This is a genomic window from Alistipes intestinihominis, from assembly GCF_040095975.1.
GTDB classification, from domain to species: Bacteria; Bacteroidota; Bacteroidia; order Bacteroidales; family Rikenellaceae; genus Alistipes; species Alistipes senegalensis.
On sequence record NZ_JBBMFL010000008.1, the window covers coordinates 57,672 to 153,659 of the forward strand.

At 59.2% G+C, this 95,988-nt stretch carries 84 protein-coding genes, 2 tRNA genes and 2 pseudogenes (1 of these 88 cut by a window edge); 43 read left to right on the forward strand and 45 right to left on the reverse strand.

Annotated elements, in window-relative coordinates:
• The 7 genes from WMO46_RS08240 to WMO46_RS08270 form a co-directional block, all read left to right on the forward strand.
• Positions 1 to 542, forward strand: the final stretch of a protein-coding gene (locus tag WMO46_RS08240) for a family 65 glycosyl hydrolase domain-containing protein (RefSeq protein WP_349094175.1). The gene continues 1,747 nt to the left of window position 1, outside the view; the window shows 542 of its 2,289 coding nt (coding positions 1,748-2,289); its start codon lies off the left edge, out of view; it ends in the stop codon at positions 540 to 542.
• A gap of 3 nt (positions 543 to 545) precedes the next feature.
• Positions 546 to 1,817, forward strand: a complete 1,272-nt coding sequence (locus tag WMO46_RS08245) for an alpha-amylase family glycosyl hydrolase (RefSeq protein WP_129651951.1) — start codon at positions 546 to 548, stop codon at positions 1,815 to 1,817.
• Positions 1,818 to 1,841: 24 nt separating this feature from the next.
• Positions 1,842 to 2,687, forward strand: coding sequence for an SGNH/GDSL hydrolase family protein (locus tag WMO46_RS08250; RefSeq protein WP_019150658.1), 846 nt, complete (start codon positions 1,842 to 1,844; stop codon positions 2,685 to 2,687).
• A 518-nt stretch (positions 2,688 to 3,205) separates the two neighbouring features.
• Positions 3,206 to 4,009: a hypothetical protein gene (locus tag WMO46_RS08255; RefSeq protein ID WP_129651952.1), complete on the forward strand. Its 804-nt coding sequence runs from the start codon at positions 3,206 to 3,208 to the stop codon at positions 4,007 to 4,009.
• A 133-nt stretch (positions 4,010 to 4,142) separates the two neighbouring features.
• Positions 4,143 to 5,039 carry a TPM domain-containing protein gene (locus tag WMO46_RS08260; RefSeq protein WP_349094176.1) on the forward strand — a complete coding sequence of 299 codons (897 nt, stop codon included), beginning with the start codon at positions 4,143 to 4,145 and terminating at the stop codon, positions 5,037 to 5,039.
• A 20-nt stretch (positions 5,040 to 5,059) separates the two neighbouring features.
• Entirely contained in the window at positions 5,060 to 5,635 is a 576-nt protein-coding gene (locus tag WMO46_RS08265; protein ID WP_019150655.1) for a LemA family protein, read from the forward strand.
• Positions 5,636 to 6,625, forward strand: a complete 990-nt coding sequence (locus WMO46_RS08270) for an EamA family transporter (protein WP_129651955.1) — start codon at positions 5,636 to 5,638, stop codon at positions 6,623 to 6,625.
• A gap of 66 nt (positions 6,626 to 6,691) precedes the next feature.
• Here the strand turns inward: WMO46_RS08270 and WMO46_RS08275 are convergent, their stop codons facing one another.
• Entirely contained in the window at positions 6,692 to 9,052 is a 2,361-nt protein-coding gene (locus WMO46_RS08275; RefSeq protein ID WP_349094177.1) for an outer membrane beta-barrel family protein, read from the reverse strand.
• Between the two features lie 280 nt (positions 9,053 to 9,332).
• On the opposite strand from WMO46_RS08275, the gene WMO46_RS08280 reads away from it, so the two are divergent.
• From WMO46_RS08280 to WMO46_RS08310, 7 genes are all read left to right on the forward strand, one after another.
• Entirely contained in the window at positions 9,333 to 10,055 is a 723-nt protein-coding gene (locus WMO46_RS08280; protein ID WP_349094178.1) for a lysophospholipid acyltransferase family protein, read from the forward strand.
• A 6-nt stretch (positions 10,056 to 10,061) separates the two neighbouring features.
• Positions 10,062 to 11,933 carry a DNA topoisomerase IV subunit B gene (locus tag WMO46_RS08285; RefSeq protein ID WP_019150651.1) on the forward strand — a complete coding sequence of 624 codons (1,872 nt, stop codon included), beginning with the start codon at positions 10,062 to 10,064 and terminating at the stop codon, positions 11,931 to 11,933.
• 27 nt (positions 11,934 to 11,960) lie between these two features.
• Positions 11,961 to 14,825, forward strand: a complete 2,865-nt coding sequence (locus WMO46_RS08290; protein WP_349094179.1) for a DNA gyrase/topoisomerase IV subunit A — start codon at positions 11,961 to 11,963, stop codon at positions 14,823 to 14,825.
• 13 nt (positions 14,826 to 14,838) lie between these two features.
• Entirely contained in the window at positions 14,839 to 15,366 is a 528-nt protein-coding gene (locus tag WMO46_RS08295) for a shikimate kinase (RefSeq protein ID WP_026076500.1), read from the forward strand.
• A 13-nt stretch (positions 15,367 to 15,379) separates the two neighbouring features.
• Positions 15,380 to 16,177: a glutamate racemase gene (gene murI, locus WMO46_RS08300; RefSeq protein WP_349094180.1), complete on the forward strand. Its 798-nt coding sequence runs from the start codon at positions 15,380 to 15,382 to the stop codon at positions 16,175 to 16,177.
• Positions 16,178 to 16,378: 201 nt separating this feature from the next.
• Positions 16,379 to 19,183, forward strand: a complete 2,805-nt coding sequence (locus WMO46_RS08305; protein ID WP_349094181.1) for an FtsK/SpoIIIE family DNA translocase — start codon at positions 16,379 to 16,381, stop codon at positions 19,181 to 19,183.
• Between the two features lie 121 nt (positions 19,184 to 19,304).
• Positions 19,305 to 19,889: a LolA family protein gene (locus tag WMO46_RS08310; RefSeq protein WP_278964254.1), complete on the forward strand. Its 585-nt coding sequence runs from the start codon at positions 19,305 to 19,307 to the stop codon at positions 19,887 to 19,889.
• Positions 19,890 to 19,969: 80 nt separating this feature from the next.
• Here the strand turns inward: WMO46_RS08310 and WMO46_RS08315 are convergent, their stop codons facing one another.
• Positions 19,970 to 20,683, reverse strand: a complete 714-nt coding sequence (locus WMO46_RS08315) for a hypothetical protein (protein ID WP_302584106.1) — start codon at positions 20,681 to 20,683, stop codon at positions 19,970 to 19,972.
• Positions 20,684 to 21,074: 391 nt separating this feature from the next.
• On the opposite strand from WMO46_RS08315, the gene gyrA reads away from it, so the two are divergent.
• Complete coding sequence (gyrA, locus tag WMO46_RS08320) at positions 21,075 to 23,627, forward strand: DNA gyrase subunit A (RefSeq protein ID WP_349094182.1); 2,553 nt, start codon at positions 21,075 to 21,077, stop codon at positions 23,625 to 23,627.
• A 37-nt stretch (positions 23,628 to 23,664) separates the two neighbouring features.
• On the forward strand, positions 23,665 to 25,026 hold the full coding sequence (locus tag WMO46_RS08325; protein WP_019150643.1) for a tetratricopeptide repeat protein: 1,362 nt from the start codon (positions 23,665 to 23,667) through the stop codon (positions 25,024 to 25,026).
• Positions 25,027 to 25,232: 206 nt separating this feature from the next.
• Here WMO46_RS08325 and WMO46_RS08330 read toward each other — a convergent pair whose 3' ends face one another.
• The gene (locus tag WMO46_RS08330) at positions 25,233 to 26,279 is read right to left on the reverse strand and encodes a sugar kinase (RefSeq protein ID WP_349094183.1); all 1,047 of its coding nucleotides are present in this window, start codon (positions 26,277 to 26,279) and stop codon (positions 25,233 to 25,235) included.
• A gap of 168 nt (positions 26,280 to 26,447) precedes the next feature.
• Positions 26,448 to 27,569: a DUF4861 family protein gene (locus tag WMO46_RS08335; protein ID WP_196017333.1), complete on the reverse strand. Its 1,122-nt coding sequence runs from the start codon at positions 27,567 to 27,569 to the stop codon at positions 26,448 to 26,450.
• 207 nt (positions 27,570 to 27,776) lie between these two features.
• Here WMO46_RS08335 and uxaC point away from each other — a divergent pair, with 207 nt between their 5' ends.
• The 7 genes from uxaC to WMO46_RS08370 all read left to right on the forward strand — a co-directional run bounded on the left by uxaC (position 27,777) and on the right by WMO46_RS08370 (position 36,788).
• Positions 27,777 to 29,189, forward strand: a complete 1,413-nt coding sequence (gene uxaC / locus WMO46_RS08340; RefSeq protein ID WP_129651963.1) for a glucuronate isomerase — start codon at positions 27,777 to 27,779, stop codon at positions 29,187 to 29,189.
• A 14-nt stretch (positions 29,190 to 29,203) separates the two neighbouring features.
• Positions 29,204 to 30,223, forward strand: coding sequence for a sugar kinase (locus tag WMO46_RS08345; protein WP_019150639.1), 1,020 nt, complete (start codon positions 29,204 to 29,206; stop codon positions 30,221 to 30,223).
• An 89-nt stretch (positions 30,224 to 30,312) separates the two neighbouring features.
• On the forward strand, positions 30,313 to 30,981 hold the full coding sequence (locus WMO46_RS08350) for a bifunctional 4-hydroxy-2-oxoglutarate aldolase/2-dehydro-3-deoxy-phosphogluconate aldolase (RefSeq protein ID WP_129651964.1): 669 nt from the start codon (positions 30,313 to 30,315) through the stop codon (positions 30,979 to 30,981).
• A gap of 107 nt (positions 30,982 to 31,088) precedes the next feature.
• A complete protein-coding gene (locus WMO46_RS08355) occupies positions 31,089 to 32,552 on the forward strand; it encodes an MFS transporter (protein ID WP_129651965.1) in 1,464 nt (487 codons plus the stop codon).
• Positions 32,553 to 32,571: 19 nt separating this feature from the next.
• Positions 32,572 to 34,029 (forward strand): tagaturonate reductase, encoded by a 1,458-nt coding sequence (locus WMO46_RS08360; protein ID WP_349094184.1) that lies wholly within the window; start codon positions 32,572 to 32,574, stop codon positions 34,027 to 34,029.
• A gap of 139 nt (positions 34,030 to 34,168) precedes the next feature.
• Complete coding sequence (locus tag WMO46_RS08365) at positions 34,169 to 35,659, forward strand: UxaA family hydrolase (RefSeq protein ID WP_019150635.1); 1,491 nt, start codon at positions 34,169 to 34,171, stop codon at positions 35,657 to 35,659.
• A 7-nt stretch (positions 35,660 to 35,666) separates the two neighbouring features.
• The gene (locus WMO46_RS08370) at positions 35,667 to 36,788 is read left to right on the forward strand and encodes a pectinesterase family protein (RefSeq protein WP_349094185.1); all 1,122 of its coding nucleotides are present in this window, start codon (positions 35,667 to 35,669) and stop codon (positions 36,786 to 36,788) included.
• A gap of 14 nt (positions 36,789 to 36,802) precedes the next feature.
• Here the strand turns inward: WMO46_RS08370 and WMO46_RS08375 are convergent, their stop codons facing one another.
• The 5 genes from WMO46_RS08375 to WMO46_RS08395 form a co-directional block, all read right to left on the reverse strand.
• Positions 36,803 to 39,508, reverse strand: coding sequence for a fimbrillin family protein (locus WMO46_RS08375; protein ID WP_349094186.1), 2,706 nt, complete (start codon positions 39,506 to 39,508; stop codon positions 36,803 to 36,805).
• A 171-nt stretch (positions 39,509 to 39,679) separates the two neighbouring features.
• Positions 39,680 to 41,038 (reverse strand): fimbrillin family protein, encoded by a 1,359-nt coding sequence (locus tag WMO46_RS08380; RefSeq protein WP_349094187.1) that lies wholly within the window; start codon positions 41,036 to 41,038, stop codon positions 39,680 to 39,682.
• A gap of 45 nt (positions 41,039 to 41,083) precedes the next feature.
• Positions 41,084 to 42,019, reverse strand: a complete 936-nt coding sequence (locus WMO46_RS08385) for a DUF5119 domain-containing protein (protein ID WP_165357782.1) — start codon at positions 42,017 to 42,019, stop codon at positions 41,084 to 41,086.
• 23 nt (positions 42,020 to 42,042) lie between these two features.
• Positions 42,043 to 43,305, reverse strand: a complete 1,263-nt coding sequence (locus tag WMO46_RS08390) for a DUF3575 domain-containing protein (protein ID WP_410520087.1) — start codon at positions 43,303 to 43,305, stop codon at positions 42,043 to 42,045.
• A 734-nt stretch (positions 43,306 to 44,039) separates the two neighbouring features.
• Positions 44,040 to 45,365 (reverse strand): MATE family efflux transporter, encoded by a 1,326-nt coding sequence (locus WMO46_RS08395; RefSeq protein WP_195496479.1) that lies wholly within the window; start codon positions 45,363 to 45,365, stop codon positions 44,040 to 44,042.
• Positions 45,366 to 45,507: 142 nt separating this feature from the next.
• Between WMO46_RS08395 and WMO46_RS08400 the strand changes: the two genes are divergently transcribed.
• Positions 45,508 to 46,806, forward strand: coding sequence for a pseudouridine synthase (locus WMO46_RS08400; RefSeq protein ID WP_129651974.1), 1,299 nt, complete (start codon positions 45,508 to 45,510; stop codon positions 46,804 to 46,806).
• A gap of 147 nt (positions 46,807 to 46,953) precedes the next feature.
• On the opposite strand, the gene WMO46_RS08405 is transcribed toward WMO46_RS08400, so the two are convergent.
• Complete coding sequence (locus WMO46_RS08405) at positions 46,954 to 47,580, reverse strand: nitroreductase family protein (RefSeq protein WP_195497962.1); 627 nt, start codon at positions 47,578 to 47,580, stop codon at positions 46,954 to 46,956.
• Between the two features lie 118 nt (positions 47,581 to 47,698).
• On the opposite strand from WMO46_RS08405, the gene WMO46_RS08410 reads away from it, so the two are divergent.
• A complete protein-coding gene (locus WMO46_RS08410; protein WP_349094189.1) occupies positions 47,699 to 48,574 on the forward strand; it encodes an AraC family transcriptional regulator in 876 nt (291 codons plus the stop codon).
• On the opposite strand, the gene WMO46_RS08415 is transcribed toward WMO46_RS08410, so the two are convergent.
• The 4 genes from WMO46_RS08415 to WMO46_RS08430 form a co-directional block, all read right to left on the reverse strand.
• Entirely contained in the window at positions 48,565 to 48,903 is a 339-nt protein-coding gene (locus WMO46_RS08415; protein ID WP_019150628.1) for a cupin domain-containing protein, read from the reverse strand. The two genes, WMO46_RS08410 and WMO46_RS08415, sit on opposite strands and share 10 nt — an antisense overlap.
• A gap of 39 nt (positions 48,904 to 48,942) precedes the next feature.
• Entirely contained in the window at positions 48,943 to 49,869 is a 927-nt protein-coding gene (locus tag WMO46_RS08420) for a bifunctional helix-turn-helix transcriptional regulator/GNAT family N-acetyltransferase (RefSeq protein WP_349094190.1), read from the reverse strand.
• Positions 49,870 to 50,156: 287 nt separating this feature from the next.
• Complete coding sequence (locus WMO46_RS08425; RefSeq protein WP_019150625.1) at positions 50,157 to 50,507, reverse strand: nuclear transport factor 2 family protein; 351 nt, start codon at positions 50,505 to 50,507, stop codon at positions 50,157 to 50,159.
• Between the two features lie 30 nt (positions 50,508 to 50,537).
• The gene (locus tag WMO46_RS08430; protein ID WP_278817296.1) at positions 50,538 to 50,921 is read right to left on the reverse strand and encodes a nuclear transport factor 2 family protein; all 384 of its coding nucleotides are present in this window, start codon (positions 50,919 to 50,921) and stop codon (positions 50,538 to 50,540) included.
• Positions 50,922 to 51,071: 150 nt separating this feature from the next.
• On the opposite strand from WMO46_RS08430, the gene WMO46_RS08435 reads away from it, so the two are divergent.
• On the forward strand, positions 51,072 to 51,419 hold the full coding sequence (locus tag WMO46_RS08435) for a winged helix-turn-helix transcriptional regulator (RefSeq protein WP_165357783.1): 348 nt from the start codon (positions 51,072 to 51,074) through the stop codon (positions 51,417 to 51,419).
• Positions 51,420 to 51,521: 102 nt separating this feature from the next.
• On the opposite strand, the gene WMO46_RS08440 is transcribed toward WMO46_RS08435, so the two are convergent.
• The 7 genes from WMO46_RS08440 to WMO46_RS08470 all read right to left on the reverse strand — a co-directional run bounded on the left by WMO46_RS08440 (position 51,522) and on the right by WMO46_RS08470 (position 59,589).
• Entirely contained in the window at positions 51,522 to 52,328 is an 807-nt protein-coding gene (locus WMO46_RS08440) for a helix-turn-helix domain-containing protein (protein ID WP_349094191.1), read from the reverse strand.
• Positions 52,329 to 52,493: 165 nt separating this feature from the next.
• Positions 52,494 to 53,495: an aldo/keto reductase gene (locus WMO46_RS08445; protein WP_302588777.1), complete on the reverse strand. Its 1,002-nt coding sequence runs from the start codon at positions 53,493 to 53,495 to the stop codon at positions 52,494 to 52,496.
• Positions 53,496 to 53,520: 25 nt separating this feature from the next.
• Positions 53,521 to 54,618 (reverse strand): iron-containing alcohol dehydrogenase, encoded by a 1,098-nt coding sequence (locus WMO46_RS08450; protein WP_129651981.1) that lies wholly within the window; start codon positions 54,616 to 54,618, stop codon positions 53,521 to 53,523.
• A gap of 21 nt (positions 54,619 to 54,639) precedes the next feature.
• Positions 54,640 to 56,049, reverse strand: coding sequence for an aldo/keto reductase (locus tag WMO46_RS08455; protein WP_129651982.1), 1,410 nt, complete (start codon positions 56,047 to 56,049; stop codon positions 54,640 to 54,642).
• Between the two features lie 21 nt (positions 56,050 to 56,070).
• The gene (locus tag WMO46_RS08460; RefSeq protein WP_129651983.1) at positions 56,071 to 57,573 is read right to left on the reverse strand and encodes a 4Fe-4S binding protein; all 1,503 of its coding nucleotides are present in this window, start codon (positions 57,571 to 57,573) and stop codon (positions 56,071 to 56,073) included.
• A 15-nt stretch (positions 57,574 to 57,588) separates the two neighbouring features.
• Positions 57,589 to 58,530, reverse strand: a complete 942-nt coding sequence (locus tag WMO46_RS08465) for an EFR1 family ferrodoxin (protein ID WP_349094192.1) — start codon at positions 58,528 to 58,530, stop codon at positions 57,589 to 57,591.
• 111 nt (positions 58,531 to 58,641) lie between these two features.
• Positions 58,642 to 59,589 carry an aldo/keto reductase gene (locus WMO46_RS08470; protein WP_129651985.1) on the reverse strand — a complete coding sequence of 316 codons (948 nt, stop codon included), beginning with the start codon at positions 59,587 to 59,589 and terminating at the stop codon, positions 58,642 to 58,644.
• Positions 59,590 to 59,812: 223 nt separating this feature from the next.
• Here WMO46_RS08470 and WMO46_RS08475 point away from each other — a divergent pair, with 223 nt between their 5' ends.
• Positions 59,813 to 60,652 (forward strand): aldo/keto reductase, encoded by an 840-nt coding sequence (locus WMO46_RS08475; RefSeq protein ID WP_349094193.1) that lies wholly within the window; start codon positions 59,813 to 59,815, stop codon positions 60,650 to 60,652.
• 142 nt (positions 60,653 to 60,794) lie between these two features.
• Here the strand turns inward: WMO46_RS08475 and WMO46_RS08480 are convergent, their stop codons facing one another.
• The 4 genes from WMO46_RS08480 to ligA form a co-directional block, all read right to left on the reverse strand.
• Positions 60,795 to 62,000, reverse strand: coding sequence for a clostripain-related cysteine peptidase (locus tag WMO46_RS08480; protein WP_129651987.1), 1,206 nt, complete (start codon positions 61,998 to 62,000; stop codon positions 60,795 to 60,797).
• The gene (locus tag WMO46_RS08485; RefSeq protein WP_129651988.1) at positions 61,997 to 62,734 is read right to left on the reverse strand and encodes a DUF4919 domain-containing protein; all 738 of its coding nucleotides are present in this window, start codon (positions 62,732 to 62,734) and stop codon (positions 61,997 to 61,999) included. Before WMO46_RS08485 ends, WMO46_RS08480 begins: the two co-directional genes overlap by 4 nt.
• Positions 62,735 to 62,762: 28 nt before the next feature.
• The gene (gene dapA / locus WMO46_RS08490) at positions 62,763 to 63,653 is read right to left on the reverse strand and encodes a 4-hydroxy-tetrahydrodipicolinate synthase (RefSeq protein ID WP_129651989.1); all 891 of its coding nucleotides are present in this window, start codon (positions 63,651 to 63,653) and stop codon (positions 62,763 to 62,765) included.
• A 64-nt stretch (positions 63,654 to 63,717) separates the two neighbouring features.
• Positions 63,718 to 65,742 (reverse strand): NAD-dependent DNA ligase LigA, encoded by a 2,025-nt coding sequence (gene ligA / locus WMO46_RS08495; RefSeq protein ID WP_349094194.1) that lies wholly within the window; start codon positions 65,740 to 65,742, stop codon positions 63,718 to 63,720.
• A gap of 150 nt (positions 65,743 to 65,892) precedes the next feature.
• Here ligA and WMO46_RS08500 point away from each other — a divergent pair, with 150 nt between their 5' ends.
• From WMO46_RS08500 to WMO46_RS08530, 7 genes are all read left to right on the forward strand, one after another.
• Positions 65,893 to 66,228, forward strand: coding sequence for a hypothetical protein (locus WMO46_RS08500; RefSeq protein ID WP_019150610.1), 336 nt, complete (start codon positions 65,893 to 65,895; stop codon positions 66,226 to 66,228).
• An 8-nt stretch (positions 66,229 to 66,236) separates the two neighbouring features.
• Complete coding sequence (locus tag WMO46_RS08505; RefSeq protein ID WP_129651990.1) at positions 66,237 to 66,845, forward strand: leucine-rich repeat domain-containing protein; 609 nt, start codon at positions 66,237 to 66,239, stop codon at positions 66,843 to 66,845.
• 275 nt (positions 66,846 to 67,120) lie between these two features.
• Positions 67,121 to 68,392, forward strand: a complete 1,272-nt coding sequence (locus tag WMO46_RS08510) for an adenylosuccinate synthase (RefSeq protein ID WP_349094195.1) — start codon at positions 67,121 to 67,123, stop codon at positions 68,390 to 68,392.
• Between the two features lie 139 nt (positions 68,393 to 68,531).
• Positions 68,532 to 69,413, forward strand: a complete 882-nt coding sequence (locus tag WMO46_RS08515; RefSeq protein ID WP_349094196.1) for an electron transfer flavoprotein subunit beta/FixA family protein — start codon at positions 68,532 to 68,534, stop codon at positions 69,411 to 69,413.
• Positions 69,414 to 69,425: 12 nt separating this feature from the next.
• Entirely contained in the window at positions 69,426 to 70,445 is a 1,020-nt protein-coding gene (locus WMO46_RS08520; RefSeq protein WP_349094197.1) for an electron transfer flavoprotein subunit alpha/FixB family protein, read from the forward strand.
• Positions 70,445 to 72,169 (forward strand): acyl-CoA dehydrogenase family protein, encoded by a 1,725-nt coding sequence (locus WMO46_RS08525; protein ID WP_026076486.1) that lies wholly within the window; start codon positions 70,445 to 70,447, stop codon positions 72,167 to 72,169. The genes WMO46_RS08520 and WMO46_RS08525 overlap by 1 nt, the downstream gene beginning before the upstream one ends.
• Before the next feature lie 113 nt (positions 72,170 to 72,282).
• Positions 72,283 to 72,825 (forward strand): outer membrane beta-barrel protein, encoded by a 543-nt coding sequence (locus tag WMO46_RS08530; protein WP_349094198.1) that lies wholly within the window; start codon positions 72,283 to 72,285, stop codon positions 72,823 to 72,825.
• Positions 72,826 to 72,893: 68 nt separating this feature from the next.
• On the opposite strand, the gene glsA is transcribed toward WMO46_RS08530, so the two are convergent.
• Positions 72,894 to 73,877: a glutaminase A gene (gene glsA / locus WMO46_RS08535; protein ID WP_349094199.1), complete on the reverse strand. Its 984-nt coding sequence runs from the start codon at positions 73,875 to 73,877 to the stop codon at positions 72,894 to 72,896.
• Between the two features lie 8 nt (positions 73,878 to 73,885).
• Positions 73,886 to 75,415 (reverse strand): putative glutamine/gamma-aminobutyrate antiporter GadC, encoded by a 1,530-nt coding sequence (gene gadC / locus WMO46_RS08540; RefSeq protein ID WP_341463178.1) that lies wholly within the window; start codon positions 75,413 to 75,415, stop codon positions 73,886 to 73,888.
• Between the two features lie 141 nt (positions 75,416 to 75,556).
• On the opposite strand from gadC, the gene WMO46_RS08545 reads away from it, so the two are divergent.
• The 3 genes from WMO46_RS08545 to WMO46_RS08555 all read left to right on the forward strand — a co-directional run bounded on the left by WMO46_RS08545 (position 75,557) and on the right by WMO46_RS08555 (position 78,088).
• Complete coding sequence (locus WMO46_RS08545) at positions 75,557 to 76,486, forward strand: DUF5106 domain-containing protein (RefSeq protein WP_129651993.1); 930 nt, start codon at positions 75,557 to 75,559, stop codon at positions 76,484 to 76,486.
• A 184-nt stretch (positions 76,487 to 76,670) separates the two neighbouring features.
• Positions 76,671 to 77,225 carry an NADH peroxidase gene (locus WMO46_RS08550; protein WP_129651994.1) on the forward strand — a complete coding sequence of 185 codons (555 nt, stop codon included), beginning with the start codon at positions 76,671 to 76,673 and terminating at the stop codon, positions 77,223 to 77,225.
• Between the two features lie 128 nt (positions 77,226 to 77,353).
• Positions 77,354 to 78,088, forward strand: coding sequence for a DUF5036 family protein (locus WMO46_RS08555; protein WP_349094200.1), 735 nt, complete (start codon positions 77,354 to 77,356; stop codon positions 78,086 to 78,088).
• A gap of 53 nt (positions 78,089 to 78,141) precedes the next feature.
• Here the strand turns inward: WMO46_RS08555 and WMO46_RS08560 are convergent, their stop codons facing one another.
• Both WMO46_RS08560 and WMO46_RS08565 read right to left on the reverse strand, forming a co-directional pair.
• Positions 78,142 to 78,477: a hypothetical protein gene (locus tag WMO46_RS08560; RefSeq protein WP_019150598.1), complete on the reverse strand. Its 336-nt coding sequence runs from the start codon at positions 78,475 to 78,477 to the stop codon at positions 78,142 to 78,144.
• 13 nt (positions 78,478 to 78,490) lie between these two features.
• Positions 78,491 to 78,700 (reverse strand): YtxH domain-containing protein, encoded by a 210-nt coding sequence (locus WMO46_RS08565; RefSeq protein ID WP_019150597.1) that lies wholly within the window; start codon positions 78,698 to 78,700, stop codon positions 78,491 to 78,493.
• Positions 78,701 to 78,769: 69 nt separating this feature from the next.
• Between WMO46_RS08565 and WMO46_RS08570 the strand changes: the two genes are divergently transcribed.
• Positions 78,770 to 79,279 carry an SLOG family protein gene (locus WMO46_RS08570; RefSeq protein WP_019150596.1) on the forward strand — a complete coding sequence of 170 codons (510 nt, stop codon included), beginning with the start codon at positions 78,770 to 78,772 and terminating at the stop codon, positions 79,277 to 79,279.
• 48 nt (positions 79,280 to 79,327) lie between these two features.
• Here the strand turns inward: WMO46_RS08570 and WMO46_RS08575 are convergent, their stop codons facing one another.
• From WMO46_RS08575 to WMO46_RS08585, 3 genes are all read right to left on the reverse strand, one after another.
• A complete protein-coding gene (locus WMO46_RS08575) occupies positions 79,328 to 80,218 on the reverse strand; it encodes a hypothetical protein (RefSeq protein WP_349094201.1) in 891 nt (296 codons plus the stop codon).
• A gap of 87 nt (positions 80,219 to 80,305) precedes the next feature.
• A complete protein-coding gene (locus tag WMO46_RS08580) occupies positions 80,306 to 81,541 on the reverse strand; it encodes a 6-phosphofructokinase (RefSeq protein WP_019150583.1) in 1,236 nt (411 codons plus the stop codon).
• Positions 81,542 to 81,699: 158 nt separating this feature from the next.
• Positions 81,700 to 81,900 carry a cold-shock protein gene (locus WMO46_RS08585; RefSeq protein WP_019150582.1) on the reverse strand — a complete coding sequence of 67 codons (201 nt, stop codon included), beginning with the start codon at positions 81,898 to 81,900 and terminating at the stop codon, positions 81,700 to 81,702.
• Positions 81,901 to 82,330: 430 nt separating this feature from the next.
• On the opposite strand from WMO46_RS08585, the gene WMO46_RS08590 reads away from it, so the two are divergent.
• The 5 genes from WMO46_RS08590 (at position 82,331) to WMO46_RS08610 (ending at position 85,545) form a co-directional block, all read left to right on the forward strand.
• Entirely contained in the window at positions 82,331 to 82,597 is a 267-nt protein-coding gene (locus WMO46_RS08590; RefSeq protein ID WP_019150567.1) for a hypothetical protein, read from the forward strand.
• Between the two features lie 3 nt (positions 82,598 to 82,600).
• Positions 82,601 to 83,674: a TIGR04133 family radical SAM/SPASM protein gene (locus WMO46_RS08595; protein WP_349094202.1), complete on the forward strand. Its 1,074-nt coding sequence runs from the start codon at positions 82,601 to 82,603 to the stop codon at positions 83,672 to 83,674.
• A gap of 105 nt (positions 83,675 to 83,779) precedes the next feature.
• Positions 83,780 to 83,854 (forward strand) — tRNA-Pro (locus WMO46_RS08600).
• Positions 83,855 to 83,912: 58 nt separating this feature from the next.
• A tRNA-Pro gene (locus WMO46_RS08605) sits at positions 83,913 to 83,986 on the forward strand.
• A gap of 296 nt (positions 83,987 to 84,282) precedes the next feature.
• Positions 84,283 to 85,545 (forward strand): site-specific integrase, encoded by a 1,263-nt coding sequence (locus WMO46_RS08610; protein ID WP_019150768.1) that lies wholly within the window; start codon positions 84,283 to 84,285, stop codon positions 85,543 to 85,545.
• Positions 85,546 to 85,587: 42 nt separating this feature from the next.
• Here WMO46_RS08610 and WMO46_RS08615 read toward each other — a convergent pair whose 3' ends face one another.
• The 13 genes and pseudogenes from WMO46_RS08615 to WMO46_RS08675 form a co-directional block, all read right to left on the reverse strand.
• Entirely contained in the window at positions 85,588 to 85,890 is a 303-nt protein-coding gene (locus WMO46_RS08615; protein ID WP_278564094.1) for a helix-turn-helix domain-containing protein, read from the reverse strand.
• Between the two features lies 1 nt (position 85,891).
• A pseudogene (locus tag WMO46_RS08620) lies at positions 85,892 to 86,041 on the reverse strand (helix-turn-helix domain-containing protein); the annotation flags it as partial.
• A 158-nt stretch (positions 86,042 to 86,199) separates the two neighbouring features.
• Complete coding sequence (locus WMO46_RS08625) at positions 86,200 to 86,559, reverse strand: hypothetical protein (RefSeq protein WP_349094203.1); 360 nt, start codon at positions 86,557 to 86,559, stop codon at positions 86,200 to 86,202.
• Positions 86,560 to 86,681: 122 nt separating this feature from the next.
• Complete coding sequence (locus WMO46_RS08630; protein WP_349094204.1) at positions 86,682 to 87,932, reverse strand: DUF6047 family protein; 1,251 nt, start codon at positions 87,930 to 87,932, stop codon at positions 86,682 to 86,684.
• A gap of 6 nt (positions 87,933 to 87,938) precedes the next feature.
• On the reverse strand, positions 87,939 to 88,136 hold the full coding sequence (locus tag WMO46_RS08635; protein WP_349094205.1) for a PIN domain-containing protein: 198 nt from the start codon (positions 88,134 to 88,136) through the stop codon (positions 87,939 to 87,941).
• An 11-nt stretch (positions 88,137 to 88,147) separates the two neighbouring features.
• Positions 88,148 to 89,038 carry a radical SAM protein gene (locus WMO46_RS08640; protein WP_349094206.1) on the reverse strand — a complete coding sequence of 297 codons (891 nt, stop codon included), beginning with the start codon at positions 89,036 to 89,038 and terminating at the stop codon, positions 88,148 to 88,150.
• 2 nt (positions 89,039 to 89,040) lie between these two features.
• Positions 89,041 to 90,699, reverse strand: a pseudogene (locus WMO46_RS08645) (hypothetical protein).
• A gap of 2 nt (positions 90,700 to 90,701) precedes the next feature.
• A complete protein-coding gene (locus WMO46_RS08650; RefSeq protein WP_349094207.1) occupies positions 90,702 to 91,256 on the reverse strand; it encodes a DUF3575 domain-containing protein in 555 nt (184 codons plus the stop codon).
• Positions 91,257 to 91,269: 13 nt separating this feature from the next.
• Positions 91,270 to 93,405 (reverse strand): DUF4906 domain-containing protein, encoded by a 2,136-nt coding sequence (locus WMO46_RS08655; RefSeq protein WP_349094208.1) that lies wholly within the window; start codon positions 93,403 to 93,405, stop codon positions 91,270 to 91,272.
• A gap of 62 nt (positions 93,406 to 93,467) precedes the next feature.
• Positions 93,468 to 94,298 (reverse strand): FimB/Mfa2 family fimbrial subunit, encoded by an 831-nt coding sequence (locus WMO46_RS08660; protein WP_278963095.1) that lies wholly within the window; start codon positions 94,296 to 94,298, stop codon positions 93,468 to 93,470.
• Positions 94,299 to 94,307: 9 nt separating this feature from the next.
• The gene (locus WMO46_RS08665; protein ID WP_302570955.1) at positions 94,308 to 94,490 is read right to left on the reverse strand and encodes a hypothetical protein; all 183 of its coding nucleotides are present in this window, start codon (positions 94,488 to 94,490) and stop codon (positions 94,308 to 94,310) included.
• 224 nt (positions 94,491 to 94,714) lie between these two features.
• Entirely contained in the window at positions 94,715 to 95,314 is a 600-nt protein-coding gene (locus WMO46_RS08670) for an RteC domain-containing protein (protein WP_141413422.1), read from the reverse strand.
• Positions 95,315 to 95,541: 227 nt separating this feature from the next.
• Positions 95,542 to 95,988 (reverse strand): beta-galactosidase small subunit-related protein (locus WMO46_RS08675; protein WP_458693328.1); only part of this gene is annotated, 447 nt, incomplete at its 5' end.

The following is a 95,988-nucleotide window of genomic DNA, read 5'->3' on the forward strand; positions in this document are numbered from 1 at the left end:
GGTCGTGGGACCGCATCCTGCGCTCGTGCTTCATCAAGCAGGCGGACGTTCTGCAAGGGCTCTATTTCTTCGGCGAGGAGTTCGACCTCGACACGCTCCGCCGCAATTTCTACTTCTACGAACCGCGCACCGTCCACGAGTCGTCGCTCTCTCCCTGCGTCCATGCCGTCCTCGCCGCGCGCCTCGGCGACCTGGAAAAAGCGGTCGAAATGTACCTGCGCACGGCGCGGCTGGACCTCGACGACTACAACCGCGAGGTCGCCGAAGGGTGTCACGTCACCTCGATGGCCGGGTCGTGGCTCTCGGTGGTCGAGGGTTTCGGGGGCATGTGCGTCCGCGACGGCGTGCTGTCGTTCGATCCGCGGCTGCCCGAGACGTGGGAGTCGCTCTCCTTCAAGGTCAATTTCCGGGGCCGCGTGCTCACCGTGAAGGTCACGCGCACGGCCGTCGAGGTCTCGAACGAGGGCGATCCCGTCGAAATCGCTCTCTGCGGCCGCCGCGTCCTCGTGGAGGAAAAAGTAATTATGAATTCTGAATCGTGAATTATGGATTGTTTCTGGCCCCGGGCCGTTCTCTATGAAATGAACGTGCGCCAACTCACGCCCGAAGGCACGCTGCGCGCCGCTGCCGCGAAACTCCCTTTCCTGAAAGATCTGGGCGTCGATGCCGTGTGGCTCATGCCGATCTATCCCATCGGCGAGGCCGGGCGCAAAGGCTCGCTGGGCTCCTACTATTCGATCCGCGACTATTGCGCCGTGAATCCCGAGATGGGCACGATGGCCGATTTCGACGCTTTCGTCGCCGAAGCCCACCGCCTCGGGCTGAAGGTCCTGCTCGACTGGGTGGCCAACCATACGGCCCGCGACGCCCGGTGGATCGACGAGGCGCCCGCCTCGTGGTACGAGCGCGACGCTTCGGGAGAACCTGCCGTGCCGTGGGACTGGTCCGACACCGCGAAGCTCAACTACGCCGACCGCGACGTGTGGCGGGCGCAGGGCGACGCTATGGAGTTCTGGATCACGCAGCACGCCGTCGATGGCTTCCGCTGCGACATGGCGATGCTGGTGCCCGTCGATTTTTGGAATGAGGTGTCGCGGCGTCTGCGGCGGACGAAGCCCGACCTGTTCATGCTGGCCGAGGCCGAGGAGCGGAATCTCTTCGAGGAGGGGGCTTTCGACGCCTGCTATGCCTGGGAGATGCACCACCTGATGAACGATGTCGCCCGGCAGCGGGTGCGCGTCACGGCGCTGCGCGACTACATCTACGCCGACCGCGGCCGTTATCCCGATTCGGCCATGCGGCTCGCGTTCACCTCGAACCACGACGAAAATTCGTGGAACGGCTCCGAGTTCGCCCGTCTGGGCGACGCCCGCGAGATCATGGCGGTCTTCACGTTCGTCGTGCCGCGGGGGCTGCCGCTGATCTATACCGGTCAGGAGATCGGCTACGACCATTCGTTCGCCTTCTTCGACCGCGATCCGATTCCGTCCTACGCTTCCAACGCTTTCACGGAGTTCTACCGCCGTCTCACGGCCTTGCGGCACGGCAATCCGGCCCTTGCCGCCGGGGAGCGGGGCGGGGCGATGGTCGAGATTCGCAACAACGCCGAGGACTGCCTGATGACCTTTGTCCGCGAGACCGGCGGCAACCGGGTCGTGGCGGTGATGAACCTCTCGCCCTACGCCATCCATGCCGACTACTATACGGGCATCTACGCCGGGATGTACACCGATGCCATGACGGGAGAACCTTTCGGACTCCGGGGCCGCGTCGAGGAGGATATGGCGCCGTGGAGCTACCGGATACTGACACGCTGAATGAAATAACAAACCGATCGAACTATGCGAAAAACGTTTTGTCTGCTGGCGGCCCTGCTGCTGGCGGCGGGGCCTGCGGGAGCCTCGGGCGACGGAGCCGGAAAGAACCGGGAGTGCGCCGCCGGAATGAACCTCATGCGGAATCAATGGTCCGGCAAGCGGGTCGCCTTTCTCGGCGATTCGATCACGGACGAACGCCATGTCGGCACGACGAAAAACTACTGGCAGTATCTGTCCGAGATGCTGGGCATCGTGCCTTTCGTCTACGGAATCAACGGACACCAGTGGTCCGATGTGCTGGGGCAGGCCCGGAAGCTGTATGCCGAGCGGGGCGACGCCGTGGATGCCGTCGTCGTCTTTGCCGGAACCAACGATTTCAATGCCGGCGTGCCGTTGGGCGAGTGGTACGAGGTCCGGGAGGCGGAGTGCCCGATGCCGGGTCCCTCCGTGGGGACGCGGATGCGCCGCACGCCTTCGGCGGACACCGGGACCCTCTGCGGACGGATCAACGCCGTGCTGGCCTTTCTCAAAGAGCACTATCCGACCAAGCAGGTCATCCTGCTCACGCCGCTTCACCGCGGTTATGCGCGTTTCAGCGACCGGAACGTCCAGCCCGACGAATCGTATCCCAACCGGCTGGGGCTCTATGCCGATGCCTATGTCGCCAAAATCCGCGAGGCCGGGAGCGTCTGGGCGGTTCCGGTGATCGACCTCAACAGCATCAGCGGTCTTTATCCCGTCGCCGATTCGCATGTCCGTTATTTCAGCGACGGGCAGACCGACCGTCTGCATCCCAACGCCGCGGGTCACGAGCGTATGGCCAAAGCCCTGGCGTATCAGTTGCTGGCGTTCCCGGCCTGTTTCGACTGACGACACCGGAATCCGGCCTTTATCCGGCAGCGGACCCTGACGAACGGAACGGGTTCGGTGCCGTAACGGCACTTTTAGGATGTCGGGACCTTTTGCCGGGCCGCCCGGGGGTGGTTTCGTTCCCGTCCGTTCCTTTTCCATCGCAGAGTCTTCGATACTTTCGCTCGGAAAAAAATACAAGCGAACTTGCTTTTGCCCTCGCTTATTCGCACTTTGGCTTTGCCGAAGATACTCCGCCTCGGAAAAAATGCAAGCGAACTTGCTTTTTTCTCTCGGCTTATTCGTATCTTTGCAGGGACCGAAACAGTGCCTATGTTGTACGTCGTAAAATATTCTCAGGATCAGGACCGTCGGACGGCCCGGGACTTGTTGTGCCGTAATTCCCCCCCCCGAATCTAATTGACACCCATCGTGCCGGCCCTGCCGCCGGCGTTCCGCGGATGATTCGTTTCATCCGCGCGTTTCCGCGTGCCTTCTGTTCATCCATTTTTTCTATAATCTTAAAAAACGTTATGCAAATGAAGAAACTCTTTTTTTGTACGCTGGCCTTGTGCGCCGTGTCTTATGGAACCTATGCGCAGGAATCGGCCCGTACCGACGGGGATTCCCTCCGGCTGGACTCCTTGCAACGGGCCGTTGAGGCGCTCTCCTCGCGTGTGGAGGATACGGAGAGGACCGAACTGAACCGTGCCGTCTGGAAGGACCGCGCCAAGTATTTCAACCTGGGATATGTCCGGCAGAAGCTCGCGGACAAGACCTACGGCGGGGAGCTCGAAAGCGATTTCGGAGCCTCGCTGAGCTGGGGCAAAACCTACTATCTGCATCGCAAGCCGCTGTTCGGGATGCTGAAATTCGGCCTCGATTGGTCGTGGATGGACATCAACTACGCCAAGTCCGCGATAGAGATGTTCGACGAATCCTCGGACGAGGATTTCTCGTCCGACGTTCATCAGGCCGAAATCGGCATGCAGTTCGGACCTTCGGTGACGGTCAACCCCGTGCATCATCTGAAAATCGGAGGCTATTTCCGCGTCACGCCGTCCTACTCGCTCCTCTATATGGACGAGACCGTGCATCATCATTACGTGACCTTCTGCAATGCCGGCTGCACCCTCGCCTGGAAGGTCGTTTCGCTGGGCGTCGAGTGGCGCTGGGGCACGGCCAAATACGACGGGCTGAAATTCGACGAGTCGGCCTTCGACGAAGACGACCTGACGGACGGCGACTCCCCCTCGATGGGCGACGTGATGGACCAGATGAAGGTTCCCGACCGCAAGTTCAGGACCAGTTCCGTCCGGTTTTATTTCGGTTTCCGGTTTTAGACCCTGAATCCGGAAACATACAGGCGCGGCGGCGATACACGGGAGGTATTGCCGCCGTTTTTTCGGCTGCTGCGGAAAAGTTTTTGCAGGTGCATTGAATCTCGCTTTTTTACGTATCTTTGTTCCCGAGGTTATGAGAAAGATTGCGATCCTTTGTCTGCTGCTCGTCGGCGCACTGCCCGCCCTTGCGGGAAGCTACCGCCCGGACGAGATTCCCAATGTCCAGCGCATGGACCGGCGGCGCTATGTCTCGAATCCCGACGGCATTCTCTCCGCGGGAGCCGTGGCGCGCATCGACTCCCTCTGCGCGTCGCTGCGCGAACGGGGGCTTGCGCAGGTGGCGGTCGTCGCTGTCGATGACATTGCGGGCGGCGACGCTTTTTCGTTCGCCGTCGAACTGTTCCGCAGCTGGGGCGTGGGCTCGGCCGAGAGCGACAACGGACTGGGCATCCTGCTGGTGAAGGAACTGCGCGAAATACGCTTCGTCACGGGCGGCGGATTGGAGGGAATCCTTCCCGATGCGCTCTGCAAACGCATACAACTCAATTATATGCTTCCTGCCTTCCGCGAGGGGGATTACAGCGCGGGCATGGTCGCGGGCGTCGAGGCTGCGGCCGCGGTGCTCGAAGGGGGCGAGGCGGACCTCAGCGGCGACGGCGGCGAACTTCCGGCGTGGATGATCTTCGTGATCGTCGTCGGATTCATCGTGGGTCCCCTGGGACTGGTGCTGGCGGTCTATTACGCCCGGCGCCGCTGCCCGAAGTGCCATAAATACACCTTGCGGCAGGATTCCCAGCGGGTGCTGAGCGTCACGCACAACTACCGGCTGGTGGAGTATACCTATGTATGTCCGAATTGCGGCGCCGTGGTGAAACGGCAGGCCCGAAACCTCCGCGACGACAACTTCGGCGGGGGAGCGGGCGGCGGCACGATCATCGGCGGCGGCTTCGGACGCGGTTCGGGCGGAGGTTTCGGCGGCGGCTTCGGGGGTGGTTCCTTCGGTGGCGGCGGCGCCGGTTCGAGATGGTAACGATTAAAAAACGGATAAGTATGAAAAAATGGATTTGGATCGGCGCAGTCGCCGTGGTGGTGATCTTCTTTTATGCGACCTACAATGGCTTCGTGAACAAGGAGGAGGGGCTCAAAGGCGCCTGGGCCGATGTCGAGACGCAGTACCAGCGCCGTGCCGACCTGATTCCCAATCTGGTCAGCACCGTGAAGGGCTATGCGGCCCACGAGACGCAGACGCTGAACGACGTGACCGAAGCGCGCGCCCGGGCTACGTCGATCAACCTTTCGGCCGACGACCTGACGCCCGAGAAACTCGCGCAGTTCCAGCAGGCCCAGGCGCAGGTGCGCTCGGCGCTGGGGCGTCTGATCGCCGTGTCGGAGAGCTATCCCGACCTGAAGGCCAATCAGAATTTCCTCGAATTGCAGGCCCAGCTCGAAGGCACCGAGAACCGGATCGCCGTCGCCCGCAAGGATTTCAACGAAAAGGCGCGGGCCTATAACGTCGCCGTGCGCCGTTTTCCGGCGAATCTGGTGGCCGGGATGTTCGGCTTCGAACAGAAGCCCTATTTCGAGTCTTCCGAAGGCTCGGAAGCCGCTCCGCAGGTGACTTTCTAAATGATCTCCGAACGTTCGCGCGGCTATGTGCTGGGGGCCGTGGCCGCGGCCAGTTACGGGCTCAATCCGCTCTTCGCGCTGCCCCTCTACGAGGCGGGCATGGAGCCGGATTCGGTCCTTTTCTACCGTTATGTGCTGGCTGTGGTGATGCTGGGGGCGCTGATGCTCTTCCGGCGGCAGTCGTTCGCCCTCGCGCGGCGCGACATTCTGCCGCTGGCGGCGATGGGACTGTTGTTTTCGGTGTCGTCGCTGTTGCTTTTCCAGAGCTACAACCTCATGGACGCGGGCATCGCCTCGACCATCCTGTTCGTCTATCCGGTGATGGTCGCCGTCATCATGGCCGTCGGCTTCCACGAGCGGATCACGGCCGCCACGGTTTTCTCGATCGTCCTGGCCTGCACGGGCATCGCCCTGCTTTACAAAGGGGGCGACGGCGCGACGCTCAGTCTCGCGGGCGTGCTGCTGGTCTTCCTCTCGGCGCTCGCCTATGCGATCTACATCGTCGGCGTCAACCGTTCGTCGCTCAAAAACCTTCCGACCGAGAAACTCACCTTTTACAGCCTCCTGTTCGGGTCGCTGGTCTATGTCGTGCGGCTGCGGGGCGGCGCTGATTTGCAGGCCGTTCCTTCGCCTCTGATGTGGATCAACGCCGTTTCGCTGGCGCTGTTCCCGACGATCGTCTCGCTGGTGACGATGGCCGGGGCCATCCGCCGCATCGGCTCCACGCCCACGGCGATCCTCGGGGCGCTGGAACCCGTCACGGCGTTGTTCTTCGGCGTCATGGTCTTCGGCGAGCGCTTCACGCTGCGTATCGGTGTCGGCGTGGCGCTGATCCTCGTCGCCGTGACGCTCATCATCGCGGGCCGGTCGATCCGCATCCCCACCTCCGTCACCCACCTGGCCCGCTGGATAGCCCGCCCGCGGCTGCCGCGCTGGGCCGTGCGCTGGGCGCACCGTCTGCCGCTGCCGCGCATCCGCCGCCGCGGCTGATCCTTCCGCCGAAACGGACGGCGCCGAGCGGATCGCCTCCGGTGCCGTCCGCTCCTCTCCGGGCCGTTACAGACGGCTTTTTTCGTCGGCCGAACCCGCCTCGACGGCCTTGCGCTTGAAGGCTTTGCCCGATTTGAAGTTCCACGTCACCCCGATGCGATACGTACGGTTGCTCCACGTCTGCCGGGCGTCCACTGTGCGGACGAACCCGTCGCCGCGGGCTCCGATCACCTGCCCCTGGTCCAGCAGATTCTGCACCGAGAACGAGGCGGTGAAACGGTCGCCGAAGCGTTTCTTGACGCCGGCTTGCAGCCGGTGGTCGGGATTCACCCAGCAGTTGCCCAGATCCACCCGGCTCTGGTAGCGGTAGGAGAGGTCGATATAGAATTTCGCCGGGAGGGTGAGGGTCGTCGAGAGGTTGACGAATCCCCAGTCGAAGAACTCCTCGGCGCCGTGCTGATCGACGCGCTGTCCGCGGCGCATGTAGGTGATGTCGGCGTTCAGCTGCCACCACTTCGCGGGCTGGAACGGAAGATTGACCGAGAGGTAATAGCCTTTCGTGGCGTCGTAGTTGACCCAGGCCACTTGCAGCAGGTCGGGGTTCTCGGAGTCGGCCTTCATCGTCTGCTGGATTTCGTCGTTCACGATCTGCACGCCCGCCGTGAGGGTGTATTTGTGGGCGGCCACCAGCGTCAGGCTCACGTCGTGCTTGAACGACGGGTCGAGCGACGGATTTCCGGTCTGGTAGGTGTAGTCCGAGAGCTGCATCCGCTGGGGGCTGAGGCTCCAGAACCGCGGACGCTCGATGGTCCGGGCGTATTGGGCGATCAGCGACCAGCCTTTCTGCTCCGAGACGCTCCAGGAGAGGCTGGCGTTGGGGAAGAGCGAGAAGTAGTCCTGCCCGACGCCTTTTCCCGTCGTGTGGGTGTACTCGCCGCGCACTCCCGCCACGAAACTCACGGCGCCGAGTTTCGCCGAGGCGATGGCGTAGGCCGCCGCGATGTTCTCCGTATAGTTGATCGTGAAGCTCTGCCGCTCGTTGCGCAGCCATGCGTCGCCCCTGCGGTATTCGTAGAGCGCGTCGTTGCGCATGTCGTTGCGGGTGTATTTGGCGCCGGCTTTCAGCGACCAGCGGGGCGAAAAGTGCTTTTCGAGGGCCAGCGTCGCCGCGGCGATGTCATAGAGGCTCGTGGCGTTGTCGCGGTAGACCGAGTCGAGGACACTTCCGGGGGCCGTGATGCGGCTCTCGTTGTCGTTCCGGGTGTCGGTTTCGCGGCGCGTGTAGTCGGCCAGCAGTTTGAGCGTCGAGCCCAGCGTGTCGATCTTCCAGATGTAGTTGAACGTCGCCGAATAGTTGTCCCGGTGGTTGCGGTTGTCGAACCGGCTCTCCGTGCGGACCGTCTCGTCCGCCGTCCGGAAATCGGTGTAGGTGTCGTTGGGCTCTCCGTCGCGGTTGCGCCAGTATTCGAACTCCGCGCCGACGCTGTGCCGCGGGGCGATCTCGACGACCGTCCCGGCGCTGGCCCCGAAGCTGCGGGTGCGGCCCTTCATCTCCGAATGGGCGCTGAGCGACTTGTCCGCCGCATTGTAGAGCGTTTGCTCGTCGGTGATCGTTCTGTCGCTCCCGAAAGATCCCCACGCCGAGGCGTAGAGGTCCGCGCGGCCCGAGTGGATGTTGATGTTGGCCGAGGGATTGTGGCGGTCGGTGATGTCCGACTGCGTCGTGTTGTACGCCACCGAGCCGTCGATGCCGTTCTCGCGGCGCTTTTTGAGCGTGATGCGGATCACGCCGCCCGCCGAGTCGGCGTCGTAGTCGGCGCCCGTCACGGGCACGACCTCGATTTTCCGAATCTCCTCGGCCCGGAGCGACCGCAGGTAGGTCAGCAACTGTTCGGGCTCCATGCGCAGCTCCCGGTCGTTGACGTAGACTTTCGAGCCGCTTTTGCCGTTGATCGAGATCTTCTCGCCGTCGATCCAGACGCCGGGCGCCCGTTCGAGCAGTTCGATGCCGTCCTTGCCGATGGCCGCCGGGGCGTTGGCCACATCGACCACGAAGCGGTCTGCCTCGCGCCGCACCAGCTGAGCCTTCACCACCACGCTCTCGATGCCGGTGGCCGAGGCCCGCATCACGAATACGCCCAGATCGTTGTCCGCCTCCACGCGCACCGCTTTCGTCACGGGGTCGAACCCGAGGAACTGAATTTGCAGCGTATAGTCGCCCGGTGCGGCCTTCAGTTCGAACCGTCCCCGGGCGTCGGTCGTCCGGCCCGCCACCTGCTCTGCGCCTTTCAGCAGCACGACCGTCGCATATTCGACGGCGTTGCCCTGTTCGTCCACCACGCGCCCCGTCGAAGGGCAGAGACGGGCCGCGGAGAGTCGGCTTGCGACCGAAGCCAGGATGACGATGAGGAGGATTGCTCTTTTCATAATATTCTGTTTTGCATTTTATTTATTTGCGCAAAGATATGTAATAATATTTATACTATGCAAAACATAGTACTGAAATTTTCAGAATTTTTTTCGACGCAGAGGTTCTGCCCGCGTCAGAGCCGGATTTCCGGGCTTCCGCCGTGCGGCGGGTCCGTCCCTATAAAATAGGTATAGTCGAAAATTTGTTGAAAAGTCCTCCGGCGGCGGGGTAGGAATCCCGGGAAATATTTTCTAAATTTGCAGATTGAATTAATATGGCTAATTGTCCCCGGACACTATGTTGAGTGCCTTATACTACCTTTTTCTGGTGCTTTTGTGCACCTTTTTCATGATTTTGTCGGCCCTTGCGCTGGTCCTCTGCTATCCGTTCGACAAGGGCCGCCGCGTGGTGCACGAACTGTCGCGCATACTGGTGCGGATCTTCTTCTTCATTCCGCCCTTCTGGCGGCAGAAGGTCATCGGCCGGGAGCTGATCGACCGGAAGAAACGCTATGTCATCGTCATCAACCACAACACGGTGATCGACATCCCGGCGCTCTACTACATTCCGCTGAATTTCCGCTGGGTGTCGAAGCGCGAGGTCTTCAAGACGCCCTTCTTCGGGCAGTACCTCGTGTTGCACGGCGACATCTGCATCGACCGCGGCCGCGCCGCCGAGGCGTTGGAACAGATGGTCCGCGACGGGCGGATGTGGATTTCGCGCGGGGCTTCGGTGGCCGTTTTCCCCGAGGGCACGCGCTCGAAGAACGGCGAGATCGGACGCTTCAAGGCCGGGGCCTTCACCCTGGCCAAAGAGGCCGGCGTGGATATTCTCCCGGTGGTGATGGACGGCACCAAGACGCTGATCCGCAAGAACCTGGCTTTCAACTGGGGCAACCGGATCACGCTCCGCGTGCTGCCTCCCGTTTCGGCCTCGGAGGTCGCCGCGACGGAGACCCACGAGCTGATGCAGACGGTCCGCGAACGGATGTGCGAGGCTTTGGCCGAGATCCGAAAATAACGAATTATGGCAGATTTACTCAATACCAACGCAGACAACTACGGCGACGACGCCATCGTGACCCTCTCTCCGCGGGAGCATATCCGGTTGCGCCCGGGCATGTACGTCGGCACGGTGGGTGACGGTTCGCAGCCCGACGAGGCGCTCTACGTGCTTATCAAGGAGGTCGTTGACAACTCGATCGACGAGTTCATCATGGGCGCGGGCAAGCAGATCGACATCACGATCGCCGACAAGGTGGTCACGGTGCGCGACTACGGCCGCGGCATCCCCCTCAAATCGCTCTCGGTGGCCGTCGGGCAGATGAACACGGGCGGCAAGTACGGAAGCGACGCCTTCAAAAAGACGGTCGGCATGAACGGCGTGGGCGTCAAGGCCGTGAACATGCTTTCGAGCGAATTCACGGCCCGTTCGGTGCGCGACGGCGAAGCCCGCACGGTGACCTTCTCCAAGGGGCTGGAGGTCAGCGACAAGTGGGAGAGCGGCGTTCACGAAAAGAACGGCACGTTCATTTCGTACCGCGTCGATGAGGAGATTTTCGGCGAATACGCCTACAACCTCGAATACGTCGAGCAGAAGATCCGCAATTACAGCTACCTGAATCTGGGGCTTACGCTCAACTTCAACGGCAAGAGCTACGTGTCGAGGAACGGCCTGCTGGACCTGGTGAACGACAACCTGACCGAGGAGCCGCTCTATCCCCCGATCCACCTCACGGGCGACGACATCGAGGTGGTCATCACCCACGGCACGGGCTACGGCGAGAGCTACGACTCGTTCGTCAACGGACAGCACACCATCCACGGAGGTACGCACCAGGTGGCGTTGCGCGCGGCGGTCGCCAAGACCGTCAAGGAGTTCTACCACAAGGACTACGACCCGTCGGACATCCGTACGTCGATCATGGCGGCCATCTCGGTCAAGGTTTCCAATCCGGTGTTCGAGAACCAGCAGAAGACCAAGTTCGGATCGCGCGAGATCGAGCCGGGGGTGTCGGTCAATGCGTTCGTGGGCGACTTTCTGGCGAAGCACCTCGACGACTACCTGCACAAGCACCCCGAGACGGCGCAGATTCTCCAGAAGAAGATCGTCGAGAACGAGAAGGAGCGCAAGGCGATCTCGGGCATCCAGAAGAAGGCCCGCGAGACGGCCAAGAAAGTGAGCCTGAACAACAAGAAACTGCGCGACTGCAAGATACACCGCACGGACAAGAACGAGCTGGCCGAGCAGTCGATGATCTTCATCACGGAGGGTAACTCCGCGTCGGGTTCGATCACCAAGAGCCGCGACGTGCGCACGCAGGCGGTCTTTTCGCTGCGCGGCAAGCCGCTGAACTGCTACGGGCTTACGAAGAAGGTGGTCTACGAGAACGAGGAGTTCAACCTGTTGCAGGCGGCGCTGAACATCGAGGAGGACATGGACAATCTGCGCTACAACAAGGTCGTGATCGCCACCGATGCCGATGTCGATGGCATGCACATCCGCCTGCTGATGATGACTTTCTTCTTGCAGTTCTTCCCCGAGGTGATCCGCCAGGGGCATCTGTTCGTGCTTCAGACGCCGCTGTTCCGCGTGCGCAACAAGAAGGAGACGATCTACTGCTACTCCGAGGAGGAGCGGTTGAAGGCCGTGGGGAGATGCGGCGCCAACGCCGAGATCACGCGTTTCAAAGGTCTGGGCGAAATATCTCCCGACGAGTTCCGGGAGTTCATCGGCGAGAACATGCGTCTGGACAAGGTGCGCATCACCAAGGACGATCCGATCCACGACCTGCTGGAGTTTTACATGGGTAAGAATACGTATGAGCGTCAGGGCTTCATTATCGACAACCTGCGCATCGAGGAGGACCTTATCGAACAGGACCTTGCGATTAATTAAGAATTAAAAATTAAAAATTCCGATTTCATGGCGGAAGAAAACGATAAGACGGGGCGCGACGAAGCGCTCAACGAGGATGCCTCGACGCCCGAAACCGCAGTCGATGCGGCGGAAGAGACGCCTGTCGCCGAAGCTCCGGCCAAGGCGGGCAAGTTCGACCGCCTGACGCAGGAGGAAGGGGGCGTGCGCAAGCTGACGGGCATGTATAAGAACTGGTTCCTGGACTACGCTTCGTACGTGATCCTCGAACGCGCCGTGCCGCACGTCGAAGACGGTCTGAAACCCGTCCAGCGGCGTATCCTCCACGCGATGAAGGTCGTGGATGACGGCCGTTACAACAAGGTCGCCAACCTCGTGGGGCAGACCATGCAGTATCACCCGCACGGCGATGCGTCGATCAAGGACGCGTTGGTGCAGCTGGGGCAGAAAGACCTGCTGATCGACTGTCAGGGCAACTGGGGCAATATCCTCACGGGCGACGAGGCCGCCGCGGGCCGATATATCGAGGCGCGGCTGTCGAAATTCGCCCTCGACGTGGTTTTCAACAAGAAGACGACGGAGTGGATGCTTTCGTACGACGGCCGCAAGGAGGAGCCCGTGACGCTGCCGATCAAATTCCCGCTGCTGCTGGCGCAGGGTTCGGACGGTATCGCCGTGGGTCTGGCGTCGAAAATCCTGCCCCACAACTTCGTGGAGCTGATCAACGCCTGCATCGCCTACCTCGAAGGGCGCGAGTTCCAGCTCTATCCCGACTTCCCGACGGGCGGCATGGCCGACGTGAGCCGTTACAACGACGGACTGCGGGGCGGCGCCGTGAAGGTCCGGGCGAAGATCTCGAAGATCGACAAACGCACGCTGGCCATCACCGAGATTCCCTATACCACGACCACCGAGTCGATCAAGGATTCGATCATCAAGGCCAACGACAAGGGCAAGATCAAGATCCGCAAGGTCGATGATAATACGGCCGACAAGGTCGAGATCGTCATTCAGGTCGCCCCCGACGAATCGTCGGACAAGACCATCGACGCCCTGTACGCCTTCACCGACTGCGAGGTGTCGATCTCCCCGAACTCGTGCGTGATCTGGGACGAGAAGCCGCATTTCCTGGGCGTCTCGGAGATTCTGCGCCGTTCGGCCGAGCACACCAAGTCGCTGTTGGGGCTCGAATTGAAGATCAAGCTCGGGGAGTTGAACGAGGCGTGGCACGCCGCGTCGCTGGAACGCATCTTCATCGAGAACAAGCTCTACCAGCTGATCGAAGGCTGCAAGAGCCGCGAGGAGGCGTACACTGCTGTCGATAAGGGCTTGGAACCCTTCAAGAAACGGCTGCGACGTGAAGTGACGCTTGAAGACGTGCAGCGCCTTACGGAGTTGAAGTTTATCCGCATTTCGCGTTACGATTCGGACAAGGCCGACAACGAGATCAAACAGATCGAGGAGGACATCAAGGCCACGCAGTACGATCTGGACCACCTGACCGAATACGCCATCGCCTACTACGAGCGCATCCGCGACAAGTACGGCAAGGGCCGGGAGCGCCGCACGGAGTTGCGTGAGTTCGATTCGATCGAGGCCACGAAGGTCGCCGTGACCAACGCCAAACTCTATGTCGATCGCGCGGAGGGTTTCTTCGGCATCGGCAAGTCGATGAAGGACGCCGAGCTGGTCTGCGACTGCTCGGACATCGACGACGTGATCGTCTTCACGAAGGACGGGCGTTACGTCATCACGAAGGTTTCGGACAAGGCTTTCTTCGACAAGAACATCTACTATATCGGGGTCTTCAAACGCAACGACGACCGCACGATCTACAACGTCCTCTACCGCGACGGCAAGAACGGCGCGATTATGATGAAGCGCTGCGCCATCAAGGGCATCACGCGCGACAAGGAGTACGACATCACCAAGGGAACGCCCAAGAGCGAGATTCTGTATATGTCTGTGAATCCGAACGGTGAGGCCGAGGTGCTGAAGGTTTACTTCAAGCCCCGTCCGCGCCTGAAAAAGGTGATCGTGGACCTCGATTTCTCGACCCTCGCCATCAAGGGGCGTCAGAGTCAGGGCAACCTTTTCTCGCGCTACGGCATCCATAAGATCGTGTTGAAGGAGCGCGGCACCTCGACGCTCGGAGGGCAGAACATCTGGTTCGACGAGGATGTCCGCCGCCTGAACGCCGACGGCCGCGGAAAGCTGCTGGGCGAATTCAAGGGCGATGACAAGCTGATCGTGTGGACCTCCAAGAACCAGTACTACATCACGGGTTACGACCTGATGCAGCACTTCCCCGACGACACCGTGCGCGTGGCGCGTTACGAATCCGACCGGGTTTACAGTCTGTGCTATTACGACCGCGATCAGCAGTACTACTACATGAAGCGCTTCACGGCCGAAATGTCGGACAAGACGCAGGATTTCCTGGATGCCGATGCCGATTTCATCTGCGTGACGGACTGTGCCGGCGCTCAGCTGGAGATCACCTATAAGGGGGCGCACGCTTCGCGGCCCGCAGACCTTATCGACGTTGACGAATTCGTGGGCGTCAAGAGCCACCGCGCCAAGGGCAAGCGCCTGACGACTTACGATGTCGCCGCATTGCGGATGATCGAATCTGAGCTTCCTCCCGAGCCGGAACAGACTGACGAAGAGGGTGTTGATGGCGATCAGCTGACGGATACTTCCGGTGATGTGTCGCAAGATTCTGTCGCAGAGGTGAAAACGGCTGAATCCGCCGCTCCGAAAGCGAATCCGGCGGCGAAACCCGCTCCGGAAAAAGCCTCGGCGGACCGCTCCCCGGCCGGAACGATCGTCGGGGACGTGGAGTTCGAGATCGAGCGGGCCAAAGGCGATGCCGACGAGGTGATCGACCCCGAGCAACTGAATCTTTTCTAAATGCATGGCGACGATGAAACCCCTCTTTTTGGTCGGTTACATGGGGTGCGGCAAGAGCACCCTCGGACGCAAGCTGGCGCGGCGTCTCGGCATTCCGTACGCCGATACTGACGCGTTGGTCGAGGAGCGCGAGGGAGCGTCGGTCTCCGACGTTTTCCGCTACGAGGGCGAGCAGCGGTTCCGGGAGGTCGAGCGTGAGGTGCTGGACCGCGTGATCGGCGAGGGCGCCGTTCCGGTGGTCTCCACGGGCGGGGGACTGCCCACGTGGAGCGACAACATGGCCCGGATGAATGCCGCGGGCTGCACGGTCTACCTGCGCCGTTCGGCGGAGCAGATCGCCCGCCGCCTGAGCCCCTACGGACGCCGTAAGCGGCCCCGCCTGCAAGGGTTGAACGACGAGGAGCTGGTGGCTTTCATGGAGCGCGATATGGCTGCCCGGGAGCCTTTCTATGCGCAGGCGTCGCTGATCGTCGATTGCGACCTGCTTTCCGACGAGGAGGTGGTGGAGTGTATTTTGGCCCGGCTGAAAGACGGGCTTTGAAAGTAGAAAGACCGTGACTGCGAACTCAAATGACGCGCCGATCGGCGTTTACGATTCGGGGCTGGGCGGGCTGACCGTTTGGCGCGAGATCCGGCGCATGCTGCCCGGCGAATCGCTCGTCTATCTGGGCGACGGCGCCAACTGTCCCTACGGCTCCCGGCCCCGGGAGGAGGTGCGGGCGCTGGCCGACGCCGCCGTCTCGCGGCTGGTCGGGATGGGTTGCAAGATGGTCGTCGTGGCCTGCAACACCGCCACGGCCGCGGCCATCGACTTTCTGCGCGAAAAATACGCTGACCTGCCCATCGTGGGCATGGAGCCCGCCGTGAAACCCGCCTGTCTGGCCACCCGCAGCGGGGTGGTGGGGGTGCTGGCCACCGAGCGGAGCCTCGACGGCGAGCTGTTCCGCCGCACCGCCGCCCGGTACGGCAGCGGGATCGAGGTCCTGACCGTCCCGGGCACGGGGTTCGTGGAGCTGGTCGAAGGGGACCGGGAGGATACGCCCGAGGCCGAAGCCACGGTGCGCGCCGCCGTGGAGCCGATGCTGGCCCGGGGCGCCGACCAGATCGTGTTGGGGTGCACGCACTATCCTTTCCTGACGCCCGTGCTCGAGCGCGTCGTCGCCGGGCGCGGCGTTGCGATCGTCGATCCGTCGCCTGCCGTCGCCCGCCGGGTGGCGCAGCTGCTCAACGACTGCGGCCTGCGCGCTCCGGCGGATCACGAACCCCGCTTCACGTTCCGCACTTTCGCCGGCGAGGAGTACTGCGAACGACTGAAAGCGAAGGCTTTTAGCCAATTAAGAATTAAAAATTGAGAATTAAGAATTGCAGATCGTTTCCTGGGGGCTGCTTTGTGTGATTCCCTGCTTGATATAATGCGTGCAATTTGCTGTGCTGCGTGCTTTTGTGTACGTGTCGGTTTTTAATTTTTAATTTTTAATTCTTAATTCCCGGAATTTTCGCCGAAAATTTCGGGATTTTCCGTACCTTCGCTTGATAAATCAAGCGTAACAAAAATGGCATCCAAAAATACGACATTCCCCAACGGACGACAGAACGTGCAGCGTTCCAACCGCGACAGCGCGCGCTGGATCGCGGGTCTGCTGCTGCTGTTCGTGGGAGTGTTCACCGCCGCCGCGGTATTCTTTTCGTTTTTCAGCTGGGCTCCCGACCAGAGCGTGCTGCAAAAGTCGGTCGAAGACCGCGAACTGATCGGCGCCGAGATCGAGAACCTCTGCGGCGTCGCCGGGGCGCGGCTGGGAATGATGCTGGTCGATCGTTCGTTCGGACTGTTCGGCATCCTGATTCCCGTGATGCTGGTGCTGATCGGGGTGAGGATCATCCGCCAGCGGCCGCTGCTGGTGAACCATTCGATCCTCTCGCTCTTCTTCATCATGATCCTCGGGTCGCTGACCCTGGGCTTCGCTTTCGCCGACCGTTGGAGTCTTTGTTGCTCGACGGGGTGGGGCGGGGCGTTCGGCATCGAGGTCTCGGGGCTGCTGCGCACGCATATCGGCGCCGTCGGAACGCTTATCCTGCTGTTGGGCGGGTGGATTCTGACGGGCGTATTCATCAACCGCAACTTCATCAACAAGGTCAACGAGGTCGGCAACGTCGTGGCCGGCAAGAGTGAAAAGATCGTCGAGATCGTCAGACACAAGGTGGTCGCGCCCCTCGGCCGTGTTCCCGGGGAAGACGGGGCGATCACGGAGGAGGCTCCCGGGCCGGCCCCGAAGCCGGAGGTTCCGAAGGCCGCCGAGCCCGCCGCTCCCGTCCGGAAAGTCGCCGAAACGCCGGAGCCTCCGGTGCGGAAGGCCGCGCCGATGCACGTCGAGCGTCCTGCGGAGGTCGCTTCGGTCGTGAAATCTGCGGCCGGAGACGAGGACGACGATCCTTTCGTGGAACTAACGTCCGACGGGAAGCCCGTCGGCGAGGCCGTTCCGGAGGAGATGCCGCAGGAACCCGCCGGGGACGAGGAGTTCACCGAGGTCGATCTCTCGCACCCCGGAGGGCGCGTGGTGATGGGCCGCGGGGGGCTGATCGAGCTGGAACGCCCGGTGTTCCGTCCTGCTGCGCCGGCGGCTCCCGCATCCGACGGACCCTTCACCGAGATCCTCGTCGGCGACGAGCCCGGCGGGCCTGTCGAACCCGCAGAACCGGAGGAGACGCCCGCAGAGGTGTTTGCGGAGGTGTCCGCCGAAGCGCTTCCGGCGCCCGAGCCCCAGGGTGAAGGCATCGTGGTGACGGTGGAGTCCAACGAAGCGAAACTGGTTGACGAAAAGTCGATCCCGACGGAGAGCTACGATCCGCTGAAAGACCTCGTGAACTACCACAAGCCGCCCGTGACGCTGCTGGAGGACTATGTTTCCGATTCGGAGGTGTCGGACGAGGAGATTTTCGAGAACAAGACCAAGATCGAGGAGACGCTCAAATATTTCGGCATTCCGATCCAGCGCATCAAGGCCACCGTGGGCCCCACGGTCACGCTCTACGAGATCGTGCAGGCGCAGGGGGTCAAGATCGCCAAGATACAGGGGCTTCAGAACGATATCGCCCAGAGCCTCAAGGCCGAATCGGGCATCCGCATCATCGCCCCGATTCCGGGCAAGGGGACCATCGGCATCGAGGTCCCGAACCGCAACAAGCAGATCGTTTCGATGTACTCGGCGGTGCGGTCGCTGCGTTTCCAGGAGTCGAAGGCCGAACTGCCGGTGGTGATCGGCCGCACGATCCAGAACGAGAATTTCGTTTTCGATCTGGCCAAGATGCCTCACCTGCTGGTGGCCGGAGCCACGGGACAGGGCAAGTCCGTCGGACTGAACGCCATCATCACCTCGCTGCTCTACCGCAAGCACCCCGCGCAGCTGAAATTCGTGATGATCGACCCCAAGATGGTCGAGTTCTCGCTCTATGCCAAGATCGAACGTCATTTTCTGGCCAAGATGGAGTCGGAGGACGAAGCCATCGTCACCGATCCCCGCAAGGCGGTCTATACGCTCAATTCGCTCTGCACGGAGATGGACAACCGGCTGGAACTTTGCAAGAAGGCCGGAGCCCGGAACATCTCCGAGTACAACGAGAAATTCACCTCCCGGCGGCTGAATCCGCTGAACGGCCACCGCTTCATGCCCTATATCGTCGTGGTGATCGACGAGTTCGCCGACCTCATCATGACGGCCAAGGAGGTCGAAACCCCCGTGACGCGCCTGGCCCAGAAGGCCCGCGCCATCGGCATCCACCTCATCATCGCCACGCAGCGTCCGTCGGTCGATGTCATCACGGGCAAGATCAAGGCCAACTTCCCGGCCCGCGTCGCTTTCCGCGTGATGCAGATGATCGACTCGCGGACGATCCTCGACCGTCCGGGCGCCGATCAGCTGATCGGCCGCGGCGACATGCTCATTTCGAAGGACGGCGAGCTGACGCGCATCCAATGTGCGCTGGTCGAGACCAAGGAGGTCGAACGCATCGTCGATTACATCTCCAAACAGCAGGGTTACACGGCGGCCTATGCGCTGCCCGACTACACGCCCGACGGCGGCGACGGATCGCAGATGGGCAGCGAAGAGACCTCTTCGGCGCCTCTGAAATACGATTCGCTCTTCGCCGAGATCGCCCGCAGCGCCGTGCAGGACGGGTCGATCTCGACTTCGATGATCCAGCGCAACTACGAGGTGGGATTCAACCGCGCCGGGCGCATCATGATGCAGCTCGAACGGGCCGGCATCGTCGGCCGTCAGCAGGGCGCCAAGCCGCGCGACATCCTCTACCACGACCTGCCCTCGCTGGAGGCCAAATTGCAGGAACTGGGGGTATTTTAGGCCAACGGCTTAGAACAAGCCTAATTGAAAATTGAGAATTAAGAATTAAAAATCGGCTGCGCGGCAGTTGGGGGACGATATGAAGAAAAACGCATCTTTCATTTTTCATTTTTCACTTTTCATGGCGGTGCTGTGCTGCGGAATGCCGCAAAGCAAGGCGGCCGGGCGCGCCACGGAGATACTCGAAAAACTCGCCGCGGGGTTCCGCGCGATGCCCGGTTACAGCGTGGATTTCGAAGTCTCGGCGGGTGATTACAAAAGCCGCGGCAGCTATGTCGTCGAGGGACAGTGCTACTACCTCGCGCTGGCCGACGCCGAGGTCTTCGCCGACAGCGTGGTCCGCTACGAAATCGACAACCGCCGCCGCGAGGTGACCGTGACGGAGGTGGACGCCGCGAGCCGCAACATCCTGAACAATCCCGTCCGGGCTTTCGATTTCCTCGGCAGCGAGTATATCCCGGCGTTGGTCTCCGAAGCCGGGGGGCGCGCCGTCGTGCGGCTGACGCCCGCCGCCGGGAACGATTCTCCGGCGGGCAGCGTCACCGTGACGGTCGATACCGCCGCGATGCGTCCTCTGTCGCTCTCCTACGATTACGACGGCGAGCAGGTGCAGGTCGGCATCCTCGGCATCGCGCCGCTTGCGGGGCACGTCCGGCTCTTCGATAAAAATGCCTATGCCGGATATGAATTCATAGACTTCCGGTAATTTTTTTTTACGAAATGGAACACCGGGCCGCCATATACGCAATCGCATGGCGGCCCGGTGTGTTTTCGGTCAGACTGTCATTACAAATCTTCGCCGTCTGCTTCGTTATACTTGTTGTCGTAAAACATCATAATGCGGTATTCTCCAGTAGATTCTTTTGCGATCATAAACCAAACGGTTTTATTAAATAATGCTAATATATTTTGAGAATCATACCACGTTTTATTTGCGAGATATATTTGTCGGATTGCAGCTGATATTTCTTCTGTCGGATTGTCCAACTGTTCTTGTGTATATTCGGACAGCAGTGATTGTTTCGATTCATTGTATATGGCTACGGTGTCCAATTGGGAAATTTGGTAAAAAACAGCCTCATAGCGTTTGTCATGGACTGTTATTTCATAGGAAAGGTCTTCATTGTCGGGAATTGTCTGTTCCTCCTCGGTCCTGAACGTTTTATATTTCGGATTGTTCCTAAATTGTCGGCAGAGCCTGTTAAAGCGGGCTTTAATGTCTGTTTCGCCCCGAGTGTTTTTATCTGACAATCCAATTCTGTATACTCTGTTGTTGTTTGTTACGACACCTACATATACTTCGGTTCCATTGAATTCTCCTTCCAGCAAGTCGGTATTAGGTATGCTGCGAAACCCTTTGGCTTTCAGTTTTTCAATCATGGCGGGTTTGTATCCGTCAACCGGAATGCCGAGGAATTTCGTCACGTCTTTCTGTTCTTCCTGCGCCTGCATGGTTGCGGCGTACAGGAGAGCGATGATTGCATACAAAAGTTTCTTCATGGGTGTTGTTATTTTAATTGAACCGAATGGATATGAATTTTAATTCGAATCAAATATAGCGAAAAAAGTCGATAATTCATTGGCTTGAAATGTTTTTTATCCCAAAATTGCTATGCTTATGTAATTTCCGGTTGTCGGACGACATCGTGTCTTTCGACTTTTCTCCCGGCACTCTGCCGGGAGATTTTTTTCGGGCCGTCAGATCGCCGGAAAAGGGCCAAAAACGGCATGCTCCCCGAAAAATATCGCGCGCGCGAAGAGATTTTTCCCCGCAAAGTTGCTCAGATCGGAAATAAATCCTATTTTTGTATGTTAAACAAGTGGTAATTTTTCGATGACACCGGCCCGGCGAATGCGCGGTGTCGGTGCAAAAAGATCTAAACACTGAATAATGCTAACGGAAGAAGAAAAGAATGCCGGTTTGGTGGGGCGTATCATCCCCATCAATATCGAAGAGCAGATGAAGTCGGCGTACATCGACTACTCGATGTCGGTCATCGTGTCGCGTGCGCTGCCCGATGTCAGGGACGGTATGAAGCCCGTACACCGGCGCATCCTCTACGATATGAGCGCGGAGCTCAACCTCTACTCCGACAAACCCACCCGTAAGTCGGCCCGTATCGTCGGCGACGTGCTCGGTAAGTTCCACCCCCACGGCGACTCGTCGGTCTACGACGCGATGGTCCGCCTGGCCCAGGACTGGTCGATGCGCTACCCGCTGGTCGATGGACAGGGCAACTTCGGTTCGATGGACGGCGACTCGCCGGCCGCCATGCGTTATACCGAGGCGCGAATGAAGAAGATCACCGACGAGGTGATGGCCGACATAGACAAGGAGACCGTCGATTGGACGCTGAACTTCGACGACACGATTCCCGAGCCTACGGTCCTTCCCACGAAAATTCCGCTGCTGATCGTCAACGGCGCCAGCGGTATCGCCGTCGGTATGGCCACGAACATGGCTCCTCACAACCTCTCGGAGGTGGTGGACGCCTGCTGCGCCTATATCGACAACCCCGAAATCACGGGCGAGGAGCTTTTGCAGTACGTCAAGGGCCCCGACTTCCCCACGGGCGGTATCATCTACGGCTACGAGGGCGTGAAGGAGGCGATGCTGACGGGCCGCGGACGTGTGATGATGCGCGCCAAGACCGAGATCGAGCATACGCCGAGCGGCCGCGAGTGCATCGTCATCACGGAGATCCCCTATATGATCAACAAGGCCGAGATGATCAAGAAGATCGCCGACATGATCAACGACAAGAAGATCGAAGGCATCTCCTACATCAACGACGAATCGGACCGCAACGGCCTGCGGATCATCATCATTCTGAAACAGGACGCCGTGGCGAGCGTGGTGCTGAACACGCTGTTCAAGAACACCCCGTTGCAGACCTCGTTCGCCGTGAACAACATCGCGCTGGTGAACGGCCGTCCCGAGCTGCTGTCGATGCGCGATCTGATCCGGCATTTCATCGACCACCGTCACGACGTGGTGGTCCGCCGCACACGCTACGACAAGCGCAAGGCCGAGGAACGTTTGCACATCGTGCTGGGTCTCCTGATCGCACAGGACAACATCGACGAGATCGTTCACATCATCCGCGCTTCGCAGACGCCCGACGCCGCGAAACAGATCCTGATCGAGCGTTTCGAGCTGAGCGACATTCAGGCTTCGGCGATCATCGAGATGCGTTTGCGCGCGCTGACCGGCCTGGAGCGCGGCAAGCTGATCGCCGAGCGCGACGAGCTGATGAAGCTGATCGAGCATCTGACCGAGATTCTCGAAAATGTTTCGCTGCAAATGCAGGTCATCAAGGACGAGTTGCTGGAGATCAAGGAGAAATACGGCGACGAGCGCCGTTCGGAGATCGTCTACGCCTCCGAGGAGTTCAACCCCGAGGATTTCTATGCCGACGACGACATGGTCATCACCATCTCGCACATGGGCTATATCAAGCGCACGCCGCTGGCCGAGTACCGCACGCAGAACCGCGGCGGCGTAGGGGCCAAGGGCAGCGCCACGCGCGACGAGGACTTCATCGAGCATATCTACGTGGCTTCGATGCACAATACGATGCTGTTCTTCACGGAGAAGGGCCGCTGCTTCTGGCTCAAGGTCTACGAGATTCCCGAGGGCGCGCGTTCGTCGAAGGGCCGCGCCATCCAGAATGTCATCCAGATCGAGCCGGACGACAAGGTCCGCGCCTATATCAACGTCAAGAGCCTGGCCGATGCGGAGTATGTGAACAGCAACTTCATCATCATGTGCACGAAGGACGGCACGATCAAGAAGACCCGTCTCGAAGCCTATTCGCGTCCGCGTCAGAATGGTGTCAACGCCATCGTCATCCGCGAGGGCGACCAGCTGATCGAGGCCAAGCTCACCAGCGGCAACGCCGAGGTGATGATCGCGGCCCGGGAGGGCAAGGCCATCCGCTTCAACGAATCGACGGTGCGTCCGATCGGGCGCGTCGGCGCCGGCGTGCGCGGTATCTCGATTGAGGAGAACGACGAAGTGGTCGGCATGATCTGTGTAGAACCCGATTCGAAGCAGGATGTGCTGGTGCTGAGCGAGAACGGTTACGGAAAGCGCACCGATCTGGACGAGTACCGCATCACCAACCGCGGCGGAAAGGGCGTGAAGACCATCAACATTACGGAAAAGACAGGCAAACTGATTTCGATACAGGCCGTTACCGACGAGAACGACCTGATGATCATCAACCGTTCGGGACTCACCATACGCACCGCCGTCGAGCAGATCCGCCTTGCGGGCCGCGCTACGCAGGGTGTGCGTATCATCAACCTCCGCGAAGGCGATGCCATTGCTTCGGTGATGGCCGTGCCGGCAGCCGGGGATGAGGAGGAAGTGCAGACCGCGGAAGGCGCTGAGAACGGGGCCGAAACGCCCGCGACCGACGCTCCTTCGGCGGAAGAATAATTGAAAAACATCAAAAAACCTAAAATTTCAGTTTACTATGAAGAAAACGATTTGGACGGTTCTCGCGGCGCTGCTCGTGGCAGTTCCCGCCGTGCAGGCCCAGAAAGTGAACAAGGAAGCGCTTCTCGCCAAGATCGAAAAGAGCGATGCCGACATCGCCAACGAGAAGAAGGCTACCAAGGCCGCAACGTGGATCAACCGCGGCAAGGCTTTCTACGAAGTGGCTATCGAACCTACGAAGAGCCTCTTCGTCAACATGGACGCCGCGATGCTGAAACTGGCTGTCGGCGAGCCCAAGTCAACCGCTAAGGAGACGCTCAACGGCGCGGAGTTCGACGCATGGGTCTATCCCTATTTCACGGCCTATGTCAAGGACAACAAGGTCGCCACGTGGAAGCAGACGAAGTGGGTGATGAAGGACGCTCCCGCGAAGGCCATCGAGGCTTACAACAAGGCTTACGAGCTGGACCCCAAGACGGCCGACAAGGTCAAGGAGGGGTTGAAGCAGGTCAGCGATTTCTGCTCGCAGGCCGGCAACACCGGCATTGATTCGGGCAACTACGCCGAGGCTGCCAAGGCTTACGTGACGGCTTACAAGGCCCAGTCGAGCCCGGCTTACGGCGAGGCCGATCCCGCGCTGCTCTACTATGCGGGCTACCTGCTGACGGTCGATGGCGCCAACAACCCCAAGTCGTTCGTCAAGGGTGCCGAGTATCTGACCAAAGCCATCGACCTGGGCTATGTCGATACCAATGCCGAGGGCGTGCCCGAGGGCAACATCTACTATTACCTCTTCCACTGCCTCTACGGTCAGAAGGATATCGACAGGGCCAATGTGATGAAGGCCAAGGACGTTCTGCTGACGGGCATCGAGAAGTGCCCGAAGAACGAGCGTATTCTCGACGGTCTGATGCAGCTCTACACCTCGGAGGAGGGCGTGGGCAATCCCGCCGACCTCGTGGCGCTGATCGACAAGGCCATCGAGGACAATCCCGGGAACGTGGACATGTGGTTCGGCCGCGGACGTATTTTCTATGCGCTGAAAGACTACGATCAGAGCATCGACTCGTTCAAGAAGGTCGTGGAGCTGAAGCCCGACATGTTCGAAGGCAACTATTATCTGGGTGTGTTCTACACGATCAAGGGCGACGCGCTCAACAAGGAGATGAACGAGAAGCAGTACAGCAGCCAGGCTGCCTACGATGCCGACCTGAAGGGTGTCAACGACGTTTATATGGCCGCCGTACCCTGGTTCGAGAAAGCTCACCAGATCAAGCCCGACGACATCGACACGCTGGAGTTCCTCAAGTCGCTCTGCTTCCGTCTGCGCGACGAACCGGGCATCATGGAGAAGTACAACACCTACAACGACCTCTACAAAAAGGCCAAAGGCGAATAGCCGGCCTAAGAGGCCGGCTTTAGGGGGCAACGGCAAGGTATGGAGCTTTCGGCCCATGCTGCGCTCCGCCCGGTTAAAACAGAAAAGCCCGACTTTTATAAGTCGGGCTTTTTCGTGTAAATTTCCGTGCTTGCGGGGCGCAGGTTGGGTTGTCAGCGTACGAACGATCCGTCGCCCCCTAAAACCCGCTTTTAGGCGGGCGGGGGCTATCTGGCTATACGGCCCGAAACGGAGCCGCGGGCCAGTTGGGCGACCTCTTCGGCCGTGAATTGGTTGTAGTCGCCCGGCACGGTGTTTTTCAGCGCGCAGGCCGCCGTGCCGAAATCGAGGGCGAATTGCATGTCTCCGGCGTGTTCGGCCATTCCGTAGATCAGCCCGCCCACGAAAGCGTCGCCCACGCCCACGCAGTCCACCACATTGTCGATGTCGTAAACCCGCGTGGAGAGCAGCCGTCCCCCGGTGTAGAGCGTTCCGGAGATCAGGTGGTGGTTGGCGCTCAGGACGCTGCGGAGCCCGAAGACGATGCCCCGGCAGCGGGGAAACCGCGCCGCAACCTCGGCCGAAGCACGTTCGTAGCCGGCCGTGTCGGGACGGTAGGAGGCGTCGCGGGCCTCGAATTTCGGCAGGCGCATGCCGAGTATCTTTTCGTATTCGTCGTCCGTGCCGAAGAATATGTCGCATTGCTCCATCAGCGGAGGCAGCACCTCCTGCGGTTCCTTGCCGTATTTCCAAAGGTTCTTGCGGTAGTTGATATCGCACGAGACGGTCAGCCCCATTTCCCGGGCGACGGCGATCGCTTCGGCGCATACAGCGGCTGTGTCGGCGCTCACCGCGGCCGAGATGCCCGACCAGTGGAACCACGAAGCGCCGTCGAAGAGGCTGCGCCAGTCTATCATCCCCGGGCTGAGGGTGTCGAAGGCCGAGTCGGCACGGTCGTAGACGACGTGGGAGGTGCGCATGGATGCGGCCTCCTCCATATAATAAAGTCCCAGCCGCTTGCCGCCGCGGAGGATGCCGTCGGTTCCGACGCCGTAGCGGCGCAGGTCGTCGAGGCAGGCATCGGCCACGCGGTTCTCGGGCAGGCGGGTGATGAATTCGCTGCGGAGCCCGAAATTGGCCAGCGAAACGGCTACGTTGGCCTCGCTGCCGCCGTAGCTGGCGCGGAACAGGTCGGTTTGGTTGAAACGCAGATAGTCGGGCGGCGTGAGCCGCAGCATGATCTCTCCGAAAGTGACGATTTTTTGGTTGTTCATGGTTTTTCGAGGTGACGCGTTGATTTCTTACAAAGGTACAAAAAAGTCGGATAGGTTCAACCCCGAATCGTGCGTGTGCTTCGGTAAAACTTTTCGGCTTATAAAAGTACCGTTACGGCACTGAAAAAGTCCGGTCTGATGACCGGACTTTTCATGATAATTTTCAACTTATTTGCGGACGGTCGCCCGGAGCGGATTCACGGCGGCGGCCTGCGCCATGCCGATCTCCTCGACCCATTCGCCCATATCCTCCACGCCGCCCTGGCTCCATCCCGAACCGGCATAGTAGGTCAGCGTCTGGCCCGGCTTCACGCTCTTCACGGCCACGGCGTGACCCAGCGTGTCGGCCAGCATCTCGGCGCCGGGCAGGATCACACCCAGGAAGATGTCGCCGTCGCGTGCGGGGTTCTTCGAGTCCGAGGCGGCTTCGACCATGCCCATCCAGTCGTCGCCCGTCATCAGGCGTTTCACGTCGTGGCGCACGAAGCCCGCGGCGATCGGCATCTCGGCGAAATCTCCCTCGTAGACGTTGTCCATGCGGTTGAAACGCTGGTTGGCGTCGAGCGAGATGGTCTTGGTGAGCGACACGGGAGTGCCATCGACGTTGAACGGCGCGTAGGTCAGCTCCACGGTGGTGCGGATCGGACCGTTGTCCAGCGTCCGGGCCGTGGCGTAGTTGTGGCCCATCATCCAGAACTTACCGTCCACGAACGGCAGCGAAGCCCCCGAGCCGAGCGTCACGCCCACCTTGTAGCAGTCCATGCCGTCGCCGAAATTGTGGTGGTATTTGCCGCGGGCGTACCACTCGTCGATCACCAGCTTGTCGGTGCACTTCACCCATACGTCGATACCCGGGGTGATGAGTTTTTCGGGCGAGGTTTCCAGCGCCGGGCCGTAAAGACGGTAGGCCACCTTGTTGTTCTCCCACGCATAGTCGTCGTAGCGTTCGGGAACCGTGCGGCCGTACGCTTCGGCAGGGTAGTTTTCGCGCACGCCCGTGACGATCTTGAAACGCTTGGTCTCCATCGGGTCGGCGTCGGTCTGGAAGATCAGCGCCTGGGGTTCCGCCGTGCCGCGGAAGAGCACCTGCGAGGGAATCTGTTCGCCGTCGTCGTTCAGGACGACGACGTTTTCCGGAGTTACGCCTTCGAGCGCCGCCACTTCGGACCAGGCGATTTCGACCGTCTCGTCGTCGCGTTCGAGCTGGGTCGTGTTGGCTACATCTACCTTCAGGGCGGGGGTGCAGGAGGCCATCAGCACGGCTGCAAACCCAAGAATCGTGTTTTTCATCATACTATGTTAAAAGATTTTTTGTTGGATTTTAGGCAAATTTACGATTTTTCCGTACATTGGTCAACCAAATTGGCAAATAATCTACTTTATTTGGCAATTTTTCGTATCGGGAGTGACGTAAAGTTCGTAATTTTACGTTGTGAAAAGGGGCGTTTTGCGGCGCTCCGACCGGAGCGAACGACTATAAAAACAGATAGATTGAACATGAAACAGTTTAACGACGACGACTTCCTGTTGCAGACCGAGACTGCGCAGCGTCTTTACCACGACCATGCGGCCAAGATGCCGATCATCGACTACCATTGCCACCTGATTCCCGCGTATGTCGCCGAGGACCACCGCTTCGACAACCTGTCGAAGATCTGGCTCGAAGGCGATCATTACAAATGGCGCGCGATGCGTACCAACGGCGTCGATGAGAAGTATTGCACGGGCAAGGATACCAGCGACTGGGAGAAGTTCGAGAAGTGGGCCGAGACGGTGCCCTATACGATGCGCAACCCGCTCTACCACTGGACGCACCTCGAACTGAAGACCGCCTTCGGGGTGACGAAGCTGCTGAACCCCTCGACGGCCCGCGAGATCTACGACCATTGTACGGCGCTGTTGCAGAAGCCTGAGTTCCACGCCCGCGGTCTGATGCGCCACTACAACGTCGAGGCCGTGTGCACGACGGACGATCCCGTGGATTCGCTCGAACACCACATCAAGGTCCGCGAGGACGGTTTTGCGACCAGGATGCTCCCCACGTGGCGTCCCGACAAGGCGATGGCCGTGGAGTCTCCGGCCGAGTTCCGCGCCTATATGGAGCGGCTTTCGGAGGTTTCGGGCGTCACGATTTCGAAATTCGACGACGTGATCGAGGCGTTGCGCGTGCGTCACAAGTTCTTCGAGTCGGTGGGCTGCCGCCTCTCGGACCACGGCATCGAGGAGTTCTACGCCGAGGATTACACCCGGTCGGAGATCGGCGCTATTTTTAATAAGGTATACGGCGGGCAGACGCTGACGCCCGAGGAGATCCGCAAGTACAAGACGGCCATGCTGGTCGAGTTCGCCGTCATGGACTGGGAGACGGGCTGGACGCAGCAGTTCCACTACGGCGCCATCCGCAACAACAACAGCCGCATGTTCAGCCAGCTGGGCCCCGATACGGGTTTCGACTCGATCGGCGACTTCACGGTGGGCAAGCAGATGTCGAAATTCTTCGACATGCTCGACCGGGAGGACAAACTCACCAAGACCATCATCTATAACCTCAATCCCCGCGACAACGAGCTGGTGGCCACGATGCTCGGCAACTTCCAGGACGGTCGTTACGGCGCCGGGAAGATCCAGTTCGGATCGGGATGGTGGTTCCTCGACCAGAAGGACGGCATGGAGAAGCAGATGAACGCCCTCTCGACGCTGGGTCTGCTGAGCCGCTTCGTCGGCATGCTGACCGACTCGCGGTCGTTCCTCTCGTACCCGCGCCACGAGTATTTCCGCCGCACGCTGTGCAACCTCGTGGGCAACGACATCGAAAACGGCCTGCTGCCCGCTTCGGAAATCGACTTCATCGGGCGGGAGATCATCGAGGGCATCTGCTATCGGAACGCTAAGAATTACTTCAAATTTTAACACGCAATAAAACCATGAAAATCGTAACATTAGGAGAGATCATGCTGCGTCTTTCGACGCCCGGCAATACCCGTTTCGTCCAGTCCGATTCGTTCGATGTCGTCTACGGCGGCGGCGAGGCCAACGTAGCCGTTTCGTGCGCCAACTACGGTCACGAGGCTTATTTCGTCTCGAAGCTCCCGAAGCACGAGATCGGCCAGTCGGCGGTGAACGCGCTGCGCAAATACGGCGTCCGGACCGATTTCATAGCCCGCGGCGGCGACCGCGTGGGCATCTATTACCTCGAAACGGGCGCTTCGATGCGTCCCTCGAAGGTGATCTACGACCGTGCGCACTCGTCGATCGCCGAGGCCGATCCGCAGGATTTCGACTTCGACGCCATCATGGAGGGCGCCCGGTGGTTCCACTGGTCGGGCATCACGCCCGCGATCTCGGACAAGGCCGCCGAGCTGACCCGTCTGGCCTGCGAGGCCGCCAAGCGTCACGGCGTGACGGTTTCGGTGGACCTGAACTTCCGCAAGAAGCTTTGGACCAAGGAGAAGGCGCAGTCGATCATGAAGCCTCTGATGCAATACGTCGATGTCTGCATCGGCAACGAGGAGGACGCCGAGCTGTGCCTCGGGTTCAAGCCCGACGCCGATGTCGAGGGCGGCGAGACCAATGCCGAAGGCTACAAGGGCATTTTCCGCCAGATGGCCGAGACGTTCGGGTTCAAATACGTGATCTCGACGCTGCGCGAGTCGTTCTCGGCGACGCACAACGGCTGGAAGGCCATGATCTACGACGGCAAGGAGTTCTACGAGTCGAAGCGTTACGACATCGACCCGATCATCGACCGCGTGGGCGGCGGCGACTCGTTCTCGGGCGGCGTGATCCACGGCCTGCTGACCAAGCCGACGCAGGGCGAGGCCCTCGAGTTCGCCGTGGCGGCATCGGCCCTGAAACACACGATCAACGGCGACTTCAACCTCGTATCGGCCGAGGAGGTCGAGAGTCTGGCTGGAGGTAACGCCAGCGGACGCGTACAAAGGTAATTAAAGTGAAAGATGAAAAGTGAAAAGTTAAAGGTGTCGTTGGGAAATGCCTTTCACCTTTAACCTTCTACATTTAACATTAAAAAATTATGGCTCGCTTCAATAAGATGCAGGTGATGTCTGCAATCCAGGCTACCGGCATGGTTCCCGTATTCTATCACGCTGACGCCGAGATCGCCAAGCAGGTCGTGAAAGCCTGCTACGAGGGCGGCGTGCGCGCTTTCGAGTTCACCAACCGCGGCGATTTCGCTTCGGAGGTATTCATCGAGGTCATCAAGTTCGCCGCCAGGGAGTGTCCCGAAATGGTGCTGGGCGTGGGTACGATCGTCGATGCCCCGACCGCGGCCCTGTACATCCAGTACGGCGCCAACTTCGTCGTGGGTCCCTACCTGAACGCCGAGGTCGCCAAGGTCTGCAACCGCCACCTGGTGCCCTACACCCCGGGCTGCGGATCGGTCACCGAGATCGGTCTGGCTCAGGAGCTGGGCTGCGACCTGACGAAGGTCTTCCCCGCGGGCAACGTGGGCGGTCCGTCGTTCGTCAAGAACGTCAAGGCCCCGCTGCCGTGGTCGAACATCATGGCCACCGGCGCCGTGGAGCCCACCGAGGAGAACCTCACGGCGTGGTTCAAGGCCGGCGTTTTCTGCGTGGGCATGGGTTCGCAGCTCTTCCCCAAGGAGGTGATAGCCGCGAAAGACTGGAAGGCCGTCTCCGAAAAATGCCGTTTCGCCCTGGACGTGATCGCCAAGGTGCGTTAAAAACCGATTCCGTAAGTTCGGTCGTCCGGCGGCGGCCCCGCTCCGCCGCCGGATGCCGTTCATGCGGCTCACCGACCCCCGAACACTACTTATTAAAAACCGAATAAATGTCAAAGAATCAATCGACTCTCGCAGGGAAGATGACGCAGTACCGCTGGGTCATCTGTGCGATGCTCTTCTTCGCAACGACCGTTAACTACCTCGACCGTCAGGTGCTTTCGCTGACGTGGGACGAATTCATCAAACCCGAATTCCACTGGAACGAGTACCATTACGGACTCATCACTTCGATCTTTTCGATCGTCTATGCCGTCTGCATGCTCTTCGCCGGGCGTTTCATCGACTGGATGGGCACCAAGAAAGGTTATCTGTGGGCCATCGGCGTCTGGTCGCTGGGCGCCTGTCTGCACGCTCTCTGCGGCGTGGCCACCGAGGCGTGGGTAGGGCTTCCCAATGCCGCCGCGCTGCGCGCCGTCGAGGCCGGCTCGGCCGTGGCCGCGACCATCGCTATGGTCAGCATGTATTTCTTCATCGCCGCACGCTGCATCCTCGCTCTGGGTGAGGCGGGCAACTTCCCCGCAGCCATCAAGGTGACCGCCGAGTACTTCCCCAAGAAGGACCGCGCCTATGCCACCTCGATCTTCAACGCCGGAGCTTCGATCGGAGCGCTGTTCGCTCCGCTGACCATTCCGCTGCTGGCCAAGGCTTGGGGCTGGGAGATGGCTTTCATCGTGATCGGCGCCCTGGGCTTCGTCTGGATGGGTTTCTGGGTCTTCATGTACAAGAAGCCGTCGGAGCACCCGAGGGTGAACGCCGCCGAGCTGGAGTATATCGAGCAGGACAAACACGAGGTCATCGACGGCGCCGTCGCCAAGGAGGAGACGGAGGACGAGTGCCCGAAGATGTCGTTCTGGAAAACCCTTTCGTTCAAGCAGACCTGGGCTTTTGCCTTCGGTAAGTTCATGACCGACGGCGTGTGGTGGTTCTTCCTCTTCTGGACCCCCTCGTATCTCAATTCGCAGTTCGGGATCAAGATGTCCGAGGGACTGGGCGTGGCGCTGATCTTCACGCTCTATGCGATCACGATGCTCTCTATCTACGGCGGCAAGCTCCCGACGATCATCATCAACAAGACGGGTCTGAACCCCTATGCGGCCCGTATGCGCGCTATGCTGATCTTCGCGTTCTTCCCGCTGCTGGTGTTGCTGGCTCAGCCTCTGGGCACCATTTCGCCGTGGTTCCCGATCATTCTGATCGGTATCGGCGGCGCGGCGCACCAGTCGTGGTCGGCCAACATCTTCTCGACCGTGGGCGACATGTTCCCCAAGTCGGCGATCGCCACCGTGACGGGCATCGGCGGCATGGCCGGAGGTGTCGGCTCGATGATCCTGCAATGGTTCGCCGGATGGCTGTTCGTGCATGCCGAGGAGACCAATATGACCTATATGGGCTTCGAGGGAAAACCCGCCGGATATTTCGTCGTCTTCTGCATCTGCGCCGTGGCTTACCTCGTCGGCTGGATCGTGATGAAGACGCTGGTTCCGAAATACAAGCCTATCGTATTGGAGTAATATAAAAAACTGACATACAATGATTAAGCAACTGAACAAGTCGGCCGTGGAAAAGGCCGTCCGTCCCGTCCGCATCCTGCAATTCGGCGAAGGGAACTTCCTGAGGGCCTTCGTGGACTGGCAGATCGACATCGCCAACGAAAAGGGCGTCATGGATGCCGGAGTGGCTGTATGCCAGCCGATTATCGACCCCGAGCACAAGGTGTTGGGGATGATCGACCTGATGCACAGGCAGGACAACATGTACCACGTCTATCTGGAGGGCATCGAGAACAAGCAGCCCAAAAAGGACGTGCGGCTGGTGAAGAGCGTCATGGACTCGTTCAATCCCTATGTGGACTATGCGACCTACGAGCGTTATTTCCTCTCCCCGGAGCTGAAAATCACCATTTCGAACACCACCGAGGCGGGCATCCGCTACGAGGAGGGCGACGACCTGACGGCCGAGCCTCCGAAGTCGTACCCCGCGAAGATGACGGCGTTGCTGTACAAGCGTTTCAAGCATTTCAACGGCGATCCGACCAAGGGTCTGTGCATCATCTGCTGCGAGCTGATCGAGAACAACGGTTCGACGCTCCACGAATACGTCATCCGGCATGCCGAGTATAACAAGCTGGGCTCCGATTTCATCGACTGGGTCGAAAAGAACTGCCACTTCTGCGATACGCTCGTAGACCGCATCGTGCCGGGCTTCCCGCGCGAGCAGATCGACGAGATCAAGGAGGAGATCGGCTACGACGACAACCTCGTGGTGAAGGCCGAGTTGTACCACCTGTGGGCCATCGGCGGCCCGGGCTACAAGGAGGTGATGAAGGAGCTGCCGTTGGACAAGGCGAGTCTGCATGTGATCTTCATGCCTTCGATCAAACAGTTCCGCGATAAGAAGGTCCGCATTCTGAACGGTTCGCACACGGGCATGGTGCCCATCGCCCTGCAAATGGGCTGCGAGACGGTCATGGACGCCTTCAACACCCCTGCGATCGAGCGGTTCATCAACGACATGGTCGCCGAGGAGGTGATCCCGATGATCGAGGAGGACCAGGACGAGCTGAAGCGCTTCGCCGCCGGGATTCTGGAGCGTTTCTACAACCCCTTTATCAAGCACATGCTCCGTTCCATCTCGCTCAATTCGCTGTCGAAGTGGGAGGCGCGCAACTATCCGACCGTCCGGGACAACTGGTTCAAGGCGCAGCGCATCGCCGCGCGCGAGTGCTTCACCTTCGCGGCGCTGATGACCCTTTACAGTCCCAAGAGCGGCTTCGAGCCCGACGATACGAAAGAGTTCGTGGAGTACATCCGTGCCAACTGGGATTCGGCCGATGTCGAGGCCACGATCTCGAAGATCGTAAAGGAGAGCGGCATCTTCACCGTCGATTTCTCGGAGGTTCCGGGATTCGTCCCGACCGTTGCGGGTTATGTCCGCGACATCGAGGCGTTGGGCATGAAGGATGCTTTGAAGAAGTTTTTAGGAGAGTAACCAGTCAGCTGCTCCGGTGTGGCGTTTCGGACGCTTCATGTCACGGCCTCCGGCCGTGTTTGCAAGTCTGACCCACCCCCAAACCCCCGCCTCGGCGGGGGCTTTATGGGAGCCGGACGTGCGGGATCATTTTATCGATATGAAACGATTTCTGAAAATCAATGCCGCGGACAATGTCGCCGTCGCGCTGGCCGACGACCTGCACAAGGGCGAGACGGTCGAGGTAGACGGCGTCGGCGTGACGCTTCGGGACGACATCGCCCGGGGGCACAAGTTCGCCCTGCGCGACATCGCCGCGGGCGAAAACGTCGTGAAATACGGCTATCCGATCGGCCACGCCACGGAGGATATTCCGCAGGGCGGGTGGATTCACTCCCACAACCTGAAAACCAACCTCCGCGACGACCTCGAATACACCTATGCCCCGAAGGTCTACGACGTGGCGTATCCCCGGCGCGACGCGAAGGTGATGGGCTACCTGCGCAAGAACGGTGCGATGGGCATCCGTAACGAGCTGTGGATCGTGCCTTCGGTGGGATGCGTCAACGGACAGGCGCAGGCCATCGCGGAGCGCGTGAAGCGCGAGTGCGACTGCTCGCACCTCGACGACGTGCGGGTCTACACCCACAATTACGGCTGTTCGCAGCTGGGCGACGACCATGCCAACACGCAGAAGGCGCTGGCGGCGTTGGTGAAGCACCCCAATGCGGGCGCCGTGCTGGTGCTGGGCCTCGGGTGCGAGAACAACCAGGTGTCGGCCCTGAAGGAGGTGATCGGCGAGTGGGACGACGAGCGGGTGAAATTCCTGATCGCCCAGGAGGTCGAGGACGAAATCGAGGCCGGATTCGAAATCTGCCGCGGGCTGGTCGAAAAGACGAAAAGCGATAAACGCCAGCCGCTTCCGCTCTCCTACCTCAAAGTGGGGTTGAAGTGCGGCGGTTCGGACGGCTTTTCGGGCATCACGGCCAATCCGCTGGTGGGGTTGTTCTCCGACTGGCTGATCGCGCAGGGCGGGACCACGGTGCTGACGGAGGTTCCCGAGATGTTCGGCGCCGAAACGATCCTGATGGACCGCGCCGCGGACCGCACGGTCTTCGACGAAACGGTCTGCCTGATCAACGATTTCAAGCACTATTTCCGCAAGTTCGACCAGCCGATCTACGAGAACCCCTCGCCGGGCAACAAGAAGGGCGGCATCACGACGCTCGAAGAGAAGTCGTTGGGATGCGTGCAGAAGGGCGGGGCGCAGCCCGTCGTCGATGTGCTGAACTACGCCCGGCCCGTCACGAAACCGGGGCTGAACCTCTTGCAGGCTCCGGGCAACGACCTGGTGGCCGCTTCGGCGCTGGCCTTGTCGGGCTGCCAGCTGGTGCTCTTCACCACGGGGCGCGGCACGCCGTTCGGGGCTTTCGTGCCGACGATGAAGATTTCGACCAACACCCGGCTTTCGGAGTTCAAGGCCAACTGGATCGACTTCAACGCCGGAACGCTGGTCGAGGACGAGGAGCCGCAGGCCGTGCTGGAACGCTTCATCGACAAGGTGCTGGCGACGGCCGACGGCGAGCACCTGAAGCACGAAAAGACGGGTTTCAAGGAGATCGCCATCTTCAAGACGGGCGTAACGCTCTGACGGCGCCATGCTGCGTTCGGCGATACTGATGATTCTGCTCTGCCGGGGCCTCTGGGCCTCGGCAGAGACGGTTTATACCGTCGATTGCAACGGCGGCGGGGATTTCCGGACCATTCAGGCGTGCTTCGACGCCCTGCCGTCGAAACCCGCGGAGTGGCGCACGGTGCGGATCATGCCCGGCACTTACCGCGAGAAAGTGACGCTCGACGTTTACAAGGACAAGGTCGTCGTGGTCGGGTGCGGGAAATATCCCGACGACGTGCGGCTGGTCTGGGACGACCATTCCGGCAAGGTCGTCGATGGCCGGGAGCTGACCACCTACGACAGCTATACCTTTTCGGTGCAGGCCGACGACGTGCTGTTGCATAACCTCGAAGTCTGCAACGACGCCGGGAGGGTGGGGCAGGCCGTGGCGCTCGAAACGCGCGGCGACCGCATCTGGATCGACGGCTGCCGTCTGATCGGCAATCAGGACACCTTCTTCACGAAAGGCTATGTCTCGCGCGTATTCGTCACGGATTCCTACATCGAGGGTACGACGGATTTCATCTTCGGGCCCTCCATCGTCGAGTTCGTGCATTGCACCATCCATTGCAAGGCCGACAGCTTCATCACGGCGGCTTCGACCACCGAGCGCAACAAATACGGATATGTCTTTATCCATTGTCACGTGACGGCCGCCGAAGGGGTGACGCGGGTTTACCTCGGGCGTCCGTGGAAATCCACGGCCCGGACGGTGTGGCTGATGTGCGAACTGCCCGGGGCGATTTGCCCCGAAGGATGGCGCGACTGGCACGACGCGGCCCGCAAGGGCGACGTGTTTTACGCCGAATTCGGCTGTTACGGTCCGGGCGCCGACCGTTCGGGACGTGTGGCCTGGTCGCGGGAGCTTACCGTCGGGGAGGCCGTTGATGATTATTGGTTTCCGCGGCCCGGGCAGGGCATTTTTTCGAAAAAGACCGGTTCGGAGGCATTCCGGGCCGATTGGTGTCCCGGGAGCGATACCCCTACGGACGTTCTTCCGTTTATCGAGTATCGGATGGACCGCCGGCTGGACGCGACGTTCGACAGGATGACGGAGTATCTCGACAAGCGGCGTGCGGTTGAAAGAGCGTCTGCGGGCGAATAGTTGCCCGCAGACATTCATTTCTCGCGCACGGGGCGCACGGGCAATGCTCCGGAGAGGTCGGTGGTCTGCATTTCGGCCCTGTCCGTCAGATGGAATACCTGCGCGCGCGTTCCGGTTGCCGGAACCGCCGTCCAGTAACGGGTTTCCTGACCCATTCCCTCTCCCCGTCCGCTTCCGGACCGCTGTCCTACCGCCCGGAAAAGGATCGTCCGGTCATCGTCGTGCTGCACGGCCGAGCAGTAGAACCGGAAATTCCGGAATCCGGAGGTTTCCGACGGTCCCTTTGCCGTGTTCGCGGCATCGAACGACGCGAAGGCTCCCGAGGCGGGCACCGTGTATCCGACGGGCGAGGGATCGTAAATCGTCTTCACGACTTCGTAATCGCGCACCGACGTTTCGAACCCGTTGGCTGCGGCGTTCCACAAATGCCAGTAAGAGGCGTCGCCGAACCAGCCGTACGAATCGCTGTAAAACACATACGGAGTTTGTATCGCCTCTGAGAGTTTGGTGCTTCCGTTCACGATCTCGTATCTGTCCGGATAGGTCGTCTTGTCGCTGTTGTCCGTATTCAGGGCCGGCATCGGGTCCTTGCGCCCGAACTGGAAATAGGGCTGGCTGCCGGGGGAGGCGGTTTCGTATGCCTGCTGGCGAATCGTGAATGTCTTGCCGTCCGTCTGCGGCTCGTGCCCCGTCTGGGTGATGCGCACCTGCACGTCGCGCGGTCGATAAATGTCGATCAGATCGTTGCTGTACCACCCGATGTTGACGGGCAGAAAGTCGTAATGGGTTCCATTGGCTGTTTCTACCGGGACATAATCGTCGAGCCGCTGCCCGGTCACCCAGATATGCCAGCTCCATACAAGGGTGCTGTTCGCGTTGTCTTCGGCATACAGGGCGATCACGCAGTTGCCCTGGCGGATCGTTCCGGCCTCCACCTCGAAAGCGATGTACTGTACGTTTTTTCCGAGCATGTTTCCCTGCGTGGGGGATACTCCGACGTTCTTCACGAGATTGTTCTCGTCCTGCCACAGAATCGCGGCCCTGAATGTACGGTCGGACGTGATGAACGGAGATTGGATGTCTCTCGAAACGCAGTCCCAGAATGGAAGCTCCATACCCCATTCTCCGGCTTTCTTTGCGTAGGCTTCCTGGTTGTCTGCGCCGTTGCGTATCGCATTGCCGTAGATCAGCGGGAAGCGGTACGTGCCCGGCGCATTGACCACATAGCAGTTGGCCGTGTTGACAGGCGTCGTGCCGCCTGCCGTGGAGAGGTCGTAGTCCGTCACGGCCTCCGCCGTCCGCAGCGACGTGTTCGGGTCTATCGTTTCGTCGATCGGCTTGGAGCCGACCGCAGCTTCGTATTTCACCTCCTCCACGCTGCCTTCGGCCTGATCCGTGAATCCGGTCACCCATTCGGGACACCGGGAGGTCCAGGTCTTTCCGCCGTCGGTCGAGAATTCGGCGGACCATGCCAGCGGCGTCGGGGGAAGCTCCTCGGTCTGCCCGGCCTTGACGCGCTCCGCTTTGCGGTAACTCCGGACGGCATAGGCCGCCGTTCCGCCCCGGTGAGTCAGCACGATGTCGTCGGTCGGCACCTCCAGAATATCCTCCGTCGTGATTTTCGACGACGAAAGGTTGTAGACGACCGTTTTGCCTATGGGCCATTCGGTGCCTCCGATGTCGGCCGTCATCGTTTGCAGCTCCTCTTCGCCGGGAAGCGTGTATTCGATCACGATCTGTGCATCGGCGGGCAGCGTCTGCGGCGGCAGCATGAATACGCCGTCGGCATCGGTGAGTTCGTGGCCCGGTTCGGCGTATCCCGGATTCTCCTTGTCTTCGGGGAGGTCTCCGGTCTCGGGCGCGAGCGCATCGGTGTAGGAATGGACCGCGGGGTCGAGCGTCCATGCGACCGCCGGAGTTCCGGACCCGGCGCCTGCCGCATTCACCCGGAAGGAGCCCTTGTAACGGACGTTCCTGAGCGAAATCGACCGGATATTGCGCAGCTCCATGCCCGTGGCCGTCGTGCTGACGCGGAATCGGATCGCCGTGAGCACGTGTTTGAAGACGAGCGGAACTCCCGTCTTTTCGTAGTCCGCGCCGGTGACTCCCGCAATCGAGGCGATCAGCAGGTCCTGCTGCTTTTGCAGGTCGGGGTCGGTTTCGTAAACGAACGATCCGGCGGGGTCCGACGGTGGGGTGAGGTTGTCGGCCGGATCGGGAACGCAGGCGATGAATCCGAGTTTCTGCCCCGCATACCAGCGCCAGTAATACCGTTCTGAAGGCTCCCAGCGGCCGTTTTCCCGAAGGACGATCTCTTCGCCGGACATTACGTCGAACGATGCGGCGTCTGTGTCCGTATAGCTGTAAGCCCACATCCGGAACGACGCGGGAAAGTCGTCGGTTTCGGTTTGCGTGCCGCGGGTCGCGGCATGCGGTGCTGCGCCGAATCCGTCGGTCGTCGATACGTCGAGATGGAACTGCCGGTCGCCGCCCGGCAGTTCCGCCGTGAAGCCGCGGTCTTCCTGCGCGAGGACGCCGCCCGTGCGCGTGGAGGCTCCCTGCACCGGGCCGAGGCCGTCCCAGCCGTTGCGGACCGTCACCGCGAAGCCGATCGAGCCGTCGCCCGGCGCAGAGGCGGATTCCGGCGCGTCTTTCGTACAGGACCCGGCGAAGGCTCCCGCCGCAAACAGTACGGCGATGCGGAGTCCTGTTCGTGTCATACTTTTCATATCGTTCGTTTTCAACAGTCGTTTTTGCCGGTCGGGACATGCCCGGGTCCGGCGGCGCTCCCAGCCGGGAGCTTGTCTGCGACCGGGAGGGGGAGTCAACCCCGCCCGGCCAATACGGGCATCCGCATGGGGCGGACGCTTCGGAACCGCGTTCGGCCGCGGTTACAGTTCGGGAGTCTGGTCGGTCGGAATCCAGTCATCGACGGTCACCGTGAACCAGATATAGTCGCCGAGGATGTCGTCGCCGCCTTTTTCGGGATTCTCGGGATCGTGCTTGCCGACGCCTTCGTCGGTGAAGTTCAGCGTATAGACGTAGTGGTAGCCCGGCTTCCACTCCTGAGCGCCCTCCTTGCTGACGATGCCGACGGCCGCATAGCCGTAGTGGTCCTCAGTCTCCATGTCGCCTTCGGAGGCGATGGGGAAAATCTGCACCCAGCTGTTGTCCGGATCTTCCGTAATGACTTTTCGGAAAACTTTCATTTTCAGGGCGAGATATGCGCCTTTTTCATCTCTGTTTTCGGCCCAGGCCCACGGGTTGCCGTTGTAATAATTGCCGGAGAAGTTCTGGGGAATCAGCATCATATTGCCGCCATCGCCCAGCAGTTCTACGGCATCGCCTTCCGTGCCCTCTGCCACCGGTTCCAGTACGACCGGCGTACTCAAAGTGTGTTTGTAGCGTTGCAGGTTGACGTTGTTGCCCGCTTCGTCGCCATAGGTGAGGTTCGAGCCCGTTGGCGCGATGATCTCCCAGTGGTCGGCGGGAATGAGGGTCGGATTCGTCGTGCCCTCCGTCACATTGCCGTCCGTAGTGAAGTCATTGCTCTTGCGGAACACGAAATTGCCTTTCGACGGAATGTTGCGCAGTTCGATCTCCTTGATCTCGATTCTCAGCTGGTCGCCGCTCTTCTTCTTGGCCTTGAACGAAACCTGCGAAAGAATGTGGCGGAAATTCAGCTTCACGGGCTGCCCCTTTCCATAGGTGGCGGAAGTTGCCTTGGTGCGGGCGATCACGATGTCCGTCTGGTTGGCGTGCACCGTTGCGGGTACGAATCCGCGGATTTCCTGACCTTTCTCCAGTCCGGACCCGTCCCCGCTCCATACCGGCTGCGATACGTACTGGCCTGCCATCACGTTGCCGTCCTTGTCATAGGCCGTGGCGCTGCCTCCGTTTGCGGGAAGCGTCGGGGGATACCAGGCGGAAAAGGTCAGTTCGTAGCTCGGCCACGAGTATTTTCCGGGCAGATAGAATCCCGCGCCTTTGTTGTCGTCGGCAGCCTCCTTGTATTCTGCCAGCAGACGGTTGAAATAGAAGCTGTTTTCACCGTAGGCGACGACGTAGAAACCTTGGTTTTTCAGCTGGTCGATTTTGGTGACCGTGCCTCGCGTGGCTTTGGGGACTACGGGCGAGAAGGTGATGTAGCCCGTTCCTTCCGGATCGGGGTTGACGCTCGTGGTCTCTACCTGCGAGCAGGCCGTCATGGCCGCTGCGGCCATGATGGACAATAGAGTTTTTTTCAGCATAACGGAAAATTTGATAAATGGTTCATTGTCATATTTCGGATCGAATTACATGTCGATATCGACGTTCACTTCGCCCCAGTCGTCGATCGTGGGGTTCATGCCGCTGCTTCCGGCCGCCGGATCGAATTCGAGTCCGTCGAGACGGATGAATACGCGGCGCGGGTCCGGGGCGTCATGGATCTGGGGCGTCACCGGGTCGTCCGTGTCGCCGTAGACCCGGTATTGCTGCGTGCCGCGGGTCAGGACGCCGTAGATTACGATCTTGTGGGGGATTGCGGGTACGGGGCAGTGGCCGAACGTCAGGAATTCGGCCCGCACCGTGGTGGCGTCGGTTTTCCGGACTTCGAAGGGCACGATGCAGGCGGGGCCCGACAGCCGGTCCGAGGCCGGCAGCATCTCGCCCGCCATGCCGGAGAGCGTGCCGCTGAGCTGGGATACGTAGTCGAGATTCTTCACATGCACGATTTCGACCGTGTAGCGGCAGACCTTTTCGTTCGGGTAGAGCGTAATGGTCTGATCTGTTTCCCGGCGGACCGTCACTCCGCGCAGGCATGCGCCGTAGACCATGTCGGGCGGCAGCAGCACGGCCTGATCCTCCGTGCCTTCGGCCCGCGGCACATTGTCGCCGCCGCGGCCCATGGAGGCCAGCAGCGAACCGGAGGTTGCGCCGACCGTGAATCCGTCCAGCCGTTTCGTATCGGCGAACCGGATCTTTTCCGTGTCGCCGTTCAGGGCCAGCACGTCGTAGCGGCCCTCGGCCAGCGAGACGGCTCCGCCCGCCTTGCCGGCAAGGTGGTATTGCACCGGTTCTCCGCCCTCCTCGGGGAAGAACCATACGTACATGCTTTCCGGGTCCGCATCGGGGGCTTCGCGCCAATCGAAAACGACATGCAGGGAGCTGGTGTGGGGGTGCTGGTAGCACAGTTCCTTGTGGTCGCAGGCCGCGAGGAGAAGCAGTGCGCCGAGACCGGCGGCTGCCATACGATGTATTATGCGGATCGTTTTCATCGCCGGCCTCCTTTCCTGTTGTTATAGTTTCCGCGGCCGATCAGCCACACGAGCGACACTTCGGCTTTCGTGGGGCCGAACCAGCGGAGCCGCTTCGTGGCCTGCCATACGTAGCAGTCTTCGAGCGAAATGTATTCCCAGTATTCGCCTCCGAGGTAGCCCGCGCCGACGGTGAAATCCAGGTTGAGCCTGCGCCCGACGGGCAGCGAATAGCCGTATTCGACGCCTGCGCCCCAGTTGGCCTTGTCCCAGAGCGATCCGCCGGGTTTGCCGCCTATGTAACCGCGGCCGCCCGTTTCGAAGTCGTAGGTGAGGAGTTGTCCGTAGACGCCGAGGTGATGGCCTTGCAGCGGTTTTTCCTGCGCGCGTTTCCCGAACCATTTGCGGACGTTCAGCTCTCCGCCGTAGGTCCGCCAGTACCAGTGTTTGCGGTCGGTTTTCCACCATGCGTACATCCAGTTGGCTCCGACGGACCAGTTGCGGCCCGCATAAAACTCTACTCCTATGTTTGGCACCGCAATTGCATCGTAAAGCATATTGGTTTTGACCGCCATGTAGAACGGCTTCCGGGGCCGGGGCGTGTGTCCGGCGAAGGCGGGCGCGGAAACGGGCGCGGAGAGGGGCGCCGGGGCCCGCAGCACGGGCTTCGGGAACGAAACGCCGGCCGCGATCGGCTGCTGCCTGACGGGAGTTGTCTCGTAGCGCAGGCAGAGCTGCGTAGCCCGGAGCTCGGGGAAAAGTTTCCGGTACATGTAGCGGTAGGGTTCGCCCTCTTTGAAGTGCGCCAGACGGGCGGCATTGGCGTCCTCGGCCTTTTCGCCGCCGCGGCACCGTTCGGCGATGTCGTGCAGGAGTTCCAGCACTGCGTCCCGGCAGGGTACGCCGGGGTCGTTTTCGACCAGCCGGATCAAACCGTCCCAATCGCGTCCCAGGAACGTGAACGAGAGCAGCGAGTCGGGTATCCCGCCCTCGCGCGACAGATGTTCGAGAAGCGCTTTCGCCCGTTTTTCCGAAAGACGCTTGTTGAGCAGGACGGAGCCTTCGGGCGAAGCGCCGCCCGTGACCTCGATGCGGCGGAGGCGGCCCGTCGGGCCGGCATAGGTCCGCAGGTTGTCGGCAATGCGTTTCAGGGCTTCCCGGTTCCCGTGCAGGCCGGGTTCGAGGACGGAATGACCCTGGCGGAAATAGATCCGCACCGAATCGCATTCGGAGCGGGCGATAGCACAGAAACCTGTAACAGAAACAGTAGGGTAATGAATTTCTTCATAAGCCGTATGTTCACAACGGAATCCGTCTTTTGGCGGCCGGCGGAGAGTCGCTGACATCGCGCCGGTCGGCAATAATTCCCCCCCCCTCACGGCCCAGAGGGGAGTCATGGTTTGGTTTCGTAAATTAAAAAAGAAAGTGTGGAGCCGTTTTTGCTTATCAAGTGGATGGTTGTGGAAGGACCGGTAACAACGATAAACGATAACGCCCCACACTTGTATAGATACGAGAAGGAGGGCGGAAAATGTCCTGATTACAATATCTAAACAAGAAAATGAGTGCTGTTCGTTGTCCCGTCGTTATTGAAAAACTTCCACATTTTCCACTTAGGACAGTGCGAAAATACTTTCTACTATGCCTGTCGGATAGTCTCCCGACAGCGCAAAATTAGAAAATAATTTTCACATAGAACAACACTCATATGAAAAAAACGATCACAAATTTCCGGAAAACTATTTTTTCTTGCAAGAATAAATGTTACGGAATTGCAATTTTATCTTTTTTTATCTCGGGGTGTCATCGGATGTTTCCTGCTTTTTCGGCAGGCGGGACGGCCGTGCGAAACGGGGGCCTTATTACTGGGGGACATAACGTGTGATTTTCGGAATCACTAAAATAATTCTTTTTTTCGAATTATGCAACCTGTTTCGGCAATTAAGATATAAGATGTGCGCACGCGGCGATTGCTGCCGTGTGCATTCGGTGTGTGCGGCTTCGGGCGGCGGTGTCAGGCGGCGGCTTTTGCGAGGATGCTCTTCAGACGGCGGGTCATGAAGTACTGGATCACGCCGCGCAGGAACATGTAGAGCGTGAAGGCCAGCCAGAGGGCGTTGTTGCCGATCAGCGGGTGGCAGGCGTAGTAGATGGCGAAGTAGGCCGCCGTGGACCAGAACATCGAGTCGCGCATGACGCGCGTTTCGGTGGCTCCGACCATGATGCCGTCCATGATGAAGGGCATGGCCGAGGCGACGGGGATCAGGATGATCCAGACGATGTAGCGTCCCGCCAGCTCCTCGATCACCGCGGCGTTGGGCGCCGAGGAGTCCACGAACACGCCCACCAGGTCGCGCCACCAGACGAGGTAGATGCCCACGAAAACCACCGACACGAGCGTTCCCCAGAAGATGCACTTCCGCAGGCAGTCGCGCAGCGATACGCTGTCGCGGGCGCCGATGAACCGGCCCGTGAGCGCCTCCGCGGCGTAGGCGAAGCCGTCGTTCATGTAGGAGAAGAGCGTGAACAGCTGCAACAGCAGGGTGTTCACGGCCAGCAGCGCGGGATCGCCCATGCGGGCCGACGCCCCGGTGAAGAAGGTGTAGACGGCCACGATGCAGAACGTGCGGAGGATGATGTCGCGGTTGATGATGAAAAAGGTTTTCAGGGGTTTGAAGTCCAGCACCTCGGACCAGTTGACCGAGGTGAGCAGCTGCCGGTATTTGAGCGTGAGCAGCAGCGACGAGAGCCCCACGCCCGTCCATTGGGCGATGACCGAGGCGTAGGCGATGCCCACGATGCCCATGTCCATCCCGAATGCGAACCACAGGCTGCAAAGGATGTGCACGACGTTGACCGTGATGGCCGTCAGCATCGGGAAGACGGCGTTCTGCATTCCCGTGAACCAGCCGTTGAAGCCGAAGAGGATGATGCCCGCCGGTACGGCCCAGATGCGGGCGTAGAAATAGTCGCGGGTCATCTGGCTGCCGTTCATGGCCCACAGCGCCAGTTCGCCCAGCGGGTATTGCAGCAGGACCATCAGCACGCCCATCACGGCCGCCACCGACAGCGCCCGGACCAGCATGTTGGTGCATTCGCGGAAGTTGCCGGCTCCGAACGCCTGGGCCGTGAGGCCGCTGGTGCCCATGCGGACGAACGAACAGTTCCAGTAGATGAAGTTGAAGATCGACACGCCGATGGCCAGCGCGCCGATCGTGGCGGCGGAATCGGCGCCCCAGTGCCCTGCGATGGCTGTCGAGACGATGCCCATGAGGGGTACGGTGATGTTCGAGACGATATTGGGGAGCGCGATGCGCAGTATTTCGCGGTTCATGGTCATAACGGGTGCAAAGATAAGGCAAAAGCGGCAAATTTGCGGTCCGGTTCCGCTTTTATCTTCAATTCGGGCACGCAATGTGTTGTTATCCCCGAAACTTGCACTATCTTTGCCCCGACACTTTGATATTAGTAGAACAGAAACGATGAAAGATCCCAAAAACGACTCGACCCCGGTGCTCGAGCGCTTCGGACGCGACAAGCGCAAGCGCACCGTAATTGCTACGGCGGAGCGTGTCGAGCGTCGCCCGCGTTTGCAGCGAGATGCTGCCGATTCGGAGCAGCCGTCCCGTGACCGTCAGCCCGAACGCCGGGCTTCGTACAACCCGCATTTCACGGCCGACAACCGCCCGCTTTTCGAACGTCCGCACCGCGAGGAGGGCGACCGTCCCCGCCGCAATTTCGATGACAACGACCGTCCGCGCCACGCCTTCGACGGCGACAAGCCCCACCGTACGTTCGGGGACAAACCCCGCACGTTCGGCGATAAGCCCCGTTACGACACCGACCGTCCCCGCCGCGAGGAGGGGGAGCGTCCCCGCCGGACATTCGGCGAAAAACCCGCTTTCGGGGAGAAGAAATCCGGCCCCAAGAAGTTCGGGGATAAGAAATTCGGCGACAAGAAATTCGCCGGCCGCAAATTCAGCGACAAACCCTATAAGCCCGGCGGATTCCGCAAACAGGACGACAAGCCGGCTTCGTATCCGAAATACGATCCGGTGAAGCAGACGGGCGAAATGCGCCTGAACCGTTTCCTCGCCCAGTCGGGCATCTGCTCGCGCCGCGAGGCCGACGACTTCATCACGGCGGGCCTCGTGTCGGTCAACGGACAGGTCGTCACCGTGCTGGGCACCAAGGTGCTGCCCACCGACGAGGTGAAGTTCAACGACAGCCGCGTGCAGGGCGAAAAGAAAGTCTACCTGGTGCTGAACAAGCCCAAGGGCTATGTCACCTCGCTCGACGATCCCCATGCCGGAAAGACGGTGATGGAGTTGGTGAAGGGCGCCTGCACGGAGCGCATCTATCCCGTGGGGCGTCTGGACAAAAACAGCCTCGGATTGCTGCTGTTCACCAACGACGGCGACCTCACGAAGCAGCTCACGCACCCCTCGTACCGGAAGAAAAAGATCTATCAGGTGACGCTCGACAAGCCGCTGACGCGCGCCGACATGGACCGTATCGCCGAGGGCGTCACGCTCGAAGACGGCGAGATTTTCGCCGACGAGATCTCCTATGTCAAGGAGAACAAGCAGGAGATAGGCATCGAGATCCACTCGGGCCGCAACCGCATCGTGCGCCGCATCTTCGAGTTCCTGGGTTACACGGTCACGAAACTCGACCGTGTTTACTACGCGGGTCTGACGAAGAAGAACCTCAAACGCGGAGCCTGGCGGTTCCTGACGCGCGAGGAGGTCGAGCGGCTGAAATCCGGCCAATACGAATAGAGGAAAAGGCGGTTCCGGCCGGACCGCCTTTGAAAACGAAGTTCGGAAATAGCTGCGTGACGATTCGGTGACGCAGCTATTTTCTGTTGTTCGGGTCGGCATGAAGCCGGATTTCGCCGCCGGTAGCGGCATAGCTCCTTTCCGCCGTTACCAGACGTTCGTGTGTATTCTCTCTCCGATGTCGATTTCCTTCTGCTTGGGCCGGAATGCGTCGGCGGCGGGATAGCCCATCGTCAGCAGGCAGATGAACTCGTAGTCTTCGGGAGCACCTACGATCTCCTTGATTTTTTCCGCTTCGTCGCCCACGGGAATGTGGAACACGGTTCCCAACCCCTCGGCGGTGGCGGCCAGCAGCATGTTTTCCAAGGCGCACCATGCGGATGCGAAGTAGTTGAGCGAACTTTGCTCGACGGGTTTCAGCAGCGGGCTTTGTTTCTGGCGGAAGAAGGGCAGAATGAGCAGCCCGCTCTGCATCAGCATACGCTGTTGTTTGGGCAGGGCGTCGGCGAACATCGCCATTTTGTCCTTGTCGCCCGATTCATCCGCTTCATGCACCAGCTTCTTGAACGCAGCCATGTTCTTGGCGAGCGGGTCGATTATTGGGGCGATGTTTTCGCGTCCGCGCACCACGACGAACTCAAGCTGGCGCAGATGGTCGTTGGTCGGGGCTTTGAATGCCGCGCCGATCACTCTTTTCAGAATTTCATCGCTCACCTCGCGGTCGGAGTAGTCGCGGCAGGTGCGGCGTTTCTCCAGTGCTTCGTACAGTTCCATAACGTTGGGATTTAAGTCTTGTTTTTTGTTTCCGGGTGCAAAGTTACGCCGCTTTGTTGTCTTGTGTTTGTTTTATTGTTTCATATATTTGTCGTATATTTGTACTTTCTCGGATTTTATGGAAGATACCGCCGTACCGTACGAACTGCCCGAAGCGGAGAATCATTCGTTTTTCTTCATCGACCAGCGGGTGGAACCGAGCCTTGAAGCCAAGCTGCACCGCCACGATGCGTGGGAGTTGTATTACGTCGTTCACGGACGGGGCCGCCGAATGGCAGGCGATACGTTGCAGCCCTTTGCGGCGGGCGACGTGGCGTTGATCCCGCCGTCGATGCTCCATCGCTGGGAGTATGCGCCCGGCAGCGCGGACAAGGACGGATGCGTGCGTTATCTGATGGTGGCTTTCAGCCATTCGCTGATAGAGCGGTGCGTGGAGGCGTTCCCCGAATTGAGGAACCGGCTGGCGGGTGTTACCTTTCCGACCGATGCCCTGAGATTCGGGCCGGAAAGTTCGCGGGCGATCCGTAAGGCATTGTCCGAAATGAACGGATCGGACGAACTGGGGCGTCTGAGCGCGATGCTCCGCCTGCTGCCTGTCATCTTTACCTCCTCCGACCGTGCGTTCGCTGGAAAGCCGATGCGCATCGAGCGGGACGTGCGGCGGATGCAGCAGATCTGCGCATACGTGATGAAGCACTACGTTCATCCCATTGCTTTGGACGACATCGCGGCGGAGGTGGGGATGAACCGTTCGGCGTTCTGCTCCTGCTTCAAGCGGTGCAAAGGGATGACCTTTTCGCAGTTCGTTACGCAATATCGGCTGAATACGGCTTGCGAGTTGCTGAAGCACTCGCAGAAAAACGTGTCGGAAATCTGCTGCATGGTCGGGTTCAGCGACCTGCCGCATTTCGTGAGGGTGTTTACCCGCACGATGGGCGTGTCGCCCTCCAGATACAGAAAGCGATTCCGGGCCGCAGCGAGTGTTTACAGATAATCTTCCCGTTGCGGCGTGAAGACATCTATCACCTCGCCGCCTTCCATGACCTCGAACGAATGCGGCGTGCCGCCCGGTATGGCATAGCTGTCGCCCGCATGGAGCAGCACGTCGATCTGCTTGTCCGGAAGCTCCGCTTTCAAGCGGTATTCACCCGATATGACATAGCCGCACTGTTCGTGCGGATGCTGGTGCGTCGTGGCGAAATTGCCTTTCACATAATTCATCTTGGCGACCATCGACCTTTCGCCCACGGCGAGCGAATCCAGCGAAACACCCTTGAACTCGCGTTTCAGCGCCTCTTCTTTTCTGACTACGATTTTCTGCATCCCGATCTTTTTTTGCAGGCGTGTGTGCCGCCATAATTTTTATTCAAGTGTCAATTCCATCTGAATGTCTCCCCGTGCATAGGCGGGATGATATTCGGCGAGTTCACGGAATCCCAGTTTTTTATAGGTATGGATGGCGGGTTTGAGCAGCGTGTTGCTTTCCAGAAAGAGACTCTTCGCGCTGAGCGAACGGGCCTTGTCCACCGCCGCCCTGCAAAGCTGATAACCGATGCCCTTGCCGCGTACACCGGGGCTGACGGCGAGTTTCGCCAGCTCGTAATCGTATCGCGGGTCGTCCATCTTGCAGAGGGCGCAGACGCCGACCGGCTCGCCGCGGTAGAGGGCCACGAAAATATGGCCTCCCCGGTCGATGATGCTCTCCTGCGGGTGGTCGATACATTCGATGTCGTGCTCCTCCAACTGCCAGTGCTGCGTGATCCATTGTTCGTTCAGCGAACGGAACACCGGCTGGTGGCACGGTTCGTAGGGGATGATTCGCACCTCCCGGCTTTCGCGTGCCCTGCGAACCGCTTTCACCCGTTCCAGGAGGCTTTTTTGCGCGAGCTGCTCCTCCCATTCTCCGATGGCGCGCCACAGGTCGTGGCGGGTTGCGTCCGACACTTCTCCGACGGCGGTAGCCACGTCCTCGCAAACCTCCGTCAGCATGCCGCACACTTTGCGGCCTTGCGGCGAAAGCGCGATGGTCGTCCGGCGCTTGTCCGTCTTGTCCGCCACCTCCCGGATAAGTTTTCCTGCCGCCATCTCCTTCACGATGTTGCTCACGGACGGATGCGTCTGTCCGATCTCCCGGGCGATTCCCGTAATGGTCTTCGCCCCTCCCTCCGAGAGGGCATAGAGCACGGGAAACCATTTCGGCCTGATGTCCACTCCATACAGCCGGTAAATCTCCGCCGCATCGTTCGTAATGCGGTCGGTCAGCATTCGCAAACGGCTTCCGATCGCCATTTTTCCTGTTCTGTCGAAAAAGTCCATATCCTACGGTTCGTTTATCGTTGTTGAAAACGTAATTGATTACGCAAATATATGTTTTTTCTTTCATGCGACAAAACAATCAATGAAAAATAAAAGATTCAGTTCGGTTCAATGGTCATTGAACCGAACTGGATATGACCGATGAACCGCGGTCGGGGTTGTGTATGATGCGGTGCAGTCTCTTTCCGACAGGAGCAGGCGAAAAAGAGCGCACCGACCGGCGCGCTCCTTGCCATTGCATATGGCGAAATCCCGTCGGCTTACTGGTGGAATATCTTCGCTACGATCGTCCACCTGCCGTCGATCTTCACCAGCGAATGAAAATCGGTGAACGACAGCCCGTGCCAGTTCTCCAGCACGACACGCACCGTCGCAGCCGTGCCGACCGCTTCCAGGATGTCCACTTCGGCTTTCGTCCCGGCATCGGCTCCGAGCTGTCCGATGGCGGCATAGAGATTTTCGATGCTTCCGGCCGACAGTTCGCCGTTCAGATAGCCGTACATGACGGCATCTTTGTGAAATGCCTTTTTGGCGAGTTCCACGTCGCCCGCAGCGCAGCCGTTCACATACTGCATGACGACCTCTCTGATTTCCCGATAATCCTTGATCATCTTTTTGTCCTCCTGACTTTAGTCGAGCCGTTATTTTTGAATCGTATTCGAATTCTGGTTGTAGGCTTTGGCCACGCAGCGCCATTCGCCGTCTATTTTCAGTAGCAATAAGTAATCCGTGAAGTCGATGCGGCCGCCCCAGCTCTCTTCCAGCACACGGACGACGGCCAGCGTCTCTTCGACCGCCACCACGTCGATACGCGCCTTGAACTTATCGCCTGCGGCGACCGAATCGACATTGCGGTAGAACTGGTCGATGGAGCCGCGCTCCAACGCACCGTCGAGAAATCCGAACAATACGGCATCCTCGGTGAACAACTCTTTTGCGTAACGGCTGTCGCCCTCGGCGACGCTTTTTACGAATTTCATGGCGGCAGCTTCCACCGCCTTGTACTCTTCGATACTTGCTCTCATAACTTTCGGTTTTCAATTCTTCTGCAAAGTTAGAGGGGAGTATCCGACTGCGCAAGTACCGAAAAATTATTCATATACCGAAAATTTATTCGGTGTACCGTTCGTGCGGAATGTTATCCGTATCTTTGCAGCCGTAGAAAGAAAACCGTTATGTACGAAAGGAAGATACCTGTCGATTTGAGCTGCCCTTTGCGGCTGACAATGAGTTTAATCGACTCTAAATGGAAATCCTGCATTTTGGACGAACTGCGCGATGCGGCCATGCGGCCGAGCGAACTGCACAAAGCATTGCCCGAGGCTACGCCACGCGTGCTCGATCTGCAACTGAAAGAGTTGGCGGACGACGGGTTGGTCACGAAAACCATCTATCCCGAACTGCCGCCCCGCTCGGAATACGCCATCACGGAACTGGGACGGTCGTTGCTGCCCATCCTCGACGCCATGATTGCGTGGGGAGAGGCCAACAGGGCGTTGTTCGAGAAGAAATACGGGTCCTGAATATTGCTTGTCCATGTCCGGACGGTGGCGGCATTCACGCACCGGCCGGGCCGGCATCCGGGCGCGCGGAGGGCGTCTTTTATGCAACTCCTGGAAAGCGGATCACTTCCGGTAATCCGTCGGATTGAGCCCTAAATTCTGCTGCACGTAGCGGCTGAAATAGGCCGGAGACGAGAAGCCGAACATATCGGAAATCTGCACGAATGTCAGCGATTTGTCGCGGAGCAGACGTGTGATGTCGAGGATCGTATAGCGGTTGATCCAGTAGTTGGCGGCGTATCCGCTGACCTTTTTGGAGACCTCCGAGAGGTATTTCGGCGAGACGCACAGACAGTCGGCGTAATAGGACACCTCCCGATGTTCGCGGTAGGTGCCCGCTTCCAGCATCTTCAGAAAGCGGTTCATGATGGAGGCGTTCTGCGTGGAGATGTCGCTCTCGCCGTAAATGCGGGCGTGGAAATCGAAGAAATCGAGAATGGCCGCCTGCATGGCGTTGACGAGCGTTTCGTGGTAAAAGCGGTGTTCCGTATCGGCGATGCGTTGTTCGAGCAGGTCGAAATCGCGGCGGCAGACGATCTGCTGCTCGGGCGTGAGGTGCATCACGGGGTTGAGAAACAGCGCCAGCGAGCCTTTCATGCCGTAGTTGCTCTGCGGCGTGCACAAATCTATGAAACCGGGTTTCGCATAGATGATCTTGCACCGGAAATCGTCCGACGGTTCTGTTTTCTCGATCAGTTTCCGCTTGCGGATGATCGACAAGTCGCCGGCGTGCAGCTCGAAATCCCGTTCGTTGAAGCGGTAGCGGCATGTGCCGCCCAGGCAGAGCAGATGGGCCAGGTATTCCACTTCGGAATCCGTCGGCACGACGCCCAATTTGTCGATAACGATTATATCTTTTTGATAATCCATCTTGTCCGTTCGGTCTCTCGCAGGCAAAAATAGCAATAAATACGCAATAAACCCGCAGCCGTCGCCGATACGACTGCGAGTTTTTGCCGTTTTCAACGGAATTTCAACGGCTTGCCGTCTCGGACCGGAACGCCGCCGGGTTTCCGTTCCGAAACGGAGTGCGGTTCATCCCTTTACGGGCGATCCTCCGAACACTTCGCTCATCGGCATCGCCGCGAGGGCATCGTCTACGGCCTGCACCTGTCCGGCGGTCAGGCGGATGTCGGCAGCCCCGATATTCTCCTTGAGGCGGCACAGATGGCGCGTTCCGGGAATCGGCACGATCCACGGACGTTTGTTCATCATCCACGCCAGCGCGATCTGCGACGGCGTGGCGCGGTGCTCCTCCGCCAGTCCTTCGACGAGTTCGAACAGCGTGCGGTTCCGCTCGAAACTCTCCCGGCGGAACTGGGGCATCGAGGCACGGTAGTCGGTCGCCGGATCGAACGTCGAGTCGGCCGTATAGCAGTCGGTCAGCAGCCCGTTCGCCAGCGGCGAAAAAGCCACGAAGCCCACGCCCAGCTCTTCGAGCACGGGAAACAGCGCCTCGTGCCACCGGGCCATCATCGAGTAGCGGTTCTGCACGGCCGTGACCGGACATACCGCATGGGCGCGGCGCAGATACTCCTCCGTGGCCTCCGAAATGCCCCAGTGCAGGATTTTCCCTTCGCGGATCAGGTCGGCCATTACGCCGGCCACCTCTTCGGGTGCGACCTTCGGGTCGATGCGGTGCTGGTAGTAGAGGTCTATGCGGTCTGTGCGCAAACGGCGGAGCGACCCCTCGACTGCGCGGCGGATGGTCGCCGGACGCGAATCGGGAATCACGGCATGCGTGCCGCCCGCTTCGGGACACTCGAACGATATGCCGAATTTGGTGGCGATGACGATCCGGTCCCGAAACCGCCGCAGGGCCTCGCCCAGCAGTTCTTCGTTGTCGTGCGGCCGGTCCGGCGTGCCGTACATCTCGGCCGTGTCGAAAAAGGTATAGCCCATCTCCACGGCGTCGGCGAGCAACTCCGTCATTTCGCCTTTGTCGGCAGGAGCACCGTAGGCGTGGCTCATGCCCATGCAGCCCAGTCCCACGGCCGACACTCTCAACCCGCTGAGCCCCAATGTTCTGTAATACATCTTTGTTTCTCTCCGTTTTTCGCCGTTACCGTATCAGCGAGTTCATCAATTCGAAAACCTCGTTCGGGGTCAGCTCCGTCCGGCACGGGATGCTATCGACCTGTTCGCGGGAGATCTTGCCGTCGAAGTACATTTCCGCTCCGAATCCGGAAAACAGTTCGATCAGTTTTCGGGACGACTCCTCGATGGACGACCCGAACCCGAACGCATCCCGACAGTATTTTTCGACCTCCGCGGCATGATGCCGTCCCATCGCGGCGAGAAACCGCGGAAAAATGGATGTCAGGCTTCTGCGATACGTGCTGCCGAAGAGTTTCTCGGGCAGAAATTCCAGTTCGTAGATGTCGTAAGCGAAAGGCTCCTCTTTCCCGATGCCTATCCGGGACGATGTGGAGAGCGAGGCTCCCAGCATGATAATGCCTCTCGCATCGAGGTCGTCCGGATTTTTCTGCAAGGTCCGCGTCGCTTCGAGGACGTTGCGGATGTAGGAGATTCCCGCGTCGTAGGACATTTTGTTCTTGTCGCCGAGGACACAGGCCGACAGCTGAACCAGCGTTACCAGTCCGGTGTAGACGGTCATCTCCCGATCCAGGGTCAGCGAATATCGGGGACAGAGAATCGCATAGTCGGCGGCGATGCCGTAGGCCGTTCCGAAATCTCCGGTTCTCGAATCGACGGCTACCGCACCCAGCCCGTTTTCGGAGCCGCTGGACGGATAAGTGGGAATCAGCGCCAGCGGAAGGTGTTCCAGCCCGTACGGATTTCTCCCTTTCACGTATTCCCAGAGGTTCGATTCGTGGTAGAAGCCCAAAGCCATCAGCTTGGCGCAGTCCATTACGCTGGCCCCTCCGGCGCCGATGATCATTGTCACGCCATTGGCCCTGGCCAGCCGGATTCCCTCTTCTGTTTTTTGAAACTCCCTCGAAGCGCCTCTGTATTCCACGAAGGGGATGTTGTTTTCGGTCAGGGTCCGGACGACATCGTCGCGGCAGCCGTTGCGTTCGGCGGAGCCGCCGCCGTGGACGAACATTATTTTATGGCCTTCGGCTATTTCGAGGATGGTCTCCCGGATGTCGTTGCGGAAGAGAAGTTTCGTGTCGTTTCTGAAAATGAAGTCTTTCATCTGTCGGTCGTTTTTTCAAGTTCATATTCCCTGTTTCAGGCGTTCCGCGTATGCGTCGATCCGGTGCAGTTCCTTCGGGATGTCGATCCGCTGCGGACAATGGACGCTGCACTGGTTGCAGCCGATGCACCGGTTCGCCTGCCGCAGTTTCGGCACGCTGCGGTCGTATCCCACCAGAAAGGCTTGCCGGGCTTTCCGGAAGTTCGCATCCTGCGAACTCTCCGGGACGTTGCCTTCGTTCAGGCACTTGTTGTAATGGAGCAGAATGGCGGGTATGTCGAGGCCGTACGGACAGGGCATGCAGTACTTGCAGTCGTTGCAGGGGATGGTGTCGAACCGCATCATCTGCGCGGCCGTCTCTTGCAGGAACCGGAAATCGTCTTCCGTCAGCGGCTTCAGCGGAGCGTAGGTGCGCAGGTTGTCCTGCAAGTGTTCCATGCGGGTCATGCCGCTCAGCACGGTCTGCACGCCCGGCAGGCTGCCGGCGAAACGGAACGCCCACGAGGCCACGCTCATCTCCGGCTCGCGCTGCTTGAGACGGGCGACGATGGTGCCCGGCACGTTGGAGAGCCGGCCGCCCAGCAGCGGTTCCATGATGACGGCGGGAATGTTCCGTTTGCGCAGTTCGCCGTAAAGATATTCGGCGTCGGTATTCCTCGGATTGATCCGCTTGGCGTATTTCCAGTCCAGATAGTTCAGCTGGATCTGCACGAAATCCCACTTGTATTCGTCGTGCCGCGCGAGCAGATGGTCGAATACCCGGACATCGCCGTGATACGAAAATCCGAGGTTGCGGATGCGCCCCGCCCTGCGTTCCTCCAGCAGGAAATCGAGGATGCCGTTCTTCACGTAGCGGCTCTCGAACTCCTCCATGCCGCCGCCCATGCCCACGCCGTGCAGCAGCAAATAGTCTATGTAATCCACCTGCAACTCTTTCAGCGAATTGCGGTACATGGCGACGGAGGCTTCGCGGCTCCACGTGGCCGGGGCGAAGTTGGAGAGTTTGGTGGCGATGAAGTACTTGTCGCGCGGGTGACGGCTCAGGGCGATGCCGGTGGCGCGTTCCGACTTGCCCCGGCAATAGGCGGGCGACGTGTCGAAATAGTTCACTCCGTGGGCTATGGCATAGTCCACCAGTTCGTTCACCATCTCCTGATCTATTTCCTCGTTCCCTTCACGGGCGCTGCGGCCGCCGACGGAGGGCAGACGCATCATGCCGAATCCCAGCAGCGACACTTTGTCGCTCGACGTCGGGTTGGTCCGGTATGTCATCCGGTCCGCAGGGATCTCTGCGGCGGATGCCGCCGATGCCCCGTCGTTCCCGCCTCCCGCGCAGGCCGTCAGTCCGGTCGCGGCCATGCCGGCGGCTCCTATCGTTTTCAGAAACTCCCGGCGGGACAGCACGTTCCTGTTTTTATTCTGGTCGTTCATCTCCTTGTTGCTTGAAAGTTTCTACATCACGCTGTGCATCGTGTGTCCCTCCACGTAGATGGCGCTGAACGGACGCGCCGGACACAGGTTCTCGCATGCGCCGCACCCGATGCACCGCTCGGCATTGATGGCCGGAATCCGGACGGAGTTCATGTCGTCGCCGTCGGAGGGCACCATCAGGATAGCCCCCGAGGGACAATGGCGGGCGCAGTTGCCGCACTCCACACCGTCGGTCAGCGGAATGCAGTTCTTCCTGATCCATACGGCATGACCGATGCGTGTGGAGGATTTCTCCTCGACGGTGATCGGCCGGATGGCTCCCGCGGGGCAGACCTCCGAACACCTCGTGCACTCCGGACGGCAGTAGCCTCGTTCGTAGGACATTTCGGGCTGCATCAGCTTCTGCAAATCGGTCGAAGGGCGCAGCACGCCGTTGGGACAGGCCGACACGCAAAGCTGACAGGCGGTGCAATGCTGCGCGAAACTGCGTGCGCTCCACGCTCCCGGCGGTACGATCGGCGTGGCACGCACCGGGATCTTCTTGTCCTCGATGACGGCCAGTCCGCCGTCCACCTTCTTCTCCTGCGCCTTTACCGCCGATGCGACGGCGAGCACGGCCGTCGTCGAAAGGAAGCGGCGGCGGGAGGTGTCGATCCGTTCTGCCTGCTCGGGTTTCTCCGCTGCCGGTCCGGTCGTTTTTTTTCGGCGGTATTGCAGATGCAGGGCGTCGTGTTTGCAGGCGTCCAGGCAGTCCATGCACGCCACGCAGCGGCTGTAATCGATGCGATGGTTCTTGTAGTCGATGCAGGCGGCCTTGCAGCGGCGCGAACAGAGGCTGCAATTCCTGCACTTCTCCGCGTCGAGCACCGGACGGAACAGCGAGAAACGGGAGAAGAATCCCAGGATCGTTCCCACGGGACAGATCGTATTGCAATAGGTGCGTCCGTTCCGCCATGCCAGCACGGCCAGCACGACCAATGTCAGCGCGGCGATAACGAACGTCGGCAGGCTCTTCATCCACACCTCCGTTTCATAAAAAGCGTAGCTGTCCGCCCGCTCGGCGAAATAGGCCAGCAGATTGTTGCCCCAGCGGTACAGCGGGGCGAAAAGGTTGGAGGCGATGCGCCCGTAGGAGCTGTACGGCGCCAGCAAGGCCACGAACGAGCCGATGCCGGCGATCAAGGCGATGACGAACAGTCCCAGCACTCCGTAGCGCAGCCACTTTATTTCGGGCGAGTAGGAGAAGCGATACCGTTTTGTTTTCCGCCGCCCGCTTATCCACGACACGATGTCCTGCATCACGCCCAGCGGGCAGATGACCGAGCAGTAGACCCTGCCCAGCAGCAGCGTCAGCAGAACCAGCGCGACGATCACGCCGACATTCAGGGCGAGCAGCGCGGGCAGGAACTGGATCTTCGCCGTCCAACCCAGCCACGCATGAACCGTTCCCGTGAAGTCGAGGAACAGGGCCGTGACCGCAACGAAAAACAATACGGCAAGTGTCAGTCTTAATTTTCTCAACATAGCGTCTTCGGATCGTTATGGTTTCTGATTGTTCGCCAGTTTGAGATCCATCAGCGAAATATGTTCGTTGCGGTATCTGGCATTGGGGTTCTTTTCCGTCCCGTCCGGGAAGGAGCCGTCTTCCGACTTGCGGAACTGAATGGCCCGCTGCGGACAGTTCTGGATGCAGGCGAAGCAGAATTCGCAGTCGCCGGAGATCCCGACGCCTTTCGATGTCAGTTCATAGTTGCCGCGCGGACACACGTACGTACAGATTCCGCAGTCGATGCAGGCGTCGGTCACGGTGAAGCATTTTTCGCTTTTCATCAGGAAGCCCACTTCGGGGTCGAGGCCGCTCCGCTGCATGAAACTCTGATGTTGCTGCCGTTCCTCTTCCGTCACGGGTTCGTGCCAATGCCGCCGGCCGCCGATGTCCGCCGTTATCTTCTGCAAATTCTCGGGAATGTGCTTGTCTATCTTGATCTGCTCGTTCATGTCGAAGTTGGGCAGCCAGTTGTCCACCATGACGATGGTGCCGATATAGTCGAACGCATTGCCGGCCTTTCGGGATATGCGGTCCCAGATCTCCACGGCGTCGCATTTCCGTGCGCCGTAGGTCAGCACGGCGAATTTGTATCCGGCTTTCAGCCTGGCTTTCTGGATGAACTGCCGGACCATATAGGGCGGCATGTGCCCGTAGATGGGGTAGACGATGCCGATTTCGTCCGCTTCGAATTCATACTTTCCCCGTTTCACCATCTGCGGAATGCTGAGCAGTTCCGTATCCGCTCCGGCCAGCTGGCGGGCGATGTACAGGCAGTTGCCGGTTCCGGTGAAATAGAAAATGATGCGTTTGTTCCTTTTCCCCTCGCACGATGTCAGCGAGAGCAGCCCCGAGGATGCGACCGCACCGCCGAGCACGGCGGCTCCCATGCGCTTCAAAGCATCCCGGCGGCTGATTTTATTGTCCGTACTCATATTGAATGTCGTAATATGTTGTCTTTTGCAAAGATAGAGGATGCCTCCGAGAGCGTCCTTACAGAAATTACGGGATATGATGCGATTTTTTCGGTAGATGTCGCATATACGTTAATCCCGCATGGGCATCTTTCCCATCTGTTCCACCTGCTCGTAGGTGGCATTGAAGAAACGTTTTTCTTTATTCAATCCACGCATCATCTCCATCTCCCCGTCGGTCAGCTCGAAATCGAAAATTGCGATATTCTCTTCGATGTAATCGGGATTCGAGGCTCCGGGTATGGCCGAGAATCCCTCCTGCATGTGCCAGCGCAGAATCACCTGCGCCGGGGTCTTGCCGTGCGCTTCGGCAATCTGTCGGATCACGGGGTCTTTCAGCAGCGCACCGTTCGACATCGCACCGCCCAGCGGGAACCAGCAGGTTATGTGGATGCCGTAGGGCTTCACCTTCTCGCGCATGGCCAGCCGCTGCGCATAGGGGTGACATTCGATTTGAAGCACGGCAGGTTTCACGCGCGATTCCGCCATGATCTTTTCGAACACCTCGTCGTTGGCGTCGAAGTTGCTGATACCCAACGCACGCACCTTGCCCGTAGCCACGGCTTTCTCCATATCGCGCCATGCACCCACGAAATCGCCCACGGGCTGGTGGACGTACAGCAGGTCGATATAATCGGTTTGCAGGCGTGCCAGCATTTTGTCGATGGCTTCCATCGTCGTGCCTTCGCCATACTCCGTCGGCCACAGCTTGCTCGTTATCCATATTTCGTTGCGCGGGATGCCGCTCTCTTTCACGGCCTCTCCGACGCCGCGTTCGTCGTTGTAGGCGTGGGCGGTGTCGATGTGCCGGTAGCCGGCGCGCAAGGCCGTGAGGCACGACTGTTTGCACACCTCGTCGGAGGGTTGGAGGAACGTCCCCAGCCCGAATTGCGGCATCAGAATGCCGTTGTTGAGCTGCACCATCGGCACGCCGGCGGCAGTATGGTAAATATCCTGTGCTGAGACGGAGACGCAGGCCATCGAGGCTGCGCAGATGAACATTGCAATAACCTTTTTCATATCTCTCGATCCGTTTTAATGGTTTCTCGGCACAAAATTAGCGGGTCTCCTCCACAACGGACTTACAAGAAATGCGGCTTGAATTGCAATTATTCCGGTTTTTGGTACACGGGGTTGCCCCTAACCGCAAAAACAGCAATATGAACCGAAATTTGTATAACAACGCCCGGAAAGAAAGAGCGTAATTTTGCTGCCGGGAATAATCGATCATAATAGTGAGAATATGAAAACGATCAAATTGAACAACGGCGTCGAGATGCCTCAGATGGGTTACGGCGTCTACCAGGTTTCGCCCGCCGAGTGCGAGCGTTGCGTTGCGGATGCGCTGAGCGTCGGCTACCGCATGATCGACACGGCGCAGGCTTACCATAACGAAGAGGGCGTGGGCAACGCCGTGCGCCGCAGCGGCATCGACCGCGGAGAGATTTTCCTCGTGTCGAAAGTCTGGATCTCCAACTACGGTTACGAAAAGGCCAAAGCCTCCATCGACGAGAGCCTGCGCCGCTTGCAGACCGACTACATCGACCTGATGCTGCTGCACCAGCCCTTCTGCGACCGCTACGGTGCATACCGCGCATTGGAGGAGGCGTACAAGGAGGGAAAATTGCGGGCTATCGGCGTTTCGAACTTCTACCCCGACCACTTCATCGACCTGGCCAGCAATATGGAGATCGTCCCGGCGGTCAATCAGGTCGAAACGCACATCTTCGACCAGCAGCGGGAGCCGCAGCGCATCATGGAGGAGTTCGGTACGCGCATCATGTCGTGGGGCCCGCTGGCCGAGGGCCGCAACGGATTCTTCACGAACCCGGTTCTTGCCGAAATCGGCAGTAAATACGGCAAGTCGGTGGCGCAGGTGGCCCTGCGCTGGCTGATTCAGCGCGGCGTCATCATCATCCCCAAATCGACCCACATCGAGCGGATGCGGCAGAACCTCGACATCTTCGATTTCACGCTCTCCGACGAGGACATGGCCGCCATCGCCGCACTCGACACGGGTAAGAGTCTGTTCTTCGACCACCACGACGCCGAGACGACCCGTATGTTCATGGGATGGAGGTAATGCGACGAACGAGAATCCGGGAGATGTCCCGTAGTCGTTCCGCCTGCCGTTGAATGTCGCCGTGCCGAGCATCCGTGACAGCCGGCCCCTCTTTTTCTCTCTTCGGCCCGCCCGCTGTCGGACGGGCCGTCGTTCATTCGTTTCAGTGCGTATCCCGATACCAGTTCGTCTGCCGGTTTTCGGCGGCGTACACCGTCGAAGGTTCGCTGACCGAGACGCCCGAATAGTAGTTTACGGGGTGTTTTATGGCGTCGTAGGCCGAATAGAAGTATTTCGTGTGGTGCCGGCAGGATACCGGAAACGCCAGTTCCATCTGCGCCTTGAAGCTGTCTATTGCACCCAGATCGTTGCAGCACAGCGTAACGTAGTGTTCCAGGTCGTAGAACAGCTTCGTGGCGTTCCCCTTGTAGTATTGAAGCGCGTCGATGTCGAACGGCTGTTTCTTATCTTTGATCTGGCGCATCTCCATCATCAGCGCATCCAGTTGCGCCGTGACGGCCAGCGAGATGCACCCCGACTGTTCGTTTCTCTGGACGGTGTCCCAGTCGTTCTCGTAGAAGTTCCAGAACTCCCAGCAGGCTTTTTCGAGACCGTCGAACACGCCGTTCCCTTCGAACAGGTGGGGGACGATCCGGTCGTAGGGGAAACCTGCGGCCATGATCTCGCAGGGAGAGGCCACGATATAATCCACCGCACGGCGCAGGTCGTACAGCGTCTCGATATTGGCCATGAAACAGTCGTCGAAGATCAGGTAGTCGAAACGGAACCGCTGGGCTTCGAGCGCCGCGGCCAGTTCCGTAATATCTAGTTCGTAACCCGTGTCGCCGAACGAGCGGGTCTGCTTGGCTCCGGGCGCCGTCGTCCATACGTCGTCGGCCGGGAGCATCGAGCGGGGCAGCACGCCGCCGCTCGCGGGAATCCACGCCTTGCCGTGACAGCCGATGATCAATCCGTAATTTCGGGCCGGAGCCAGTTCCGCGGCATCGGCGAACAGCTGCTGCACCGCTGCGGGGTTTCCGGCGTCGAAATCGTCGTAGGTTTTGAGCGTCTTGGCCTCGCTGCACCGCTTGTTCCTGTCGTAATAGATCTCCTGCATCACGGCCGATGTCTGGTCGTCGGGCTGCCAGCATACCAGCATCCGCCCTTTGCCCAGCGCCCGGCCCGTTACGGCCGTGCGGATGCCTTGGATGTTGTTTTCGTAGTAGGCGATCAGACTCTGCCCCGGCATGTAGAGCAGGACGGTGCGGTCGGCCAGGGCGGGCGGATCGTATCCCGGAACCTCCTTGGAGCAGGCCGCGAGCGTCGCCGCCGCGAGCAGCCAGAGCGTATGTCGGAGGATGCGGATCATTTGTAAGTGCGGGGTTTGAGGTTGTTGAACTGCCACGTGCGGTCGCGTTTGTAGGTGTAGCCCTCGGGTTTGTTCCAGTAGACGCGGCCGAAGTCGAAATAGAATCCCTTGCGTTTCTTACCCTCGACGACATAGGGAACCGTCAGCGGCACGAACTCCACCGTGCGGCTGACGATGCGGGCCTTGCCGTAGGAGAGCCCCTCGGCGGCCAGCACGTCGAGCGCATGGTCGAACATCAGCACGTGGCGCGGGGTTTTCTGCGTGAATCCGTCGCCCGAGGCGAGGATCGTGCGGATCACGCCGTTCATGCGGTTCGAATAGGCTTTCTCGCGCACCTCGTCGCCCAGCCCTCCGTAGGCGAATGACATCAGGTTGAGGATCTTGGGGCTGAACGGATCGCGCTTCAGGGCGTCGGTGCCCATCGAGATCATCGACTCCAGCGTCGCCATGTCGGGTTTCTCGGGGTCGAGGCCCGAGACCAGCATCAGCATCTTGTCCAGATCGGGATTCGTGGCCAGCGGCTTGTAGTCGTCCTGATAGGCGTATCCGTAATAAAGATAGTGGTAATCCTCGTCGGTCAGCGTCGCATCGCCCGCGTTGTAGCGCAGCATCAGCGCCGGATAGTAGTAAGGCGATTCCGAATCCATCGTCCGGTCGATGATGTTGTCCTCGTCGGGGACTTTGGCGGCGGCCAGCGCCGGAATCAGGAGCAGCAGAAGCAGCAGTCGTTTCATACAGGTCGTTTCTGATACGAACGCGGATTCAGCGCAAATCGTATTCGGCGATGAGCCTTTTGAATTTCGCGCGGAGTTTTTCCGATCCGGCCACGAGCGGCAGGCGCATCGTGTCGCCGATGCGTCCCATCACCGAAAGGGCGCATTTCACGCCTACGGGGTTGCCCTCTTCGAACAGCGCCTTGACCGCTTCGTCCAGTTGCGCGTATTCGCGTTCGGCGGTGTCGAAATCGCCCGCTTTGGCGTGGTTCACGCAGCTCATGAAGCGTTCGGGGAAAACGTTGGCCACCACCGAGATCACCCCGTCGCCGCCGCGGCGCATCAGGGGAATGGTGATGCCGTCGTCGCCCGACAGCACGAGGAAGCCCTCGGGACGGTTGTCGAGGATGCGTTGCATCTGTTCGATGTCGCCCGAAGCCTCCTTGACGCCGATGACGTTCTCGAAGTCGCGGGCGATGCGCAGCGTGGTTTCGGAGGTCATGTTGACGCCCGTGCGCCCGGGGATGTTGTAGAGGATCACCGGCAGGGGCGAATGTTCCGATACGGTGCGGAAATGCTGGTACAGCCCCTCCTGCGACGGCTTGTTGTAATAGGGCGTCACGCTGAGTATGGCATCGGCGCCGCGCAGGTCGAATTCGCGCAGCTGGTCCAGCACCTCCGACGTGGAGTTTCCGCCGCAGCCCATCACCAGCGGCACGCGGCCGGCGATGTGGTTGGTGATGAACATGGCGATCACGGCGCGTTCGGGCATATAGAGGGTCGGGGTTTCGGCCGTGGTGCCCAGGGCGACGATGTAGTCCACGCCGCCTTCGATCACGTAGTCGATCATGCGGGCCAGCGCCTTGTAATCCACGCGGCCGTCCGCCGTGAAGGGGGTTATCATCGCGGCGCCCACGCCGGAAAGTTTGTGTCGTAGCATAGAGTTTCTGATTATCGTTGTTAGTTTCGTCTGTCGTTTTGTGTCGGAGTCCTTGACGCGGGCGTCAGAACAGTTCCTGCTGTGCTGCCTTTTCCGCCGGGCTTCCGCCTTCGATCATGGCGAAGAACTCCTCCTCGGAGATGATCTTCACGCCCAGTTTCTCGGCCTTTTTCAGCTTCGCGGGGCCCATGTTTTCGCCCGCGACGATGTAATCGACGTTGCCCGACACCGCCGCGAGGTTCTTGCCTCCGTGCATTTCGATCAGCTCCTTCATCTCGTCGCGGCTGCGCGAGAATTTCCCCGAGACCACGAATGTCTTGCCCGCCAGGCTCTCCGAAGCCAGTTCGCGCGCTTCGGCCTCGAATTGCAGCCCCGCGTCGCGCAGACGGCGGATGATCCGCAGGTTCTCGTCCTCGGCGAAATACTCGATGATGGCGTCGGCGATGCGTCCGCCTACCTCGTCGGCTTCCACCAGCTCCTCGCGCGTGGCCTTCATCACGGCGTCCAGCGACCGGAAGTGCTCGGCGAGGTATTTGGCCGTCGTTTCGCCCACGAAGCGGATGCCCAGTCCGAACAGCACGCGCTGGAACGGCACCTGCTTCGACCGTTCGATCGAACGGATGATGTTGTCGGCCGATTTCTCGCCCAGCCGGGGCAGGGGAGCCAGCTGTTCGGCGCGCAGGTCGTAGAGGTCCGCCACGTCGCGCACCAGTCCGTTTTCGTAGAGCAGTTCCACGGTCTCCTCGCCCAGTCCCTCGATGTCGAGGGCTTTGCGGCGGATGAAGTGGATGATGCGGCCGATGATCTGGGGCCGGCATCCGCCCTGATTGGGGCAGTAGTGCTTGGCCTCGCCCTCGTAGCGCACCAGCGGCGTGCCGCATTCGGGGCACACGGTGATGTATTCGAACGGCCGGCTGTCGGCGGGACGCTGCGAGAGGTCTACGCCGATGATCTTCGGGATGATCTCGCCGCCCTTCTCGACGTAGACCATATCGCCCGGGCGGATGTCCAGCTGGGCCATCTGTTCGGCGTTGTGCAGCGTGGCGCGCCGCACGGTGGTTCCGGCGAGCAGCACCGGTTCGAGGTTGGCCACGGGCGTCACGGCTCCCGTGCGCCCCACCTGGAACGACACGCTGTCGAGGCGCGTCAGGGCCTGTTCGGCCTTGAATTTGTAGGCTACGGCCCATTTCGGGGCCTTGGCCGTGAATCCCAGCTGGCGCCGCACGGCGAAGTCGTTGACCTTGATCACCACGCCGTCCGTCGGGAAGGGGAGTTCGCGCCGCGCCGTGTCCCAATGTTCGATGAATGCGTCGATCTCCGCGGCGCTGCGGCAGATGCGCGCCGCATCCGAAACCTTGAAGCCCCATTCGCGGGCCTTTTCCAAACTCTCCCAGTGGGTCGTGAAGGGCAGTTCGTCGCCCGCCAGCTGGTAGAGCGTGCAGTCCAGTCCGCGCCGGGCCACCACGGCCGACGACTGTTGCTTGAGCGTTCCGGCGGCGGCGTTGCGGGGGTTGGCGAAGAGCTGTTCGCCGTTGGCCTCGCGCTCGGCGTTGAGGCGGTCGAATGAGGCGTAGGGCATCAGGATCTCGCCCCGGATTTCGAAATGGTCGGGCCATCCCTCGCCCCGCAGGCGCAGGGGCACCGTGCGCACCGTGCGCACGTTGGCCGTCACGTCGTCGCCCTGCACGCCGTCGCCGCGCGTCACGGCGCGCACGAGGCGTCCGTGCTCGTAGGTGAGCGAGATGGCCGTGCCGTCGAATTTCAGCTCGCATACGTAGTCCGTGGGGCCGGTCTCGCGTTCGATGCGGGCGATGAATTCGTGCAGTTCGTCCAGCGAGTAGGTGTTGCCCAGCGACAGCATCGGGTAGCGGTGCCTGACGGTCTGGAACTCCGCCGTGAGGTCGCTGCCGACCCGCACCGACGGGGAATTGGGATCGGCGAATTCGGGGTACGCGCGTTCCAGTTCCTGAAGCTCGCGCATCATCGCGTCGAATTCGAAGTCCGAGATTTCGGGGGCGTTTTCGACGTAATATTTGAAGTTATGCAGTTCGAGCTGACGGCGCAGCTCCTCGATTCGTTCGCGTACCATAATATAAGAATGACGTGTGTAAAGTTACATATTTTGTCTTTAACAACGGGTAAAAACAGGGCAAAATCAAAAAAAATGCAAAAAAAAATTGCAGATGTGGCGCGATATTCAAATTTTGCTTATAATTGCAAAAAATTTCCAAGCACTTTTATGGCAAACCAGACTACCGCGAAAAAACATATCGTAACGAGTTTCCATAACCTGACTCCCGAAATTCAGGAGGCCGTCAAGGCGAAGTATCCTCTGGGCTTCACCGACGCCATGATCCGCGTTGACAAGCCCAACGGCGACTTCTTCTATGCCGTGCCCTACGACACGGACGAAATCGCCTACATGGTGAAGGTCGATGTGAAGGTTGACGACAACTCGCACGACGATGACGACAAGGACTATTACGACGACGAAATCAAGGGTGCCGACGACATCCAGGGCGGCGACGACGACGCATCGGATACGGACAGTTCCGACGACGACGTGAGCATCTGACGCTGCCTATGGTGCGTGCCCTCTCCGTCCTGTTCGTTCTGCTCTGCACGGCCTGCGGCCTTGCCGAGGACGACCGCGACGAGGACAACAAATACATCTATCTCGATTTTTACGACAAGGCGTTCGAGGCTTACTGCCTCGAAAAGTTCGACACGAACGGCGACGGACGCATTTCGCGCTACGAGGCGCAGCGTGTCCGGCGCATGTCGTGCCCCGGGCGGGGCATCGCGTCGCTGACCGACATCCGGGAGTTCTTCAACCTTCGGGAACTCGACTGTTCGGGCAATGACCTTACGCGGCTGGACCTCACGGCCTGCACTTACCTCGAACGGCTCGACTGCCGGGACAATGCGCTCGTGTCGCTCGATCTCGACGGCGTGCGGGGACTGGTGTGGATGGATTGCAGCGGCAACGACCTGCCGCGTCTCGACCTGCATTCGACGGCCTCGCTGCTGACGCTCGATTGTCGGGGAAACGCCCTCACGACGCTCGACGTGGCTTCGTGCGACGCCAACCTGAAGGCCGATGTGCGCAGCAATCCCGGTCTGACGACGGTCTACTGCCTCGTATCGCAGAACATCTCCTTCGACGGACCGACCGAACTCACCCGCCTGTAAGGCGGGTTTTAGGGTGCGGACGGCCTGTTTTCCCGCTGTCCATCCGGCTGCGCCCGTCCCCTAAGAGGCGGGTTTTAGGGTGCGAAAGTACCGCTTCCCCGCTTCCCATTCGGTTCCGCGCCCGTCCGGATTGCCCTTTATCTTTCCTCTTTTCGACCCGTTTTCTTTATAATTTGTTGAAAAGTCCGCCGTGCGGTTTGGGCTTTTCGGATAATAATTTGTACCTTTGGGTGCAAAAAATGTCTTTTGCAAGTATAAATTAGATACCGGATACAATGAAAAAAGTTGACGTGATCCTCGGCCTGCAATGGGGTGACGAGGGCAAAGGGAAGGTCGTGGACGTGCTGACGCCCCGCTACGAGGTGGTGGCCCGGTTCCAGGGCGGTCCCAATGCCGGTCACACGTTGGAATTCAACGGCGAGAAGTACGTACTCCGCTCGATACCTTCGGGCATTTTCCAAGGCGGCAAGACCAACATCATCGGCAACGGGGTGGTGATCGACGCCATCCTTTTCCGTGAGGAGGCCGAGGCGCTGGCGGCCAGCGGCCATGACCTGACCCGCCAGCTCTGCATTTCGAAGAAAGCCCACCTGATCCTGCCGACGCACCGCATCCTCGACGCGGCCTACGAGGCGGCCAAGGGCAGCGCCAAGATCGGCACCACGGGCAAGGGCATCGGCCCGACCTATACGGACAAGGTGAGCCGCAACGGCATGCGTGTCGGCGATTTGCTGAGCCCCGATTTCGAGCGGATCTACGTCGCGGCCAAGGCGCGTCACGAGAAAATTCTGAAAAGCCTCGATTACCAATACGACATCACCGAACTGGAGAAGCAGTGGTTCGAGGCGGTGAAATACCTCCGCCGCTTCCACATCATCGACAGCGAATATTTCGTCAACGACTGCCTCGCGCAGGACAAGTCGATTTTGGCCGAGGGTGCCCAGGGGACGCTTCTGGACGTGGATTTCGGCTCCTATCCGTTCGTGACCTCCTCGAACACGGTCTGCGCGGGCGTCTGCACCGGACTGGGCGTCGCTCCGAACCGCATCGGCGAGGTGTACGGCATTTTCAAGGCTTACTGTACGCGCGTGGGCAGCGGGCCGTTCCCCACGGAGCTCTTCGACGAGACGGGCGAGCGGCTGTGCGACATCGGCCACGAGTTCGGAGCCGTCACGGGACGCCGCCGCCGCTGCGGATGGCTGGACATGGTGGCCCTGAAATATTCGATCATGATCAACGGCGTGACGCAGCTCATCATGATGAAATCCGACGTGATGAACGACTTCGACACGATCAAGGTGGCCACGGCCTACGAGATCGGCGGGCGCACGACCTCGGAATTCCCCTACGAGATCGACGGGGAGCTCAAACCGGTCTACACCGAGTTCGAGGGGTGGAAATGCGACCTGCGCAAGTACGGCCGTTACGAGGAGTTTCCCGAGGCGTTCAAGCGTTACGTGGAGTTCATCGAGCGTCAGACGGGCGTCCCCGTGAAGATCATCTCGGTAGGTCCCGACCGCGGCGAAACCATTGTCCGTCCGGAGTAAGACGCCGGTTTTCGGGGCGGCAGCAGGTTGTTTCGCTGTCGTTCGGTTCCGCGGCTTTCGTCTGCATTCCGGTAGACAGCCCGTTTGCGATAACAGCGGTAACAGGAAAAGGATATCAATATATAACCACTTAACTTATATGCAACAACAAAACCTCAAAATTCTTGTTTTGGCCAAGCAGGTGCCCGACACCCGCAACGTGGGCAAGGACGCGATGACCCCCGAAGGGACGGTCAACCGCGCGGCGCTTCCGGCCATTTTCAATCCCGAGGACCTCAATGCGCTGGAAGCCGCCCTGCGGCTGAAAGACCGCGTCGAGGGTTCCACGGTCCATATTCTCACGATGGGGCCGCAGCGTGCCGCCGACATTATCCGCGACGCGATGTTCCGCGGCGCCGACGGCGGTTACCTGCTTTCGGGCCGCGAATTCGCCGGCTCGGATACGCTGGCCACCTCTTACGCCCTTTCGTGCGCCTTGAAGAAGATCGCTCCCGACGTGATCTTCGCAGGCCGTCAGGCCATCGACGGCGACACCGCGCAGGTGGGCCCGCAGGTTGCCGAGAAACTCGGCCTTCCGCAGGTGACCTATGCCGAGGAGATCGTCGAGGTCAAGGCGGGGGCGCTGGTCGTGAAACGCCGCCTGGAGCATGGCACCGAGGTTGTCGAGTGTCCGATTCCCGCCGTGGTGACGGTCAACGCTTCGGCCGCCGAGTGCCGTCCGCGCAACGCCAAGCGGGTGATGAAGTACAAGGGCGCCCTGGCCGGTTCCGAAATCGCCGCGGCTCCCGAGTCGCCCGCCGCACAGCGCGCCGCTGCGAAGGAGTACCTGCAAATCGTGGAGTGGGCCGCCGCCGATGTCGATCCCGATCCCGGACAACTCGGCCTCGCGGGTTCGCCCACGAAGGTCAAGAAGATCGAGAACGTGGTTTTCGCCGCCAAGGAGGCCAAGAAACTCACGGCCGCCGACGAGGATATCAATTCACTGATGGTTGAACTTATTGCGAGCCACACGCTCGGTTAATACGCTTCGGAGATGAACAATATATTCGTATACATCGAGATGGAGGGCGGCAAGGTCGCCGATGTGAGCCTCGAACTGCTGACCAAGGGCCGCGAGCTGGCCGACCGCCTCGGGGTGAAACTCGAAGCCGTCGTGCTGAGTCACGAACTGGCGGGTATCGCCGCCGAGCTGGCCAAATACGGCGCCGACACGGTGTGGACCGCCGATGACGAACTCTTCGCCCCGTTCCGCACGCTGCCCCATACGGCCGTGCTGTGCGGGCTGATCGAACAGGAGAAACCCCAGATCGCACTCTTCGGCGCTACGCCCGTGGGCCGCGACTTCGCACCCCGCGTATCGTCGGCGCTGCACAGCGGCCTGACGGCCGACTGTACGCAGCTGGAGATCGGCGACCACAAGGACCCCAAGACGGGCAAGGAGTACAAGGACCTTCTCTATCAGATCCGTCCCGCCTTCGGCGGCAACATCATCGCCACGATCGTCAACCCCGACCACCGTCCCCAGATGGCGACGGTCCGCGAGGGCGTGATGCGCAAGGAGCTCGCCGCCAAACCGGGTGCCGGCGAGGTGAAGCCGATCGACTGGAAGAAATTCGTCAAGGACACGGACCTCGTGGTGAAGATCGTCGATCGTCAGATCGAGGAGCGCAAGATCGACATCAAGGGTGCCGGCATCATCGTCGCCGGCGGTTACGGCATGGGTTCGAAGGAGAACTTCAAGCTGGTGCACGACCTGGCCGACGTGCTGGGCGGCGAAGTGGGCGCCAGCCGCGCCGCCGTCGATGCGGGCTTCACGGAGCATGCGCGCCAGGTAGGCCAGACGGGTGTTACGGTGCGTCCGAAACTCTACATCGCCTGCGGTATTTCGGGGCAGATCCAGCACACGGCCGGCATGGACCAGTCGTCGATGGTGATCTCGATCAACACCGATCCCGAGGCTCCGATCAACAAGATCGCCGACTACGCCATCACGGGCGATGTCAATGAGATTATCCCCAAGATGATCAAGTACTATAAACAAAATTCGAAGTAATGGCTAATTTCTTTTCAGATAACAAGGATTTGCAGTTCCACCTCCAGCATCCGCTGATGCGCAAGATCGTGGAGCTGAAAGAGCGCGGTTTCGCCGAGAAAGACCTCTACGACTATGCGCCGCAGGATTTCGAAGACGCTATGGACTCCTACCGCCGCGTGCTGGAGATCGCCGGCGAGGTCTGCGGCGAGGTGATCGCCCCCAATGCCGAGGGCGTGGACCACGAGGGCCCGCGCGTGGTCAACGACCACGTGGAGTATGCTTCGGGCACGGTCGAGAACATGAAGGCCGTCGTCGATGCGGGCCTGAGCGGCATGACGCTTCCCCGCAAGTACGACGGACTGAATTTCCCGCTGATCTGCTTCGTGATGGCCAACGAGATGGTCGCACGCGCCGACGCCAGCTTCGAGAACATCTGGGGATTGCAGGATTGCGCCGAGACGCTCAATGAGTTCGCCTCCGAAGAGATCAAACAGAAGTATCTGCCGTGGGTTTCGGCAGGCGCGACGTGCGCGATGGACCTTACGGAGCCCGACGCCGGTTCGGATCTGGGCGCCGTGATGCTGAAAGCCACCTGGTCGGAGGAGAAGCAGACCTGGCTGTTGAACGGCGTGAAGCGCTTCATCACCAACGGCGACGGCGAGGTTTCGCTCGTGCTGGCGCGTACCGAAGAGGGTACGACCGACGCCCGCGGCCTTTCGATGCTGGTCTATGACAAGCGCGACGGCGGCGTGAAGGTGCGCCGCATCGAGAACAAACTCGGTATCAAGGGATCGCCGACGTGCGAGCTGGTCTTCACGAACGCCCCGGCGCAGCTGGTTGGCGACCGGAAGATGGGTCTTATCAAGTACGTGATGTCGCTGATGAACGCCGCCCGTCTGGGCATCGGCGCTCAGTCGGTGGGTACGTGCGAGGCCGCTTACCGCGAGGCGCTGAAATACGCCCACGAGCGCGCCCAGTTCGGCAAGCCGATCATCCAGTTCGCCGCCGTGTCGGAGATGCTCTCGAATATGAAGGCCAAGGTGCAGGGCGCGCGTGCGCTGCTGTACGAAACCGCGCGTTTCGTCGAGGTCTACAAGCAGTACGGCCATATCTCCCACGAGCGTTCGCTCGAAGCGGAGGAGCGTCAGGAGATGAAGTTCTACAACCGTCTGGCCGACGGCTTCACCCCGCTGGTGAAGCTCTTCTCGTCGGAGTATGCCAACCAGCTGGCCTACGACGCCATCCAGATCCACGGCGGTTCGGGCTTTATGAAGGACTATCCCTGCGAGCGCATCTACCGCGACGCCCGCATCATGAACATCTACGAGGGCACCTCGCAGTTGCAGGTCGTGGCGGCGATCAACGCCGTGACGAAGGGCACGTTCATGGAGCAGATCGAGCGTTATGCCGCAGAGAGCTATTCGGAGGCGATGTGCCCCGTGGTCACGAAGCTCAAAGAGCTGACCGTGAAGTTCTCGGAGATGCTGGCCCGCGTCGAGGCCGGGGACAAGGAGGTTTGCGGATTCAAGGATTTCCATGCCCGCCGCCTGGTGGAGACCGCCGGACACATCATCATCACCTACCTGCTGGCCCGTCAGGCCGGTCAGGCGGAGGAGTACGTCGCTTCGGCGCGCATCTTCTGCAAGCTCGCCGAGGCGAAGATCTCGGAGGCTTATACCTACGTGATGAACTCCACGACGGAGGATATCGCGCTGTTCAAGGCCGTCGAGCAGGAGAACTGACGACTGCGGATGCGAATCCGTTTACCGGGAGGGCTTTTTTCGAAGGTCCTCCCGTTTTTTTGCAGCGCGGTTTTTGCTATATTTACGGCTGTAAACCCTTAAACCGGAAAATTATGATCAAGAAATTGCTGATGGCGGCCGTCGTTCTGGCGATGGCCGTGCCCGCCGCGGCTCAGGGATCGCGCCGCAGCGAGATTTCCGTCTCCTACGGTTTCGCGCCCGTGACGGACTGGATCGACGCATACAGCGACCTGCTGACGGGCGCCGATACGGACCCCTCGGGATGGGGCGCCGTCACCGTGGGGTACAGCTTCCGGGTGATCGGCAGCCTGCGCATCGGGGCACAGGTCGTCTATTCGTCGAACACGCAGGAGATCAAGGGCTCCGGTTCGGAGATCAAAAACCGTTACTGGACCGTGATGCCCAATGCGAAGTGGAACTGGCTCAATCTGAAGATCGTGTCGTTCTATACGTGGGTCGGTGCGGGCGCTTCGTTCGCCAAGGCCAAGGTCGGGGGACAGAGCGACAAATCCACGTTGTTCGCCTTCCAGGTGTCGCCCGTCGGCGTCGAGGTCGGGGGACGCATCGCGGCTTATGCCGAGGCGGGTATCGGCACCTCGGGCAGTCTGCTGGTCGGTGCGCGTTACCGCTTCTGATCGCCCCGAGGCATGAAAAAGCCTGCATCCGTCGGATGCAGGCTTTTTCGTTGCGGTCAGGTCTTTGCCTATGCCTGCACCGGTTCCTTTTCGGCCATCACGCAGCGCGTCGTGCCGAAGAGGTTGAGATTGAGGTGCCCGGCGATGAATGCCAGCGCCTTCTGGGCCTTCACCGAATTGCCGGCCTCGTCCAGCGGGGGAGCGAACGCCGCCACGCCCATCACGCCCGGCACGACGCCCATGATGCCGCCGCCGACGCCCGTTTTGGCGGGGAGCCCCGTCGTGAAGAGCCAGTCGCCCGTGTGCTCGTAGAACCCCACGGTCGCCATCATCGAGGCGATCTTGGGCGTGAGCTCGGGTTTGAACACCTCTTTTTTGGTCACGGGGTTCACGCCGCTGTTGGCGATCGTCGCGGACATCGTGGCCAGCTGCTTGGCTGTCACGCCGATCGAACACTGCCGCGTGTAGATGTCCAGCGCCATGTCGGGATCGTCGTAGATGCGGTTGTAATTCTTCAGCAGCCACGCGATCGACTTGTTGTTGAAATTGGTCGCTGTTTCCGACTTGTAGAGTTCGTCGATCACTTCGACCTCCGACCCTGCGAGGTCGGCGATGAACGAGACGATGGCTTTCCACTTGCCGTCGCTGTCGCCCACGGGTTTGACCATCGAGCAGGCCGAGATGGCTCCGGCGTTGACCAGCGGCGTCGAGGGATGGTCGTTTTCCAGCAGGATGGCCATGATCGAGTTGAAGGGCAGCCCCGTTGCGTCGGCGCCGATCTTGTCGAGGACCTCCTGACCGCTGTACTGGTTCATGGCGAGGATCGCCGTCGGGACCTTCGACACCGATTCGATGCCGAATTTGTAGTCCACGTCGCCCACGGCCACTACGTCGCCGTCGGGCAGGCAGGCCGCGATGCCGAAGAGGTTCGACGGCACGTCGGCCAGATAGGGGATATAGTCGGCGTTCTTGCCGCCCGTTTCGTTCTTGCAGCGTTCGTAGGCCGTTCGAAGGGCTTCCTGAACCGCTTTTTTGTCGATTTTCTGAATCATGTCGTTCCTTATTTTGTCGATTGGTTATTGTTCGCCGCGGGCTGGCTCTGCGCCGGAGCCGCGGCTTTGGCCTGCACTTCCCAGTGGAAGGGGGCGAATTCGGCGGCGGCCTGCGGGTCTCTCCACGACGGCTTGCGCAGGGCGTAGATCACGAACGGGGCGCCTACGACGACCACGCATCCGATGACGAGCACCGAGAACCAGACGGTGTTGCTGCCCGTTGCGATCTGGCTGGGCGGCACGAAGCTCAGGACGAAGGCTAGCAATGCGCCGCAGAAGCCGAGACATCCGAGGAGCCACATCAGGCCGTTTTTCTTGCCCAGACGGAACGGGCGGGGCGTGTCCTTCATCTTGTACCGCAGGACGATGGCTGCCGAGAACATCAGCATGTACATGATGAGGTAGAGCAGCACGGTGAGCTGCGAGAGAATCTGGTAGAACGACTGCACCGAGGGCATCACGACGAACAGCAGCGCCAGCAGCGTCACGACGCATCCCTGGATCAGCAGGATGTTTTTCTGCACGCCGTTCTTGTTGGTTTTCTGGAAGAACGGGGGCAGGTAGCCGGCCTTGCCCACGGCGAAGATACCCTTCGAGGGGCCTGCCACCCAGGTCAGCACGCCGGCCAGCACGCCGAACATCAGGGCGATGGCGATGATCGGTCCGGCCCACGAGATGTGGAGGTAGTGGAAATAGTTGTCGAATCCGACCAGCAGCGACTGCGTGAGGCTGATGTCCTTGGCGGGGATGATGAATCCCAGCGAGAAGGTGCCCAGCACGAAGATGCAGACCGTGACGAGCGAACCGATGATGATGGCTTTGGGGTAGTTGCGCGACGGATTCTTCACGTCCATCACGTGAATGCCCATCATCTCCATACCCGCATAGAAGAGGAAGATGCTGCTGGCCAGCACGAGGTTGTTGAATTTCGACAGGTCGGGGAAGAAGCCCTGCGACATGTCCATATGGTTATGCCCGCCGGTCGAGATGTAGATGATGCCGAGGACGATCAGCAGTCCCGCGGGAATGATCGTGCCGATCATACCGCCCCATTTGCTGATCTTTCCGACCCATCCGAGGCCCTTGAGCGCGATGAACGTGGCGAGCCAGTAGATGGCCAGCACCATGCAGAGCGTGAAGACCTTGTTCGAGGCCAGCACCGCGTCGTGCACGTCGTTCATGCCGATGAAGGCGATCGACACGGCTCCGAAGGTCAGCACCGTGGGGTACCAGATCGTCGATTCGATCCATTGGAGCCAGATGGCCAGGAATCCCGTGCGGGCTCCGTAAGCCTCGCCGACCCAGCGGAAGACGCCGCCCTGTTTGTCGGAGAACATCGCGGCCAGCTCTGCGGCGACCATGGCCGTCGGGATGAGGAACACGATTGCAGCGAACAGGTAGTAGAACGCCGACGAAAGTCCGTAGACCGCCTCGGCAGGCAGTCCGCGCAGACTCACTACGGCCGTCACGTTCATAATCGCAAGTGTCATGACACTCAGTTTGAACCCTGTGCTTGTGGTAGTTTTTTTTACATCCATAGTGAATAAATTTGGTTTTTTTGACGCTGCGGAGTGTTGCAACTACCGTGCAAAACCGCCGTTCGGCGGGGTTCGGGGCTTTCGGTTGCACGATTGTCGCCCGAAATGCGTATATTTGCATGTAAAATCGTATTTCAGCCTATGCGACGCATTCTGATCTCTCTTCTGGCCCTCCTGTGCATGGCCTCGTGCGGCCGCCGCCGGAACGCTCCCGCGCAGGAGGCCGCGGCGGACTCCCGTCCGCGGGTCTTCCTGCCCGCCATCGCTCCGTCGAGCCTCTCGCCCGACGAGCGGCGCGACTACCTGCGCGTGCACTACTGGGACCGCTTCGACTTCACCGATACGCTCTTCACCGTCCGGGCCGACACGCTGCAAATGGTCGAGGCTTATGCCCGCTACATTGCGCTGATCTCCGACCGTCCGACCGACGGTTCGCCGATCGACTCGCTGATGCGCCGCGCCTCCTCCTCGCGCAAGATGCTCGACTACTTCTCGATGCTCGCCGAGCAGGTGCTCCACGATCCCAATTCGCCGCTGCGCAACGACGAGTTCTACATCCCCGTGTTGCAGGCGCAGCTGCGGAGCCCGTGGTACGACGAATACGAACGCATCGCTCCGCAGTACGATCTGGAGATGGCCATGCAGAACCGGCTGGGGCATCAGGCCAACGATTTCCGCTATACGCTCGCCTCGGGCGCCTCGGGAAACCTCTACGGGCTGCATGCCGAATACGTCCTGCTGTTCATCAACAACCCCGGCTGTCCGATGTGCCGCGAGATCCGCGAGGCGATCACCTCGTCGCCGATGCTCTCGGAGATGATCGAGCGCGGGCGGCTGAAAGTGCTGGCGATCTATCCCGACGAGGACCTCACGGAGTGGCGCGACTACCGCGACCACATCCCTGCGTCGTGGATCAACGCCTATGACAAGGGGTGCGTCATCCGCGAGAAGAGCCTCTACGACCTCCACGCCATTCCGGCGATGTATCTGCTTGACAGCCGCAAGCGCGTGCTGGTGAAGGACTCGACCGACGTGGCGCAGATCGAGGAGGTGATCGACCGCCTCGCCTGAGAGGCGTGTTTTCGGGGCGGAGGTGGGTTCATGCGCTCTTTATCCGGTTCTGCGCCGCGGCTATAAGCGCAGCCTATCCCGCCATCAGAAAAGACGATCGGAAATCCATACGGATTCCGGACGGATTTGCTATCTTTGCGTCACAAACAGAACACAATCACACACACTAAACATTCAGCGTATTATGGCAAAGAAATGGCGTTGTACCGTTTGCGGTTACATCCACGAAGGTCCCGAGGCACCCGATCAGTGCCCGATGTGCAAGGTAGGCAAGGAAAAATTCGTCGAACTGGTGGAGACCGGGGGCGACCTCGATTTCGTGACGGTTCACAAGATCGGCGACGGCAAGGGTGCCAGCCCCGAACTGTGGGAGGGTCTCCAGAATCACTTCATGGGCGAGTGCACCGAGGTGGGCATGTACCTGGCGATGAGCCGTCAGGCCGACCGCGAGGGTTATCCCGAGATCGCCGAGGCTTACAAGCGTTACGCCTGGGAGGAGGCCGAGCACGCCTCGAAGTTCGCCGAGCTGATCGGCGAGGTCGTTTGGGACACCAAGACCAACCTCGAAAAGCGCATGAACGCCGAGTGCGGCGCCTGCGAGGACAAGATGCGTCTGGCCCGTCTGGCCAAGGAGCAGAACCTCGACGCCGTGCACGACACCGTACACGAGATGGCCAAGGACGAAGCCCGTCACGGCAAGGGTTTCGAGGGGCTCTACAAGCGTTACTTCGGCAAATAATTTCCCGATTGCGGAATATACCGGAACGGACCTCTTTGCGAGGTCCGTTCTTTTTCCGGTCCGGACCGGAAAAAGTCTGTGTTTTTTTGTATCTTCGCTGCGGCTACACAACAAAACCGATTGAATCTATGAAGAAGATTTTTCTGCCGCTGCTGCTGGCGGCAGTCGTCGGGGGCGCTCCCTCCTGCTCCGACGATGATGGGACTCCCGGCGATCCCGAAGGGACCGTTTCCCTCAATATGATGGATGAAAGTAACGGCAAAACCGTGTTGGACGATTCGGGCATCTATATCGACAAGGCCCAGAATTTTGTATGCGGCAACAACTGTGTTCTCTTTGCGCTCGGCAAGGTCGGCGGTCTGGGGGCCGTTGCGCCCAAATCGCTGGAGACCTCGACGACGATAGCCGCCGTCGAGGCGGGGCATGGTTACGTGGCCGTGCGTCCGGGGACGCTGAGGTCGTTCCCCTCCGGAAAGATGGCCATGCCCATCGGACGCCGGGATGTGAACTACCTGAAGATCTACGTGGTTTCGCCGCTTACGGCGGAGTCGAAGACCGTCGGTGCGGCGGTCCGATATGTCACGGCCATGCCCGGGACCTACAAGTTGCCCGAGTACGGGAGCACGGCGTTGCGGATCGACCACTCCAACTACGACTATCTCGATCAGGAGGTGGCGTTGTCGCTGCCGGGCGGGGATGTCGAGTGCGATCTCATCGACAACGGCTACGACATCCGCTGCGAGCAGCGCGGCGGGAAGCTCTATATCCGGCTCGGAGGCTGGTTCGCCCGCCGGTTCGAACTTTATCTGCGCAGCCGGGAGAGCTATACGATGGTCTACGTCGATGTGGATGTGCCGTTGTAACGGGCCGTTCCGGATTTGAAAAACGCCGGTGCAACGCAATGCACCGGCGTTTTTCATTTGCTGCGGAATTCTTCGCGCAGCCGGAGGAAGAGGGTAACCTTTTCGGTGAGCCATTCATAGCCTGTCTGCGCTGCGCGGGCCACCTCGTAAACGGTTTCCGCCTGCGAGCGGATGTGATCCACGGCATCCCGGATCGCCAGCAGGTAGATGACGAAGGCGAGGAGGGCGAAAAGTCCGCCCAGAATCAGCGCCGAAACGATGAACGAACCCGTCACGGACGAGAGCCATACGACCAGCGCCGTGAGCAGCAGCAGGACGGCGATGGCCGCCGTCATTGCGAAAAACAGAAGCGAGGCTATGAAACGGCCGCCGGAAGGTTTGTTTTCCATCTTCGGGCGGCGTTTATTTTCCGTCGCACTTGCAGCGCGCCTCTTCGATCTCCTGTTCGACCTTGCCGAGTTTCTCCTTCACGCGGTCGATCTCGTCGTCGATCGAATCCTTGATCTTCTGACGCAGTTCGGGGCCCGACTGGGGCGTGAACAGCATGGTGAGGGCCGATCCGATGATCATACCGCCCACGAGCGATACGATGGCGATTCCTGTGTTTTTCATAGTTGTGAGAGTTTTTGAATTCAGCAGGAAGTTTTGCAAAATTCGGGCCAAAGCCGTATCTTTGAGCATATGATCGCCGATCCCCTCATCTCCGTAGCTTTCAGCGGCCACCGCACCTACCGCGGCGATGCCGCCGGCGCTTTGCGCCGTACCCTGGAGGAGTTGTACGCGCGCGGTTTCCGGACCTTCCTGAGCGGTATGGCCGTGGGGTTCGACCTCGCGGCCGCCGAAGCGGTGCTGGAGCTGCGCGGCCGGAGACCCGATGTCCGGCTGGTCGCCGCGGTTCCCTTCCGGGGACAGGAGGCCCGCTTCCCGCAGGCCGACCGCGAACGCTTCGGGCGGGTGCTGGCCGCCGCCGATGCCGTCGAGGTGCTCTCTCCGGTCTATCACCGGGGGTGTTACGCCGTCCGCAACGATTTTCTGGTCGATCACGCCCGGGTCCTGGTGGCGTGGTACGACGGTTCGCCCGGCGGCACGCGCTATACCGTCCGCCGCGCCCTCGGCCGCGGGCTGGAGATTCTGGACCTCCATCCGGCAGCTCCCGCGCTGCCGGCTCCCGCACCGACGCTCTTCGGATGAAAAAAGGCGGACCCGCCGGGCCCGCCTTTGTCGATGGTGCGAATTTTCCTATTCGGTCGGTTCTGTCAGTTCGATCCCCCGGAGCAGCTCCTCGATGCGCCGGAGCGTGGAGGTTTTGCCGTATTCGTTCGCCGGGTAGCTGATCCCGACGGTGATGAGCGACTGTCCCTGTTTCAGGTCGTAGTTCGTGAAGACGAATCCCGGATATTCCGTCCGGCGGCCTTCGCTGCGCAGCATGTCGATGCCGTTCGCCGTGAAGGGGCGCGAAGCCTTGATGATTCCGCCGTCGTAGTAGACCGAGTCGCGGTTCAGGCAGTAGTCCGAGAGGTCGGCGACGTTCTCCACGTCCGCGTCGATCACGTTTTGCAGGGCGTCGATGTTGAACTCCCATTCGCCGTCGAGGACGTACATCGTGTAACGGGCGTAGGTCGAATCGGTTTCGGGCTCTGCCTCCTCTTCCACGGCGGTGTATCCGGCGGGAATCCGGATTCGCAGCCCGAGGTCCGGGCAGTCGTAGGTCTGTTCGTCGTCGAGCAGCGGCAGTTCGCCGCTTTCGTTCACCAGCTGCGTGGAGAGCACCGAGAGGTATCCGATGAGCAGGGCGGTGCAGACGGCCGCTGCGAGCATGCGCCAGAATGCGGCGTATTCACCCGTGCTGTATTTGATTTTCAGCCAGATGTATAATCCTGTGATTGCCTGCCAGGCACCCCAGAGGATAGCTCCCGTGGCGATGACGTAGCGGCCTCCGGCCTCGGTGAGGTAGTAGGAGATGAAGCTGAAAGCCAGTCCGCCGATGCACCACAGCAGACCGACGAGGATATTCTTTTTCGCTTCGGCGAGCGATGCCGCCGGCTGTCCGGCGGGTTCGGGAGTCGGGGATTCCGGCTCCGCAGGTGTTTCGGGCATCGGCTCGAACACCGGTTCCTGGGTTTGTTTCATGATGGGGTTTCGGGAAAGTGTGCGATGAGTAAAATCCCGGAAAGCGCTTGCGAAGGCTTTCCGGGATTTTATCGGATCGTTGCCGGATTATTTCCAGTTCAGAATCTTGTGGAAGTCGTACTCCTCGGGGTTCTTGACATAAGCCTTGGCGGCTTCGTAGTCTGCCGGGGTGATGGCGTTGATGATGTTCTCCACCACCGACGAGAACTTGTCCGACTTGATGTCCACCAGACGGGGCGGAATCTTGCCCGTCGTGGGGTCTTGCAGGTCCTTGAGGTAGAGCGGCGAGACGTTGCCCTCCGAATCCACGTAAACCATGCAGCCCGTCTTGCCCTCGGCGAAGAGTTTGTGCACGCCGATACCCAGCTCCGAGCAGTAGGTCAGGTCGTAGGCGATCGGGGTCTGGCAGCGGATTTCGTAGCCCAGTTCCACAGGACGGCTCTTGACCTTGAGGCCCAGCTCCTTGAGCTTTTTCTCGATCATCTCGTTGAAGATGTGCGCCTTCGACACCTTGCCCAGCTCGGGATGCCCGTGCTCGTCATAGGTGAAGTGGATGCCGCTCTTGCGGATCTCCTCGTCCGACAGCGCGTGGAACACGCCCTCGGAGATCACGGCGGCACCGTAGTCCATGCCCATGATCTTGCGCTTGATGATTGACGAAATCACCAGGTTGACGATCTTCTCGACGGTGATCTCCGTCTTGTCGAACATCTCGGGAATGACGATCATCGGGTAGTGGCACGCTTCGCCGATGCCGAATGCCAGGTGTCCTGCCGAGCGGCCCATGGCGGCCAGCACGAACCAGTTGCCGCTCGTGCGGGCGTCTACGTAGACGGCGCGGGCGATGACGGCACCTTTGTCCTTGGCCGACTCATAACCGAACGTCGGCGTTCCCTTCGGGAGCGGGAGGTCGTTGTCGATGGTCTTGGGGACGTGGATGTTGGCGATGGGGTATTTCTTGGCCTCGAGGAACTTGGCGATGCGGTTGGCCGTCGAGGCGGTATCGTCGCCGCCGACCGTGACGAGCAGCTTGATGTTGTTGTCGGTGAAGAATTTGAGGTTGAAGTTATTCTCGAAATCCGAATCCTTGGGTTTGAACCGGCTCATTTGCAGGAACGAACCGCCCTGGTTGAAGATGCCGTCGGCCATCGGATAGTCGATGTCCACGGTGCGGGGCGAGGGGTTGAACAGGCCCGTGTAGCCTTCGTGCAGGCCGATCACGCGGTAACCTTTGCGCAGGAACGTTTTTGCGACGCTGCCTACCACGGTGTTCATGCCGGGGGCCGGTCCGCCGCCGGTCAGAATTGCGATTGCTTCTTTCATGGTGTGTTGGGTTTATTGTGTTTTGAACCTGTTATCGGTTTTTTTGACGCCCAAAAGTACGATTTATTTTTCAAACAGGCAAGCGCCTTTCGTCCGGTCCGCGAAAAAGGGGGCCTCCTTCTTGCAGGAAGCCCCCTTTCGATGCCGGTAATTATAGTTTACTCAACTACTTTTACGTTAATGGCCTGTTCGCCTTTGGCACCCGTGCCAATTTCGAACTCTACGACCTGACCTTCGTTGAGTGACTTGAAACCATCCTTAACGATTCCCGAGAAATGTACGAAAATCTCTTTGCCGTTCTCCGCCGTAATGAATCCGTAGCCTTTTTTGCCATCGAACCATTTTACCTTACCTGTCATAAAAAATAGAGAATTAAGTGTTATACGTCAGCAAAGTAAGATAAAAAACATTGGTTTACAAAACTTTTTGGCATGTTTTTTCGCCTTCGGCCGGAAAAATGCCTGCTTTGTGCGCTTGGATACTCCCGCTCGGCAAAGGCAGGTAGATTTGCCTTTGCCCTCGCTTATTCGCACTTTGGCTTCGCCGAAGATACTCCGCCTCGGAAAAAATGCAAGCGAACTTGCCGTTTTTCTCTCGGCTTATTCGTATCTTTGACCTTGTCTTAGATACTCCCGCTCGGCAAAGGCAGGTAGATTTGCCTTTGCCCTCGCTTATTCGCACTTTGGCTTCGCCGAAGATACTCCGCCTCGGAAAAAATGCAAGCGAACTTGCTTTTTTCTCTCGGCTTATTCGTATCTTTGTGCTGTGAATCTCTAACAGCTTGGCGTTATGAACAGAAAACTGAAACTCGCGCTGGCGGCCCTTCTGGGATTCTCCGCGGCCTGCTCGTCGGTGAAGAACGCACCCAAGGACAAGGACGAGACCTCCGACGTGAAGGTCGAACCCGGTCCGTCCAATCCCCGTATCGTGGTCATGTACGGCGTGCGGGTTCCCGACAGCATCCGTATCAAACGTATGGAGCGCCAGCATCCCGATTCGCTGCCTCCGGTTGCCGAACAGCCCCGCGAGGAGGCTCCGACGCCCTCCGGGAAGTAGGCCATGTCGGGCCGCAGACTGGGGCTTCGCAAACGGCTGGCCCTCGATATTTTCTCCGATCTCTATGCTTCGACGGTGCGCGAACACCGTCTCGATACGCTTTTCTGGGAGTGTACGTTGCGCTGCAACCTCTCCTGCCGCCATTGCGGCAGCGACTGCCGCGTGGACTCCGGCGTCGCCGACATGCCGCTGGCCGATTTCCTGAAGGTCCTCGACGAGGAGGTGACGCCCCATGTCGATCCCGCCGACGTGTTGATCATCTTTTCGGGCGGCGAGGTGCTGGTGCGTGCGGACCTGGAGGAGGCCGGCGCCGAGGTCACGCGCCGCGGCTATCCGTGGGGGATGGTGACCAATGGCATGGCCCTGACCCCGGAGCGTTTCCGGCGCCTGCTGGATGCCGGCCTGCGGTCGGTCTCGGTGAGCCTCGACGGCTTCGAGCGCGAGCACAACTACATCCGCGGCCATGCCCGCAGTTACGACCGGGCGCTGGACGCCGTGCGGATGGTCGTGCGCGAACCGTCGCTGTCGTACGACGTGGTGACGTGCGTCACGGGAGCTATGGTCCCGCAGCTGGAGGCTTTCCGCGACATGCTGATCGCCGAGGGGGTGCGTCATTGGCGGCTCTTCTCGATCTTTCCGATGGGGCGTGCCAAGAACGACCCGACGCTGCGGATGACCGATGTGCAGTTCCGCGAGATGCTGGAGTTCATCGCACGCACCCGCCGCGAGGGGCGCATCGACGCCAGCTATGCCTGCGAGGGATTTCTGGGCGGCTACGAGGCCGAGGTCCGCGACCAGTTCTACCAGTGTGCCGCGGGTGTTTCGGTGGCTTCGATCCGCGTCGATGGGGCGATCTCGGGGTGTACGTCGATCCGCGCCAACTACCATCAGGGCAATATCTACCGGGATAAATTCTGGGACGTGTGGCAGAACTGCTTCGAGCCGTTCCGCAACCGCGAGTGGGCGCGCAAGGGCGAATGTGCCGACTGCCGGATGTTCCGCTACTGCCTGGGAGGGGGTATGCACCTGCGCGGCGACGACGGGGAGTTGCTCTATTGCCATTACAAGCGGCTGTAAATGGCGCCCCGCTTCGGCGAAAGGGCAAAATTTTTACGAATAAATTTTGACTTTTCGGATTTTCGGCTTATCTTTGTGCGCTCTTAAATGATAAGGGCACTTGTTCGGGGTGTAGCGCAGTCCGGTTAGCGCGCCAGCTTCGGGAGTTGGAGGTCGCTGGTTCGAATCCAGTCTCCCCGACAAATCGGCAGACTGCCCATGAGGTGGTCTGCTTTTTTCTTTTTTACGACCGTTGTTTCGGAGTGTAGCGCAGTCCGGTAGCGTATCTGGTTTGGGACCAGAGGGTCGCAGGTTCGAATCCTGTCACTCCGACGAACGATGTATGAAACACCCCTCCGGACAACCGGATGAGTGTTTTTTAAGAACGGGGAGGTAAAAAGTGTAAAACGCAGATAATCAAGATGTATAAAATCTGTCTTTTGCACGAATTTCAGGCAGAAGAGCCTGGAAAAGCAGAATTCGACGGGAGTTGCGTTACCAAATCGTAACCCCGTCGAATTACTTTATAATAGCATATATACGACTGAATTACAGTTTCTTGCGCAAATATACGTAATTCTTGAGAACTCAACAACCGATACCTTTGTCACATTAAAAATTGTTGAGTTATGAAAAGCACGTTCAAAGTTCTGTTTTATCTGAAAAAGGATAAAATCTCGAAAGACGGGAAAGTTCCGGTCATGGGCCGCATCACGGTCAATGGCACGCAAGCCGGTTTCAGTTGCAAATTGAATATCGACCCGGCGCTATGGGATGAGAAAACCAATTACTTGAAATCGCAACGAAATACGCTTTCGCGCGAAATTCACCAGACCCTTGAAAACATCAAGGCTCAAATCACTAAACATTATCAGTCGATCTGCGACCGGGATGCGTATGTCACGGCCAATAAGGTCAAGAATGCTTACCACGGTTTCGGCGACCGATATAAAACGCTTATTGCAGCTTTCGATTACCACTTGGACACCATCAAAGCACGAATCGGTCACGACAGAACGCAGCGTACTTACGATAAACTGATGGGAGAACGCTGTTGCCTGATGCGGTATCTGGTTCTGAAAAAACTGGAGGATGTGACCTTAAAGGAGTTGGATGTCACGTTCATCGAAAGATATTACGCATGGATGCTCTCAGACGGACATTGCGGCAAGACAACGGCTTTCGATCGCACCCAGACATTGAAATGTGTTTTATATGTATCCGTTGAGCAAGGCTGGATAGACCGTCATCCCTTTCTGGCGTTCAAATGTGCTCCTGATTATAAGCCCCGCGTGTTCCTGTCCGACGAAGAAATACAGCGGCTTATGAATGTGGAGTTACGCTATCACCGACAGCGGGCCGTGCGGGATATGTTTATTTTCTGTTGTTTCACCGGACTGGCTTATATAGATCTGAAGAATCTGACTTACGATCATATCGTAACAACTCCGACGGGAGAACAATATATCTACAATCGCCGTCAGAAGACCGGTACGCCTTATCACATCATGTTGCTGCCCATTGCGCAGGAACTTATCGAACGATATAGGGGGTATCCGGGTAAGATCGACGAAACGCGGGTCTTTCCCGTGAAAGATCGAAAAAGTATGTGTACAACGATAAAACGTATTGCCCAAAAATGCGGCATCACCAAAAACCTATCGACGCACATCGGTCGCCATACATTCGGAACGACGGTCACATTGGAGAAAGGAGTACCTATCGAAACCGTTTCGGAAATGCTCGGACATAAGCAGATTACGACGACTCAGATCTACGCCAAATTAACCGCCAACAAGATGAAGGAAGACGTACGTCTTCTTACGCAGCGCATCGGTAATCTGTATGAACTCACACAGCCTACGACCCGGCTGCTTTCCAAAGAGGCTTAACCCTAAACGAACGGCGACCAGACTGATCTGGTCGCCGTTCGTTTACTTATTCCAGGGCCGGAAGTCGCGGTAGTTTTTCTTCAGCACCTCGAAGATCCCGGATTCGGGATAGAGGATTTTCCCGCCGAGCGTCGTATAGGGAATCGCTTTCGTATCCCGCAAGGTCTGCAACGTCCGTTTGCACACATGGAAGCGTCTACAAATCTCATCTCCGGTCAGATAATGCTCCTGACCGATCGTCGGCCGCAAATGTTTCATGGCCGTTTCGATCTCGCGCGTGGTTTGCACCATCCAATCCGTCAGTTCCTTGAACTCTTCGGATCGCTTCGTGATAACGTCCGACATACTATCTGCGGATCAGAGCTTCGCGGATGACCCGTTCGATGTCGGTCTCCCGGTAATAGAATTTGGAACCTATCGTGGAATACGGAATGATTCCCCGGTCGCGGTAATTCTGCAAAGCCCGCTGCGAAATGTGCAGCGCCTCGCATACTTCCTGCGTGCTGAGTCATTTCTCCCGTGTGGGCGGGGCTACTTTACGGTATAATTCCGTTACGGCGACCGACAGGCCGCACAGACGCCTTCTCAGTTCCAGATAGGCATCGTGTTCCATCATGGTTACTTCCATAAGTCGAATGTTTTATGAATCGGTATTTAATAAAATTTGAGTGCTGGCGTCGGTGGTCGTTTTGCCTCATTCCTTCGTTTCAAATCCGGTGCACACAGCCGGATTTGCCGCCGTGCCGAATAATAATCTGCTCTATGCATCAGCTTTTCGGCTTCCGGCGTAAAGAGCGATATACCTTTCATCGCCGCATAATACGCCTCGTCGTTCGCCACGACATGACAGGGTTGTAACTTCAGACGAGTCAATTCCGGCAATAATTTCCGCATGTATAGTTCATCGGGCCGCTTCGTTTCTTCCGTCGTCGCATGGAAGGATGCTTCCGGAGGCAGATCGTATTGCAGATAGAACAGGTTTTCGAGCGCCCGTCCGGGTGTCGTCTTTTTCAACTCTTCGGAGATGTGATGCCTGAAACCCTCTTCGCCGTTCGTTCCGACAGCGAAACATACGGCATGCAGCGTTCAGTCGAGCGTCAGGTAAATACTTCGTATCCGGTCTTCCCGCATATCCGTTACATTTTTATTGCGGCACGTTTGCCGCTGACAGGACGGGAATGCCGCAGCCTTCGTTCCGTTTCCCGCCTTTTGGTTGCGGTGCCCGTTCCGGGCAGGGAAACATGCTGTTTCACATCCGGCGATGACTCCTTGTGTTCCGTCAGGAATCTCCCGTTCTGAATGTTGTATTCCGTGCGAAGAATACCCGCTGCGATTTCACGGGCCTGCTGCTGCAAGGCACCGTATCCGAAGTCGTGCGTCGATTGCCGGTTTCCCATACGCGCCCGGTCGCAATCCCGGAGTTTCGACGCCACCTCGGAAAAGAACTCTCGGTGTCCGAAACGATGCAGCCCGTCGTCGGCCACAGATGCGGCATACCCGTTTTCCGCGATATACAACAGCGTCGCGAGATCGTGATTGCCTGACGATATCTGTGTCCGGTTCCCGGCAACGAACCTCTCGAAGTCTTCGTAGCACGGCGATATGGAATATGTTGCCGAACATACGCCTTCCGAAAGTACCGATGTCGGAATCCGCTTCTCCTCGGTAAAACTGTATCGGGATCTCTCCAGTCCCGGATACTCGCTTTTCAGATCGCTTTTCACGAATTTGTCTATACACTTGTCCGCCATCGCGGCGATTCGGGGCGGCAAATGTTTCAATTCATAGATTTTCAGCGTATCTGCATCAGTCCGCATTCCGAAGAAGCGATCCGTCATGTATTGCATATAGCAGTACATGGCCCGCCGGCCTTTGGGCGTATCGCTGAAGAGATAAGTTCCCTGCGAAGAGGTTACAGCCCGATAGAGCGGTGCATCGTCGGGCGTCGTACGGGCACAATGCATCGTAAATCTCCGGTATTCGGGATCGCGCATCAGCTGTTCCCGCCGCCCTGCCGGAGAGAGGGGCGAAAGACCTTTCGAGAGTGCGAAAGCCGCATCCCGGAGCGAGACGGCCGGTTCGGGGTGTATATCCTGCCGAATAAAAGCCGGAGCCAGCTTCCCGTAAAAATATTCGTTCGTCGTACCCCGGCGGGACGGAATCATTCTGCTGTCGGAAAAGGTCAGATGCAGCAGCGTGTGGTCGGGAACGACCGATGAACGGGAGCAGGCGGCAACCTGCTCCCGCACATAGTCTTCGAAAGGCTGACGGCCGTTTTCGCGGACGGCGATACGCACGGCCTGCATCTGCGGGTTCATCGTAACGAAAACACTCGCCGGAACCTTGCGGTCCAACAAACGGCTGAAAAAATCGTAAATTCGAGACATGACTCTTTAAGAATCAAAAACAGTATTATGCATATCCCAGTCCGGGATATAAACGGTATCGGCTTCGATCACCGGGCAGCGGATAATTTCCACCTCTTCATGTTCATAGACATGGCAGCCTGTAAATAGCGATGCGATAAGCGCGACCGCCGTTGCTGCAAGAAAGCCGTACGCGACGGCATATTTGATTTTCAGTCTGTTCATAAGTTCGATCGTTAAGTTCGTTTTTTTCGGTATTCCTCATAATCCACGGAGTGGAACAGCGGCTTGCGGTTGCACCAGTAGGCCAGCCGCCATTGCTCCCGCGAGGGTTTCCCCTCGTATTCGAAATCCCGGTACGGTTGCGCGAAAGACTGGCAACCCAATGCTTTCAGCTCCCGGATACGTCCGAGCGCATCTTCGATATCATCTCTTATCAGCACATAGAAGAAGAGCTTCCGGGCCGGAACGCCGTGCTTACGGAGGAGTTCTATGGCTTTATGAACGTCATCCTGCATGGCACGGCTGTCGTAGGCCATACGCAGAAAACGTATCCATTTGACCCGTGCGAGCAGTTCCGCAATCTCCGGCGTGCGGGCGATACGCCGGGCATCGAGCCCCTGGTTGAAATCTACCCGGATGCCCATGCGGACGATCTTCTCGATCTGCATAAGTCCCCATGCCGAAGCCAAGACATTGTTGTCGAGCAACACGGCGCTCCGGCGTCCGTCGAGAAACTCCCCGATGTCGGCATGTGCCCGGACTTCACCTTCCTTATGGGGCACGACGCACCACGGGCAGCGGTTCACGCATCCGCGCGTGAGAAACCCATAGGCTTCTTTGACTCCATAAAGCGAGTAATCCGGACATATATGCTCGATCTCTTCGGGAAGCATTGTCGCATAGTCCCTGTAACCCGTTCCGGCACGCACGACCTCGCAATCGTAACGATCCGTGCAGTCCCGAGAAAAGGTAAAGACCTTCAACATATAGATCTTGTCGTAACGACCCGCCACGGGATCGGCGAACTCCACCGTATCGCCTCGGCGCTTGTGCCATGCCGAGAGTTTCATCAGCGCGAGGTTCGGGAAGTTGTGCCCGTCCACATCCACCAGTCCGATCCGCATGGCTATTGTTTTAAGAGTTCAGCAATCTCCGGATCGAGGTTTCCGCGATACTCCATACGCTCGTCCAAGCGGCAGGCTTCGAGGAAATGGCAGCGGCCCTCGGCTTTACGTCCCAAGCGTGAGCAACCGATAGCTTTCAGATACTCCGTTACGGCATCTTTCGGCATCGCGGCCAACAGCTCCAATGCCCGCTCGTTGTGATCCATCGACAGATGCGCCACGACCGTATTGCGGTCGTTGTAGTCGTTGAGAATATAGAGCGCCTTGGCGTATTTGCGCTTCCGTAACAACTCCACCCCGCGGGCATAGGCCGTATCCAATTCCGTGGTATGGATCGTGTCCTTGACCATTCCTTTGCGACGCAAATTGTAGCGGAAATTCACGGCCCGAAGCTGCGGGTAGATCACCGAACGGATATAGGCATACTCTTGGGGGAACCGTTGTCGGATGGCCTGCTCCCGTCGGTCGGGATTCTTCTCCGCAGCGATCAGTTCCAGAATAGCGTCACGGTTTACGACCTCCCGGTCTGTTCGGATGCGGTTTATCAACTCCTGCCAGTCTTCAGCTACCCACCGCACGGTCAGCATCGTGTCGATGCTTCTGCCGTATCAGCGGACAAGGTAGCGTTTCAATGCCTGCGCCCGGCCGCGAGCCAAGATGTTATTCGCGGCATAACTCCCCTCGGGTGATGCCGCAGCCGTCAGCGTGATGGTATCGACGTAAAACTCCTGCTGTTCGACGATCCGCCGCATCAGGTCGGTGATCTTGTCCAACTGCCGCCGATTGTCACCCAGCGTATCGACCACGCGGGTATCGCCCACAAAGAACTGAATGTAGTTGCGATCCTCGACAGTTACGAACTTGTCGATGACCTTGATGCGGTAACGCGGCAAGGTATCGACGAAGGAGAGCATCGAGGATACGACATAGCTCAACGTATCGGACGGCGGCAGACAGTAGGCGCTGTCATCCACGGCCAAGACCTGCCCTTGAAGCGTTACCAGCATCTTCTTCGAGGTCTCGTCGGTCTTCACCGCTTGGGAATAGTAATATGTAACGGCACTCCGGCCTTCGACCAGTGAATCGAGGCGGGCGCCCTCCGGATAGGGAAACTTCACGAAGCGGTTGAAGGCCGCCTCACGCCCCACAGTGTCGGGGCGGAAGCGTTCGACATAGGTTTCATACTGCCAGTAGTCGCGCTCTTGCAGCAGCGAGAACCGTCCGCCGCGGATCACCAGATCTTCGAGCGCCACGGATTCGTCGGGCTTGTGCAGAATGGGTGTAATGACCACGCTGCGGCTCTTGCCCAACAACTGCTTGGGCAGCGTCACGATGAAATCCAGTACGACGTGCCCGTTGCGTTCGGGAACCGACCGCATGCGCGAGATGACCGTTACCTGCTCGATTTGAACGGACATGACGCGCTCGCCGTCGGCAAGCGTATCTACGGGCGCGAGATAGAACGTGTCGCTGTCGCGTTGGAGCTTCACAACCTGCGGGCGGCTGTCCTGCTGCCGCTGCTGCCGGTCGGTGCGAGTAAGCTGCGAGAGCGAGGCTGTCGTCCGATGCCGCTGAAGCCGTCCGGCTACTGAGCAGCCGAACATCATCCACAGGCAGCAGCCGAGAATTGCTCCGGCAATTATGATTTTCCGTTTTTTCATCCTTAAAACAGATAGCTGAATGAAACCTCTAATTTTGTCGGCGCCAGCGTCCAGCGGCGGTTGTGGTAGATGTATTCATCCTCCCAGTCCGAGACGGTCGGGTCGCGCCGGGTATCCTTCGTGCGGTAAAGTCCGACACCGGCTTCTAAGGCCACGTTCCAGCGTTTCGAGAGCATCCACGCATATCCGTAGCTGACACCGAGACCGTAGGCATGACCCTTATAGCGTTTTGTACGGCTTCCGAGGTCATAGCTGACATAAGTGAGGTGCTGCCCGAGAAAATGCCCGACGAAGGATTCGTAGAACCAATAGCGGCCGCCGAGCTGCACGGCATGGAAGTTCATCGAGAGGGATGCGGTATTTACCGGATTCCAGTAGCCGGACAGCTCCAGCGACCAGTTATCCGTCAGGGCCGCTTCGGCCCCGACGTTCAGCGTCGCACTGCACACCGCAAGGGCGTTGGCCCTGACGGCGAAGATCTGTGCCGCAGCCCTGCGGGGCAGACCCCACAAGGCCGCGAGCAGCAGCATGCACAGAATGATTCTTGGTTTGCTCATCGAGATAAAGCATTTACTTCCATGTGATCGAACCTCGGGCCGTCGTACTCTGCCCGTAGTTGTCGGTGACGGTGAATACGATCTCGGTCCTTCCCGACGTATAGCCCGTTGCGGTAAAGGTGTGCGAACCCGCCCCGAGAGTGACGGTGTTTCCGGGCAGCAATCCGGAACCGTTGTAGCCGATCAGGCAATCCTGTCCGGAGATGGCATAGCTGACGGTGTAATTGCCGGTGTATTCCGAACTTGAGATTCTCAATGTCAGCGGGCTCTCGGAATTGATACTTGAAGCGGCCTGTGTCCGCAGCAATGCCGTAGATTTCGGATAGCGCACCTCCTGCGTAAACGACCGCTCGACGCTTTGTCCGAAGCCGTCCGTTACACGCAGCGTAACCGTCAGGCTGCCCGCAGCACGAGGCGTAAAGGAGATGCCGTGCGTCCCGGAAAGAAGCGATACAGCCGATCCGCTTGTTATCCGCTCTCCGTTCGGAAAGGTGAACATAATCTGCGGATCGGAGCAGGTAAGAAGTGCCGTCATGGGATCGGGACTGTCCGTTCCGGAGAGTGTCAGGTTACATTGGGCGCTTACTCCCACCACGAGAGCCGACGGCGGTGTCAATTCGGCTTCGAGAGGCTGGGCATCGGTTCTGAATTTCGGAAAGATCGCGGCTTCGGGCGAGGTCGGAACATAGGCATACGAGGCCGATGTCGAAAGCAGCGTTCGGTAATCCGAAGAGGCATACCATCCTTCAAAACGATACCCGGCATCGGGGACGGCAGTCAGCATGCATCCCTTTTCATGGCACAGGACGACCCGGTCATGCGTCAGGGAAGAAGTTTCAGCGTCATACAATGCTCCGGCGACAGCTGCCGTACCGTTCCCGTTTTCGGCCGTCGCGGGGTGAATATACACGTCGAGGCGGTTAGCGAAGCGGTGTCCGATGTCGAACGACTGCGCGAATCCCGCATCGTCCCCGACCGTGACGGTATAGGCGACCTGCGAGTTCGCAGCCGTATAAATCTCCGGTTTGTAGTTCACGCTGAAGACATTGGGGCCGGGCTGCTCCGTGAGCGTAAGCTCGCAACCATCGCCTATGGGAGAGCCGTTCAGGCAGAACGATCCGGCATCGCCCTGAGTGACACCGATGTGTCCCCGCAACGTCAAAGGCGCAGGACTCCCGTCGATCTCGACGGCGAGCATCTGAGACGGATTGTAGATACAGTAGCCGCCGATTGCATTTTCCTCATAGGTATCGTGCACGTTGACGGCATAGCTGCTTATACGGGTATCGACTTCGTTGTCGCCCAAGATCGAAATATTGAGTCTGTAGTGACAGTTCGCCCGGACATTGAAATCCGAGGTATTGTTACCGCCCAAATAGACGTAATAGGCCAGCACTTTCTCTCCCCGCACAGCGCGGATCAGTAGATACGAAGCATTCGCGGGGGCATTGTCCGGGTTCTTCTGCCGCTGGTCGGTAATGGACGGAACCGTGCCCTGCATATTCGGAAGCAGATAGCAGTTCCCCGAGATCTGCTGTCCCGAAATCCCGCTTTCCGGGCAGTCCGTATAGTCGTCAGGGTCGTCCGACGGCCGGGCCGCCACGTCGAAAACCGATACTGAGCGCGGTACGGAAAGAAGCTGCACGGAGCGAAGCTCGATATCCGCGGGCTCGACGGAGATATTGTAGGAAACCTTCGCCACGCAACGTCGGACCTCGACAGTAGGCAGTGTCAGGATGCCGCCGGGCGAAGGGCTTATCGTAACGTCGCTTTCATAGGACATCGGCAGGACATCGTATTCGTCGGCATGCGCAACAATGAAATCTTCCCATGCCGGGTTTTCACCCAAATCACAGCCCTGATTGGCGACAACGCGCATCCGGTATCCGCCCGGCAGGCACTCGAAACGCAACGTCGCAGAGGTTTGGTAACGGTGCAGGACGCTCTCACCATTGTCGTTGTAAAGATAGAAATTCAAGTCGCGGATGGCGTATTCATCCGCAGAGCGGGTTACGGTCATCAGAGGATCGGGACGAACCGCCATTTCGACCCGAACTTTCGTCGGGCGGCAGCAATCCGCCTCATCCTCGTAGATGCAGCTGCACAGAATGCTCAGCGGAAGCAATAAGATATAAAGAAATCGTTTCATCGTTCGTCAAGAAAAAGGGTCCCGCCCGAAAGACAGAGCGGAACCCGGTGCAACAATTCGGATTATGCTCCGAGATCGACATTCTGCGTTACGGGAGTCTCCCAGTCGGCGACGGTGATTGTCACGGTGCAATCCTGACCTACGAGACCCGTGATATTGGCCGCGACACGGTAGTAGCCGTTTCGGAGAATCTCGCCCGCGGCCTTGCCCGTCAACTCGACCGAATAGGTCACCTCCGAGCGGTCATCCGTAGTCGAGGTGCTGCCGTCCGAATCGTATGTGGCGTTAATTTCCAGCAGGATGCGGTTGCCGGAGGTCAATGTGCCGTTTTCGAAGATGTAGAACAGGCTGTTCATCTTTCCCGAAGCCGTGGCGGGAGTCTGCGTGTGGCTGAAGGTCATGGCCCCGGGTGTCGGCGTTCCGGCCACGACGAGCGACTGCGAGGCGGCACGCGACAGCTTCACGGAGTTGATCGTAAGCGACCCGGCATACTTGTCGGCAAACGACGGGTCGATGGTCGTCTGAAGAGCTACTTTAGCGACAGTGCGTTTGAGCGTGATGCCGACATTGGTCGTGGAGTTCACGGCGCCGACGGTCTGCGATTTCATGCCCGACATCACGAAGCCGCCCGAACGTTTGGCTGAGGTGGATACCTCGGCGAAAGTTCCGTTGTAGGCGTCTGCGGAGTTCTCCACGAGGGCCATAAGGGCCGCCCGGGTCTTGGCCGACGAGGCATCGTAGTTCGCTACGGCGTAGAATGAACAGGGGGTGCTGGCAAGAGATTTGGGTAGGGAGAATGTCGCAGATTTCGCGGCCAGCTCGCTGGATGTTAACTCCCGGCGGATAATGAAGTTGTTGGCATTATCGAAGACGAAAATCGATAGTGACGACAACGAAGACTCTCATGCCTCGGCCGAGGCTGTCGAATCGAAGAAGGAGCGGGTATCGGCGGTATTATCGGTAAGAGTAAGTGCGATACGTGCCCCATCGGTGAAAGAGCTGGGTGAAGATACGACTTCGGTCTCCTTGTTGCAGGAAACGAATGTGGCAGCGAAGACTGCAACAGCAAAAAGGATGTTTTTCATGTTATTTGGATTTTGAATGCAGTGATGCACTATGCATCGCTTTCTGCTGCAAATGTATAATACAAAATCACTGAAAAATACACTTTTCCGGATGCCTCTCGGGAAAAATCAAAAAGTTTTTTATAAAGTATGAAAATATAATCAACTGAAAAATAACCTGTTAAAATTTCGCAAACGGAGAAAAACTTTCTGATTCTCTCGTCCTTGACAGGCCTCCGCACTCTCTATCCCAAGTGTCTTTCAACGACCTGCTCGTAGGCTTTCTTCAATTTATCCAAAAAGGGAGTCACTGCCGTACAGCGGTCGAGCAGCTTGGTTTTCTTTACGTAGACATCGTTGATCGTTATATGGAATATATCGGCCAACGCACGAACAATTTCGATAAAGCGAGCCTTTCGGTCACCGAGCATGATAACCCCGCTTTTATGAATGGCAACAGCAAGTTCCAGCAATTCCTGCTGCGTTCCAATCCATAGCAATTCACCATCCTGGCAGGATAACGGAGACGAGTAGTCATGTCCCGAGGCATATTTCATACTATTACTGACAATATTAATTTCGCAGTCGAGAATATACATAACTTTATAAATAAAGGTCGTCCTTAAGACATTATCTGCATACTGATTGAACATAGGATGAGATAATACGTCAAATTCAATCCGGCCGTAATGCAGTATTCTCAATATTTCATCCCGGTCGTTGCAATTAGCGATCATTTCAGTCATCATCTCTATAAATTCTTTGTAAGCTTGAGTTAATTCTAATAGATTCGATTCATTATGGGATAGCAACGCATATATACGGGTGTCGATAAGCGTTTTCATAATTGAAAAAGTTACAGACTGATTTATAATCGTTGACACTAATTATGAAAATGCCATCGAAATAATATTAAACATGGACTCAAGCCTATAAAGCTACTTTGACAACCAATATAAAAAAGCCCGCATCATAAATGCGGGCTATTAATAACAGAAAAATTATCTCATTTTTGGTTGTTCACAATAGTCCGGAGGAGTATTATTGCAATGAACGCAGATAATATCTTCTTTTATAACGGTCTTATTTTGAATTCGAATTCGTAATTTCCGTAGGGCAGGCGGTATTTCCGGAGTGGGAGTCGTCCCCAGGAATCGACGCACCCCAGACCGTACTGCGCCTTGTCGATGCAGAGCCATACGGCGTCGTCGGGTTCGATCTCCTGCGAATGTCCCTGCTGCTTGGTCAGCCCTTCGTCCAGCGCCTCTTGTGCATAGTGCAGGGCCGAGGCCGAAAAGGGCTCCGAGGCCGTGATCTCCACGCCGCGGCCTGCGATGTCGTGCTGCCGCCAGCGGCGCACGTCGCTCTTGGTTCCGGTCTCCTGCGGACGGATGTAGGGGTAGAACTGCTCGTCCACGGTCTGCCGGTAGCGGCCCACGAGAGCGCCGTCCTTGCGGTCGGCGTAGTTCTCCCACGGCCCGCGGCCGTAGTAGTCGATGCGGTCGTAGGCGGCGGGCAT

Excerpts from the sequence above, each read along its gene's own strand:
- WMO46_RS08435 (WP_165357783.1), top strand. The coding sequence starts at position 51,072 with ATGTACGAAAGGAAGATACCTGTCGATTTGAGCTGCCCTTTGCGGCTG.
- WMO46_RS08575 (WP_349094201.1), bottom strand. The coding sequence starts at position 80,218 with ATGAAACAAACCCAGGAACCGGTGTTCGAGCCGATGCCCGAAACACCT.
- WMO46_RS08395 (WP_195496479.1), bottom strand. The coding sequence starts at position 45,365 with ATGACCATGAACCGCGAAATACTGCGCATCGCGCTCCCCAATATCGTC.
- WMO46_RS08545 (WP_129651993.1), top strand. The coding sequence starts at position 75,557 with ATGCGACGCATTCTGATCTCTCTTCTGGCCCTCCTGTGCATGGCCTCG.
- WMO46_RS08615 (WP_278564094.1), bottom strand. The coding sequence starts at position 85,890 with ATGTCGGACGTTATCACGAAGCGATCCGAAGAGTTCAAGGAACTGACG.
- WMO46_RS08280 (WP_349094178.1), top strand. The coding sequence starts at position 9,333 with ATGTTGAGTGCCTTATACTACCTTTTTCTGGTGCTTTTGTGCACCTTT.
- WMO46_RS08315 (WP_302584106.1), bottom strand. The coding sequence starts at position 20,683 with ATGAAGAAACTTTTGTATGCAATCATCGCTCTCCTGTACGCCGCAACC.
- WMO46_RS08525 (WP_026076486.1), top strand. The coding sequence starts at position 70,445 with ATGGCTAATTTCTTTTCAGATAACAAGGATTTGCAGTTCCACCTCCAG.
- WMO46_RS08290 (WP_349094179.1), top strand. The coding sequence starts at position 11,961 with ATGGCGGAAGAAAACGATAAGACGGGGCGCGACGAAGCGCTCAACGAG.
- WMO46_RS08430 (WP_278817296.1), bottom strand. The coding sequence starts at position 50,921 with ATGAGAGCAAGTATCGAAGAGTACAAGGCGGTGGAAGCTGCCGCCATG.
- WMO46_RS08470 (WP_129651985.1), bottom strand. The coding sequence starts at position 59,589 with ATGAAAAAGGTTATTGCAATGTTCATCTGCGCAGCCTCGATGGCCTGC.
- WMO46_RS08295 (WP_026076500.1), top strand. The coding sequence starts at position 14,839 with ATGAAACCCCTCTTTTTGGTCGGTTACATGGGGTGCGGCAAGAGCACC.
- WMO46_RS08440 (WP_349094191.1), bottom strand. The coding sequence starts at position 52,328 with ATGGATTATCAAAAAGATATAATCGTTATCGACAAATTGGGCGTCGTG.
- WMO46_RS08565 (WP_019150597.1), bottom strand. The coding sequence starts at position 78,700 with ATGAAAAACACAGGAATCGCCATCGTATCGCTCGTGGGCGGTATGATC.
- WMO46_RS08250 (WP_019150658.1), top strand. The coding sequence starts at position 1,842 with ATGCGAAAAACGTTTTGTCTGCTGGCGGCCCTGCTGCTGGCGGCGGGG.
- WMO46_RS08500 (WP_019150610.1), top strand. The coding sequence starts at position 65,893 with ATGGCAAACCAGACTACCGCGAAAAAACATATCGTAACGAGTTTCCAT.
- WMO46_RS08420 (WP_349094190.1), bottom strand. The coding sequence starts at position 49,869 with ATGGCGATCGGAAGCCGTTTGCGAATGCTGACCGACCGCATTACGAAC.
- WMO46_RS08580 (WP_019150583.1), bottom strand. The coding sequence starts at position 81,541 with ATGAAAGAAGCAATCGCAATTCTGACCGGCGGCGGACCGGCCCCCGGC.
- WMO46_RS08400 (WP_129651974.1), top strand. The coding sequence starts at position 45,508 with ATGAAAGATCCCAAAAACGACTCGACCCCGGTGCTCGAGCGCTTCGGA.
- WMO46_RS08670 (WP_141413422.1), bottom strand. The coding sequence starts at position 95,314 with ATGAAAACGCTTATCGACACCCGTATATATGCGTTGCTATCCCATAAT.
- WMO46_RS08530 (WP_349094198.1), top strand. The coding sequence starts at position 72,283 with ATGATCAAGAAATTGCTGATGGCGGCCGTCGTTCTGGCGATGGCCGTG.
- WMO46_RS08450 (WP_129651981.1), bottom strand. The coding sequence starts at position 54,618 with ATGAAAGACTTCATTTTCAGAAACGACACGAAACTTCTCTTCCGCAAC.
- WMO46_RS08365 (WP_019150635.1), top strand. The coding sequence starts at position 34,169 with ATGAAACGATTTCTGAAAATCAATGCCGCGGACAATGTCGCCGTCGCG.
- WMO46_RS08635 (WP_349094205.1), bottom strand. The coding sequence starts at position 88,136 with ATGAACAGACTGAAAATCAAATATGCCGTCGCGTACGGCTTTCTTGCA.
- WMO46_RS08285 (WP_019150651.1), top strand. The coding sequence starts at position 10,062 with ATGGCAGATTTACTCAATACCAACGCAGACAACTACGGCGACGACGCC.
- WMO46_RS08475 (WP_349094193.1), top strand. The coding sequence starts at position 59,813 with ATGAAAACGATCAAATTGAACAACGGCGTCGAGATGCCTCAGATGGGT.
- gadC (WP_341463178.1), bottom strand. The coding sequence starts at position 75,415 with ATGGATGTAAAAAAAACTACCACAAGCACAGGGTTCAAACTGAGTGTC.
- WMO46_RS08265 (WP_019150655.1), top strand. The coding sequence starts at position 5,060 with ATGAAAAAATGGATTTGGATCGGCGCAGTCGCCGTGGTGGTGATCTTC.
- WMO46_RS08380 (WP_349094187.1), bottom strand. The coding sequence starts at position 41,038 with ATGCTGAAAAAAACTCTATTGTCCATCATGGCCGCAGCGGCCATGACG.
- WMO46_RS08350 (WP_129651964.1), top strand. The coding sequence starts at position 30,313 with ATGGCTCGCTTCAATAAGATGCAGGTGATGTCTGCAATCCAGGCTACC.
- WMO46_RS08465 (WP_349094192.1), bottom strand. The coding sequence starts at position 58,530 with ATGAGTACGGACAATAAAATCAGCCGCCGGGATGCTTTGAAGCGCATG.
- WMO46_RS08425 (WP_019150625.1), bottom strand. The coding sequence starts at position 50,507 with ATGATCAAGGATTATCGGGAAATCAGAGAGGTCGTCATGCAGTATGTG.
- WMO46_RS08375 (WP_349094186.1), bottom strand. The coding sequence starts at position 39,508 with ATGACACGAACAGGACTCCGCATCGCCGTACTGTTTGCGGCGGGAGCC.
- WMO46_RS08550 (WP_129651994.1), top strand. The coding sequence starts at position 76,671 with ATGGCAAAGAAATGGCGTTGTACCGTTTGCGGTTACATCCACGAAGGT.
- WMO46_RS08385 (WP_165357782.1), bottom strand. The coding sequence starts at position 42,019 with ATGGCAGCCGCCGGTCTCGGCGCACTGCTTCTCCTCGCGGCCTGCGAC.
- WMO46_RS08355 (WP_129651965.1), top strand. The coding sequence starts at position 31,089 with ATGTCAAAGAATCAATCGACTCTCGCAGGGAAGATGACGCAGTACCGC.
- WMO46_RS08610 (WP_019150768.1), top strand. The coding sequence starts at position 84,283 with ATGAAAAGCACGTTCAAAGTTCTGTTTTATCTGAAAAAGGATAAAATC.
- WMO46_RS08360 (WP_349094184.1), top strand. The coding sequence starts at position 32,572 with ATGATTAAGCAACTGAACAAGTCGGCCGTGGAAAAGGCCGTCCGTCCC.
- WMO46_RS08270 (WP_129651955.1), top strand. The coding sequence starts at position 5,636 with ATGATCTCCGAACGTTCGCGCGGCTATGTGCTGGGGGCCGTGGCCGCG.
- WMO46_RS08325 (WP_019150643.1), top strand. The coding sequence starts at position 23,665 with ATGAAGAAAACGATTTGGACGGTTCTCGCGGCGCTGCTCGTGGCAGTT.
- WMO46_RS08590 (WP_019150567.1), top strand. The coding sequence starts at position 82,331 with ATGAACAGAAAACTGAAACTCGCGCTGGCGGCCCTTCTGGGATTCTCC.
- WMO46_RS08485 (WP_129651988.1), bottom strand. The coding sequence starts at position 62,734 with ATGAAACGACTGCTGCTTCTGCTGCTCCTGATTCCGGCGCTGGCCGCC.
- WMO46_RS08555 (WP_349094200.1), top strand. The coding sequence starts at position 77,354 with ATGAAGAAGATTTTTCTGCCGCTGCTGCTGGCGGCAGTCGTCGGGGGC.
- WMO46_RS08560 (WP_019150598.1), bottom strand. The coding sequence starts at position 78,477 with ATGGAAAACAAACCTTCCGGCGGCCGTTTCATAGCCTCGCTTCTGTTT.
- WMO46_RS08630 (WP_349094204.1), bottom strand. The coding sequence starts at position 87,932 with ATGTCTCGAATTTACGATTTTTTCAGCCGTTTGTTGGACCGCAAGGTT.
- WMO46_RS08455 (WP_129651982.1), bottom strand. The coding sequence starts at position 56,049 with ATGAACGACCAGAATAAAAACAGGAACGTGCTGTCCCGCCGGGAGTTT.
- WMO46_RS08370 (WP_349094185.1), top strand. The coding sequence starts at position 35,667 with ATGCTGCGTTCGGCGATACTGATGATTCTGCTCTGCCGGGGCCTCTGG.
- uxaC (WP_129651963.1), top strand. The coding sequence starts at position 27,777 with ATGAAACAGTTTAACGACGACGACTTCCTGTTGCAGACCGAGACTGCG.
- ligA (WP_349094194.1), bottom strand. The coding sequence starts at position 65,742 with ATGGTACGCGAACGAATCGAGGAGCTGCGCCGTCAGCTCGAACTGCAT.
- WMO46_RS08460 (WP_129651983.1), bottom strand. The coding sequence starts at position 57,573 with ATGTTGAGAAAATTAAGACTGACACTTGCCGTATTGTTTTTCGTTGCG.
- WMO46_RS08570 (WP_019150596.1), top strand. The coding sequence starts at position 78,770 with ATGATCGCCGATCCCCTCATCTCCGTAGCTTTCAGCGGCCACCGCACC.
- WMO46_RS08595 (WP_349094202.1), top strand. The coding sequence starts at position 82,601 with ATGTCGGGCCGCAGACTGGGGCTTCGCAAACGGCTGGCCCTCGATATT.
- WMO46_RS08330 (WP_349094183.1), bottom strand. The coding sequence starts at position 26,279 with ATGAACAACCAAAAAATCGTCACTTTCGGAGAGATCATGCTGCGGCTC.
- WMO46_RS08445 (WP_302588777.1), bottom strand. The coding sequence starts at position 53,495 with ATGTATTACAGAACATTGGGGCTCAGCGGGTTGAGAGTGTCGGCCGTG.
- WMO46_RS08505 (WP_129651990.1), top strand. The coding sequence starts at position 66,237 with ATGGTGCGTGCCCTCTCCGTCCTGTTCGTTCTGCTCTGCACGGCCTGC.
- WMO46_RS08245 (WP_129651951.1), top strand. The coding sequence starts at position 546 with ATGGATTGTTTCTGGCCCCGGGCCGTTCTCTATGAAATGAACGTGCGC.
- glsA (WP_349094199.1), bottom strand. The coding sequence starts at position 73,877 with ATGATTCAGAAAATCGACAAAAAAGCGGTTCAGGAAGCCCTTCGAACG.
- WMO46_RS08480 (WP_129651987.1), bottom strand. The coding sequence starts at position 62,000 with ATGATCCGCATCCTCCGACATACGCTCTGGCTGCTCGCGGCGGCGACG.
- WMO46_RS08335 (WP_196017333.1), bottom strand. The coding sequence starts at position 27,569 with ATGAAAAACACGATTCTTGGGTTTGCAGCCGTGCTGATGGCCTCCTGC.
- WMO46_RS08405 (WP_195497962.1), bottom strand. The coding sequence starts at position 47,580 with ATGGAACTGTACGAAGCACTGGAGAAACGCCGCACCTGCCGCGACTAC.
- dapA (WP_129651989.1), bottom strand. The coding sequence starts at position 63,653 with ATGCTACGACACAAACTTTCCGGCGTGGGCGCCGCGATGATAACCCCC.
- WMO46_RS08585 (WP_019150582.1), bottom strand. The coding sequence starts at position 81,900 with ATGACAGGTAAGGTAAAATGGTTCGATGGCAAAAAAGGCTACGGATTC.
- WMO46_RS08640 (WP_349094206.1), bottom strand. The coding sequence starts at position 89,038 with ATGCGGATCGGACTGGTGGATGTGGACGGGCACAACTTCCCGAACCTC.
- WMO46_RS08655 (WP_349094208.1), bottom strand. The coding sequence starts at position 93,405 with ATGAAACGATTTCTTTATATCTTATTGCTTCCGCTGAGCATTCTGTGC.
- WMO46_RS08650 (WP_349094207.1), bottom strand. The coding sequence starts at position 91,256 with ATGAGCAAACCAAGAATCATTCTGTGCATGCTGCTGCTCGCGGCCTTG.
- WMO46_RS08520 (WP_349094197.1), top strand. The coding sequence starts at position 69,426 with ATGAACAATATATTCGTATACATCGAGATGGAGGGCGGCAAGGTCGCC.
- WMO46_RS08305 (WP_349094181.1), top strand. The coding sequence starts at position 16,379 with ATGGCATCCAAAAATACGACATTCCCCAACGGACGACAGAACGTGCAG.
- WMO46_RS08515 (WP_349094196.1), top strand. The coding sequence starts at position 68,532 with ATGCAACAACAAAACCTCAAAATTCTTGTTTTGGCCAAGCAGGTGCCC.
- WMO46_RS08255 (WP_129651952.1), top strand. The coding sequence starts at position 3,206 with ATGAAGAAACTCTTTTTTTGTACGCTGGCCTTGTGCGCCGTGTCTTAT.
- WMO46_RS08345 (WP_019150639.1), top strand. The coding sequence starts at position 29,204 with ATGAAAATCGTAACATTAGGAGAGATCATGCTGCGTCTTTCGACGCCC.
- gyrA (WP_349094182.1), top strand. The coding sequence starts at position 21,075 with ATGCTAACGGAAGAAGAAAAGAATGCCGGTTTGGTGGGGCGTATCATC.
- WMO46_RS08410 (WP_349094189.1), top strand. The coding sequence starts at position 47,699 with ATGGAAGATACCGCCGTACCGTACGAACTGCCCGAAGCGGAGAATCAT.
- WMO46_RS08260 (WP_349094176.1), top strand. The coding sequence starts at position 4,143 with ATGAGAAAGATTGCGATCCTTTGTCTGCTGCTCGTCGGCGCACTGCCC.
- WMO46_RS08275 (WP_349094177.1), bottom strand. The coding sequence starts at position 9,052 with ATGAAAAGAGCAATCCTCCTCATCGTCATCCTGGCTTCGGTCGCAAGC.
- WMO46_RS08415 (WP_019150628.1), bottom strand. The coding sequence starts at position 48,903 with ATGCAGAAAATCGTAGTCAGAAAAGAAGAGGCGCTGAAACGCGAGTTC.
- WMO46_RS08510 (WP_349094195.1), top strand. The coding sequence starts at position 67,121 with ATGAAAAAAGTTGACGTGATCCTCGGCCTGCAATGGGGTGACGAGGGC.
- WMO46_RS08665 (WP_302570955.1), bottom strand. The coding sequence starts at position 94,490 with ATGAAAAACATCCTTTTTGCTGTTGCAGTCTTCGCTGCCACATTCGTT.
- WMO46_RS08310 (WP_278964254.1), top strand. The coding sequence starts at position 19,305 with ATGGCGGTGCTGTGCTGCGGAATGCCGCAAAGCAAGGCGGCCGGGCGC.